Origin of the sequence: Sphingobium yanoikuyae (assembly GCF_034424525.1) — a bacterium.
Taxonomy (GTDB): domain Bacteria; phylum Pseudomonadota; class Alphaproteobacteria; order Sphingomonadales; family Sphingomonadaceae; genus Sphingobium; species Sphingobium yanoikuyae.
In genome coordinates, this window is record NZ_CP139979.1 from 2,505,001 (window position 1) to 2,619,213 (window position 114,213).

Consider the following 114,213-nt stretch of genomic DNA (forward strand, 5'->3'; position numbering starts at 1 on the left):
TCTCGTTCGACTTGCATGTATTAGGCATGCCGCCAGCGTTCGTTCTGAGCCAGGATCAAACTCTCAAGTTTGATGTCCGATCTCCAACCAGGCGGAATAAGCCCGATCAGAAACCGCTCATTTTCAGGAGCCATTCCTGCACAATATATTCTAGTGGAATATATCGAGACATATAGGAACGGCCTAAATTTATCTGAATCCCTACGCCTGAAAGCCGTAAGAACCCAGGGCCGCCGCCCACATGTCCCTTCATCTAAATCACAATGTCAAAGAGCCGTCCAAACATCGAAGCGGACAGTGATCGTTCCCCGCTATTTCTATCGGGGGACATACTGTCCTGCTATGTTGGCGACCGTGCGTGGCGAAAACCGTTGGTCATCACCGCGTCGGTGGAGTGGCATCTAGGCCCGTCAGGCGAACCCGTCAACACCTTTCTCGCAAAAAATGGCTCAGAAGCCGAAAATCACCGCGCAACGCCCCATCTGCATGCCCTGGAGGCTGCGCCACGAGGCCGACTTGTAGAAGGAACAGAATAACTTAATTCACGCCCCTGCCCCTTTCGGTTAGCAATCCGGCCGCGATCCCATCGCCCTCGCCTCCGCAAAGACGACGACGTCATGCGCTTCCTTTCACATTGACGGGACAGCAGCGTCGAAACCGGCGCAGCCGCCTGGGGACAGTTCATGACCTTTGCACAATTTGCGCAATCTTCCGACGCCACGCCGGATATGCCGTGATGGAAAGTGGGGGGTCGCTCGTTCTGGACATCGGGTCGGAAGAATAAGGCGTGTCCGTGATACGAAGGTGCAGAAGAGCCGGTGTCGCGCGGCCGGGGCGGTATGCGCTGCGCCGGATCGCGACAATCGGCGCGCCCCTATTCCTGGCCATGCCCCTCATCACCGCCCCGGCATTCGCGCGCAACGGCAGCGACACGGCATTCGACATACCGCGTCAGAAGCTGGAAACCGCAATCCAGCAGCTCGCCTTGCAGGCCGGCCGGCAGATCGTCTTCCCCTCCGCCCTGGCCGGTTCGGCGACATCGCATCGGCTGTCGGGCGCCATGTCCTTTTCGAGCGCGCTGCGCCGGCTGCTCAAGGGCAGCGGCCTGACCTTCCGGGAGACGGACGCCCATGTCATCCTGATCGAACCGGCCTCCCCGGTCCGCGGCACAGCCGACATTGCAGCCGCCCCCCTCCCATCCCCCCTGCCCCCGGCCCGCCCGCTGATCGTCACCGCCCAGCGCCGAACCGATCCGGTCAGCTTTGCCGGCGACCTGCGGTTGCGGCCCAGCGCGGCGGGGATTGCCGCCCTGGTCGAAGCCAGTCCGGGCATCAGCAGCGAACCGGGCAATGCCGGGCAGCGCGCGCTGATCGTGCGCGGCGTCGGCATGGCGGGAGAATCCACCACTCTGGTCTATTTCGGTGATGTGCCGATCGCCGGCCCGTCGGGCACCGGCAGCGACGCCGCGCGCACGACCAGCGACCTGTCGCTGGTGGACGTGGCGCAGGTCCGCATCGCGCGCACCGCACGCAGCGCCGAACATGGCGTCGGCGCGCTCGCCGGCGAGATCGAGATCGCGCCGGAAGAACCGCATCTGGGCCAATGGGGCGGCGGCGCCAACCTGGGCCTGGGCATGCAGCAGGGCGGCGATCCCGACCTGTCGGCCTCCTCCACGCTCAATATTCCGCTGGGCGCGCGCGCCGCCCTGCGCGCGACCGCCTATGCCAGCCGCGCGGGCGGCTATGTCGACAATGTTCGCACCGGCGCGCGCAACGTCAATGACGACGACATATCGGGGCTGCGCCTGATCGCGCGGATCGTGCCGCAGCCCGATCTCGACATATCGGCGCTGCTCACCTGGCAGCATCGCCGCATCGCAGACGCCTCCTCCTGGTTCCAGTCGCTCGGCCCCTATCGCACCGATCGCTATTTCGCCGCGCCCACCACCCATGACTTCCTGATGGGGCGGCTCAAGATCGGCTATGGCGGCGGCCCGGTCCGTCTGACCAGCATCACCGCCGCCTATCGCTGGTCGCTCGACCGGCGGTATGATCGGACCAAGGCCACCTTGCTGCAGGGGCAGGATCCCGAAGCCTGCCAGCGTTATTTCGGGCTCGACAGTCCATCCTGCGATCCGGCCCAGACGCAGCAGTTCGCCGATTATGCCGCCGGCTTCGCGCCATCGCTGCTGCATATTCCGATCGTGTCGACCCGCATCCTGCAGGAACTGCGCCTGGGGCATGACAATGCCCATGGCCTCGGCTGGGTGGCGGGCGTGCTGATCGATCATCGCAGCGAGCGGCTGCGCAGCGAACTCTCCTCCTACAGCGGTGATCCCGATGTGACTGGCGAACTGTTCGGTGCCCGCCGGCTGGCGATCAGCCGCGATCAGGCGGCGCTGTTCGGGACGCTCTCCTATCGGGAGGATGATCTGCTCGTCTCGCTCGGGCTGCGCTATGATGATTATCGCGTCGCGTCGCAGAATGACGTGGTCGTGCCCAATCTGCTCAGCGGATCGATCGACTCCTGGCCGCGCACCGTCAGCCGCTCGGGCGGGCTCAGCACCCGCGTCCATATCGACCTGCCGATCGCGCCGGGCGCCAGCTGGCATACCCAGCTGACGCGCAGCATCCGGCCGGGCGGGGTCAACACCGCATCTGTGCTGCTGCCCGACCGGCGCACCTATGATGGCGACAGCCTGTGGGGTGCTGAACTCGGCTTCAACCTGCATCTCTGGCGCGACAGCGAGATGACGCTGACCGCCTATATGAACGACTGGCGCGACATGCAGTATCGGGCCCTGTCGGAAAATCGCTCGCACGCCTATCTGGTCAATGTCGGCAACGCGATGATCCTGGGCACCGAGTTCGAACTGGTCGCCCGGCCGCTGCCGGGCCTGACCGCCCGGCTGGAAGCCAGCCTGATCCGCGCCGACCTGACCCGCGTGTCCGACGCCGCGCCGCTGGTCGGCGGCGCCGACAAGGGCGACAGCATCCCCTTCGTGCCGCATCGCCGGTTGCAGGCCAGCTTGGCGCGCAGCTGGTCGGTCGGCGGCCATGGCCAACTGACGGTCGAGGGCGACTGGCAATATCAGTCCGGCTCCTGGTCCACCTTCACCCGTGACGATCCCGATTTCGTCGAGACGTCGAGCTTCTCGTTGTTCGGTGCGGGGCTGAGCTGGCGCCGGGAACGGACCAGCCTGTCGCTGCGCGCGCGCAATATTTTCAACCGCGTCGCGAATTTGCGCGCGGTGACTAACGGATATGGGGTCGGTCAAACGTTCAGTTCAGGACCGCGATCGATCCTGCTGAGCTGGGACCGGCATTGGTGATGCGGGTCGCCGGGGCGGCCCGCAAGGGGTTTGAAAGCGCGGACAAGGGGTTTCGGGGTTGAACCGTCTATCAGGATCGTCGTTGCCGCAACCGGGCGGGGCGGAAAACAGGGCGACCGACTATTCCGCCTATATCCCGGCGCTGCGCCGCTATTTTGCCCGCCGCGTCACCAGCGCCCATATCGTCGACGACCTGGTGCAGGATGTGATGCTGCGCATGCATGTGCGCCAGTCGCCCGACGGCATCGACAATCTGGAAGGCTATATCTTCCGCACCGCATCCAGCGTATTGCGCGATCAGGCGCGGCGCGATCAGGTCCGTCATGCCAAGGGGCATGATGAACTGACGGAAAAGGATCATCCTGCTGAGGAACGGACCGCCGACCGCGTCTTACAGGCAAGGGAAGAGATCGCCCAGGTCGTCCGCGCGCTGGAAGAGCTGCCGGAACGGACCCGCGACATCTTCCTGATGCGGCGCTACGAAGGGCTGGCCTATGGCGATATTGCGGAAAGGCTGGGCATTTCGGTGAGCGCGATCGAGAAACATGTCGCCAAGGCCGTCGCGCATATCGCCCGGCGCATGGCACGATAGGATAGCGGTCACTTCATGACCCAGGACGGGGACGACCCCTTCGACATCGCCGCCGCCCATTGGGCGCGGTTGCAGTCCGGCACGGCGACATCCGCCGAGCGGGCGGCGATTGCCGCCTGGTGCGACGCGGCCCCGGCGCATCGCGCGGCCATGGACGCGGTCGAGCGCGGCTGGGACGTCGCCGGCGCTGCGGAGCAGGATGATGCGATGGCGGCGATGCTCGCCCAGATGCAGGCGCGCCAGACCGAAGCTTCCGCCCCCTCGACCAGCCGCCGCCCGTGGCGCGCGGCCTTGCTGGCAGCCTCGCTGACCGCGCTGCTGGCGGTGCCGGCAACGCTCTGGTTCACCAGCCGCCCTGCCGAGCATCCCGTGCCGCCCGCCCTGTCCGGCGAACAGGTGGCACAGGCGACGGGCACGCGCCTGTTCAGCCCCGCCGGCCGCCGCCGTAATATCCAGTTGCCCGACGGATCGCGCGTGATCCTGGACGCCGACAGTGCGATCCGCTTTGCCTTCTCTGCCGACAAGCGGGCGGTCGCGCTGGAATCGGGGCGCGCCTATTTCGCCGTCCAGAAGGACAAGAGCCGCCCCTTCAGCGTGTCGGCCGGCAAGCTGACCGCCACGGCAGTCGGCACCGCCTTCGACGTGTCGCGCCTGTCGGGCCGGGAACAGGTCACCACGACCGAGGGGCTTGTCCGCGTCGTGACGGCTGCGGCAACCCACAATGGCAGCCGCGCCACCCTGCTGCCCGCCGGCATGCGGCTGACGCAGAAGGATCAGAGCGTTTCGGTCGACCCGGTCGACGTGACCCGCGAAAGCGCCTGGCGCGACGGGCGCATCGTCTTCACCGGTCGCTGCCTGTCCGATGTCGCGGCGGAAATGAACCGCTATGGCTCGGGCCGGCTGGAGGTGAAGGAGGATGCCGCGCATATCGCCATCAGCGGCGTGTTCGACATCGACAATGCCGATGGTCTGGCCGAAGCGCTGGAGCAACAGGGCCTTGTGCATGTAGCACGTAACGCCGACCGGATCGTCCTGACCCGCGGCGATCAGATCATCCCCGGCGACTGCGCCGTCCGGGGATGATCCGGAAGAACGGGGCGCCTGTCGACGCCCCGTGTCTTTCCCTTATTTCCGATCGGCCGCGCCATAGAGCAGCGCGTTGAACAGGAATTTGAACGTGCCATAGGATTGGGCGCGCTGCGCCACTTCCGGCCCCATCACCAGCAGCTTGCCCTTGCCGACATCGACATCGGCGACGGCGATCGTGCCGGCCAGCTTCTCCTGTCCCACGGCCCAGCCGCTGCGCAGCAGATCACGACCCTCGAACCAGGACACCTGGCCATAGGGGGTGGCATTCGCCGTCACGAAGGTCTGCGAGCGGTTGAAGAACATGTCCACCTGGTCGGGCAGGCCATAGGCCAACGGCTGGCGGTTATCGACGCGCGCGCGCAGGATCGATCCGGGGATGAAGAAGCTCTTGGTATCGAGCGGCTTCATCGCCCCCTCCACTTCCCGTGCCAGCGCGGGCTTGAGCGGCGTGCCTAGCAGGTCGATGAAGCGGGCCGAATTGCCGATCGCCACCACCGCGCCGCCATTGCGGGCGAAGTCCGCGACCGCCGGCACCGTCTTGGCATCGGTCAGATCGCCCAGCATCGGCACGAACTCGGCCGGCGTGTCCTTGACGTCCGGCTGCTTGCCGGCGCGGGCGGTTCCCCAGGCACCGCTCGGGGGCAGTGCGCCGTCGGCGAACAGCAACACATCATAATCCTTCGCCAGATTGGCCGCATCCAGACGCTTGGCATAGACCGGCGCGAACGGGAATTCGAACTTCTCCAGCAGGAAGCGGGTCCAGCCGGTCGGGATATTGCCGCCATAGCGATCGACCAGGCCGATGCGCAGGGGCTTGAGCGCAATGCGTTCGCCCTGCGGCGCGGCATCGAGCGCATGGGCGGTCAGGCCCAGCTCCGTTACCGCGTCACCGACGATCTTCTGCGCGCCGGCCGATGCCGGGATCCAGATCGCGCCGGCCTGCATCGCCTCGCCATCGGCGCTCACCGCCTGCTTCAGCCAGGCGGGACGCACGCCCGCCTTCAACAGGCGGTTGGTCAGGATGAAGCTGTTGTTGCTTTCATGGCCGACGATCCAGCCCGCCTTGCCCTGCCCCACGATCCGGCCGGGCGGCGGCGCCAGCAGGTCGGGCACCGGGGTGAAATGCTGGTCCAGCCCGTCGAGCAGCCGATCAAAGCCGATCCCCATCTGATAGGCCAAAGTATAGCCGGTAATGTCATAGGGCGCCTTGGGCGGGCCACCGGGGAAATCCGTGTCATGCGGATGGTCCTGCGGCTCGAACATGTCGATCACATGCGGGCGATAGGCCTGGTCGGTGCGCACGATGTAGGAGCCGGCGGCATAGCTTTTCCCGCCCGCCTGGAACGGCGCGTCGGCCCGCTCCACCTCGACGCCATTCTTGATGAGCGCATTGAGGAAGGCGATGGCCGTCGGCATGTCGCGCTGGTCGGCGGGGATGATATAGGCGCGCGGATCACGCTCGGCCGGGGCTTGCAGCATCGTCTTGTAAAGGCCGGGATCGACCTTCTTGGGGCCACGCCCTTCATCCAGCGCCTTGGCATTGGCCAGCCGGTCGACCTTGGACGGGGTGATGGTCCAGCTATCCCTGCTGCCCTTCTCGATGCTGTTGGCGCCCATCTTCCAGATGTTGAACAACAGCCGCTCGCGATTGCGCGAGGCATAGTCGATGACGGCACGGTCCAGCGTCCACTGATAGTCGAGCGAATCCTGCAAATGCCAGTCGCGCGGGCCGATCGGCATCATCTCGTCACCGCGCGGCAACTGGGTCGATGGCACCAGCGGGATCTTCGCCGGGGTCGGCCCGCCGATGATCTCGGTCAGCAGGCCGATGCTGTTGTGGAAATAGGCGACCGATCGTTCCATGCCATTGTGCCAGGTCGAATAGGGCGCCGCGCTGCGCGTGCCGGACCCGGCCTTGCCCTCGGAAATCAGGCGCGAATGCATGGCGAAGCCGACTTCGTTGAGCTGCGCCATGACGATCGGGTCATAATTGAAATTGAACGGATCGCGGAACGGCGGCACGAACACCACCATGCCCTCCGGCCCGGTCTGATGCTGGTTGTAGACGATCTGCGGATACCATTGGCGGAACAGCACCCGATTGACATTCTCGGTCTCGGGCATCGCCGCCATGAAGCTGTCGCGGTTATTATCGTGGCCGATATATTTCTGGTAGAGGCGCGGCAGTGTCGCCATCTCGCGCTTCTTGGGATCGGCCGAGCGCATATACCAGTTGGCGACCAGTTCCATGCCGTCGGGATTGTCATGCGCGAACAGGATGATGCAGTCGTCCAGCATGCGCATCGTTTCCGGGTCCGACTGGGTCAGCATCCGGTAAAGCACCTGGATCTGCCCCTGCGACGTCACCGTCTCGGTCGCGTGCATGCCCGCGTCGATCCAGACCACCGCCTTGCCCTGCGCCGCCAGCGTGCGCGCCTGCGCCTCGTCCACGCCATGGGCGCGGGCCAGCTTCTCGGCAATCGTGCGATACTCGTCCAGCTTGGCGAGGTTCGCGGGCGAGGAGACGATCGCCATCCACTGGCTGCGCCCTTCCGCGCTCTTGCCGATGTCGACCAGCTTCATCCGGTCGCTTTGGGTCGCCAGCTTCTGGAGATAGGCCTCATATTCGCTGTAATTGGCGAGATAATAGTCGGTCCCCGGCGGCTGCTTGAAGAAGCGTTCGGGCGGGGTCGGCGTGCTGGTCCGGGCCACGGCAGGCACGGCCTGCAACAGCAGTGCGCCCGACAGGAAAAGCCAATGGGGTTTCATGCAATCTCTCCAGATATCTGGTCGTAAGCGGGCAGAAAGAGGAAAGGGCGCGATGCTCGATCGCGCCCTTTGAAATAGGCCGTCAGCCCTTAGTAGAAGCGGACATTGTCGATCTGCAACCACATGCGCTTGCCGGGACCGCGCGATCCGCCGAACTCGACTTGGGTGATGCCGTCACCGGTGAAGGCCGGGCCAGTCTTGCCGCGCCGCTCGACCGGCTTGAACTGGCTGAACGGCACCTCGACCGCAGCCCAGCCGGCGCCGCCCTGCACCTGCGCTTCCCAGACGCCGTCCAGGCCGTTCAGGCGAACGGTATAGGCGCCGTCGCCCTTCAGCTCGAACCGCAGGCCCTTGTAACCGCTGATCTTCGCCGGGGTGATCGACCCGCGGCTCAGCGGAATGGCAAAGCCGGCATAAGCCGCTTCCTTCACCGCCATGCGCGCCGACAGCGACAGCGCCTTGCCGCCCTCGTCGCGCGGCACCGTCTGGGTGATCTCGACCGACCGGTCGATGCCGCCATCGGGCGTGTCGACGCGCAGCGTGTCGATCGACGAGCGGCGATCGTCGCGCTCGAAATCGTCGATCAGCGCAGGCACGCTGATCGAGGGCAGACGGTCGGTCTTGTTGGCGACGGGCAGCGCCGGGGCGCCGGCGCCATAGGCCAGCTTGCCGTCGATCAGCACCTGCGAGACCTTGTAGACATCCTTGATGTCGGTCCAGGGCGTGCCGTCGATCAGCACGATGTCGGCGCGCTTGCCGACCGCGATGGTGCCGCGATCGGCGTCGATGCGCATGATCTTCGCGCTGGTCTGGGTGCCGGCGACCAGCGCCTGGCTCGGCGTCAAGCCGGCCTGCACCAGCAATTCCATCTCGTGCAGGGTGGACGGACCATGCGGCGTGCCCGGCATGCCCGCATCGGTGCCCAGCGCGATCGGCACGCCGGCATCGAACAGCGCCTTCACATTGCCCAGCGCAAAGCCGAACTTGCGGAATGTCTGCTTCAGGCGCGGATCGTCCGCCTTCACGTCGCCGCGCTTATAGGGATCATAGACCGCCAGCGTCGGCGCCATAGCCATGCCGCTCTGCTTGATCGCGGCGACTTCCTCGGCGGTGATCGGCCGGTCCTGCAGGCCATGGGCGAGCGAGTCCACGCCCGCCCGCGCCGCGACCAGGCCGCGATCGACGGTGACAGTGTGGGTCAGCACCGGCCAGTTCTGGACGTGCGCCGCCTCGACCGTGGCCTTGAGCGTCCATTCGTCCATGCTGGTATTGTCGGGCGACACGCCATAGCGCCAGCCGTCGGAAAAGATCTTCACCAGATCGGGCTGATAGGGCACCAGGCTCTCGATCGCGGCCTTGCCGGCGCCGGGCGTGTTGACCCAGATGGTGGTCGCCTGATCGGCCCAGTCGGCGCCATGGCCGCCGGGCGTGCTGATGCGCGCGGCAAAGCGGACATGGGGAGCGTTCATCTGGCCCAGCCAGGCGCGCAGCGGCGCAAACGCCTCGGGCGCCTCGTTGAAATCATTCACCGTGGTCACGCCGGCCGCGACATAGGCATTGGCGATCTGCGGGAAGGTGCTGGGGCTGCCGCCGGCTGTCCAATGGGTATGGACGTCGAAGAATCCGGGCAGCAGCGCCTTGCCCTTGGCGTTGATGACCCTGGCGCCGCGCGGCACCTTCACATCGGCGCCAACGGCGGTGATGCGGCCATCCTGGATAAGCACGGTGCCGGGCGCGGGCGCCGCGCCAGTGCCGTCGAAAATGGTCGCGCCGACGATGGCGACCGTGCCGCCATCGGCCGGGGCCGAGACGGAGGCGGCGGAATGCAGCGCGATCGGCAGGGCGATGGCCGAGGCCAGCAGAGCAGTGACAACAGATTTACGCATGGGACTTCCCCCTCAAAGGCAATGATTATTCTTCGGTCGCCGGCACCGCCGGCATGCAGAACCAGCATTCGGCATCGCTGCCGATCGGCGCGCCCGGCGGGATCGGCGGCGGCGGCGCGATCGGCTCGGCCAGCTTGGCGCGCTCCTCGGGCGAGGCCGTCAGCATTGTGGCGAGATAGCGGTTATGCGCGGCATCGGCGGCGGCGCCGCGCTTGCCCAGACGCCCGGCCAGGCTCTCCATATGGGCCCGCACGATGGCGATCGCGGTCGACGACAATTGCTTGTCGTCGGCCAGGCTGATGAGGCGCAGGACATAGCGGGCACGAACCTGCCGCGCGATTTCCGCCTGCCGGCCGGGTGCCGCGGCGGCCATCACCCGATCGTCGATCGCGCCCAGATATTCGTCGAGCGAGAGCTGGCCGGCATCGGCGGCATGCTGCGCCACCAGCCGGTTGAGCCGCTCGGGCGCCAGCATCGCGATGAAGCTGCCGTCGGCCGCCACTTCGGCCGCGCGCGCCCAGTCGAAGGCGGCGGCGGTGCGGCCGGGCAGCAGTTCGATGTCGGTCTGGCGGTCGCTCATGCCCGACTGGATCGATGACAGCAAAGGTGACAGGCGATCGGGCAGATCGAGCGCGGCAGGATCGAGCGTCGCGAGCAGGGCGCGCAGCGCCGCCCGCTGCTGCGCGGCGTCGACCGGCAGCGCCTGCTCATGGCCGTCGCCCTTCACCGCATAGCTGTAATCCACCCCGCCAATCAGCTTCGACGCGGCCGTCACTTGGTAACGGTGGAACAGATAGATCGGCACGATCATCCGGCGCAGGTCGGCGGCGGCCGCCCCGGCCGGCAGATTGTCGAGGCCGAAGCGGTCGAGCGCGATCCGGCGCACATCCATGATATGGGTGAGCTGCGCGGCGGCATCCGTGCCGTCATCCCACATATTGCCCCAGGGCTGGGCATCGCCATCGCCGCGTGTGTCACCATCGGCGACAAAGCGATAGCCCTTGGCCTGGACCGCGCGGGTCATGGCGTCGAGCGCCCCCTTCTCGTCGGTGCCGGCCGGGAACTGGCGATAGAGCCAGTCGATCGCGAACCTGTCCCAGGCGCCGACGCCGGTGGCATAGGCGTCGGAAAAGTCGAGCGCCCCGTCGCGCACGGCGATGCGCGGCGCGGGATAGTCCATCACCGACGCCCGGTTCTCGAAGGTCGAACCGGCGAAATTGTGCGACAGGCCCAGCGCATGGCCGACCTCATGCACGGCGAGCTGGCGCAGCCGCGCCTTGACCAGCATGATCGGGTCGTCGCTGGCGCCGGTGCCCTCCTTCGCCGCGCCGGCCAGCCCCTCGAAGATCAGCTTGTCCTGCCAGGCCCGCAGCGATCCCAACTGCACCACGCCGCGCACGATTTCGCCGCTGCGCGGATCGACGATCGTGGTGCCGGTCGACCAGCCGCGCGTCTCGCGATGGACCCAGGCGATGACATTGTAGCGCGCGTCCATCGGATTGGCGCCGACCGGCAGTTCCTCGACCCGGAAGGCGTCGACGAAGCCAGCGGCGTCGAACGCCTGCGCCCACCATTGCGCGCCTTCCTTCAGCGCATCGCGGATCGCTTGCGGCGCGGCGCGGTCGACATAGAAGATGATCGGCTTCTTGACCGCCGAACGCGCGGCATTGGGATCGGTCTTTTCCAGCCGGAACCGGCGGACCAGCCGGGTGACGATCGGCTCGTCCAGCGCGGCGGCATAATTGTTGCGGATGACCTGGACCGATGTGCCGGTGCGCGGGTCATGGGCGCGGGTGTGGAAATTGGCGTCGGGCAGGCGGATGAAGCTGTGATGCACCCGCACCGTCAGCCCGCGCGCATCGGGCAACACCCGCTCGATGCTGCGTCCCGGCTCGTCGCTGGTGAAGGTCAGCGCCGCCTCGAACTCGACATTGTCCGGGAAGGCCAGGCTCTGCGCCGGATCGACATAGGACAGCGCCGGCGCAATCTTGAAATTGCCGGCCTTGGTCGCCTTCAGCCGTCCGGCGACGTCAAAGGCATCGCGCATCAGCAGGCCGGACAGGTCGAGCGTGATGCCCTTGTCATCTTCGCTGACAATATCGCCCGACCAGATCGGCGAATTGGAGAAGGAGCGCGCAACCGCCTGTTCCTCGCCGGCATCGCCGTTGAGCGCACGGAAGCGGTAATTCTCGAACTCGGCCAGCACCTTGTTGCCGACCTTGCGGAACAGCAGCACCTGCGTCTCGCCCAGCCGCGCGCGATCCAGGCCGATTTCGGCTGCGCCAAGCCCCCCGGCGATCGAGGGGGTGTAGAGATAGCGGGCGATGACGCCATTGGCGCCGGCCCTGGGCAGGACGATCTTTTGCCCGCCCGCCAGCGTGAACAGGCTGGCCGGGGCCGGACTTGCCGCCGGCGCGGGCTGGGCCAGCGCGGTGCCGGCCGGCACGCTCAGGATCATCAGGGCGACAAGCGGCAGCGCGCGCAGCGATTTCATCAATAACATGTCCCGAAAGCAAAAAATGGGCACCGGCCGAATGGCCGGTGCCCCAGGAGGCATCAGAATTTGTGGCTGACGTTCAAGTACCAATAGCGACGCAGCGGCGAATAAAGCTGGCCCTGATAGCCACTGGACGACAGCGGCGGCGCCTTGTCGAACAGGTTGCGCACACCGATGCGCATGCTGGTGCCGCTCAGCGATCCCTCGGTGAAGCGATACTGGCCATAGAGGTTCGCCGTGGTGGTCGCCTTGACCGTCCAGTAATCGCCGTCCGCATCGATCAGGCCGGTGTCATAGACCTTGCCGGTATATTGGGCGAAGGCGCCGACCGTCACATTGTTGAGCGACCAGGTGAGCGAGGCCGAACCGCGCCACTTGGGCTTGCGGTCGAGCTGCAACAGGCTGCGGCCGCCCGAGATGTTGACGGCGGCATCGATGTCGCCCGCGTCCTGCGCCGCCAGCAGTTCGGCGATGCCCGGCGAGGGTTCCTGATAATATTTCAGGAAGTGCGACGCATTGACCGCGAAGTTGAAGCTGCCGACGCTGGTTTCAGGCGTGCGATAGGTCAGGTTGAAGTCCAGACCCTTCACCGTCTGCGGCTGCAAATTGGTATATTGATCGAGGACGTAGAGAACCTCGCCCGCCGGGGTCAGGCCGGTGCCGGCAAAGGCTTCGACATCCGAAGCGGTCGCCGCGGCGCGGATCACGTTCGGATTGCTCGAACCCTGCTTGCGCAGCAGATAGTCGAGGATCAGCGCATTGCCTTCGCCGAAAATGCCGACCAGCCCGGTCTGGCGCACCCGCCACCAGTCAGTGGTGAAGGTCAGATGACCCATGCCGTCGGGCAGCGGCGGCTCCAGCACGACGCCGAAGGACAGGGTCTTTGCCCGTTCAGGATCGAGATCCGGGTTACCCGAGCGCCGGGCCGAGGTGGTCTGCGCCCGCGAACATTGCGAGAAGTCGGTAATGCGGCCGGCGCGGACATCCGCCTCGCACATGATATAGTCGGTGCGGCTGTTCGCGCGCGTCACGACCGTCGCGTTGGTCTGCTCCAGGTTCGGGGCGCGGAACGACTTGGCCCAGGAGCCACGGAAGCGGATGCCGCGCACCACTTCCCAGGCACCGGCGATCTTGGGCACGGCGACATCGCCGAAATCGCTATAATGTTCGTAGCGGCCGGCCAGCTGGAGATCCAGGCTGCGCACCAGCGGAATGTCCATTTCCGGCGAAACCAGCGGCACGGCAAATTCCGCATAGGCGCCGAACACTTCGCGATGGCCGCTGGTGTCGTTGTTGAGCGCGGAGTTGACGAAGTCGCCCGAGACCGCGCCGGTCAGCGGATCGGTGTAGGTGATGGTGCCGTCGATGCGCGGATCGCGATCGTCAAGCTGGGTCTCGCGCCGTGCCTCGATACCGGCGGCAAAGCCGACATTGCCACCCGGCAGGGTGAAGAGGTCGCTCTTGGAAATGCGGAAGTCATAGGTCGCCAGGGTCGACTTGGTATAGCGGACCAGCTCCTCGCGCATCGCGTCGATGGTCGACTGGCTGTTCACCGACGTGCCGAAGATGTTGTAGGCGTCCGGGGTCGAGAGCGACAGATATTCCTGCAGCTTGGTACGGCTGATATTGTCGCTGACGTCGCGGGCCCAGGCTTCGGAATAGCTGACCGCACTTTCCCAGTTGAAGCCGTTGAACTCGCCGCGCAGGCCGGCCAGCAAGCGATATTGCTGGTTGGTCACGGTGACGTTCATCGGACCGAAGTCATCGAACAGATAATTGTTGATGGTGAGCGGCAGGCCTTCGGTCGGGGCGTTGGTGCCGGCCAGGCGGTTGGGATTGACGGTGCCGTTGGCGAACACGGCCTGGCCCAGCGGGTTCCAGTAATTGCTTGCCGGCACATAGATCGGGATCGAGCTCAGCGTCGCGACCGGGCTCTGCTGCGCCTTGGTCTTGCTGCGATAGAAGCCGGCTTCGGCGAAGAAGGTGACATCGTCGCTGATGTCATAATGGCCGGTCATGAACAGGTTGAGGCGGTTGAGGCGCGGCATGATCGACGTGCCCTGCGCCAGCGAGTCATAACGCAGGTCGCGGTCAGCACCGGTGGTCGCCATCGTGCCGTTCTGGATGCAGCGATCATTGCCGATCGCGGCGACGCAACCAGCGCTGCTGGTGGGCTGCACATGGAACTGGCCCGATGCGTTGGTCAGGGACGTGCCGTTGATGGTCACCGCCCGATTGCCATAGGTGCGCAGGTTGGCGAAGGGCGTGGTGGTCGACCGGCCATCGAGCGAGGTCGAGCCTTCGAACGCGGTGCCTTCGAACAGGCCGCGGCGATCGGAGGACTCGGTATAATATTGCTCGGTCGAATCCAGGCCGGTGCCATGATCATAGCTGCCGAACAGGGTGATGTTGCCGCGATTTTCGGCAAAGTTGGTGCCGATCACGCCATTGGCGTTGAACTCGCGCAGGCCGGTGCCTTCCGCGCCGCCATATTGCAGCGACAGTTCCGCGCCCTGATAATCGGTCTTGAGCACGGTGTTGACCACGCCCGCCACCGCGTCCGCGCCGTAAATGGCGGCCGCGCCGTCACGCAGCACTTCCAGCCGCTCCAGCCCGTTCACCGGGATGGCATTGGTGTTGTAGCTCAGCACCGGCACCAGCTGGTCGTTCGCCTGGCTGGTCGGGTGGGCAACGACACGGCGGCCGTTCAGCAGCACCAGCGTGTTGCCGATGCCCAGGCTGCGCAGGTCGAGCGAACCGACGTCGCCGCGCGCGCCGTTGGAGCTGCCGGGCAGATATTGGCTGTTGAACTGGACGTCGCCAAATTGCGGGATCGAACGGAACAGTTCGTCGCCCGATACGGCGGCCGCGCTCTTGATCTCGTCGGTCGATACCACCGTGACCGGCAGCGCCTCATTGATCTTGGCGCCCTTGATCTGCGAGCCGACGACGACGATGCCGTCCGCTGCATCCGCCGCCGGGGCGGCGTCCTGCGCCAATGCGCTGCCTGCGGCCATGGCCCATCCCATGGCGATCAGGCTCGCCGCGCAGGCTCCCTTGTTCCGATACACACCCATATGTCTTCCCCTGGCTCCCGCCATCCGATCCCTTCGGATGGGCTCTGATCTTTTGAGGTTGTCCCCTCGTCCGGCTGCGTGGCCGGAAACCCTCTCATTGTCGGAGACGCAGGCCCGAAAATTTCCCCCATCAAAAATTTCACTTTTGTGATGGTGGTATCCATCACCCTGATCGATAAGCCGTTTCACCAGTGGGGGATGGTGCGGACCGCCCCGCTTCATGCAGCCAGGGGATCCATCCATGTCACGCTTCGCCCGCTCCTTCCTCGCCCTCCTCGCGCTCGGCGCATCGGCGCCCGCCCTCGCCGGGCCGCTGGCCGATGGCGACAAGATGGCAATCATGGCGGATGTCGATCGCGGCGCGGACACGCTGGCCAAGAACGCGCTGCAGATCTGGAACTATGCCGAAATCGGCTTTCAGGAGACCAAGAGTTCTGCCCTGTTGCAGCAGCAGTTGAAGGCCGCAGGCTTCACGGTCGAGGCCGGGATCGCCGGCATGCCGACCGCCTTCGTCGCGCGCTTCAGGACCGGCGACGGTCCGGTCATCGGCCTGCTCGCCGAATATGACGCCCTACCCGGCCTGCCCCAGGCGGCCGAGCCGGTGCGCAAGCCGATCGAGGGCATTGCCGGCCATGGCTGCGGCCATAATCTGTTCGGCGCCGCCTCGGTCGCGGCCGCCATCGCCACCAAGGACTGGATGGTCGCGCACAAGATCAAGGGCGAACTGCGCCTCTATGGCACGCCGGCGGAGGAAGGCGGATCGGGCAAGGTGTTCATCGTCCGCGCCGGCCTCACCAAGGACGTGTCGGCGATGATCCACTGGCATGCCGCCGACAGCAACAGCGCGTCGCAGAATACCGCGCTCGCCAATATCAGCGGCAAGTTCCGCTTCCACGGCACCGCCGCCCATGCCGCCGCCGCGCCCGAACGTGGCCGCTCCGCGCTCGACGGGGTCGAGGCGATGGATGCGATGGTCAACATGATGCGCGAACATGTGCCGCAGGAAACCCGCATCCATTATGTCATCACCGATGGCGGCAAGGCGCCGAACGTCGTGCCCGACACGGCCGAGGTCTATTATTATGTCCGCCACCCCAATCAGCAGGTGGTCGCCGACATCATGGACCGGGTGAAGAAGGCGGCCGAGGGCGCGGCCATGGGCACGGGCACCACGGTCGAGTTCAACCAGGTCGGCGGCACCTTCGACCTGCTGCCCAACGACACGCTCGGCCATGTCATGTATGACAATCTGAAACAGGTGACCCTGCCCAGCTATAGTGCGCAGGAACAGGCCTTCATCACCCAGATCCAGTCGAGCTTCCCCAAGGGCACGCGCATGGGCGACGGCAGCGTCGAGGCTTATAGCAGCGGCGGCCTGACGCCGGCCTCCACCGATGTCGGCGATGTCAGCTACACGACGCCGACGGTCGGCATGGTCGCGGCCACCTGGGCGCCGGGCACCCCGCCGCACAGCTGGCAGGCCGTCGCCGCGAGCGGCACCAGCGTCGGCACCAAGGGCGCGGTCGTCGCTGCCAAGGCGATGGCACTGACCGCCGCGCAACTGTTCCAGAGCCCGGACACGCTGGCGGAGGCCAAGGCCGAACTGGATCGCCGTCGCGGCAAGGATTTCGTCTATCGCTCGCTGCTGGGCGACAAGGGACCGGCGCTGGAATATCGAAACGGGAAGTGACGGTCCCGAAGCAGGACGATTACTCGCCCGCCTCCTTATAGGCGGGCAGACCCAGCCCCCGGCGGATCGCGAGCGCGCGCAGGCCAAATCCCAGCAGCGCCGCGATCACGCCAGCGACCGGCACATCCAGTCCGGCCAGCCGCAACAGTACGAACAGGCCGGAGGCGAACGCCGCGGCCGTGACATAGAGTTCCGGGCGCAGCAGGATCGACGGCTCGCCGGCCAGCGTGTCGCGCATGATGCCGCCGACGCAGCCGGTGACCACGCCCATCATCCCCGCGACAAAGGGCGGCACGCCAAAGCTCATTGCCTTGGCCGCGCCAAAGACCGCGAAAGCGGCCAGCCCGATCGCATCGAGCCAGTCGAGCGCATGATCGCTCCACCAGCGGCGCGGCGTGATCCAGACGGTAATGGCAGCGGCCATACACACGATCGACGGCGCCGGATCATGGATCCAGAAGACCGGCGCATCGATCAGCAGGTCGCGCACCGTGCCGCCGCCCACCCCCGTAAGCAGGGCGAAGAAGGCAAAGGTCACCAATGTCTGGCGCAGGCGTGCGGCAGCCAATGCCCCGGAAGCCCCGAAGACGAAGGTGCCGATCAGGCTCAACGCCTCCAGCACGGGTCCGATATGCGTGGCGATCGTCGGGGTCGGCGGCAGCATGGCTTTCCATAGCCGCTATCGGGCGCCAGCGGAAGCGGGCGCCCGAAGGTCGATCATTTCCGGCCCTTCTCGGCCGACAAACGGGTCATCAATATGGCCGCCCGCTTGGCCTGGCGCGGCATGCTGGACAGGTCCGCCTTTTCCGCCGGGCTATGGTCACCCGTCGAGGCGAGGCCAAGACCCACCAGCCCGTCGACATCCTGCGCGACGAAGCTGATATCGCCGGCGCCGCGCTTGAGCGGATCAAGCTCGGGCATTTCGGGCAGGCCCAGATCCTTGTTGATGCCATTCAATTTGCCGAGCAGCGCGCGATTGCCCGCCGTTGGCGCCATGGAGGGATAGCCCAGGTCAAAGGCGATGCTGGCGCCGGTGCCGGGCAGATGGCCGCTATCGACGATCGCCTGCATCTTGGCCCGCACCCGCTCGGTCTGGTCCTGGCTGAGGGTGCGGAAATCGCCCTTGGCGACCGCCACCGGGGGGATGATATTGGTCTTGCCGGTGACAGCGATGCGCACGCCATCCTTGTCGACATCGGCGCTCTGGCCGCCACCGATCAGACCGACATTGAAGGTCAGGTTGGGTTCCGGCAATTCCTTGCGGAAAGCGGTGATGATCCGCGCCATTTCATAGACGGCGCCGTCGCCGGCGGCCGCAGAGAAGATACCCGAGCTGTGCGCCGACTTGCCGCTGGTGGTCAGCGTCCAGCTGTTGGAGGAGCGGCGCGCGATCGAGCCCATATCCTTGCCGTCCTCGCGGCTCAGCCCCTCAAAATCGAGCGCGACGTCGGCGCGCTTGCCGGCCGCGATCAGATCAGCGCGCGAGATCGAGACCGGATCGCCCGAATCCTCCTCGTCACCGGTCAGCACCACTTCGATATTGGCGTTCTTCAGCGTGCCCGCCGCCTGCATCGCCTTCAGGGCGAGCAGCATCGTCACCACCCCGCCCTTGTCGTCGCCGACACCCGGTCCGGCGGCCCAGTCGCCCTCGCGCTTGAAGGTCTGGAACGGCGAGTCCGGCTCGAACACCGTGTCGAGATGGCCGATCAGCAGCATCTTCGTCGTGCCCGCCTTGCCCTTGTGGACCGCGATGAAATGGCCCGCGCGCTTGACCTGATCCATCGGTTTCCAGCTAACGGTGAAGCCCAGCGCCTCGAACTCGGGCCGCAGCATGTCGGCCACCGCCTTGACGCCGGCGACATTCATCGACCCGCTATTCTGGTTCACGATCTTTTCGAGGAGGGCGATCGCGGGTTCATGACCGGCATCGACGCTGGCGCCGATCTTCTGTTCGGCCGGGCTCAGCGCCGCCTGTGCCGTGGTCGCCAGCAGCATCGCGCCGCACAGCGCCGCCTTCACAATAGTCTGTCGCATGGGTTCGTAACTTCACCGAAACAAGGGAAAAATGGGCCGCTCCGGGGCAGCCGTAGAATAGAACGGGTTGCGCGCGCAGACACGCCACCCGTCGGATGCTTATTTCGCCAGTTCGGCTTCGATCGCGGCAACCAGCGCCGGATCGTCGGGCGCGGTCGTCGGCGCGAAACGGGCCGCGACGCTGCCATCCTTGGCGATCACGAACTTCTCGAAATTCCACAGGATTTCCGGCACCGGATTGGGCGTCATGCCATAGCCCTTGAGGCGCTCGCGGAAGCTGTCGCCATCGCCCTGCGCTTCGGGCAGTGCGCTCGTCAGCGCGGCGTAGAGCGGATGCTTGTCCGGCCCGCTAACCACGATCTTCTCAAACATCGGGAAATCGACACCGAAATTGGTGGTGCAGAAGGTGGCGATCTCGTCATTGCTGCCCGGTTCCTGGGCGCCGAAATCATTGGCGGGGAAGCCCGCGACCACCAGCCCCTTGTCCCGATAATCGGCATAGAGCTTTTCCAGCCCCTCATATTGCGGCGTCAGCCCGCATTTGGAGGCGACATTGACCGCGAGCACCACCTTGCCGGCATAATCGGCCAGGGTCGCGTCGGCCCCCTTGATGGTCTTGAGCGGTATCTGCTGGATTGCGGTCATGCATCGTCTCCCTTGGATATCAGGCGGCGGACCTTGCCATCATATGGCGGCGCCGAAAAGATGGCCCGCCGCAGCAGTCACAGCCATCGCCAGCGCGCCCCAGAAGAAGGTACGCAGCATCGACCGCCCCGGCCGCGCCCCACCCAGCCGCGCCCCGAGATAGCCCAGCAGCAACAGGCAGAGCAGCGACACCGGCACGACGCTGATCCCGGCCAGCGACGGCGCGATGGCTGCGGCGACTACCGGAGGCGCGGCGCCACAGGCGAAGCTTGCCGCCGAGGCCAGCCCTGCCTGTACCGGCCGCGGCGTGCTGAGGTCGGAAATGCCCAGTTCGTCGCGGGCATGGGCGCCCAGCGGATCGGTCGCCATCAACTGGGTAGCCACCTGCCCAGCCAAATCCCGGTCCAGCCCGCGCTCGACATAAATGTCGCGCAACTCCTCCCATTCCGCATGGGGCTGCGTCGCCAAAGCCTTCTTTTCCTTGGCAAGATCGGCACGCTCGGTATCCGACTGGGCGCTCACCGACACATATTCGCCCGCCGCCATCGACATCGCGCCGGCCACCAAGGCGGCGATGCCCGACAATAATATGGACTCGCCCGTCGCGCCCGATGCGGCGATCCCGGTCATCAGGCTGGCGGTCGATACAATCCCATCATTGGCGCCCAGCACGGCCGCGCGCAGCCAGCCGACCCGGTTGACATAATGGACGGCATGATGCGGCCGTGGCGGCTCGACGCGCGGCGTGGTCATATGATGGAGCCCCCTGTCAGATCATCCAGCCCGTTGGCTATCAGATGCAGAGGGCAGCGCAAGGGGTTCAGCCCAAGCCCTCGGCCTTCTCAGCCAGTTCCAGCCAACGTTCCTCGGCCGCGTCCTTTTCGCCCCGCGCCCTCTCGATCGCAGCCGTCAGCGCCGCGAATTTCTTCGGGTCGCGGGTATAAAGCGCAGGATCAGCCAGCGCCTCCTCGTCGCGGGCGATCGCCGCTTCCAGTTCCTCGATCTTCTTGGGCAGCAGATCGAGGTCGCGCTGGTCCTTGTAGGTCAGCTTGGTCGAGGCCGGCTTGGGCGGCGGCGGTGCCGCAGCCTCCTTCTTCTCCGCCTTGGGCGCACGGCGCGGATCGCGCTTGGCGATCCAGTCGGCATAGCCGCCGACGATCACGTCGACCTTGCCCGATCCGTCGAGGCCGAGCGTCACGGTGACGGTGCGATCGAGGAAATCGCGGTCATGGCTGACGATCAGCACCGTGCCATCATAGTCCGCGATGACTTCCTGCAGCAGGTCGAGCGTTTCGAGGTCAAGGTCGTTGGTCGGTTCGTCCAGCACCAGCAGGTTGGATTCGCGGGCAAATTCGCGCGCGAACAGCAGGCGCGAACGCTCGCCACCCGACAGGGTGCCGACCTTCGCCTCGGCCAACGAGGGATCGAACAGGAAGTCCTTGAGATAGCCATGGACATGTTTGCGGACGCCGCGCACGTCGATCCAGTCGCCGCCCTCGGCCAGCACATCGCGCACGCTCTTGTCGCCCTGCATCAGGCTGCGCTGCTGATCGATGAAGATCATGTCCAGCGTCTTGGCCAGCGTCACCGCGCCGCTGTCGGGCGCCAGTTCGCCGGTCAGCAGCTTGAGCAAAGTCGACTTGCCCGCACCATTGCCGCCGACGATGCCGATCCGGTCGCCGCGCTGCACGCGCAGCGAGAAGTCGTTGATGATGGTGCGGTCACCAAATGTCTTGGTGACATGCTCGGCCTTGATGACGCTCTTGGTCTTGCTGTCGTCGCTCGCCACCGCGATCTTGGCAGTGCCCTGCGGCCCCTGCATCGCGGCGCGTTGGGCGCGCATCTCCCATAGCTTGGCCAGGCGGCCCTGGTTGCGCTTGCGCCGGGCGGTCACGCCGCGCTCCAGCCAGTGCGCCTCGATCTTGAGCTTGGCGTCCAGCTTCTCGGCGGCGCGCGCCTCTTCGGCATAGACCGCTTCCATCCAGTCCTCGAAACCGCCGAAGCCGATCTCGTTGCGGCGCATCTGGCCACGGTCGAGCCACAAGGTCTGGCGGGTCAGGCGGGTCAGGAAGGCACGGTCATGGCTGATGACAATGAAGGCGCCGGTATAGCGGGCGAGCCAGCTTTCCAGCCAGTCGATCGCCGCGATATCCAGATGGTTGGTCGGCTCGTCCAGCAGCAGCAGGTCCGGTTCGCTCGCCAGCGCGCGGGCGATAGCGGCGCGGCGGCGCTCACCGCCGCTCGCGGTCGCGGCCTCGCGCGACAGGTCGATGCCCAGCTGGTCGGCGATCGCCTCCACCTCATGGGCGGGCGGCGCGAATGCGCCGGCCAGCGCGAAATCATGCAGCGTCTTGAAGGCGCTGACGTCGGGATCCTGTTCCAGCGTCACCACCCGCGCGCCCGGCTGCACCGAACGAATGCCCTCATCCGCCTCGATCTGGCCGCCGATCAGCTTGAGCAAGGTGGTCTTGCCCGCGCCGTTGCGCCCGATCAACGCCAGCCGGTCGCGCTGGCCGACATGTATGTCGATATGCCGGAACAGCCAGTGACTGCCCTGCGAGAGGCCGAGATTTTCGAAGGAGAGAATGGGTGCTGCCATGGCGGTGCAGCTAGGGCCTATCGGGCGTCGGGGCAAGAGTGGAACCGGAAAGCTGTCGGACGGCTTTCAACGCAGGACAGCGTCCATTCATCGCACCCAGGCCAAAAACGGGTGCAGGACTTACAGAGGAGACCATGTCCATGAAATCCGCTCTCGCCCTGATGGCGCTTGGCGCCGCCGCACTGCCTGTCGCGGCTGTTGCCCAGACCAGCGTCACCATCGCCGAGACCGCGCCGGTGGTGACGTTGAACGTCACCGAAAGCGTCGAGGCCGCACCCGATGTCGCGACCATCGGCACCGGCGTCCAGACCAAGGCCCCGACCGCGGCCCAGGCGATGAAGGACAATGCCGCCAAGATGGACGGGCTGATCGCGGCGCTAGCCAGGGCCGGCATCGCCAAGACCGACATCCAGACCAGCGGCATCAACCTCAACGCCCAATATGATTACAGCAATCGCGATGGCCAGCCGTCCGGTCCGCGTTTCCTGGGCTATGAGGCGTCGAACCAGCTCAGCGTCAAGGTACGCGACGTGAAGAAGGTCGGCGCGCTGCTCGATACGCTGGTGCAGGCCGGCGCGACCAACATCAACGGGCCCAGCTTCTCGATCGAGGATCCGAGCCCGCTTCAGGCCCAGGCCCGCGCCACCGCGCTCAAGACCGCCAAGGCCCAGGCCGATTTCTATGCCCAGGCGGCAGGCTATCGCTCGGCCCGGCTGGTCTCGATCTCGGAAAGCAGCAGCGGCGGCAATGCGCCGATGCCGCTGATGGCGGCCCGGTTCAAGGCCGACGCCGCACCGACCCCGGTGGAACCGGGCCAGGTCAGCGCATCGATCAGCCTGACGGTCCAGTACGCGCTGGAACGCTAAACCGTCATTCCTCGACGCGCCAGTGCGGCACCGCAAGGTCCGCGCTGGCGCCTTTGACCAGCCGCGCGTCGATGCCACGATCGGCAAAGGGCCTGAGCAGCCCCTCATGCCCCTCACCCTTGATCGACAGGTCGATCGGCAGGCCGGTGCGCTGCACTGCCCACAGGACGAGCGCCAGCCGATCCTTGTCCGCCACGGCCCCTTCATCATCCAGCGCCAGTGACGGCAGGGGCAGGGTCGGCGGCGTAATCTCGATCGCCCAGCCCGGCGTTGCCGCCGCCGCCCGCCGCTCCAGCGCCCAATAGGCGCCAAGGCCCGCATCCGGCAAAGCCCGCGCCCGCACTACCGCCCGCTTGCGCGCGGTATCGACCGTCACCGCATCGGGATTGACACCGGCGACCAGTGCCAGCCGGTCGGTCAGGCGATCGACCTGGCCCTGCACCTCACGCCGGGCGGTCTGGGCGGCGAGCAACTGGGCATTGTCGGCCTCCGTCCCCTCACCCACCCGGATCTGTTCGATATCCAGCGACACCGGCTTGCCCAGCATGTCGCCCAGGATATGGCCTGCCCGCGCAGACGCATCGCGCTCATAATGGCTGGTGAGGACGCTGGCGGTCACGGCAAGCGGCCTGGCGGCGAAATCCAGGTCGAGCTGCGCGATCCGGGCGCCATCGGGAAATTCGCGCCGGATGACATCGCGCGCATCGCGGGCGGCCCGCGCTTCCCAGGCGATCTGGCCGAGCGACAGGCCGAGCGGCACTGCCAGTGCGACGAAGATTGCGCCTATGAAAACCATCTGCAGCCAGCTCTGGCTGGGCGACAGGCGCCGGCCAAAGCCATAGAGCCGCGCCATGATCGCCGCGGCCAGGGCGATCGTCACGAAATTGGTGAAGAAGAGGAGGAACGCACCGCCCGCGACTGTTGCGTTAAGCGTCGCCAGGCCAAAGCCGACAGTTGCCAGCGGCGGCATCAGCGCGGTGGCGATCGCGACACCGACGATCGTCCCCGCCTTGCCGCGAATCATCGCATAGGCGCCCGCCAGCGCGGAAAAGAGCGCGACCATCAGGTCGAACAGATTGGGCCGGGTGCGCGCGGCGATTTCACTGGTCACCGTCTGCAACGGCGACAGCAGGACGATGAAGGCGGTGAACGTGATCGCCACCAGCGCCCCGCCCGCCAGCGCGATGATCGTCCGGCGGATTTCGCGCGCATCGGTCATGGCAAGGCCAAAGCCCAGCCCGACGATCGGCCCCATGAGCGGCGAGATCAGCATCGCACCGATCACCACGGCCGGCGAGGAGAGCAGCAGGCCGAGCACCGCAATGCCCGCCGACATCAGGATCATGAAGGCGTAGGACGGGCTCCAGCCATCATCGGCCCGGACCCTTTCGAGCACCGCCTGATGATCGATCCCGCGGATCACATGGCTGCGCCACCAGCGCGGCACGGAGCGCCACAAGAGCGCATCGGCTACGGGCCTGTCATCTTCCATCTGCATGGCTGGCAAGCTTAATTCGCCCGACCGCTCCTTTCCAGCGCGGAATGACCGGTCATTCACCACCTGTTCAATGCGCTTCGCCTATGCCATGCCCATGACAATGATCGCCAAAAGCCTGACTGCCGGACTGGCCGCAATTATGGCCCTATCCCTTATGACACCGGTCGCCGAAGCCGGTGGCCGCCGTGACGAGCAGGATGCCGCGCGCCGCGCGATGCTGGACGGCCAGGTCATGCCCTTTTCGATGATCAAGCGCCGGGTCGACGCCCAGGTGGGCGGTGCCACCTATGTCGGCAGCGAGTTCAATCCCTCCACCAATCGCTATCGCCTGAAATATGTGAAGGACGGCAAGGTGATGTGGGTTGATGCCGACGGCCGGACAGGCGATATCATCGGCTGGGCGCGCTGACCGCGCGCCGCCCAACCTCTTTGCGTCGATAACAAGAAACGGAACCCTATGCGCCTGCTGATCGTCGAGGATGAACCGAGTCTGGGCCAGCAGCTCAGGAACACGCTGGAAGGTGCCGGCTATGCCGTCGACCTCGCCACCGATGGCGAGGATGGCCATTTCCTGGGCTCGACCGAAAATTATGACGCCGTGGTCCTGGACCTGGGCCTGCCGACGATCGACGGCCTGACAGTGCTTGATCGCTGGCGCAAGGAAGGCCGCAGCTTCCCTGTGCTGGTGCTGACCGCGCGCGATAGCTGGTCCGACAAGGTCGCGGGCCTCGATGCCGGCGCCGACGATTATCTGGCCAAGCCGTTCCAGAGCGAGGAACTGATCGCCCGCCTGCGCGCGCTCATCCGCCGTGCCAGCGGCAACGCGTCGAGCGAACTGATCGCCGGCGACGTTCGCCTCGACACCCGTTCGGGCAAGGTGACGCTGAAGGGCGATCCGGTGAAGCTCACGGCGCAGGAATATAAGCTGCTGTCCTATCTGCTCCACCACAAGGGCAAGGTGGTCAGCCGCACCGAGCTGATCGAACATATTTACGACCAGGATTTCGATCGCGATTCCAACACGATCGAAGTGTTCGTGACGCGCATCCGCAAGAAACTCGGCGCCGATGTCATCACCACCATCCGCGGCCTTGGCTACAGCCTGGACGAGCCGGGGCGCTGATCCGCGCTCCATCCGCCTCCGTTCGCTGCGGGCGAAGTCGACAGGCAAGCAGGTCCGTCCCATCGGCCATGTTTCTCGGCTGCGCCAGCAGTGAACGGGTGTAGGATCATTTCGCATGGCCAGCCCGTCGCCCTCCCCCGTCCGGTCCACCGGGTCGATCAGCCGCCGCATGATCGGCATTGCCGCGCTGTGGATCAGCGTGCTGCTGCTGGGCGGTGGCGTCGCGCTCGACCGGGTGCTGTCGGACGCGGTGACGCGCAATTTCGACGATGGCATGAATTATGTGCTGACCGCGATGATCGCGGCGGCCGAGATCGGCCCGGACGGCGAAGTGCTGTTCAACCGCGAACTGGCCGACCAGCGCTTCCTGGAACCCAATAGCGGCCTCTATTACCAGATCAGCGCCAAGGGGCATGAGGATTGGCGGTCGCGATCACTTTGGGACCGGGCGCTCAAGGTGCCGGGTGACCATGCCGACCGCAATTTCCATGTCTATGACAGCAAGCAGTTTCCCGGCGAGGATCTGCGCGTCATGGAGCGCAGCGTCATCCTGCCCGGTTCCGATGCGCGCTGGATGTTCATGGTCGCGCAGGCGCGCCAGGGCCTTGATGGCCAGATCAAGACGCTGCGATCGACCCTGTTCAAGAGCTTCGCGCTGCTGGCGCTGGGCCTGATCCTGCTCGCCACCTTGCAGACCATCTATGGCCTGCGGCCGCTGCGCAAGGTGCGGCTGGAAATCATCAAGATGCGCGATGGCGACAAGAGCCGGGTGACCGAACCCATGCCCGCCGAAGTGCTGCCGATGGTCGAGGAACTGAACGCGCTGCTCGCCCATAATGAGCGACAGGCGGAGGAAGCGCGCACCCATGCCGGCAACCTCGCCCATGCGCTCAAGACGCCGCTGACCGTCATCATGAACGCGGCCACCGCCAATGCGCCGGACCTGGGCGAAACGGTGGTGCGCGAGGCGACGACGATGCGGCGCCAGGTCGACCATCACCTCGCCCGCGCCCGCGCCGTTGGCCGGCGCGGCGCAGCGCAGAGCCGGGCCGAGGTCTGGGCCAGCCTGGAGGCGGTCGAGCGCGCGGTGCGCCATCTCTATCAGGATGCGCGGGTCGACATGGACGGCGACAAGCATGCGGCGGTCCGCGTCGAGCGGCAGGATCTGGACGAAATGCTGGGCAATCTGGTCGAGAATGCCGCCAAATATGGCGGCGGCAGCGTGTTCGCGACGGTCAGCCGGGTTGGCGCAATGGTCGAGATCATGGTCGAGGATGACGGCATGGGCATTCCCGAAGCCGACCGGGTGCGCATCTTCGATCGCGGCGTGCGCCTCGATTCGGGCAAGCCCGGCACTGGCCTTGGCCTCGCCATCGTCCGCGATGTCGCCGAAATCTATGGCGGGTCGGTGGCACTGGAGGAGAGCGAGGATCTGGGCGGACTGCTGGTCCGCCTGCGCCTGCCGGCCGCCTGACAAAAGGCGCGCGACGAAAGGCAATTGCGTTCCTGCAAATCAATAGCATAGACAGGACAGACCGGGCCGCATCGGCCCATTCCAGACGGGATCGACGGGTGCGGCGCCATCTCTATCTCATTGCCGGCTTCCTCTCGATCGGATTGGGCACGCTAGGCGCCTTCCTGCCGCTGCTGCCGACCGTCCCTTTCATGATCCTCGCGGCCTATTGCTTTGCCCGCTCCAGCCCGGAACTGGAGGCAAAGCTGCTGGATCACAAGCATTTCGGTCCGCATATCCGCCGCTGGCGGGAACGCGGCGCGATCAGCCGCAAGGGCAAGAAGGCCGCGCTCGGCGCCTTCGCCTTCAGCGCAATCCTGGCGCTGATCTTCTCCCCCTTCCCCTGGTATCTGATCCCGCTGGCCGCAGCGCTGATCGGCGGCAGCTGGATCTGGACCCGCCCGGAAAGCTGAGCCGCCTCGGCGGGATCAATATCAGCCCCTAGCCCAGCGCCTTTGCATAATCGCGCAGCGCGCGTAGATCGCGGGTAATCCACTTGGCGTCGCGCGCGAAATCCTCGTCGCTCATACCGGGCTGGCGAAAAAGCGTCAGCATCACCTCTGCCCCATCCCCATTCTCGATCACGCGCAGCGGGACATGAACCTCCCGACCATCACCGGTCTCGACGAAATGGTCCATCACGCCAAATTCATTGTGCGGCGTGAAGCGAACCACGATCGGCCCATCGGGACCGTCGGCAATCCATCCGGTGCCGCCCCTGCGCAGATCGGCCTCGGTCAGGCCCGATGCCCATTTCGGGAATATCTCCGGCTGCCAGATCGCTTCGTAAAGCTCGCGCCAGTTGCGCGCTATCGTGACACTGTAGGTTCGCGCGGTAAGCATGCAGAATTCTCTTTTAGAAGTGGAACTGCGCTGTACCGCCGCCAGGCCTTCTTGTCACCGCAACGGATGTTTCTTGGCTAGATACCGCCCGGCACCGGGAGCCAGCCGCCGGAGGTCAGCGCGGCGCCAAGGTCCGTGACGCACGCATCCAGCACCGCCTGATCGGTCGAGCGGATGACGAAATTGGCGCCGGTGCGCCCTTCGCGGAAGAAGGGGTAGCTGCCGATCTGGACGCCGTCATGCGCGCGCTCGGTGGCGCCGAGCAGGTCGGCGATCTCGCTTTCCGCGACCCAGCAGCCGATCGTCGCGGAGAGGACGGGCAAGCCGCCTTCCAGCGTGCCGGTCAGGCTGTCGAGCATGCCGGCGGTGATGTGCGGCACGCCGGCCATGATGAAGATATTGCCGTGGCGGATGCCCGGCGCACCCGACATGCGGTTTTCGATGAGGTCGGCGCCCGCCGGCACCCGCGCCATGCGCAACCGCGCGTCGGTGAGGCCGCCGCGCGTGACATAATAGCGCTCCAATATCGCCCGCGCTTCGGGATGGATTTCCACACCGACGCACAGCGCCGCCGCGATCGCATCGACCGTGATGTCGTCATGGGTCGGCCCAATACCGCCGGTGGTGAAGAGATAGTCGTTGCGGGCACGCAGCGTGTTCACCGCCTCGACGATCGCGTCCTGCACATCGGGCACCACCCGTACCTCGCGCAGGCGGATGCCCTGGACATTGAGCCAGGTGGCGATCTGCGCGACATTCTTGTCCTGGATGCGGCCGGACAGGATTTCATCGCCGATCACGATCACGGCGGCGGTCCAGATACGGTCGCTCATGCCAGCGGCTCCGCACGGGCGGCAAGCGCCATCAGCCGGGCCAGCCGATCGGGCGGCAGGACGTCCGCCGGCTTGTAGCTGGCCTCGAAGACCGGCACGTCGGCCGGCAAGGCGGTCCAGTCCGACCGGTCCGCCACGAAGATCGCGGCATCGGGCCGGATCGCCGAGCGATCGTCGAGCGTGCCGACGCGGATCGCCGCGCCCGCCCGGCCGAGACGGGGATAGAAGCTCCAGACCGCGGTGCCGCAGTTGGCGCAGCGCACGATCACCTGGGTCTTGCCGCTGCCGGTGGGGACCACATGTTCGCTGAGGTCGCCGGACAGGAGATGGAGATGATCGACCTCGACAAAGGCATTGACCGCGGACGCCGCGCCGCTCTGCCGCTGGCACAGGCTGCAATGGCAGTTGTTGACGAAGATTGGGTCTGCATCGACCCGATAGCGCACCTCACCACAGGCGCATCCGCCTTCCATCACCATGTCCGTTTCTCTTTTCCTGATAGCGACCGCGGGGCTGAGCGAAGACACTCGCAATGCCGGATCGCAGGGTCTATATCAACCACATGACCGAATATATGACGATGACGGCCGACGCGCCGGTTTCCCGCTCGACCGCGATCAAGCTCTATGACGCGGCCGGTTTCGAAGGCATGCGCAAGGCCGGCCGACTGGCCGCCGAGATCCTCGACGCGCTGGTGCCCCATGTGGTGCCGGGCGTGACCACCGGCGAACTGGACGACATTGTCCGCCGCATGACCCTGGACGGCGGCGGCGTGCCGGCGACCCTGGGCTATCGCGGCTATACCCATAGCTGCTGCATCTCGCTCAACAATGTCATCTGTCATGGCATTCCGGGCGACTATAAGCTCAAGGACGGCGATATTCTCAATATCGACGTCACCCCGCTGGTCGATGGCTGGCATGGCGACACCAGCCGCATGTTCATCGCCGGCGATGCGCCGATCAAGGCGAAGCGGCTGGTCGAAATCACCTATGAATGCCTGATGCTGGGCATCGAGCAGGCCAAGCCCGGCAATCATCTGGGCGACATCGGCCATGTCATCCAGCGTCATGCCGAAAAGCATCGTTATGGCGTGGTCCGCGATTTCTGTGGCCATGGCCTGGGCCGCGTCTTCCATGACAGCCCTGAAGTGGTCCATGTCGGCCGTCCCGGCACCGGCCCGGAGTTGAAGCCCGGCATGTTCTTCACGATCGAGCCGATGATCAATATCGGCAAGCCCGGCGTGAAGATGCTGGACGATGGCTGGACGGCGGTGACGCGCGACCGCACCCTGTCGGCGCAGTTCGAGCACAGCATCGGCATCACCGAAACCGGCTGCGAGATCTTCACCAAGAGCCCGACCGGCCTCGATTGCCCGCCCTACGCGCGCTGATTTCTGCCTGCCCATGGCGGTCCCAAAGGCCCGCTCCGTTCATGCCATCGAGATCATGACCGATCGGCGTCGACGGGGCGGGCCTTTTGCATGACGGGCCGTTCAACCACTGCCCAAAAAACAGGCAGAATGACATGATATTGCCCGGAATCCGGGCAATATGGACAAAGATTGCTGCATCGCCGAAAGCAGGCCTAGCGATTCGCCACTTGGCACGGTAATTGATTGTTAAGGGAGACGGCGCTTGCCTCGGGGGGCATGATGATCGTCGCTTGAAGGTTGAAGGATGCGGGCCAACCCGCGTCCGTTCGTGCGTCATGGGTTGGGATTAAGTGATGAAGAAGATCGAGGCGATCATCAAGCCGTTCAAGCTGGACGAGGTGAAGGAAGCGCTGCACGAAGTGGGCGTGTCCGGCATCACCGTCACCGAGGCGAAGGGCTTCGGCCGCCAGAAGGGCCATACCGAACTGTATCGCGGCGCCGAATATGTCGTCGACTTCCTGCCCAAGGTGAAGCTGGAGGTCGTCGTCGACGACGCCCTGGCCGACCGGGTCGTCGAAGCGATCTGCAGCGCCGCCCAGACCGGCCGCATCGGCGACGGCAAGATCTTCATTTCCGCCATCGAGGGCGCGGTGCGCATCCGCACCGGCGAACGCGACAGCGACGCCATCTGATTTTCGACAGGTTCTAGCCGGCGGACAGGGGTCCGGCGGACACAGGCTTCAACGACCCCTTCGGGGGGGTATCCATAGAGAAGGGCAACTGCACATGGCCAACACGCCAAAAGACATCCTGAAGATGATCGAGGAAAAGGAAATCGAGTGGGTCGATGTCCGTTTCACCGATCCCAAGGGCAAGTGGCAGCACCTGACCATGGTGTCTTCGGTCCTCGGCGAAGATGAGCTGACCCAGGGCCTGATGTTCGACGGTTCGTCGATCGAAGGCTGGAAGGCGATCAACGAGTCGGACATGATCCTGAAGCCCGACCTGGACGCCGTCTATGTCGATCCGTTCAGCGCCACCCCGATGCTGATCATCTTCTGCGACATCGTCGAGCCCGACACCGGCGAACTCTATGCGCGCGACCCGCGTTCGTGCGCCAAGCGCGCCGAAGCGTTCGTCAAGTCGGCTGGTTTCGGCGACACCATCTATGTCGGCCCGGAAGCCGAATTCTTCATGTTCGACGATGTGCGCTTCGAGAATGACTACTCGCAGAGCTACTACAAGATCGACGACATCGAACTGCCGACCAACACCGGCAAGGAATATGAAGGCGGCAACCTGGGTCATCGTCCGCGCGCCAAGGGCGGCTATTTCCCCGTCGCGCCGGTCGATCCCTGCACCGACATCCGCGCCGAAATGGTGTCGACCATGCTCGAAATGGGCCTGCCCTGCGACAAGCATCATCATGAAGTCGCCGCCGCGCAGCACGAACTGGGCCTGACCTTCGGTACGCTGGTCCAGACCGCCGACCGCATGCAGATCTATAAGTATGTCGTGCAGATGGTCGCCCAGGCCTATGGCAAGACCGCGACCTTCATGCCCAAGCCGATCGCGCAGGACAATGGTTCGGGCATGCACACCCACATGTCGATCTGGGAAGGCGGCAAGCCGCTGTTCGCGGGCGAAGGCTATGCCGGCCTGTCCGACACCTGCCTCTACTTCATCGGCGGCGTCATCAAGCACGCCAAGGCCCTCAACGCCTTCACCAACCCGACCACCAACAGCTACAAGCGCCTGGTGCCGGGCTTCGAAGCCCCGGTTCTGCTGGCCTATTCGGCCCGCAACCGTTCGGCCTCCTGCCGTATTCCCTACGGCGCCGGTGCCAAGGCGAAGCGCGTGGAATTCCGCTTCCCCGACGCGATGGCCAACCCCTATCTCTGCTACGCCGCGCTGCTGATGGCCGGCCTCGACGGCATCGAGAACAAGATCCATCCGGGCGCCGCGATGGACAAGAATCTCTATGACCTGCCGCCCGAAGAGCTGAGCCAGGTGCCGACCGTCTGCGGTTCGCTGCGTGAAGCGCTGAACAGCCTCGAAGCCGATTATGAGTTCCTGCTCAAGGGCGACGTGTTCACCAAGGACCAGATCGATGCCTATATCGAACTGAAGTGGCCCGAAGTGTATCGCTGGGAAATGGCCCCCTCGCCGGTCGAATTCGACATGTATTACAGCGCCTGATCCTTTCACAGGTTGCTGGAGGACGGGCCCGGTCGCGCAAGCGGCCGGGCCTTTTCCGTTGCGGCGCGGCAGACGTGCTGTTCTATTCCTGCACCACGCATCGACGAAGGGAGACTCGCCTTGCAGATCAGCGGAAAGCTTGCCCGCGCCGCCCGCGCCCTGGTGGAATGGCCGCGTGATCATGTCGCGCGCCTTGCGGGGATCGATACGCCGATGCTGGCCGATTTCGAAGCCGGGCGCGCCGATCCGGGTGACGATGCAAAGGCACGACTGCGCCTGGTACTGGAACAGGGTGGCGCCGTCTTCCTGCCGGAGGATGGCGAACAGGGCGCTGGCGTTCGCCTGAAATTCACCGCACGCGACGTGCGCGCAATCAACCGCATGGAAGGCGAAGGCGGCCCGGTGGGTACCGACGACGTCTGATCCGGCTGTTGCAGGATCGATCGCCACCGCCCACATGAACTGCATGAACCCGATCGACGCGCTAGACCTTTCCCTTCCCCTGATCCAGGCGCCGATGGCGGGCGTATCGACGCCGGCGATGGCCGCCGCCGTCAGCAATGCCGGGGCGCTGGGATCGATCGCCGTGGGGGCAACCGACGCAGCGGGTGCGCGCGCCATGATTGCGGCAACACGCGCGCGCACTGACCGGCCGTTCAACGTCAATCTGTTCGTCCATGCGCCGCCCCGCGTGCGCCCGGCCGCGGAGCAGGCGTGGCTGGCGGCGCTGACGCCGCTCTTTGCCGCGCAGAATGCGGCGCCGCCCGCCAGCCTGGAGACCATCTATCGCAGCTTTGCCGAAGACCCGGCGATGCTCGACCTGCTGGTCGAAGCGCGCCCACGCGTGGTCAGCTTCCATTTCGGGCTGCCCGGCGCGCAGCAGATCGCGGCGCTCAAGCAGGCGGGTTGCCTGTTGCTGGCATCCGTCACCAATTTGGACGAGGCAGGCGCCGCGCGTGCCGCCGGGATCGACGCGCTGGTGGCGCAAGGATTTGAAGCCGGCGGCCATCGCGGCATGTTCGATCCCGATGTGCCCGATGCGATGCTCAGCACCTTCGCGCTGACCCGCCTGTTGGTGGCGAAGGCCGGCCTGCCGGTGATCGCGGCCGGCGGCATCATGGACGGACGTTGCGTGCGCGCCGCGCTCGACCTGGGCGCGGTGGCGGCGCAACTGGGCACGGCGTTCATCGCCTGCCCGGAAAGCAGCGCCGACGCCGCCTATCGCGCCGCCCTTGCCGGCCCGGCCGCCCAGCACACGGTCATGACCCGCGCCATTTCCGGCCGCCCGGCCCGCTGCCTTGCCAATCATTTCACCCAATGGGGCACTGAAAATGGTGGCGATGTGCCCGACTATCCGCGCGCCTATGCCGCCGGGAAGGCGCTCAACGCGGCTGCCAAGATCCAGGGCGAAGGCGGCTATGGCGCGCAATGGGCGGGCCAGGGTGCGCCTCTCGCCCGCGCCCTGCCAGCCGCAGAGCTGATCGCGGCGATCGCGGCGGCGATGCGCGAGGCATGAGCCGCGTCCCGCATGACGTCGCGCTGCAACGCACCGGCGCCCTGACGTTGTTGGCGCCCTATGATCCGCATGTTGCGGGCACGCCGCCGCTTGGCCTCGACCTGCCGGGCAGCGACATCGATATCGTCTGCGAAGTGCGGGATTTCGATGCCTTTGCCACCTTGCTGACCGAGCATTTCGGCGATCGCCCCGATTTTGCGGTTCATGCACGACCCGACCTTGATGCCATGATCGTCCGCTTTCGCGCATGGGACTGGCCGTTCGAGATTTTCGGCCAGGCCTTGCCGGTTGCGCAGCAACATGGCTGGCGCCATTTCTGTGTCGAGCGACGCCTGCTCGATCTGGGCGGTCCTGCTTTGGCGCAGGCGATCATGGCCTTGCGCCATCGCGGCCTGAAGACCGAGCCCGCCTTTGCCACGCTGCTCGGCCTGACGGGCAATCCCTATGTCGCGTTGCTGGAACTGGAGAAACAGGACGACGCAGCCCTGCGCGCCCTGCTGCCCTGAGTTTTTCCGACCCGAATTATTCTGCGCGGTCGGGGATGGCGGCGCCGAACAGCAGCACCGAATCGCCCGGCGGCGACAGCACGATCTCGCCGCCAGCCTCCATCACCAGCGCGCGCACCATCCAGGCCGCCGCCGTGCGCGACGCCAGGCCACCGGCCGGCAAGGTTCCCGCCAGCGCCGCGCGCAGTTCGGGGTCGAGAATGACCTTCGGCCCCTCGCCCCGCACCACGATCTCCGTCACGCCCGGCCGCTTCTCCGCGCCGATGTCGAGCTGCCCGCCGCGCACCAGCGCATCGCCGGCGATCAGCGCGAGATTGAGCAGCACCTTGACCGCGAGCTTGGCCAGCATCTGTTCCTCGACCATCCAGCCAAGCTTCACCCGACCCGAAGCGAACATGCCCTCGATCGCGACCTTCGCCTCATGCGGCGGCACCGCATCGCCAAAACCGCCCGCCGAACCGAAGGCCAGGCGGAAGAATTTCAGCTTGTTGGCCGACGTGCGGGCGCTGTCGGCCAGCAGGTCCAGGCAGCGCTGGCGCATGTCCGGGTCGGTTTCGTCAGCCATAAGTTCCAGGCCATTGTTGAGCGCCCCGACGGGGCTCAGCAGGTCATGGCAGAGGCGCGAGCAGAGAAGGCTGGCAAATTCGATGCTGTCGATCAGATGGGTCATGGAGATGGAGGCCGCCGGATTTACGGAAAAAGACACCTTCCCGGCTAGGCTTCCCCAGCCGATGATGCAAGCCCGGCTCACCCCCTTTGCATCACCTTATGTCGAGCAACGCCTCCACGAAGACCACGCCCCCCTCCCCGTCCGGTCCAGCCACCCATGCGCGCACCGTCCCTCCGCCGACTATCAGCCACAAGGCGCCGTCCGGCGCGGCGCAGGCCCGGTCCGTTTCCGACGGAATCGGAACGCCCGATGGGTGGGAATGATAATGACCAAGCACCGCCGGTCCGCCCCGGCGCGCGGCCCGATGCGCGTCCAGCAAGGTGGCTGGCGCCAGTTCGAAATGACGGGCCGGGTCAGGCGCGACATTGGCCGCTGGCAGGATCACGTCGATGCGCGCGCCCTGCCCCAGCAACAGGCCGCAGACCTCCCCCGGCTCGGCCGCAGCCAGGGCCATGATTTGTTCCAGCAGCACCCTTGAAATTTCGGCCTTCATTCCTACATCCCTAGGCAATGATTCCGGGGGTTTCCATCATTGAAACGACGATAGGCGAAGCCCAGGCGGGTTTGCGCCTCGATCGCGCATTGGCCGAACTGCTGCCCGACCTGTCGCGCGAGCGGATCAAGGCGTTGATCGTCGAGGGACAGATCGTCTCTGGCAGTCGATCGCTCAACCCGTCGATGAAGGTGGCGGTGGGGCAGGATTACAGCATCACCCTGCCCGCCCCGGTCGCGCTCGACGCCGTGGCGCAGGATATTCCGCTCGACATCGTGCATGAGGATGCCGACCTGATCGTGGTGGACAAGCCTGCGGGCCTGGTGGTCCACCCGGCGGCCGGCAATCTGGACGGCACGCTGGTCAATGCGCTGCTGCACCATTGCGATGGTCAGTTATCCGGCATTGGCGGCGTGGCGCGTCCCGGCATCGTTCATCGCATCGACAAGGATACTTCCGGCCTGTTGGTCGTTGCTAAGTCGGACAAGGCCCATGAGGGCCTGGCCCGGCAGTTCAAGGATCACAGTATCGACCGGCTCTATGCCGCGATCGTCTATGGCATTCCAACGCCGGGGTCCGGCACGGTCGATGCCTGGATCGGGCGGTCCGACGCTGATCGAAAGAAGATGGCGGTTCATCGGGAAGGGCGCGGCAAACATGCCGTCACCCATTACCGCGTGATGGAGCGCCTGCGTGGCGCGGCGATGGTGGAATGCCGGCTGGAAACCGGCCGCACCCATCAGGTTCGCGTGCATATGGCGCATCTGGGTCACCCCTTGATCGGTGACCCGGTTTACGGTAGAGACAGAAAAGGTTTCAAATCAATACTGGAAACGCTGGGTTTCAAAAGGCAGGCATTGCACGCGAAACGGCTGGGGTTCATACATCCTGTGACGGAGGAACCCCTGGCTTTCGACAGTCCCCTGCCTGCAGATATGCAGGAACTGTTAAGCGAGCTTCACGTATAGGTTCTGACAAGTTTGCGCGGCCAGCGGATGCCACTTTCGGGTTCGCCTGGCGCGCATGTAAAGGGAAGGAATTGTGACATGGCCAATCGGAGCAATGTCCCCGCGGTTCCGGCGCTGGGCGGTGAAGCCAGCCTCAACCGCTATCTGTCGGAAATTCGCAAGTTTCCGCTGCTGACCCCCGAGCAGGAATATATGCTCGCGAAGCGCTACGAGGAACATCAGGATCCCGAGGCGGCGGCCCAGCTCGTCACGTCTCACCTGCGCCTCGTGGCGAAGATCGCCATGGGCTATCGCGGCTATGGCCTGCCGGTCAGCGAACTGATCAGCGAAGGCAATATCGGCTTGATGCAGGGCGTGAAGAAGTTCGAGGCCGAACGCGGCTTCCGCCTGGCGACCTACGCCATGTGGTGGATCCGCGCGTCGATCCAGGAATTCATCCTGCGCAGTTGGAGCCTGGTCAAGATGGGCACCACCGCGTCGCAGAAGAAACTGTTCTTCAACCTGCGCCGGATGAAGAACAATATCGAGGCGTTCGAGGATGGCGATCTGCGCCCCGAGGACGTGACCAAGATCGCGACCGATCTGGGCGTGTCGGAAGATGACGTGGTGTCGATGAACCGTCGCATGGCGATGGGCGGTGATACCTCGCTGAACGTTCCGATGCGCGAGGATGGCGACGGCCAGTGGCAGGATTGGCTGCAGGACACCGATCCGCTGCAGGACGAACGCGTCGCCGAGGAGCAGGAACGCACCCAGCGTCACGAGATGCTGGTCGAGGCGATGACCGACCTCAACGACCGCGAGAAGCATATCCTGGCCGAGCGTCGCCTGGCCGAGGAGCCCAAGACCCTTGAGGAACTCAGCCAGGTCTATGGCGTGTCGCGCGAGCGCGTCCGCCAGATCGAGGTTCGCGCCTTCGAGAAGCTGCAGAAGGCGATGATGCGCATCGCCGGCGGCAAGCTGGAAAAGATGGCACGCTTCGCCGCGGCCTGATCCGGCGACACAAGAAAAAGAAGAAGCCCCGGAGCGATCCGGGGCTTTTTTTTTTCGTCTTAGAGCATCCGCACCATCGAGACACTGTCCGCGCCATAGCTGTCGGCGGCAACCGGCGCGTCGACGAAACCCTGTCGGCGCCAGAAGGCGTCCGCGCCGTTGACGGCTGTCAGGGTGATGCGATCGAAGCCGGCGGCGCGGGCCTGTGCCACGGTCAGGTCGACGGCGGCCGCAGCGGCGCCAGTGCCACGCGCTTCGGGCAGTAGCGCCAGGTCGTGGAGATAATAGCGGTCGAGTGCGTCCGGCAGCCTGCCCATCAACTGATCCAGCGCTGGCGGCCGGTCCCCGGCCCAGGGATGGGTGACGAGATAGCCGAGCGCCTGCCCGTCCCGCTCCAGCAGGAAGCCACCCGCCGGATAGAGGCGCAGCCGTTCGGCATAGATGGCAGGCTTCTCCGTATAGGCGCCATGAACCCGATCGGAAATGGCCGCCACTGCGTCCACGTCCCCCTGCCCCATCGGTCGCCATTGGGCGCTGCCGCTCATGCCTCAACACCCAGGGCGCGGCGATTGGCCGCCAGCAATTCCTCCGACAGCGCCGGATCGTCCACCGCGCGGGCCAGCACCATCGTGCCGACCAGTTGCGCCATGCGGGCGAGCGCTGCGTCGCGATCGGCAATGCCGGCATTTTGCAACGCGGCGGTCAGATCCTCAAACCCTTCGCGAAAGGCAGTGGCGAGCGGCCCGCCCTTACGCGCGGCATCGGGGCCAAGCGCGATCAGCGCGCAGCCGGTTTCGGGCGCATCGCGGTTGCGGGCGCTCAGATAATCGGCGGTGATGGCATCCGGGCCATCCTCGGCCGACAGGCGACGCCACTTGGCCGCGCCGCGCGCGAGCGACGTGGCACAGGCTTCGGCCGCCAGCGCCTCCTTCGATTCGAACTGGTTGTAGAAACCGCCATGGGTAAGGCCGCATTCGCGCATCACCTCGCCAATGCCGACGCCCTCGACGCCGCGAGCGCGGAAGAGCCGGGATGCGGCATCCACCACCTTCTCGCGATTACGTTCGGCCTGTTCACGGCTGACTTTCATGATTCCGACACTCCAATTGGCCTCTTGACCTTATATATGATACCCATCATTTAACGCCAGTCCGTTTTCCGGCTCAAGAAGCAGTTCAGGGGCCAGTCCAAGGGCCAATCCAAGGGGAAGTCGATGCTGTCCACCATGTTCGCCCGCCGCCTGGCCGCGCGCAATGTCCATTATGGCTGGGCCGTCGCGGGCACGACTTTCCTCACCATGCTGGTGGTGGCCGGCGCGGTCGGCGCGCCGGGCGTGTTCATCGTGCCGCTGCAGAAGGAATTTGGCTGGAGCGCGGCGGATATTTCCGGGGCGCTGGCGATCCGTTTCCTGCTGTTCGGGGGCATGGGGCCTTTTGCCGCCGCTTTCATGAACCGCTTTGGTGTGCGGCGGATGATGCTGATTTCGCTGTCGATCGTCATTGGCGGCCTGCTGCTGTCGCTTGGCATGACGCAATTGTGGCAACTCGTCCTTCTCTGGGGCGTGGTGATCGGCGTCGGCACCGGCCTCACCGCCATGGTGCTGGGCGCGACGGTCGCCACCCGCTGGTTCAGCGAGCGGCGCGGACTGGTGATGGGGCTGCTGTCGGCCAGCACCGCGACCGGCCAGCTCGCCTTCCTGCCGCTGCTGGCCAGCATGACCGGCAGCTATGGCTGGCGCACGGCGATGCTGCTGGTGTGCGGCGCGATCCTGGTCGCGGCCGTCGCGGTCATGCTGCTGATGCGCGACCGGCCTTCGGACCTGAACCTTGCCCCCTATGGCGAACAGGCGATCCAGCCCGTTCCTGCCCAGCCGGCCAGCCTGGGCGCGCTGCTGGCGACGCCGCTGATCGTGCTGCGCGACGTGGCGAAGGTGCCGACCTTCTGGATCCTCTTCTTCTCCTTCTACATCTGCGGTGCCAGCACCAATGGCCTGGTCCAGACCCATTTCATCTCGCTGTGCGGCGATTATGGACTGGCAGCAGTGGGCGCGGCGTCGATGCTGGCGATGATGGGGCTGTTCGACTTTGCCGGCACGCTGGCATCGGGCTGGCTCAGCGACCGCTATGACAATCGCTGGCTGCTCTTCTTTTATTATGGCCTCCGCGGCCTATCGCTCCTCTACCTGCCGTTCAGCGACTTCTCGATCTACAGCCTGTCGCTGTTCGCCATCTTCTATGGCCTCGACTGGGTGGCGACGGTGCCGCCGACGGTGAAGCTGACGGCGCAGCGCTTCGGCCCCGAAAAGGCGAATATCGTGTTCGGCTGGATCTTTGCCGGGCATCAGCTGGGCGCGGCGAGCGCCGCGCTGGCCGGCGGCCTGTCGCGCACCGCCTGGCAAAGCTATATGCCCGCCTTCATCGCGGCCGGCATATTGTGCCTGATCGGCGCAGCGCTGGTCCTGCTGATCAACCGGGGCCGTACGCCGAGCCTGGCGACCGCCTGAAGGAATCGATGACGACGGCGCGCGGGGACGCTAGTTTGCGGCCCATGAAAAAAGCCAAAGCCGCGCCCAAGCCTGCCTCCGCCCAGAAACGTCGTTCCCGCTGGATCAGCATCCCCCTCAAGGTCGCCATCGGCTTTGTCGGCCTGTCGGTCGGCACCGTGGTCATCTATCGCTTCGTGCCGCCGCCGGTGACCATTACCATGCTGCTCGATCCCAATGGCATCACCAAGGAATGGAAGCGCCTGGACGCGATCGACCCGGACATGCCGCGCGCGGCGATCGCGGCGGAGGATAGTCGCTTCTGCAGCCATCATGGTTTCGACGCGGTCGCAATTGCCCAGGCCATGCGCCACAATGCCAGCGGCGGGCGCATTCGCGGCGGCTCCACGATCAGCCAGCAAACGGCGAAGAATGTCTTCCTGTGGCAGGGTGGCGGTTTCGTCCGCAAGGGCTTCGAGGCCTGGTTCACCGTGCTGATCGAGGCGATCTGGGGCAAGCGGCGGATCATGGAAGTCTATCTGAACGTCGCGGAGACCGGCATCGGCACCTATGGCGTGCAGGCCGGATCGATCCGCTATTTCGGCCATGGCGCGGGCAAGCTGAGCCGGGCCGAGGCAGCGCGGCTGGCGGCGGTGTTGCCGCTGCCCAAGAAGCGCGAGGCGATCGATCCGCATGGCTTCACCCGCCGCTATGGCAACAGCATCTCCGCGCGCATCCCCGTGGTGCAGCGCGACGGGCTGGACGACTGCCTGAACTGAGGCAGCGGCCGGGCGCCCGAAAATAGGAAATCGGGCGCTTAACTTCCCATATTTCCCGCACATTTCGACATTTTATTGCGCTGCCCTGATCCTATCGGAAAGCGCACACTGCCCGGTCCCCGATCATAATCGAGCGGCGGCGAATAGGACATGAAAAAGGGAGGCGCGGATCGCTCCGCGCCTCCCTTCCTTTTTACCTGCCGGCGCCTGACTTAGAAGCCGATCACCAGCGAGCCGCTGATCGCGCGCGGAGCACCGAAGTTGACGTTCGTGCTCGACGCGGTGGTCAGGCCGCCGCTGAACGAACCGATGTAGAACTTGTCGAACAGGTTCGACACGTTCAGCTGGAAGAAGGCCTTGTCCAGACCCATGTCCTTCAGGTTATAACGCAGGTCGAGGTCGACAACGGTGTAACCCGCCACCTTGAAGGTGTTGATGTCGTTCAGCCAACGCGAACCGGTGCGCTTGATCTGGGCGCCCAGATCAACCGGACCCAGCGTACCCTGAATGCGACCGCCCCACAGATAGCCCGGAGCGCTGCGTTCGCGGTTGCCCTTGGTCGCTGCGAAGCTGTTCGCGCCAGTCTGGACGTCGGCACCGATTTCCGATTCGATCCACGAACCGAATGCGTAAACCAGCAGGCCATCCATCGGGCGAACCGACACGTTGGCGTCGATGCCATACTTCTTCACGCCACCCAGATTGGTGTCGATCGAGCAATCGCATTCGAAGCTGTAGGCCGAAGCGATACGGTTCTTGTACTTCGCGTACCAGCCGGTGACAGCCGCCTGAACGATGTTGTTCTGGTAGCGCAGGGCCAGGTCGAAGCTGTCCGACGTTTCGGCAACCGGCTTCGATGCGGCGTTGGTCGCCGGCAGGAAGATCGAGTTGTAGAGCGTGTCGGTGCCCGGAACCGAGATGTTGGCGGCGTAGCTACCCGCGACGCTCACTTCCGGCGTGATCTTGAAGATTGCGCCGACGTTGGGCAGAAGCTTGTCATACTTGTAGACGCGCTGCTGCGGCGCGGCGAAGGTCGGATTGGCCAGAGCATAAGCCGCGACGTCGCCACTGGCGACGCAGTTCACATTGCCGTTGGCGGCCGTGGTGAAGCAGTTCTGGTTCAGTTCGCGCTTGAAGAAGGGCGCGCGAACGCCGAGGTTCACGATCAGACGTTCATCGACGAACATGCCGCGATATTCGCCAGCGACCTGGTTCAGGGTCGCGTAGGACTTGCGATCACGCTTCTGCAGGATGTTGCCGACGGAATCGGTCAGCGGATCATTGACCGGGAAGACGTCCAGCGGCTCGCCGTTATGATCGAGCAGCGCAGCTTCGCCGGTCTGGCGGTGACGGGCGCGATCGAAGCTGTACGACAGACGCAGACGGTTGTTTGCGTCAAATTCATAAGCGAGGTTCGCGATGGCGACCCAACGACGGGTGTTCGTCTGGCTGGGATTGACGATCGCGGTGCGATCCGATTCCGTCGGGTCGACGCGGCCATTGCCATTCGCGTCAACGCCGAGTTCGCCGTCACCATTCAGGTCGTTGCCGAAATAGGCCGAGCCGCCGAAATAGCCGGTATAGGCCTGGCCGTTCTGATAGTAGAAGCTTTCATAAGCTGCCACGCCGCCGCCGCCATTGGCCTTGGTGGTGCTGTAGGCAGCATCGGCCGAGAAGATCAGCTTGTCGGTCAGCGTCAGGCGCGTGCTCATGCGCTGAATGCCGGTGTTCGACGGATTGTAGCGACGCTCCCACTGCGAGCCGCAATAGCCCGAAGGAAGCTGGTCAGCGACACCAGCAACCGGCGTCGGCAGGACGCAGGGTGCGCCCGCACCGCCGACGTCATAGAAACGGGCGCTCTTGTCACCCGAGAAAGCGGCAGCCGAACCGGGCGAACCACCGAAGTTGTTGCGGTTCACGTTATAGTGCGCAGCCAGCGAGATGAAGTCGCCATTGCTGCCGATCTCCTGGTAGATCTTGCCGTTATACTGGGCCTTGTCGACCTTGCCGTAGTTGGCGAACGACGCTTCGTTATAAGCGCGCGAGGCCGAAACCCACGCCTTGGTGCCATGGCCGGTGAAATCGCCGGTCTGGATCATGCCGAACACGCGGTGCATCGGACGATCGCCGGCACCCTTGGCCGCGATGTTGCCGTAGCTGACGCTGGCCAGCGCACCGAAATCGTCGCTGGGGGTCAGCGAGTTGATGTTGACGGTGCCGCCAACCGCAGCAGCGGTCGGGCTGTCGACATCGGTCGCGCCGAGGTTGACGTTGATGCTTTCGACCAGTTCGGGGTCGATCTGCTGGTTGGTGTAGATGGCATAGTTACCCGAGTCATTCATCGGAATACCATCGAGGATCTGGGCGATACGATCCGAGCTGAAGCCACGGATGGTGAAGCTGCCGCCCGACGACCCCCAGGGATCGTTGTTGGTGAAGCTGACGCCCGGCACCAGGTTAATGATTTCGTTGACGGTCTGGCCGGGGCGCTGACGCTCGATGATTTCCTGGGTCAGAACGACCTTCGCCTTGGGCGAGTCAGGGATCTTCACGCCGCCGACACCCTGGTTCACCACTGCACCGGTGACGACGATCGAATCTTCGAAATCCTGCGAACCGGTCGACTGCGCGAAAGCGACAGCCGGGGCAGCGACGGCGAGAATCGCGGCGCTGCACTTGAGAAACTGCTTCATTGACCCTTGTCCCTTTTTCAAGAGTGCGCCCCACGGCGCCATAACCATTTTGCTCTTCGAGCCGGCGCCGCATCTGGCGGCCACTGGCGACGCCCCTGTGATGCTATGATTGCAATTATGTTACAATGCAGGTGCGGGACTGTCACAATTGGAAGAGCATCTGGGCAAGGCACTGAAAAACAGGCCGAAACATCAAACTATCATATTGATTTTATTGCATAATATGTCGAAATTTTACACACGCCAACACTGGTGCAATTATGCAACGGCGCAGGAAATTTTGTGCAGTGCGAAAGACTTGCACGAAAAAGGGGCCGGTGGATGGTCCACCGGCCCCTTTTGTTCCAGCCTGAACGGCGAATGAACTAGGCGGCGTCTTCCGCGCGCTTGTCCTTCTCGCTGAACACGCGAATCGGTTCCTTGGTCCCGGCGACGACATCCTTGTCGACCACCACTTCACCCACACCCTCCATCGAGGGCAGGTCGAACATGGTATCGAGCAGGATCGCTTCCAGGATCGAACGCAGGCCGCGAGCGCCGGTCTTGCGCTCGATTGCCTTCTTCGCGATCGCGGTCAGCGCATCGTCGGTGAAGCTCAGTTCGACATTCTCCATGTCGAACAGCTTGCCATATTGCTTGACCAGCGCGTTCTTGGGCTCGACCAGGATCTTGACCAGTGCGGTCACGTCCAGATCCTCCAGCGTCGCGATCACCGGCAGACGGCCGACGAATTCGGGGATCAGGCCGAACTTCAGCAGATCCTCCGGTTCGCTCTGACGCAGCAGTTCACCGGTCTTGCGCTCTTCGGGGGCCGCAACATGGGCGCCGAAGCCGATCGACTTGGCTTCCAGACGGTCGCCGATAATCTTTTCCAGACCCGCGAACGCGCCGCCGCAGATGAACAGGATGTTGGTCGTGTCGACCTGCAGGAATTCCTGCTGCGGATGCTTGCGGCCACCCTGCGGCGGAACCGAGGCGGTCGTGCCTTCCATCAGCTTGAGCAGCGCCTGCTGCACGCCCTCACCCGACACGTCGCGCGTGATCGACGGGTTTTCGGCCTTGCGGCTGATCTTGTCGATCTCGTCGATATAGACGATGCCGCGCTGCGCCTTCTCGACATTATAGTCGGACGCCTGGAGCAGCTTGAGGATGATGTTCTCCACGTCCTCGCCGACATAGCCGGCTTCGGTCAGCGTGGTGGCATCCGCCATGGTGAAGGGCACGTCGAAGGTCTTGGCCAGCGTCTGTGCCAGCAGCGTCTTGCCGCAGCCGGTCGGGCCGACAAGCAGGATGTTCGACTTGGCCAGTTCCACCTCGCCCGGCTTGGAGCCGTGGTTGAGGCGCTTGTAATGATTGTGGACCGCAACCGACAGGACGCGCTTGGCGCGCTTCTGACCGATCACATAATCGTCGAGCACATCGCAGATTTCCTGCGGGGTCGGCACGCCGCCATCCTTCTTGCCGACGAGACCGCCCTTGGTCTCCTCGCGAATGATGTCGTTGCACAGTTCCACGCATTCATCGCAGATGAAGACGGTCGGCCCCGCGATCAGCTTGCGCACCTCATGCTGCGACTTGCCGCAGAAGGAGCAGTAAAGCGTGCTTTTTGAATCGGAGCCCGTAAGCTTAGTCATTCGCCAATCTTTCCTCCCCGCCGTCGGCACCATGCCGGATCTGGCCGGGGATATTCTGGTCCAAAGGCCATCCTAGACCGGGGCACGGCGGTTTCACAAGAGGTGATGTACCGCGCCCCGGTAAAGATCGCCTTTAGGCTTCTGCGGATTCCGCAGCGGCCGGGCGGCGATCGAACACTTCGTCGACCAGACCGAACGCCTTGGCTTCGTCAGCCTCCAGGAAGGTGTCGCGGTCCATCGCCCGTTCCACCGCTTCCAGCGACTGGCCGGTATATTTCACGTAGAGATCGTTGAGGCGGCGGCGAATCCGAAGGATTTCCTTGGCCTGGATCTCGATATCGGACGCCATGCCCTGGGCGCCGCCCGACGGCTGGTGGACCATGATGCGGGCGTTGCTGAGCGCGATGCGCTTGCCCGGCTCGCCAGCGGCCAGCAGGAAGCTGCCCATCGAAGCGGCCTGGCCGATGCAGACGGTGCCGACCTGGGGGCGGATATATTTCATCGTGTCGTGGATCGCCATGCCCGCCGTGACGACGCCGCCCGGCGAGTTGATGTACATCCAGATGTCCTTCTTCGGATTTTCCGATTCGAGGAACAGAAGCTGGGCGACGATCAGCGAGGCCATATGGTCCTCGACCTGGCCGGTCACGAAGATGATCCGCTCGCGCAGAAGACGCGAGTAAATATCGAAGCTGCGCTCGCCACGGTTCGATTGCTCGATGACGATGGGAACCAGCGCGGCCATGGGATCATGCATGATGTTGGTCATTGTGCTCTTTCAGTCAGGTGCTTTTGCCCGGCCCCCTACATCGGCACAAAACCCGACTGGTTCAAGGGGGAACCATGTGTCACCCCTACCGTTCCACAATCGTTTCAAATCGCGACAGGGGGAACAAGCCGATGGTTTCCGACGTGCATTCCGATATTCCGCCCCATGACGGTCGGGCCGGACCGGGGCTGATCGCCGCCTTCTCCTTCGGTTGGAAGGCGCTGGCGCTGCGTGGCGTGGTCTCGATCATCCTGGGCATCATCGCCCTGGCCTACCCGTTCAGCGCACTGTTCGCGCTGACGCTGATCTTCGCGGTCTATGCCCTGGTCGACGGCATATTCTCGGCCATCAGCGCCTTTCGCCGGATGGGGCATGGCCGCCACTGGGGCGCGATGCTGCTGCGCGGGCTGCTGGGCATTGCCGTTGGCATCATCTTCATCGTCACCCCGATCGCGATGACGATCACCTATGCGCTGCTGACCGTGTTCCTGATCGCAGGCTGGGCGATCATCGCCGGCGGGCTGGAAATCATCGCCGCGATCCGACTGCGCAAGGAGATAGAGGGCGAATGGCTGCTGGCGCTGAGCGGCCTGCTTTCGCTGCTGCTGGGGCTGTTCGTCCTCTATTTGGCCCTTGCCAACCCGCATGTGTCGGTGGCGATGCTGGGCTGGGGCATCGGCTTCTACGCGCTGGTGACGGGCGTCACCCTGCTGATCCTGGCGATGCGACTGCGCCGCCGGGTTCAGTCCTTCAAGGCGTAGTCGCTCGGCGCACGGAAGGCGAGATAGGCGAGCCGCCGCACTTCGCGGCGGCCGCGCACCACCGTGTCGAGGATGAGGCCGCACATGCCGCTCAAGGTCGCCAGGATCATGAGGCCGGTGACCAGGATCGCGGTCGGGAAGCGCGGCACCAGCCCGGTCTGGGCATAGGTGACGATCAGCGGCGCCGCGAGGCCAAGGCCCAGCGCTGCCAGGAAGGCCGCGATGATGCCGAAGAAGAGGATCGGCCGTTCGATGCGATAAAGGGTGATGATCGTGCGCAGGATGCGCCAGCCGTCGCGATAGGTCGAAAGCTTGCTCACCGACCCTTCGGGCCGCGCGCCATAGGCGGTCATCACTTCGGACACCGGCATCGCCAGTTCGAGCGCATGGACGCTGATCTCGGTCTCGATCTCGAAGCCGGCGGACAGCACCGGGAAGCTTTTGACGAAACGGCGCGAGAAGACGCGGTAGCCCGACAGGATATCGGTGAAGCTGCGGCCGAAAAGCTGCTTGAGCAGGCTGGTGAGCGCCCAGTTGCCGAAGCGATGGCCACGCCGATAGGCTGCCTCCACCTGGTCGCGTCGACAGCCCACCACCATGTCGAGATTATCCTGCAGCATGGCGGCGATCATCTGCGGCGCGGCGGCCGCTTCATAGGTCGCGTCGCCATCGGCCATGATGTAGATATCGGCATCGACATCGGCGAACATGCGGCGCACGACATGGCCCTTGCCCTGTTGCGCGACGCGGCGAACGATCGCGCCCGCGCCGGCCGCCAGTTCGCGGCTGCCGTCGCTGCTGTTATTGTCGAAGACATAGATTTCGGCATGGGGCAGCGCGCGGCGGAAATCCTCCACCGTCTGCACGATCGCCCCGGCCTCATTATAGCAGGGCAGGATAACGGCGACGCGGGGGTGGCCCACGCCAAGGTTCGAAAGATTGTCCATATCCATAAATTGCCCCAACCTATGCTGACCAAATATGGCCGCCGCCCGTCAGACCGGCGGCGGCAACATGTATCGCGCAACGACGGTCAGCGCCAATATGGCTGCCGGCACACCCACCGTTGCAACCGCCAATGCCGAATGTCGCCGCATCATGGCCCTTATCGTCGCATCGGACAATGCGAGCGGCAGGGCCAGACAAACCGCCAATGTCGTAAAGAAGAAATAGCGCTGATCGGTCGCCACCCCGACAAGCAGGAAGGTGCCTGTATATATCAAGGCAAGCCATATCAATATCGCGCAGACACGCAGCAGCGCATCGCGCGAGACGTACAGCGCGGCGATGATCCAGGGCAGCAGCACCAGCGCGATCGCGACCATCATCACGGGCGAGGTCAGCGGCGAATAACGGACCTGGTCCAGCAGCCGGTTCTTGAACGACCCGCCGCGGTTACCGGCGGTGTTCAGCTTGCGCACGGCTTCGGTATGATGGACCGGCACCCAGAAATAGAGGGTCGAATTATAATGGATCAGGCGATGGCGCAGATAGGCCAGCGGATGACGCCGGATCGCGCCAGTCCAGCGTGACGACAGCGATGCGCCCCCGCTATCCCGGATCGCCTGCTCGACATTCTTGAGCACATGGCAGTTCCAGTGGGCATAGGCCAGCGTGTCCCACATGATCGGGCTGTAGCAGCGATGGACATCCTGAGTCAGCGCCTGCGCGCCGGGCAGATCGGCCAGGACATCATCCCCGCCCCGCACCATGATGCCGGCGATGTCGAATATCTGCAGCGACCGGATCGCCCCGGCATCCGATGCGCCAAGGATGCGATGATTGACGATATTGCTGGCCGGGACCAGCAACACTCCGCCGACCGCTGACAGCGCCAGCATCAGCACCGGCCGTGCCATCAGCGCCGGCCGGCCGGCAAAGATCAGCATCGGCGCAACCAGGAACACGGCATTGCTGCGGACCAGCGCCGCCATGACGACGATCAGCAGCGCCAGCACCCAGCACAGCGTCCGGGCCGGCCGCGCGGCGACAAGCCCTTCCTGCACCGCGCCGATGATCGCCACGGCCAGCAGCAACATCACCGCCATCATGATGTCCTTGGCGATGTTGACGCTCATCATCAGCAGCATCGGCTGGGCCGCGAGGAAGATCATGCAATAGGCGCAGAGCCACCGGCCGCGTCGCGCCGGCAGGCTGGCCAGCAGCGCAACGCCGCAGCCGTAGAAAATGGTGTCGAAGGCGAAGATCGGCCCGGTGCCCGCGCCGAACAGGGTCAGCGCTTCCCAGATCCGCGCCATCAGCGGCGGATGCCAATCGTTGAACTGGCCAGTGACGATCTGATGATATTGGCTGTTGCTGTCGCTGTTGGGCTCACCGGGAAAGCGCAGGAGGAAGAAGGCGAGAAACAGGAGCAGGCAGACGCCCACCAGGAGCCACCTGTTCATCAGCAATTGCCCAAGACCCCGACCAGAACCGCCCTTGACGACTTGCATAAGCCCTCCGCGATCAGTTCATCGCCTGATCCCTAGTTTCGGGCCTTCATCAGAATATATTGCAGCGCAAAAATAAAGATCAGGAAAAGCGCGTATGATCCCGGCGTTCGCGCCGAGGGCTGATCGCCACCCGAGACACCATGCAAAACGCCCGCCCTTCCCTGTCGGGAAGAACGGGCGTTCCGATTTGCTGGCTGGAAAGGCTTATTCAGCCTTGGCAGCGGCCTTCTTGGCGGGAGCCTTCTTCGCCTTGGGCTTTTCCTCGGCGGCAGCTTCCTCAGCCGGGGCTTCGTCCTTCTTGGCGGCAGCCTTCTTGGCCGGAGCCTTCTTGGCGGGCGCTTCCTCGGCTACGGCTTCGGCCTCGGCGGGCTCGGCCTTCTTCTTGGCAGCGGCCTTCTTCGCCTTGGGCTTGTCGTCATGGTCGTGATCATGGCCGCAGCCCGGACCGTGGACATGGGGCTTCAGATCGCCATCTTCGGCTTCGATCGCGGCTTCCAGTTCCTCACGGCTGACAGCGCGGTCGCTGACTTCCGCCTTTTCGAACAGGAAGTCGACGACCTTGTCCTCATAGAGCGGCGCGCGCAGCTGGGCGGCGGCCATCGGATCCTGGCGGACATACTGCACGAAACGCTCACGATCCTGCGGGCTGTACTGCTGGGCAGCCTGCATGATGAGACGGTTCATTTCATTGTCCGAAACGACGACATTGTTGGCCTGGCCGATTTCCGACAGCAGCAGGCCCAGGCGCACGCGGCGCACAGCGATACCGCGATAATCTTCCTTCTCGGCTTCCATTTCGGCCAGAGCCGCTTCCGGATCGGCTTCATGGCTGGCTTCATGCTGAAGCTGCTGCCAGATCTGGTTGAATTCGGCTTCCACCATGCTCGGCGGAACGTCGAAGTCGTGCGAAGCGGCGAGCTGGTCGAGCAGCTTGCGCTTCATGTAGGTGCGGGTCAGGCCGTTATGCTCCTGCTCGATCTGGCCCTTGAGCAGATCCTTGAGCTGGTCGAGACCTTCCAGGCCCAGCGACTTGGCGAAATCGTCATCGAGCTTGGGCTTGTCGGCGTTCAGCACCGACTGCACGGTCACGTCGAAGGTCGCGGCCTTGCCGGCGAGGTGCGCGGCGCCATAATCTTCGGGGAAGGTGACTTCGATGGTCTTTTCTTCGCCCTTCTTCACGCCGCCGAGCTGCTCTTCGAAGCCGGGGATGAACTGGCCCGAGCCGATCTTCAGCTTCACGCCTTCGGCCGAACCGCCTTCGAACGCTTCACCGTCGACCTTGCCGACGAAGTCGATGACCAGCGTGTCGCCGTCCTTCGCCTTGTGGCTGGCGGCATATTCTTCAAGCGCGCCCTGCTGGGTCGCGATGCGGCCGGCCTGTTCCTCGACCTGCGCGTCGCTGACTTCGGCGGTCAGGCGTTCCAGCTTCAGACCGTCAATGCTCGGGGCTTCGATCACGGGCAGAACTTCCAGTTCCACCTTGACCTGCGCGTCCTTGCCGAACTCGAAGCTTTCGTCCAGCTCGACCGAAGGCTGCATCGCGGGACGCAGCTTCTGGTCGGCGATCAGCTTCTGAACGCTTTCCTGGATGGAATTGTTGAGCGCGTCACGCTGCAGGCTTTCACCATGCATCTTCTTGACGAGGTTCGCCGGCACCTTGCCGGGGCGGAAGCCGGGCATGCGCACCTGCGGCGCAATCGCCAGCACTTCCTTCTCAACGCGGGCGTCGATATCCTTCGACGTGATGGTCACGGTGTAGGCGCGCTTCAGGCCCTCGTTCAACGTCTCGACAGTCTGCATCTCTTCTCTCAAACGCTTTCTTAGCTGAATCTCGTTGGCGCCGGATCAAGCCAAGCCTGACACTGGTGCGGGCGAAGGGACTCGAACCCCCACATCTTGCGATACCAGAACCTAAATCTGGCGCGTCTACCAGTTTCGCCACGCCCGCATCGGTCGCCGGTCGGCGCGGCATAGAGAAAAGCATTGGCGAGAGCAAGGGATATGGATGCATTGGTGGAACCGGCGTCCTTGCCCGCGCGTAGCTTCTTCTTTGCAGGAGAGCATAGCATGGCCACCCAGCCCGATCCAGCGCCCGACACCCTGCCCCCGCCCGACCGGATCGAACCCCAGTCGCCGCCCGAAACGCCGCCGCCCGCGACTCCGGACGAGACTCCGATCAACGAGCCGCCCGAAATCATCCCCGGCGAACCCGATTATGACCAGCCCGACAGCGCGCCGGACGAGGTTCCGCCTGACATAATTTCGTAACCACGCAACAAAAGAAGGCCCCTGAAAACTTTTTTGCAACAGGGTGGAACTTTTTATGGCGGATTACGGAATATGCGTAATCACGTGCTGGACACCCCCCGGAATCCATGATTGAAATGTGACAACAAAAAGAAATTCAGGAGAGGCGCGCTGACATAAAAGGGGGTCGACGTGCATAGGGTTCGCGCCAAGCTAGAGTGGTTCAAGACCGTGATTTTGCCGCAGGAAGCTGCCCTGAGGGGCCGCCTGCGTCGCATTTTGCCCTCCACCCACGAGTTGGAGGACATGGTCGCCGAAGTTCTTGCCCGTGCCTATGCCACGGAGAACTGGGAAAATGTCACCACCGGGCGCGCCTATCTCTTCACCATCGCCCGCAACCTCGTCATCGACACCGCCCGCCGCAACAAGGTGGTGAGCTTCGAGACGATCGCCGATCTGGAATTGCTGGGCGGCGAAAACACCATCGAGGCACAACTCCACGCCCGCGAGGCGCTCCGCCAGGTCGAGGCGATTGTCGATTCGCTGCCCACCCAGTGCCGCCGCGTCTTCATTCTTCGCCGTATCCACGAAAAATCGATGCTGGAAATAGCGGAGGAAATGTCTCTGTCCGTTTCTACTGTTGAAAAACATCTGGCCAAAGCGATCGGCATAGTTATGCGGGCCTGGGCAGAACGTGAGGAAACGGATTTCGAACGTGCAGGCGTCGGGACCAGGTTCAAACAGCGGGGACAGGGACGCGATCGCGTTGGAAGCCGCGCGCCTGCTGGCCAGGCTTAACAGCGACCCTACTCCCCAGGACGAAGACGAGATATGTGCGTGGATCGAGGCCGATCCGCGCCATGGTGTGGCCTTTGCCCGCGCCGAAGCCGCCTGGGACGCGGCCGAGCGGCTGAAGAGCGCCGCCGCCGAAGTCAATCTGCCCCCGCTCGAAGCGATCGTCAGCGAGGAACAGCAGCGCCGCCTGTCGCGCAACATCATGATCGCCGCCGGCATCGCCATCGCCTTCTTCATCGTCGCCGCGATCGTCACCATCCGCACCTTCAGCGGCGTCGACCGCTATGAGACGGCGGTCGGCCAGATCCGCGACGTCGCACTGGCCGACGGCTCCATCCTGCACCTCAACAGCAATAGCGAGGCGGAAGTCCGCTTCACCGACATCGGCCGCAAGGTGCGCGTGCTGAAGGGCGAAGCCTCCTTCGACGTGGCCCATGACAAGGGCCGCCCGTTCGACGTGGAGGTGCGATCAGCCCAGATCCGCGCCGTCGGCACCGCCTTCAACGTCCGCATGCGCCCGTCGGTGGTGGAACTGACGGTCACGCAAGGGACGGTGACGGTCCATTCGGGCAATAGCGGGCTGGAAAAGGTCAGCGCCGGCAGCGGCGCCGTGATCCAGTCGCGCAGCATCGACCTCACCCATCTCAGCCCCAAGCTGATCGACCAGCGCACCGCCTGGCGCGACCAGATGGTCGAGCTGGACGGGGAAACGATCGAGCAGGCGGCCAGCGAGTTCAACCGCTATCGCCGCGCGCCGATCCTGATCGGTGACGCCCGCGTCTCCTCGCTGCGGGTCGGCGGGCGCTTCCGCGTCAGCGACAGCAAGGAATTCCTGTCCGCCCTGCAATTGAGCCTGCCGATCCGCGCGGTGAATGGCGAGGACGGATCGGTGATGCTGCTTTATCGCGACGAACCCGATGGCGCCGACATCATGGCGGCACCCGGCGAATAAGGCCGGTCAGCCGAGCAGGTCGCGGACCAGCGCGGGCACAAGTTTGCTTGCCGGGCCAAGCCGGCTTTCCTCGAAATAGCTGCTGCCCGCAGACGGATCGAGATTGAGCTCCAGCGTGCGGGCACCATAATGGCGCGCCATCTGGACGAAACCGGCGGCCGGATAGACCGCGCCCGACGTGCCGATCGACACGAACAGGTCGGCCTGTGCCAGCGCTTCCTCGATCCGCTCCATATCATAGGGCATTTCGCCGAAGAAGACGATGTCGGGCCGCAGGCTGGGCGCGCCGCAACCGGCGCAGGCACTGCCGGGCGGCAGCGGATCGGCCCAGGCCACCGCCTTGCCGCAGGCGGCACAGAGGGCGGACTTCAATTCCCCATGCATGTGGAGCAGCCGGGTCGCCCCTGCCCGCTCATGCAGGTCATCGACATTCTGGGTGACGATCAGCAGGTCGCCGGGCCAGGCGCGGTCGAGCGCAGCCAATGCCTCATGCGCGGGATTGGGCGCCACCTCCGCCAGCTTCGCCCGCCGCTCGTCATAGAAACGATGCACCAAGGCCGGATTGCGCGCCAGCGCTTCGGGGGTGCAGACAACCTCCACCCGATGCCCCTCCCACAAGCCATCCGGCCCGCGAAAGGTGGCAAGCCCGCTCTCGGCCGAAATACCCGCGCCGGTGAGGATGACGATGTTGCGGATGTCGGTCATGCAATCACCCTTAAAGAAGTTGCTGCATATCGCAGCACATAAGGCTTCTCCTCAGGCTTGCCTTGGGGAAAGCTGGCACCGAAAAAAGCGACATAGCAATCGAACATTCCAATTTCGTCGTCGCGCCAACAATGCACCACGACGCCAAGCTCTGTGGTAACGGCACCTTCGTCGTTGACCAAACTATCGAGGCGCACTCGCGTGCCTGGCGCCAGATAGATGTCCCCACCCATAGTCTCGCCAAGAACATTCATCAGAACCGCCCCAACTCAATCCACGGTGCATATCGCATGTAGGCGCCAATCCTGCGCACTTTGTCCCTTACGCCTTGGTCAGCATCTTCTGGGCGCTGGTCTTGATGAAGTCGGAGATCGGGCCGGACATCATCTTGAGGAACATCGGGATCGATACGGTGCCGCGTACCTTGTCCTCCTCGATCAGCAACTTGACCGGGATGGTCTGGGCCATGGCCGAAATTTCCATGTCCAGCGCATAGTCGGACGGCCAGGTCGCGGTCATGGTGCCACCGCCGGGGATATGCTGTTCCAGCTTGGGCAGGCCCTGCTCCACCCGGCGCTTCGCCTCGTCACGGCCGAGGTCATGGGGAATGTCGATATCCATCCTGTTTATCCTTGTTCTGATGGTCAGTTCTGAAAGGCGATGTCGAGCGGCGGCAGGCCGGCGATGGTCGCCTGCACCGCCTGGCCGGGCGCGATCGGGCCGACGCCGGCAGGCGTGCCGGTGAAGATCAGGTCACCGGGCGCCAGTTCCACATAGGTGGAGAGATTGGCGATGATTTCGGGCACCGACCAGATCATGTCGGCCAGGTCGCCCGACTGGCGCGGGTCGCCGTCGATGCTGAGCGCGATGGCACCGCTGGCCGGTGGGGTGCCGGGATGGATCGGGCCGATCGGCGCGGAGCGATCAAAGCCCTTGGCCATGTCCCAGGGACGCCCCGCCTTCTTCGCGACCGCCTGCATGTCGCGGCGCGTGAGGTCGATGCCGACCGCCCAGCCATAGATCAGCGCCGGCGCATCCTCGACCGCGATATCCGTACCGCCCGCGCCGAGCGCGACCACCAGTTCGACCTCATGATGCAGATCCTGCGTGCGCGAGGGGAAAGGCAGCGACGCGCCATTCTCGACCACGGCATCGGCCGGCTTGGTGAAGAAGAAGGGCGGCGCGCGATCGGGATCGCCGCCCATTTCGCGCGCATGTTCGGCATAATTCTGCCCGACGCAGAAGATGCGACGGACGGGAAAGCGATCGGCGCTGCCGTCGATCGGCAGGGTCGGAACGGAGAGTCGGGGAAGATCGAGCATGGCCCTCTCTTAGAGCCAGTTCGAAAAATCGCGAAAGAGCGATTTTTCGGTACGGTACCGGCTTTCTCAAACGAACGCCTAGCCATGGTCGGTCCCCTTTCCCAAGAAATTCATGGTGCCGGATGACAAAGGGCCGCCGCTCTGGCATCGCGCGCTCACTTATCTTCAAGGAACGGATCAGGGCATGACCAGCATCGGGATTTTCGGCGCCGCCGGGCGCATGGGCCGCGCCATCGCGCAGGCCGCGGCGGAAGCCGGGCTGACCGTAGCGGGCGGCACCGATCGCGACGGCAGCGGCGAACTGGCGCCGGGCGTCGCCATCACCAGCGATCCGCTGGCATTGGCCCAGGCGGCCGATGTGCTGATCGACTTTTCCGTGCCAGCCGCGCTTTCCGCCAATCTCGACGCCTGCATCGCCGCAAACAAGCCCATCCTGATCGGCACGACGGGGCTGGAGGGCGAGCATCATGCGCTGATCGATCAGGCGGCCGCCCGCATCCCGGTGCTGCAGACCGGCAATACCTCGCTCGGCGTCAACCTGCTCGCCGCGCTGGTGGAGAAGGCCGCCGCCAGCCTGGGCGACGATTGGGATATCGAGATCGTCGAAATGCATCACCGCCACAAGGTGGACGCGCCGTCGGGCACCGCGCTGCTGCTGGGCGAAGCGGCGGCGAAGGGGCGCGGCATCGCGCTGGCCGATCATAGCGAGCGCGGCCGCGACGGCATCACCGGCGCGCGCGCCAAGGGCGCGATCGGCTTTGCCGCGCTGCGCGGTGGATCGGTCGCGGGCGATCATCAGGTCATCCTGGCGACCGAAGGCGAGCGGATCGAGCTTGGCCATCGCGCCGAGAACCGCAGCATCTTCGCGCGCGGCGCGATCAAGGGTGCCCGCTGGCTCGCCGGCCAGCCGGTCGGCCGCTATGACATGAAGGGCGTATTGGGGCTCTGATGCCATGAACAAGGGCCAGATCTTCGACTTTTTCAGCCGCCTGGCAGAGGCCAATCCCGCCCCGGTGACGGAGCTGGAATATGGCAATGCCTATCAGCTGCTGGTCGCGGTCACCCTGTCGGCGCAGGCCACCGATGTCGGCGTCAACAAGGCGACCCGCGCCCTGTTCCGCGAGGTCGAAACGCCGCAGCAGATGGTCGACCTGGGCGAGGATGCGCTCAAGCAGCACATCAAGACGATCGGCCTGTTCAACACCAAGGCGAAGAATGTCATCGCCCTGTCCGAGATATTGGTACGCGATTTCGGCGGTGAGGTGCCGCAGGATCGCGACGCGCTGACCACCCTGCCCGGCGTCGGCCGCAAGACCGCCAATGTCGTGCTCAATACCGCCTTCGGGCAGGAAACCTTCGCGGTCGACACCCATATCTTCCGCGTCGGCAACCGCACCGGCCTGGCGCCGGGCAAGACCGTGCTGGCGGTCGAGGACAAGCTGGAAAGGCGCGTGCCCCAGCCCTTCCGCCGCGATGCGCATCACTGGCTGATCCTGCACGGCCGCTATGTCTGCAAGGCGCGCAAGCCCGAATGCTGGCGCTGCATCGTGTCGGACCTGTGCCGCTTCAAGCCGAAGACGCCGGCACCCGGCAGCATCGCGAAAGCCGCCTGATCGCGCCCGACGGCGGTGCTAGGATCGGTACGGAAATCAGCTCCGCGAATCGTCTTGTCAGCACGAAGGAGAGAGACAATGTCCATCCGCCCCATTCTCACCGCCGGCCTGCTGCTGGCCTGTGGCCTGACGCCTGCTTTCGCCAAGACCAAGGACAAGCCGGATCCCTATGTGCCCAGCGGCAATCCGGTCGATTGCATCTCGATAAGCCAGATCCGATCGAGCAGCGTCCGCGACGATCGCACCATCGATTTCGAGGTGAGCGGCAAGAAAATCTACCGCAACAGCCTCCCCAACAGCTGCCCCAGCCTGGGCTTCGAGCGACGCTTTTCCTATCGCACCAGCATCTCGCAGCTCTGTTCGGTCGACATCATCACCGTGCTGTTCAACGCCGGGCCGGGCCTGCAACCGGGCGCCAGCTGTGGCCTGGGCAAATTCCAGCCGATGGTGAAGGCCCCGAAATAAGTTTCGGGAACAGGTGATTTTGTGGCTGGCGCGGTTCGAAGCCCTTTGCTAAGCGCCCCTTCTGACCAGCGTCATGCACCCATAGCTCAGCTGGATAGAGCGTTGCCCTCCGAAGGCAAAGGCCAGTGGTTCGAATCCACTTGGGTGCACCACAACGCCGCATAGATCGGCCGGCTGACGCGCAGTTCCATATGTTAGCATTACAGAATGCTGGCGCCGATTGGTCCATTTCCGATCCAGTTCGACTGGCGCATATCCCGCCCCCCTGTACGTTCGCCATCCGAAACATTTGCTGTTTTGGAGGCACGCATGGCGAATTTGTTGCATGTCGAACCCAGCGACGATGTCCTGGCATGGGCGATTTTCATCGACCACCGCCCGATCACCAACTTCAATCGCGACTTCGAAACGCTGGTATCGCTGGCAAAGGGCGAACATCGACTGGTGATCGATGCCGATGGCAGCGGGGCGACGGTGACTGTCACCATTGATGGGGCCACGTTGCTACCTGAAGGCTCGACCTGGCCCCTGACTTTGGACGTGCCCGGCAACCGGACTGGCCAGCATCTCGTCGCCAAGTTCTCCGTATGAAACCAGGCGCCCACCTCCTGCTAGGCCTTTCTCTGGCGACCTTTCCCGCCATCGCGGCCGCGCAAACCGATTTGCCCTCCTGCCCCGGCGCGTCGGGAATGACACAGGATGAAAAGGCAACGGCGCAAAGGCTGGCGCCGTCCTTGCAACAGATGGCAGCGCCCACCGCCCGAACCGCGTCGCTGCTCCAGGGTCTGGGCGGCGAGATGGAAGTCAATAATGGCGAGGCCCGAACCAGCCTCAGCTATGGCGGGAAGCTTCCGCCCCGCATTTGCCCATCGGATGCCGATGGCGCCGTCCGCTTCCGTCAGACCAGCTATGGCCTGACATTGTCGGTCCCGCTGGCCAACGACACCGACCTCATCGACCCGCAATTGCTCGATGGGCTGTCGGACGGCCCGTCCCTGTCTTTCAGCCTGTCCCGCTACAGCGCGACCAAGCGCGATGCGCCAACGGGCTTCCAAAGCCACGCCTGGCAATTCGGCAGCGAAGTCTCGATCGGCATGAACCAATTTCATTATCGCGACCCGGTCAGCCTGGCGAAGCATAGCGATTGGAAGCCACAACTGGGCATTGGCGGCTTCCTCGCCTTCTACCCCAAAGATCGCAGGAGCATGGTAAGTTTCGGCATCGACTATCAGTCCAGCTATGAGGCGGCGGAAGAGCAGATATTGTGCAAGCCAATGGTGACCGATCCGGACAAGGATTGCGCCAAGGCGGCTCCGAAAGGCCCCGATCGCGAGGATTCGCTGAACCTCTCCATCGAATATCGGCGCGCGCCGGAACTCAAGATCGCCGGAGCGAATATCGGCTATTCGCCCAAATTCACCTATGACAGCCTAAACGATGATTTCGGCGTCGAACTGCCCTTCTATTTCCTGCCATCAGAAAAATCGCCTCTGCTGCCCGGCTTCAAGATCGGCTATGCATCCGATAAGGATGATGTGATCCTCGGCGTCTTCCTCAAGGCCAGCTTTGGCATGATGCATTAGCTTTGAACGGCACAGGGCAATGCGCCCACAATGGTAAGACCGTTTTGAACTATCTCGCTTCGGCATCGGCAAAAGCTGTCGACGCAAGGGAAAAAAGATCAGTCCGTCCCTGCTCCAGGTCGAGCAGATATTTCTTGGTTTCCACCCCGCCAGCAAAGCCGGTGAGCGCGCCATTACTGCCGACCACCCGGTGACAGGGCGCGATGATCGAGATCGGGTTGCGGCCATTGGCGGCGCCGACGGCACGGGTCGCGGTCGGGCGGCCGATGGCGCGGGCGATGTCGGCATAACTGCGCGTCTCGCCGAACGGGATGTCGAGCAGCGCGGCCCAGACCTGGCGCTGGAAATCCGTGCCCTGAAAATGCAGCGGGACACAGAAACGCTGCCGCTGGCCGGCGAAATATTCCGATAGCTGGGAGGCCGCTTCGCGCAGCACCGGATGGTCGGTCGCTTCGGACCGGGCACCCAGGCGGACGCGGGCGGGATCATCGTCGGGCCACAGGACCGCCATCAGTCCTTCGTCACTCGCGACCAGCGTCAGGTCGCCCACCGGCGAGGGCATCGTCATACAGGCCAGGGTCATCGTCATCCTCCATGCGTCACCGCTGGAGATAGGCGATGATCCCCGCCCCCGCTTCCTGCCGCTTGCGGTCAAAGTCCGCAAGCGGCAGGCCGCATCATTTCAGGCCGCCACCCATGGCGCGATACAGCTCGATCATGTTGGTGAGCCGCGCCAGCCGCGTCGTCACCAGGCTCTGCTCCGCGCTCGACAGGGTCCGCTGCGACACCAGGGTCGGCAGGAAGCCGTCGACACCCGCGCGGAAGCGGGCCTGCGTCAGGTCATAGGCCTTGCGCGCAGCATCGCGCTGCGAGGTCTGCGCCTCGACCTGATCGGTCATCGTGCCGCGCCGGGCGAGCGCATCGGCGACTTCGCGGAAGCCCGTCTGCACGCTCTTTTCATAGGTGGCCAGCATCGCGTCATAGGTCGCCTTCGCATAGCGAAGATTACCCTTGTTCCGGCCGAAGTCGAAGATCGGCAGGGTCGCACTGGGCGCCACCGACCAGGTGTCGCTACCCGACTTGAACAGGCCGGACAGGCCAAGGCTGACCGTGCCCAGCGCCGCCGTCAGCGACAGCTGCGGGAAGAAGGCCGCCCGCGCCGCACCGATATTGGCGTTGGCCGCGATCAGCTGATGCTCGGCCGACGCGATGTCGGGCCGGCGCAGCAACAGGGTCGAGGGCAATTCCGCCGGCAGATTGTCGAGCGTGACATGGCCTTCCGGCAGAGCCGAGGGCAGATCCTCGCTGCCGAGCGTCGTGCCCGCCAGCAGGTTCAGCGCATTCTGGTCCTGCGCGACCAGCGTGGTGGCGCTGGCGATGGCGGCGCGCGCCTGGTCATAGCTGGTCTGTGCCTCACGCACTTCCAGTTCGGACGCGATGCCCTTGTCGAAGCGGGCCTTGTTGAGGTCCAGCGTCTCCTTGAACGCGGTCGCCAGCGTCCGCGCGATCGACAGCAATTCCTGATCGGCGGCCATGTTCACCCAGGCCGTCGCCACTTCCGCCACCAGTGCGGTCTGGGCCGCGTTGCGGTTTTCGACCGAGGCGAAATATTGCTCCTGCGCCGCCTTGGTCAGGTTGCGCACCCGACCGAACAGGTCGATTTCCCAGGCAGAGATGCCGACCTGCGCCTGATAGACGTCGGTATTGAGGCGCTGGCTCTGGCCGAACTGGACCAGCGGCTGTTCCGAATAGGTCGCCGTGCCGGTGGCCCCGACGGTCGGCAAAAGATCGGCCCGCTGCACCTTATATTGCGCCCGCGCCTGTTCGACATTGGCGACCGCAATGCGCAGATCGCGATTGTTGGCGAGGCTCGTCTCGATCACCCGCACCAGACGCGGGTCGGTGAAGAAATCGCGCCAGGCGGTATCGGCCGGCACGATCGCCGCGCCGCCGTCCGCCGCGGCCGCATAGGCCGGCCCCTGGGGGCTGGCCTGCGGCACCGGCATTTCGGGGCGGGCATATTTGGGCGCCATGTCACAGGCGGCCAGCGTCAGCGCCAGAGAGGCGACCGACATTGCTTTGATATTACGCAACATTCTTATGCCTCCTGCGGTGCGTTCGGCGTTTCGCCGTCGGCGTTACGCTGTTCTTCCCCTTCATGATGTTCGCGGAACAACCGCTTCACCACGGTGAAGAAGACCGGCACGAAGAAGATGGCGAGGACGGTGGCGGACAGCATGCCGCCGACCACGGCCCAGCCGATGGCGTTCTGGCCACCCGCGCCCGCGCCCTTGGACACGGCCAGCGGCAGCACGCCGAAGATGAAGGCGAAACTGGTCATCAGGATCGGCCGCAGACGCAGCTTGCCCGCTTCCAGCGCCGCCTTGGCGGGCGGCAGCCCTTCGCGCATCTTCTCTTCGGCAAATTCCACGATCAGGATCGCGTTCTTCGCCGACACGCCGATGGTCGTGATCAGGCCCACCTGCAGATAGATGTCGTTGTTGAGGCCCGCCAGCGTCGCCGCGATCACCGCGCCGAGCACGCCCAGCGGCACGACCAGCATGACCGCGATCGGCACCGACCAGCTTTCATACAGCGCAGCCAGGCAGAGGAAGACGATCAGCATCGAGAGCGCATAGACATAGGGCGCCTGTCCACCGGAGGTCTGTTCCTCATAGGAAATGCCGTTCCAGGCATAGCCGATACCGGCCGGCAGCTTGGCCGCGAACTCTTCCATCGCCTGCATCGCGGTGCCGCTCGACACGCCAGGTGCCGGGGCGCCCTGGATGTTCATCGACGGCACGCCGTTGTAGCGCTCCAGACGGGCCGGGCCCTGGACCCATTCCGTGGTGGAGAAGGCGGAGAGCGGCGCCATCACGCCCGTGCTGCCACGCACATGATAGGCGTTGATCGCGTCGGCCGAGGTGCGGAACGGTGCATCGGCCTGGACATAGACGCGCTTCACGCGGTCGCGGTCGATGAAGTCGTTGACATAGGATCCGCCCAGATTGGTGCTGATCGTGTCATTGACGTCCGACTGGGCGATGCCCAGCGCACCGGCTGCGGCCTGATCGACATTCAGCTTCAGCTGCGGCGTATCTTCCAGACCATTGGGACGGACCTGCGCCAGGCGCTTGTCGCCCATCGCCATGCCCAGCAACTGGTTGCGGGCTTCCAGCAGCTTCTCATGACCAAGATTGGCCTGATCGAGCAGCTGGAAGTCGAAACCGGACGCATTGCCCAGTTCCTGCACGGCCGGCGGCACGAAGGCGAAGGCCATGCCCGACGAGATCTTCTGGAACGCCATATTGGCGCGCAGGGCGATCGCGGGCACGCGATTGTCCGCACCCGACCGTTCATGCCAGTCCTTCATACGGGCAAAGACGATGCCGACATTCTGGCCCTGGCCCACGAAGCCGAAGCCGGCGACCGTGAACACGGCCGAGACATTCTTCTTCTCGTCGACCAGATAATGGTCGCGCATCCGGGCGAGGGCCCGCTCGGTCTCTTCCAGCGTCGTGCCCGCGGGCAGCGACACCTGGTTGATGATGATGCCCTGGTCCTCGTCCGGCAGGAAACCGCTGGGCAGGCGCAGGAAGATGAAGGCCATGCCGACCACCACCAGCCCATAGACCAGCATGGTCCGGACCCAGCTGCGCTCGACCTTCTCGACGCCCTTGCCATAGCGCACCACGCCCTTGTCGAAGGTGCGGTTGAACCAGTCGAAGAAGCGGCCGAGGATCGAACCGATCGGCCCGTTCCAGCTATGCCCGTGCGAGGCGGGCTTGAGGATGGTGGCGCACAGCGCCGGGGTCAGGATCAACGCGACCAGCACCGACAGGATCATCGACGACACGATGGTGATCGAGAACTGGCGGAAGATGACGCCGGTCGAGCCGCCGAAGAAGGCCATGGGCAGGAACACCGCCGACAGCACCAGGCCGATGCCGATCAGCGCGCCGCTGATCTCGTCCATCGACTTCTTGGCCGCTTCCTTGGGGCTGAGCCCTTCATCCTGGATCAGACGCTCGACATTCTCGACGACGACGATCGCGTCGTCGACCAGCAGGCCGATCGCCAGCACCATGCCGAACAGGGTCAGGGTGTTGATGGTGAAGCCGGCTGCGCTGAGGATCGCCAGCGCGCCCAGCAGAACCACCGGCACCGCGATCGTCGGGATCAACGTGGCGCGCCAGTTCTGCAGGAACAGGAACATGACGACGAACACCAGCAGCACGGCTTCGAACAGGGTATGGACGACCTGCTCCACCGACAGCTTGACGAAGGTCGAGTTGTCGACCGGGAAGTCATATTTGACCCAGCTAGGGAAATTCTTCGACAGCTGGTCGACGCGCGCCTTGACCGCTTCCACCGTGTCGAGCGCGTTGGCGCCCGGTGCCAGCTTGATGCCGAAGCCCGATGCCGGATGACCGTTGAACTTCACGCCGAAACCATAGGTTTCCGCGCCCAGCTCGACCTTGGCGACATCCTTCATCAGCACGACCGAACCGTCGCTGTTGCTGCGCAGGCGGATATTCTGGAATTCCTCCGGCGTGCGCAGGCGCGACTGGGCGGTGACGGTGGCGTTGAGCGCCTGGCCCTTGGGCGAGGGCGAACCACCGATCTGGCCGGCCGACACCTGGGCGTTCTGCGCGGTGATCGCCGACTTCACGTCGCCGGTGGTCACGCCCAGATTGGCCATCTTGTAGGGGTCGAGCCAGATGCGCATCGCATATTGCGAACCGAACAGCTGGGTATCGCCGACGCCGGTGACGCGGCTCAGCGGATCCTGAAGGCTGGACGCGATGAAGTCCGCCGCGTCTTCCTGATCGTGGATGCCATCGTCCGAATAGGCCGCCATGATGAGCAGGAAGCTGGACGTGGACTTGCCCACGCGCAGGCCCTGCTGCTGCACTTCCTGCGGCAACAGGGGGGTCGCCTGCGACAGCTTGTTCTGCACCTGCACCTGCGCAATGTCAGGATCGGTGCCCTGCTCGAAGGTCAGGGTGATGTTGAGATTGCCCGAACCATCGCTGGTGGACGAGAAATAGCGCAGATTGTCGATGCCCTTGAGCTGTTGCTCGATGATCTGCGTCGTCGTGCTTTCCAGCGTCTGGGCGTTGGCACCGGGATAGGTGGTCTGGATCGTCACCGCCGGCGGGGCGATTTCCGGGAACTGCGCGACCGGCAGCGACCGGATCGCGAGCAGGCCCGCGAGCATGATGACAATGGCGATGACCCATGCGAAGATGGGCCTGTCGATAAAATAGCGGGCCATGGCTTAGTGCGCCTCGCCCGCGTTCGACGCGCCTTGTGCAGCGGCCGGCTTCGCGCCGCCTTCAGGCGCGGTCACCTGCTGCGGCGCGCCGGGCTTCACCACCGTGCCGGGGCGCAGATTGACCAAGCCTTCAACGATCAGCTGATCGCCCGGCTTCAGGCCGCTGGTGACGATCCACTTGTCGCCGATCGCGCGGTCGACGGTGACCTGGCGCATCTCGACCTTGTTGTCCTTGCCCACGACCATCGCCGTAGCCCGGCCGCGCGCGTCGCGCGAAATGCCCTGTTGCGGGGCCAGGATCGCCTGGGTGCGCTCACCCTCGATCAGCTTGGCGCGGACATACATGCCCGGCAGCAACAGCCCGTCGGCGTTGGGGAAGATCGCGCGCAGCGTGACCGCGCCCGAACTGGAATCCACCGTCACATCGGCAAATTGCAAGCGGCCTTCACCCGGATAGACGCTGCCATTGGGCAGGATCAGCTGGATGCGGGCGCCCTGCGCCTCGCTGATGCCGCCGGCCTTCATCGCCTGCTTGAGGTCGATGATCTGCGCGGCCGACTGGGTCACGTCGACATAGACGCGGTCGGTGCGCTGGATGGTGGTAAGCGGATCGGCCTGACCGGTCTGGACCAGCGCGCCCGGCGTCAGAAGCGAACGGCCGATGCGGCCCGAAATCGGCGCGCGGATGCGGGTGAAATTCTGGTTCACCTGTGCCGCCTGCACCGCGCCCTGCTGCGCCGCAACATTGGCGCGCGCCTGCTGGGCCGCGGCCGCCGCGTCATCATATTCCTGCTTCGACACGGCGTTGATGCCGACCAGATCCTTGTAGCGCTGGGCCTGCAGCCCGGTCGAGCGGATCGCCGCCTGGGCATTGGCCAGCGAGCCCTGGGCCTGGGCGAGCGCCGCGCGATAGGGCGCGTCCTCAATCTCGTAGAGCAGCTGCCCGGCCTGGACAGTGCCGCCTTCGGTAAACAGGCGGCGACGGATCACGCCGCTGATCTGCGGCCGGACTTCGGCCGTTTCAAAGGCCGAAATGCGGCCCGGCAGTTCGTTCAGCAACGGTGCCGACTCGGTCTTGAGCGTCACCACGCCCACGCTCGGCGGCGGCGGTGCGGGCGGCGCTTCCTGACCGCAAGCGCTCAGCGCAAGGGCCGAAACACAGGCCAGCAATCCGAAGAAGTTCCCCTTTTGCATCAATTTTCCCAATCCGATAAATATCGCAGGACCGGAATGAACGTTCATTCCGCTTGCCGCGCACCTAAGAAGCTGTCAGAGGGAATTCAAGAGAAAAACAATTTTCCGAGGGTAAAATGGTTGCAGCGCAGCATGAAAAAAGCAGTCGCGACCGTGTACTTGCAGCGGCGCGAGACCTGTTCAACAGCCATGGTTTCCACCAGACGTCCATGGCCGAACTCGCTTCCGCCGCACAGGTATCAGTGGGGCAAATATATCGGCTTTTCAAAGGAAAGGAAGATATCATCGAGGCTATCGTCCATGCCGACGCCGATCAGTGGGCGGAGGACGTCGATATCCTGCGCAAACGACTCGACAGTGGCGAGTTGAGCATCGACGATACGTTCGAGCAACTGATGCTGCACGTCATTGACGAAAAGGATGAGGCGCTGTCGTTCGACATCCTGGCCGAAAGCTTCCGCAATCCGACCGTCGGCGAGATGATCGGCACCATGTGCGGCCGCTTCCGCGACGATATTCGCGACTTTGCCTGCGCCGCCAATCCGGAGCTTTCGGGCGAAGCGCTGGACGGCGCGGAGGAGATGATCCTGGCCTGTATGTTCGGCCTTGGCCATCGCAGCTTGTCGCGCCCCAATCTCAGCCCGGAAGCGTCGGCCCGACGCGCCGCCCAGATGATCGTGGCAGGCCTGAAGGCCGTGCGCTGATCGAAGCGAAAGCCGGTTCACGCCGATCGTGAACCGGCAGCGGCGGATCACTCCACCAGTTCGCCGCCCTTCACCACATCGCTGACATGCTGCAGCAACGTCACATCCTTGAGCGGATCGCCCTGCACCGCAACGATGTCGCCATAGCGGCCGACGGCGATCGCGCCGACATCGGCTTCCCAGCCCAGTGCCTTGGCGCCGCTGACGGTCGCCGCCTGGATCGCCTGCATCGGCGTCATGCCCCATTCGACCATCTTGGCGAATTGCTTGCCATTGTCGCCATGGGGATAGACGCCGGCATCGGTACCGAACAGCATCGGCACGCCCGCCTTCACCGCCTTGCGGAACGTCTCGCGCTGGAGACGCCCGATCAGTTTCTCCTTGTCCAGGCTTTCCTGTTCGGTGCCATTGGCCGTGCCGGTCGCCAGGATATAATCGTCATTATAGATATCCATGTCGAACCAGGTCTTCCTGCTCGCCGCCAGCTTGATCGTCTCGTCATCGGCCAGGCTGCAATGTTCGATCGTGTCGATCCCCGCCTCGATCGCGGTGCGGATGCCATCATTGCCATGGGCGTGCGCCGCGACCTTGAGGCCCAGCATATGCGCCTCGTCGGCAATCGCCTTCATCTCGTCAAAGCTCAATTGCTGGGCGCCGACCGCGTCGCCCAGCGAGAAGACGCCGCCGGTCGCGCAAATCTTGATGACGCGCGCGCCATATTTGTGCAGCCAGCGCACCTTGGCGCGGCCCTCCTGCGGGCTGTCGACAACCGAGGGTTCCTTGCGATCCATCGATGGCGGCAGGCCACCGCCATCGCAATGGCCGCCGGTCGCACCGATCGCATAGCCGGCCGGGATGATGCGCGGCCCGACAATCTGCCCCTCCTCGATCGCCTGTTTGAGGCCCACATCGGCGAAATCGGCCGACCCGACATTGCGCACCGTGGTAAAACCGGCCTTCAGCGTGATCCGCGCATTCTTGACGCCCACGGCTGTCCAGAAACTGTCGGTGTAGCGCAGCCCCTGATAGCCGCCCACTTCCGCCAGGCTGGTCAAATGGACATGCATGTCGATCAGCCCCGGCAGGATGGTCTTGCCCGACAGGTCGATATGGCGGACGTCGCTGCCCCAGCGCACGGTGCGCGCGTCGGCGATGCCGGTAATGCGACCGTCGGTAATGAAGATAGCCGGATGATCGACCGTCTTGCCGGCCAGCACATCGACCATATGGTCCGCGGTGACGACCACCTGCTCGGCCAGCGCGGGCGATGCGGCCAGCGACAACAGGATGGTGGCGGCCATGGCCGATGCCCGGACAGTCTTCAACATGCGATGCAAATCCCCCTGGGCGATCGACGTCCAGACCGTGCATGGCCGGATCATCATTGCCCCAAGTCCCTGACCTAGCGACCAAGGCCGGCAAGCATCAAGGGCAAAGATGGATGGCGGCATCGCGCCACCCGCCCCTGTTTCACCCCCGTCCACCGCAAGCCCCCGCCCTGCCCGCAACCTGTTGGCGCCCCGCCCATTGGAGGATCAATCGAGGGAGGTATTTCATGGATCTGGAAGCGAATTTCGGCCGCGCCTATTTCGAGCATCGACGCGACCGCAACCGCCAGTTGGCGGCGCGATCGGCCACACCGGCGCTCCGCAACATGCATCTGGAATATGCGCGGCTCTACGAGCAATTGCTGCAGGCGGAGGACGCGCAAGCCGCCTCCGCCTGATCCAGCCGCCTATTTGGCGGCCACACCCTGTGGCAGCACCACCGCCGACCAGCTCTTGCCCGGCACCAGATATTTGGTCGCCAGCGCCTGGATATCGGCCGGTGTGACGTTGAGCAGATCCTGGCTCATCGTCTGCATCGCCTGCACATAGCGGGGGTCGTGGGTCGCCCCTTCCATCTGCCCCATCCAGAAGGCATTGCCGGTGCTGGCGCGCATCAGCAACTGTCGCATCGGCGCCACCGCCCGTTGCAGTTCGTCGGCGCTGATCGGCGTCTTTGCCAGATCGGCCGCCGTTTCCTTCACGACGCTGTAGAAATAATTGACCCGGTCCGGCCGCACCTGGCTCGTCACCAAGATATAGCCGCCACTGTCATAGGAGAAGGGCCAGCTATTCTGCACGCTCGGCGAATAGGCCGCGCCCTCGGTCGAGCGCAGCTTGTCGAACAACCGGTCATTGAAGATCTGGGTCAGGATTTCGAGCTGGCGCGCCTCCTTCGTCAGCGCAAAGCCGCCCGAGGTCGGCCAGGCCATGACGGCAGCCGCCTGTTCCTTGTCGCCATCATGGCGCAGGATGACCGGCTGTTCGACATGGGCGGGGAAACGCTGCACCTTGTTCGCGGCGGGCACCGGCACGTCCGGGCGGGCCGGCATCGCGCCAAAGGTCGCCGCCACGGCCTGGATCGCTTCTTCCGCCTTCACCTGGCCGAAAATCTGGATCTCGATCGGCCCCGAAGCCAGGATCGGCTCCCAGGTCTGGCGGAAGCTCTGCGGCGTCAGCGCGTTGATTTCCGCCTTGGACGGGGTGCGGAACCGCACATCCTTGTCATGCAGCAGCCAGTTGAGGTCGCGCCCCAGCACGCCATCGGGCGCGCGCGACATCGCGTCATAAGCGACCGAGGCGCCGGTCTTCACCCGCGCGATCGGTGCCGGATCCCAGCCGGGCTGATACAGCTTGGCGGCGAACAGGCGCAACTGGTCCTTGTAATCGGCCGGGCGCGTCACCGCCTGCAATTCGAACGCATCATCATCGGTCGAAAACTGCATGCCCATGCGCCGACCATTGGTCAGGTCATCCAGTTCCCGCTGGCCCAGCTTGCCGATGCCGCTCGCCACCAGCGCATAATCGCCAGCCCAGCTTGCCACCGGCTTGGTGGGTGAAAAGGCCTGCTGCCCATGACCGAAGCGGACGTTGATCCGCACCTTCTCGGTCTCCGCATCATTGGCGAACAGCGTCAGCTTGACGCCGTTGGAGAAGGTGATGCTCTCCATGCCCTGCAACCCGACCGGCGTGCGCGACACGACGGTCGCGGGCACACCGAATTTGGGCAGGTCGTCCATCGTCACCGCCTTGTCGGCGAGGCGGGCATTGGTCGCCGCCTTGACCGGCGCGGCGAGCGCAGCGGCCAGCTTCTGGTCCTGCCCCGCCTCGACCTTGCCGGTGATCAGCATCGCCCGGAACACCCCGGCGGAAAAGAGGCGGCGGGTGCAATCCAGTATCTTCTGCGGCGTCATCGCCGGCTTGCCGGAGCGGAAGATGTCGAGCGCGGCCTGCGGGCTGACCGTGGTTTCGCGAATGTCCACCGCGCTCACCAGATCGCTCGCCTGCTTGGCCCCGGCTTCCGTGTCGGCATTTTCGACCTGGATCGCCAGCGCCGTGTCGAGCTGCGCATATTCGCGGTCAATTTCCTGCTGGGTCGGCGGCGCGGCCTTCGCATCCTCGATGATCGCACGCACATCGGCCAGCGCCTTCTCCCAATTCTCGCCGGTGGGCGTGATGGTGATGAAGGTGCCGTCGGCCGACCGGCTGATATCCTGCTGGTCGACACCCGCCGCCAGGAAGCTGCCCCCGGCCCGTGCCGCCTGCTCCAGCCGTCGGCTGACGATCTGCAGCGCCAGCATGTCAGTCAGCTTGTCCTGATTATAGACGATCGTGTCGGCATGGGGCTTCCACGGGCGCAGCCAGGCCATGGTGAGGCCCGTCGGCGAGCCCGGCTCCACCACGACGCGGGTGGCCGGCGCCTTGGGGTCCGGCTCGCCGAAATCGGGCTGCTCGGCGCCCTTGCCGCTATCCTGCCAACTGGCAAAATTATCCTTGAGCAATTGTTCGGCCAACGCCGGGTCGATATCGCCGGCAATGGCAATCACCGTGTTTTCCGGGCGATACCAGCGCTGGTGGAAGGCTTCGGCCTTGGCCGCGGTCACCGCGTTGAGCGTCGCGACCGTGCCGATCGGCGCATGGTCGGCCAAGGGCTGGCCGGCGAAGAAATGCTGGCGACTTGCGTCGGAAATGCGCATCTGCGGCCCGTCGCTCTCGCGCCGTTCGGCCAGCACCACCGCCCGCTCGGCATCGACCGCGCTGTCGACGATATTGGGGTCGGTCATCATGCCGGCCAGGATCTTCAGGCTTTCGCCAAGGCTCGTCTGATTGGCCTGGGGCAGGTCGAGCGCATAGGTGGTGCCGGTCGGCGTGGTCGCGGCATTGCTGTCGCTGCCAAAGGTTACGCCCAGCCGCTGCCAGATGCGCTTCGATTCGCCATCGGGCACATGGCGCGACCCACGCATCGACAGATGTTCCATGAAATGGGCATAGCCCTGTTCATCGGGACGCTCCATCAGCGATCCCGCATCGATGCGCAGACGGATCGACACCTGCCCCGGCGGCACGCCATTGCGGCGGATGGCATAGCGCAGCCCGTTGGACAGCGTGCCGAACCGCCACTCCGTGTCGATCGGCACGTCACTATTTTCGTAGAGCCAGGGGCGGATATCCGCCTGGCTGCCGCCCGGCGCGGCCTTTGCCCCGGCGACCGAAGGATCGGTTCTGGCCGCCAGCGGCAGGGGAGAGCCCGACAGAAGCAGGGCAAGAATGGTGAGCGAAGCGGCCGAACGGCGAGAGGTCAAACGCATAGGCAGGGGAGCCTAACGGCATTTTCCTGAATGACCACTGACAAAGATGGTCACGCCGCGGCATCGGAGCATCGCGCACAGAAGGGGGAACCGGTCTTGCGCCCCACGCGATGCGACAATGAAGATATGGCGCGGAAGCAAAATGGAGCGCGCCAGACCGGTTCGTCCCGGACGCCCCATGGGGAGCGCCCGGAACGCCTCAGCTATTAGCCGCGCGGTGCGCCGGTGCGCTGGACCGCGCCCTTGTGCGTGCCGACGGCGCCACCGCCGCCGCCACGACGACGACGGAAATTCTTCTTGGCGCCGGCACCATCGCCTTCGCCACGATGCGCACCCTCGCCACGATGCCCCCCTTCGCCACGGCGAGCCTTGTCGGGGGCGCCGCGCTGGGCCTTCTGCCCTTCCTGATAGCGACGCTGGCCTTCGGCGCGCTTGGCCTGCTGGGCCGGGCTCTGGCTCGGCCCCTTGCGCTGCGGCGCGGGCTTGGGAAGGTTGCGCACGGCCTCCAGAAAATTCTCCGGCAGGGGCACGATCTCGGGCTTCACCTTGGTCGCCCGCTCGATCGCCTTCAGATAAGGCCGTTCGTCATCCGCCACGAAGCTGATGGCGATGCCGTCCGCGCCGGCACGCGCCGTCCGGCCGATGCGGTGGACATATTGTTCCGGCACATTCGGGATTTCAAAGTTGATGACGTGGGACACGCCCGACACGTCGATGCCGCGCGCGGCGATGTCGGTCGCGACCAGCAGCTTGCAATGGCCATGACGGAACGCCTGCAGCGCGGTGGTGCGCTGCGCCTGGCTCTTGTTGCCATGGATCGCGAAGGCCTGGATGCCCGCGCCCTCCAGGAAGCGCACGACGCGGTCGGCGCCATGCTTGGTGCGGGTGAAGATCAGCGCGCGGTCGATCTCCTCGGTCTTCAGCACGATATGCAGCAGCGCCTGCTTCTCCGCCTGGTTGACGAAGGTCAGCTGCTGGCGGACGCGCTCGGCCGTGGTCGACTGCGGCGCGACGCTGACCTTGACCGGATCATTGAGGAACTGGCCGGCCAGCGCCTCGATCTCCTTGGGCATGGTGGCCGAGAAGAACAGGTTCTGGCGATCGCGCGGCAGTAGCTTGGCGATACGCTTCAGGGGATGGATGAAGCCCATGTCCATCATCTGGTCGGCTTCGTCGAGGACGAAGATTTCCGTGTCCTTGATGGTGAAGGCGCGCTGGTCGATCAGGTCGAGCAGGCGGCCGGGGGTGGCGACGACGATGTCAACGCCGGCCGACAGGGCACGGATCTGCTTGTTGACCGGCACGCCGCCGAACACGGTTTCCACCGACAGGCGCAGGAAGCGGCCATAGTCGCGGAAGCTCTGGGCGATCTGGGCGGCCAGCTCGCGGGTCGGCGACAGCACCAGCATGCGACAGCCCTTGATCGGCGTCGGCTTGGGATTGCGCGCGAAATAGTCGAGGCTGGGCAGCGCGAAGGCTGCGGTCTTGCCGGTGCCGGTCTGGGCGATGCCGCACAGGTCGCGGCCTTCCAGCAGGACCGGAATGGCCTTTTGCTGGATCGGCGTCGGCTCGGCATATTTCTTGGCGGTAAGCGCCTTGATGATCGGCTCGGAAAGACCAAGTTCATTGAAATGCATGAGAAACTCACAAGTCGGCCGGGCGCCAACCTGTCTGCGGACGCAGCAAGGGCGCAAGGCGGGTTAGGAAACGACCCGCGTGAATAGGGAAGCCTCAAGCTTGGCGCAGACTGTCATTGGCCGGTTCCCAGGGCCTGTCAGAGCCGGGAACGATCACGCTGCCAATCGCTATCGGGCCCAAAGGGCCATGCTGCGCTGCCGCACATATGGGGCAAATGCCGCCGAAAAGCAAGCGGCCACGGGATTTCGCCCACGGCCGCCCAACATCATGTCAGTCCTTTAGAGGCTGACCTCGGCATGCTTGTCGCGCAACTCTGCCCTGACATCGCCGCCGAACATCATCTTGAACACCCCGCCGATCGACAGATCGGCGCGCCAGATCTCCGCCGTGCCAAGGTCAAAGCGCAGCATCAGCAGGTTGGGATCCTGCCGTCCGCCCGGATACCAGGCCTCGACCTGCTTCGACCAATAACGGTCGATCACCGTCTCGTCGGTCTCCGGCACCAGCGTGCCGTTGATGCAGGCGAACAGATAATGATCCTTCGCCGCGAACTGCGCCATGGCCGGCCCGCCGGCGGCCAGCCGATTGTCGCGACTGGTGTAGAACCAGAAGCAATGATCGGCATCCTTGTCCAGCTGCGCGGTCATCGGCACGCTGTGCGCATGGCTGCCCTGCAACCCCACCATCAGGAACGGGCTGCTCGACAGGTCCGTCCAGAAACGCTCGCGAATATCCTTGTCGTCGCTCATCTTTCTATCTCCTTATCTGGGGCTTCACCAAAGGAAATGGCCCGACGCCGCCGAAGTTCCCTTTGACCGCTTGATCTCGCGCGCGCACGTCGCCACATAGCGGCCATGCTGATCGAGACCGAACTCACGCCCAATCCGGCGACCGTCAAATTCCTCCCCGGCCAGGCCGTCATGGGCGCCGCGGGCACCCGCGACTTCGCCAGCCCCGAAGAGGCCGAAGCCTCGCCGCTGGCTGATGCGCTGTTCGGCTTGGGTGACGTGACCGGCGTCTTCTTCGGCGCCGACTTCATTTCGGTGACGATCGCGCCGGGCGCCGAATGGAGCGACGTAAAGCCGGAAATCCTCTCGATCCTGCTTGACCATTTCTCGGCCAACATGCCGCTGTTCGCCGCCGGCACGGCCGCAGGCTTCAGCGTCCCGGCCGAAGAAGAGGCTTTCACCGATGATCCGGAAGATGCCGAGATCGTCGACCAGATCAAGGATTTGATCGAAACCCGCGTGCGCCCGGCCGTGGCCAATGACGGCGGCGACATCATCTATCGCGGCTTCGACAAGGGCACCGTCTATCTGCGCATGCAGGGCGCCTGTGCCGGCTGCCCCTCCTCCTCCGCCACGCTCAAGAACGGCATCGAGCAGCTGCTCAAACATTATGTGCCGGAAGTGACGGAAGTCCGCGCGGTCTGACGCTGCGATGACCGGATTTGGCAAATCGCCCCGGATCGATTAACCGCAGCCATATCCATATCGGCACCGCGGCTTCGGGGGAGTGAATTTGCGCATATTGGTCATCGACACCGCCACGCAGGCGCTGTCCGTTGCGCTGCTGGAAGACGGCCAGCCAATCGGCCATTTTCATGAAATCGTCGGCCGCGGCCATGCCGAAGCGCTGCTGCCCGCGATCGCCGCGCTGCCCGATGGCGGGCGCGCCGACGCGATCGCGGTCGATGTCGGGCCGGGCAGCTTCACCGGCGTGCGCATCGGCATCGCCGCCGCCCGCGCCTTGGCACTCGCCTGGTCGGTGCCGCTCCATGGCTATAGCGCCTTTTCGCTGATCGCCGCGATGGCGGCCGCCGACCATCAGGAAGGTCCGATCGCCGTCACCATCACCGGCGGCCATGGCGAACTCTTCTGGCAATTGTTCGAGGCCGATGGCCGCACCGCCACGACCCAGCCCGCCTCCACGCCGATCGCCACGCTCGCGACCCAACTGGACATGACGCAATTTTACGGCACCGGCGCCGAGGCGCTGGTCACCGCACGCGGCGACGGCACCGCAATTGCCCTCTATCCCGAAGCCGCGCGCTACAGCCTGATTGCAGCGCTGCCGCCGCTTGCCCCCTCCCCGCTCTATGGCCGCGAGGCCGACGCCAAGACGATCGCGGAGCGCACCGCTTCATGATCCCCGCCGGCCTGACGCTCGACACCTATGATGAGGGCGAGCGCAATGCGCTCGCCGACGCCATGGAAGTGATGACCCGCGCCTTCGACCCGCTGTTCGGCGAGGCCTGGACTCTGCCCCAATTGTCGGGGGTCATGACCATGCCGGGCACATGGCTGACCGTCGCCCATGTCGATGCGGCCCCGCTCGGCTTCGCCCTGGTCCGTTCGGTGCTGGACGAATGCGAACTGCTGCTGCTGGCGGTCGATCCGCTATGGCGTGGCCGTGGCATTGGCCGGTCCCTGCTGGGTCACAGCCTGACGCTGGCGCGTCGCCGCGGCATCACGTCGATGAACCTGGAAGTCCGCGCATCGAACATGGCGGTCAAACTTTATGAGACTATTGGTTTCGAATATGTACATCGTCGCCCCGGTTACTATCGGGGCAATGATGGAAAGCTTCATGACGCTTTGAGTTTTCGCATCGACATGCTTGTTTAAGCCAATCTTCTCTTGCGAAGGCAGGCCACAGGGTCTAGCCAAGATATACCGCTCTGAATCCATTTCCTCAGGCGGGTCGCACAATAGAAGCCTTTGCAGGAAACAAGAAAAATGGAAAACGAATCGGCACAGAGCGAACTGCTCGTCACTCTGACCTCCGACATTGTCGCTGCGCACGTCTCGAACAACAGTGTTGCTGTTTCCGACGTCGCAACCCTGATCCAGAATGTTCATGCCGCGCTGACCGGTCTTTCGACCCCGGCGCCCGCCCCCGAAGTCAAGCCGGAACCGGCTGTTTCGGTGCGTGCATCGATCAAGCCGGATTACATCATCTGTCTGGAAGACGGCAAGAAGCTGAAGATGCTCAAGCGTCACCTGATGACCCATTATCAGATGACCCCCGAAGATTATCGCGCCAAGTGGGGCCTTCCGGCCGATTACCCGATGGTCGCCCCCAATTATGCCGAACAGCGCCGCTCGCTGGCCAAGAAGATCGGTTTGGGCACCAAGCGCCGCCGGACCCGTGGCGGCAAATAAGCCCCACAACTTCGGCATTTACCTATTGCGAAAGGGGCGCATCGACGATGCGCCCCTTTTCCGTTGGAACAAAAGCGGCTAGGCAATGTCCGACTTTTCCATTTTTGAAGCGAGCCAGCCCCCCGCATGAACCGCAAGATCGACGTCGAAGCCCTTTGCCACGAAAAGGGCCTGCGCATCACCGAACAGCGCCGGGTCATCGCCCAGGTGCTGAGCGACGCGACCGATCACCCCGATGTCGAGGAACTGCACAAGCGCGCGTCCACCATCGATCCGGGCATCTCGATCGCCACCGTCTACCGCACCGTGCGCCTGTTCGAGGAAGCCGGCATTCTGGAACGCCACGATTTTGGCGACGGCCGCGCCCGCTACGAAGCGGCCCCGGAATCGCATCATGACCATCTGATCGACGTCGAAACCGGCAACGTCATCGAATTCGTCGATCCCGAGCTGGAACTGCTGCAGAAGCAGATCGCCGAAAAGCTCGGCTTCCGCCTGGTCGACCATCGCATGGAACTGTACGGCGTCGCCCTCGACCGTAAGGACTGACGCCTTGGCGCCACTGCGCCGGGCAGGCCGCATCGCCGCCCTGCTGGGCAGCCTGCTGCTCTGCCTGCCCCCGCACCTCTTGTGGCGCCTGCTTCGCCGTCCATCCCCCTGGCCACGCCGCTTCCTGGGGATGGCGGCCCGCTCGGTCGGCGCCAGCGTCCGGGTGGAAGGTCGCCCGGTCGACAGCGACATGTTCCTGGTCGCCAATCATGTCAGCTGGATCGACATTCTCGCCCTGGCCGATGCCACCGGCGCCGCCTTCGTCGCCCATGACGGCATTGCCAGCTGGCCGGTGATCGGCTGGCTCGCGGCCCAGAACAACACCTTGTTCGTCTCGCGCGAGAAGCGCGGCAGCCTGTCGGGCCAGCTCAATGCGTTGCGCGCCGCGCTCGCCGGTCATCAGCCCATTGCCCTCTTCCCTGAAGGCACGACCAGCGACGGCAGTGGCCTGCTGCCCTTCAAGCCCTCGCTGCTCGCCGTGCTGATGCCGCCGCCGCGCGCAGTGATGATCCAGCCGGTCCATATCGACTATGGCGCGGCCACGGCGGAGATCGCCTGGCACGGCGACGAACCGGCCGGCGCCAACGCCAAGCGGCTACTGGAACGAAAGGGCCGCCTGCCTGTCACCATCCGGTTCCTGGAGCCGTTCGACCCGGCAAGTTGCGCCGATCGCAAGATATTGGCGGCCACCGCGCACCAGCGGATCGCTGCGAGCATTGCCGCGCACCTGCCACCTTCCTCTTCGGGCCAAGCGCCTGTATAGCTGGACGGCATGAATCGTAACGACGCCCCCGAACATAAAGCCGGCAAGGGCCCGGCCACCTTCCAGGTCAAATCCTTCGGCTGCCAGATGAACGTCTATGATGGCGAACGCATGGCCGAAATGCTGGGCGAGCGCGGCATGACCGCTGCTGCCGATGGCGCAGAAGCCGACCTCGTCATCCTCAACACCTGCCACATCCGCGAAAAGGCGGTGGACAAGGTCTATTCCGACATTGGCCGCCTGACCCGCGAGGATGGCACGCGCCCGATGATTGCCGTCGCGGGCTGCGTCGCCCAAGCCGAGGGCGGCGAGATCCAGCGCCGTGCCCGCAATGTCGACATCGTCGTCGGCCCGCAGGCCTATCACCGCCTGCCCGACCTGATCGGCAAGGCGCAGCGCGGCGAGGATGCGGTCGACACCGACATGCCGGCCAATTCCAAATTCGCCGCCCTGCCCGGCCGCACCAAGCAGGCCCGACCGACCGCCTTCCTGACGATCATGGAAGGCTGCGACAAATTCTGCACCTATTGCGTCGTGCCCTATACCCGCGGCGCGGAAATCAGCCGCAGCTGGACCGCGATCCTGGACGAGGCCAAGGCGCTGGTCGATGGCGGCGTGCGCGAGATCACCCTGCTCGGCCAGAACGTCAATGCCTGGACCGGTGAGGATGACAAGGGCCGGATGCAGGGCATGGATGGCCTGGCCCGCGAACTGGCGAAGCTCGGCGGGCTGGAGCGCATCCGCTACACCACCAGCCACCCCAACGACATGAGCGACGGCCTGATCGCCGCCCATGGCGACGAGCCCAAGCTGATGCCCTTCCTCCATCTGCCGGTGCAGTCGGGCAATGACCGCATTTTGAAGGCGATGAACCGCAGCCACACGGTCGACAGCTATCTGCGCATCATCGAACGCGTGCGCGCGGCCCGGCCGGACATCGCCTTGTCGGGCGATTTCATCGTCGGCTTCCCCGGCGAAACCGACGCAGAGTTCGAAGATACTCTCAAGATCGTCGAGCAAGTGCGCTATGCGCAATGCTATTCCTTCAAATACAGCCCCCGCCCCGGCACCCCGGCGGCGGACATGGATCACCAGATCCCGGCGGCGGTGATGGACGAACGGCTGGCCCGGCTGCAGGCCGCGATCAACCGCCATCAGGTCGATTTCAACAGCGCCACGGTGGGCCGCACCACCAGCATCCTGCTCGAACGCAAGGGCCGCTATCCCGGCCAGCTGATCGGCAAGACGCCCTGGCTGCAATCCGTCCACGTCACCGCGCCCGAATATGGCATTGGCGACATGGTCGATGTCGATATCATCAGCGCCGGCCCGAACAGCCTGGCCGGCGAAATCAGCAGGAGGAAAGCCGCTTGAACCAAAGCCTCGTCATTCCCGCACAGCCGGGAAGCCATCTCCCCGACCCACGGCGCCTGCCGGTCCTTACGAGATGCATGACGAGCCAGGGAGGCTTTTGAATGGGCAAGAAACCGCACCATCCCCGCACCGACATTGCCGAGCGCGCGTGCCTGGAAGTGACGTTCGAGAAGCCGCATCTTCTGGGTGCGCTGTTCGGCCAATATGACCAGAATCTGGTCGCGATCGAGAACCGGCTCGGCGTCTATATCGCCGCGCGCGGCAACAAGCTGCAGATCGAGGGCGAGGCCGAAGCCGCCGCCCGCGCCCGCGACGTGATGACCGGCCTCTACAACCGCATCGTCGCCGGGCAGGAAATCGACAATGGCGCGGTGGAAGCCGTGATCGCCATGTCGGCCGAACCGACGCTGGACGGCATCATCCGCCATGACGTCGCCGAACCACCCAAGGTGATGATCCGCACCCGCAAGAAGACGATCGTCCCCCGTTCCGCCACCCAGGTCGCCTATATGGAGGCGCTGACCCGGAACGACATCATCTTCGCGCTTGGCCCCGCAGGCACCGGCAAGACCTATCTGGCGGTCGCCCAGGCGGTGAGCCAGCTCATCACCGGCAGCGTCGACCGCCTGATCCTCTCCCGCCCGGCCGTCGAGGCGGGCGAGAAGCTCGGCTTCCTGCCCGGCGACATGAAGGAAAAGGTCGATCCCTACCTCCGGCCGATCTACGATGCGCTGCACGACACGCTGCCGGCCGAACAGGTCGAACGGCGCATCGCCAGCGGCGAGATCGAGATCGCGCCGCTCGCCTTCATGCGCGGCCGGACGCTGGCCAATGCCTTCATCGTGCTGGACGAGGCGCAGAACACCACCATCGCCCAGATGAAGATGTTCCTGACCCGCTTTGGCGAAGGCAGCCGCATGGTCATCTGCGGCGATCCCAAGCAGGTCGACCTGCCGCAGCCGGGCATTTCGGGCCTGGCCGACGCGGTCGCGCGGCTGGACGGGGTCGAGGGCATCGCCATGGTCCCCTTCGGCATTGGCGACGTCGTGCGCCATCCGGTGGTCGGCCGCATCGTCCAGGCCTATGAGGGGCCGGATGCCTAAATCTTCACAACGGATCTCAACATTATGATCGAAGTCGCTGTCCTTCATGAAGAAGGCTGGCCCGGCGCGGACTGGGAATTTCTCGCGCAACAGGCGGTTTCGGCCGCCATTGCGCACAGTCCCTATGCCGCTTTCGCGACCGACTCCACCCTCTATGAAGTTGCGGTCAAGCTGACCGACGATGATGAGGTGCATCAGCTCAACCGCGCCTATCGCGAGAAGGACAAGCCGACCAACGTCCTGTCCTTCCCGATGGTGCAGGAAGACCTGCTGGAAGTGACGGCGAACACCGACGATGGCGAGGTTCTGCTGGGCGATATCGTGCTGGCCGAGGGGGTCTGCGCCGCCGAAGCCGCGGAAAAGGGCATATCGGTCGCCGACCATGCCACGCATCTGATCGTCCACGGGACTTTTCATTTGCTTGGATATGACCATATGGACGACAATGAAGCCGAGGCGATGGAAGCGCTGGAAATCCGCGCGCTCCTCAGCCTTGGCCTGGCCGATCCCTATGGGGATCGGGACAATGGTTGATCATACTTATTCGGATCCGGTCTATCACCGGCTTCGACAATGTTCTGAAACAGGGGAATAGGAAGTAAGATGGCTGAAGGCAGCCCGAAGGATAGCGCCGGTTCCAAGGAAGCGGACAGTAGTAACGAGGGCGGTTTATGGAGCGGCCTGAAGTCGCTCCTGTTCGGCGAGAATGAAGCCCCCAGCCTCCGCAAGGAACTGGAAGAGGCTCTCGACGAATATGATGAGGAAGAGCAGGAAGAGGGCGCGGCCCCGCCTGCCAAGGGCGATCTGTCCGCGATCGAGCGGCAGATGGTCCGCAACCTGCTGCATTTTTCCGAACATACGGTCGACGACGTCGCCCTGCCCCGCGCCGACATCGTCGCGATCGAGGAAAAGGCAAGCTTCGCCGAACTGGCGGAACTGTTCGCCGAGGCCGGTCATAGCCGCATCCCGGTCTATCGCGAGACGCTCGATACGATCGTCGGCATGGTCCATATCCGCGATGCCTTCGCCATCCTCGCCGGCAAGGCGCCGGTGCCCGACACGCTGGCGCCGCTGATCCGCCAGCCTCTCTATGTGCCCGAAAGCATGGGCGCACTCGACCTGCTCGCCGAAATGCGCGCCAAGCGCACCCATCTGGCCATCGTGCTTGACGAATATTCGGGCACCGAAGGGCTTCTGACCTTCGAGGATCTGGTCGAGGAAATCGTCGGCGAGGTCGAGGATGAGCATGACGACGCGCCCGAAGCGATGCTGGTGCCGCTGGAAGGCGGTATGTGGGATGCCGATGCCCGCGCCGAACTGGACGATGTGGCCGAGGAAATCGACCCGCGTCTGGGCGAGATCGAGGAAGATGTCGATACGCTGGGCGGCCTCGCCTTCGTGCTCGCCGGCCGCGTCCCCGAACCGGGCGAGATCATCCCGCACGAACAGAGCGGCTGGAAACTGGAAGTGCTGGCCAGCGACGGCCGCCGCGTCACCCGCCTGCGACTCCACCCGCCGGTCGAACAGGAACTGGAAGCGGAAGAGGCTTGAGGGTAAGGCCTTCGCCACGGTGATGATATTCAGTGGCGAGCAGACGTTCCGCCATTCCTCTCCCGCCTACAGGAGAGAGAGGGGCCCGCACCGAAGGCGTGGGAGGGTGAGGGTCTTCTGGAGTCAGCAGCCCTCATCCAACTTCGCCTAGCCGGCTTTGCCAGCAAGGCTTCGTATCCTTCTCCCGCCAGCGGGAGAAGGAGTGTTAGCAGTTGGCCATTAGTCTCGCTGCCCTTGTATCGTCGCTGCGAGTACAGCGAGGCACTTCGACATCGCTGCCATTCAACTTTCGTCTTTCGCATCGCAAAATGTTAACGGGGCATATCTAGGGCGTATCAATACTCATTCGAACGGCGGGCATGCGCAGCGCACAATTTCCTTTCAGGCACCATCCTTATGACGACATGGCTATCGCCGCGCCATGGTCGCGTCTCGAACGGATAGTGTTTCTTGCCGTCTGCCTCGCGACGTTGTTCTTCGCGCTCCTGACGCCGCCCTTCCAGGCACCGGACGAGAACCAGCATTATATGAAGGCGCTGGCCCTGTCGCAGGGCCATGTGGTGACGGAAGTCCATGGCGACCGGATCGGCGCGGAACTGCCGCGCGCGGCGGTCGATCTTCATGCCGTCGATTTCCCGACCGAACCGGACGGCCAACGCCACCGCTATGACAAGACGATGATCGAGCGGGCCTGGGCCGCCGACGCCGCCCGCCCCGGCACGCGCTTTGCCGAATTTCCCAATGTCGCCAGCTATGCGCCGACCCTCTATGCCCCTGGCGCCGTCGGCCTCGCGATCGGCGACGCGCTGGGCCTGCCGCGCATCGGCGCCTTCTATGCCGGCCGCATCGTCAATGCGCTGACCGCGTTGCTGCTGCTCGTCGCCGCGCTGCGCCTCATCCCCTTTGGCCGGATGGCGCTGCTCGGCACCGCGCTGCTGCCGACCTTCTGCTACCAGATCGGCTCGCTCTCGCCCGATGCCGTCATCAACGGCGTCGGCTTTCTCGGCCTCGCTCTGGCGCTGCGGATCGGCTTCATGGCGCCGGACCGCGCCAGCATCGCCGCCACGCTGATCACCGCACCGCTGCTGGCGTTGGCCAAGGGTGTCTATCTGCCCCTGATGGCCGCCGGCCTGCGCTGGCCCGCCCGTTTCACTCTGTCGCGTAACGTCCTGATCCTTGGCACGATGCTATTGGGGGCTGTCATCTTCGCTGTCTGGATGAAGGCGAACGGCGGCAGCCAGGCGCTCTATCACATCACCTCGCGCAAGACCGGGGAGAGCGTGCTGACCGCGCCGCTGGCCCAGCAACTCGCCGTGATCCTGGCCGATCCGGCCGGCTATGCCCGCATCCTCGCGTCCAGCATCGTCGAGCGGGCGCCGGTCTATGCGCTGCAGATCGTCGGCCGCTTCGGCTGGAACGCGATCCTGCTGCCGCTGCTCGCCTACCCGCTTGCCCTGCTGATGCTCGGCAGCGCGGTGCTGAGCGGATCGGCCGCGCGCTTCAGCCTTGGCCAGCGCCTCTGGTGGCTAGCGATCGCGCTTGGCACCGCGCTGCTGATCGAAACCGCCATGTATCTCACCGGCACGCCGCTGGGCGCCGATTATGTCCAGGGGACGCAGGGTCGCTATTTCCTGCCGCTGCTGCCGCTCGTGTTGCTGGCACTGATGCCGGCCGATCCGCTGCGCGGCGCCCGTCTGCTCTGCGTCGGCGCGGGGCTGGCCCTGCTCATCATCGCGATACTCAGCGCCTGGGACAGTTTCTGGGTCCATGGCTTCGTCACCGCCGACGGCATGCCGCCGCACAGCAGCATCACCCGCGCCTTACTGCTGCCCTCGCCGCGCTGGTAGCCAGACCGCGCACAGCATAAGCCAGCCCAGCCCCTCGATCCATCCGGCCATCACGTCGCTTGGCCAATGCACGCCCAGCCATACCCGGCTGGCGCCGATCAGCACGATCATCGCCCCGCCAGCGCCATAGGCCCAGCGCCGCCCGGCCAGCATCGCCAGCGCACCAAAGAACATCATGTTCCCCGCCGCATGGCCGCTGGGGAAGCTGTAGCTATGCACGATGTCGAGATGCGGCAGCAGGTCGGGCCGGGGCGCGGCGAATATCTGCTTGAGGATCAGGTTGAGCAGCGTGCCGCCAATCTCCACCCCGGCAAACCACCAGGCCGCCGCGCGCCGCCCGGTGAAGACCAGCACGCCCAGCACGACCAGCGACAGGATGATGCGGATCGCCGTGCCGCCGATTGCCGAGGCGAGCCGCATGACCATGGTCACCTGCCCGCCCAGCGCGGTCTCGCGCCCCTGCCCGGCCCAGCCCATCAGGCCGATGTTCAGATCATCGAGCAGCCCATTACGCTGCGCCAGCGCGATTCCCAGCACGCAAAAAAGCGCGAGGATGAATATCCCCGCGCCCTTTTTCAGCATCTTCTGCCGATCAGATATGGAGCGCACGCCCATAAGCGGCGAGCACGCTTTCATGCATCGATTCCGAGATGGTCGGGTGCGGGAACACCGTCTGCATCAGTTCGGCCTCGGTGGTCTCCAGCGTCTTGCCGATGGTATAGCCCTGGATCATCTCGGTCACTTCCGCGCCGATCATATGAGCACCCAGCAGTTCGCCGGTCTTGGCGTCGAACACGGTCTTGGTGAAGCCCTCGGCCTCGCCCAGCGCGATCGCCTTGCCGTTGCCGATGAAGGGGAACATGCCGACCTTCACGTCATAGCCGGCTTCCTTGGCCTTGGCTTCGGTCAGGCCGACCGATGCGATCTGCGGATGGCAATAGGTGCAACCCGGAATGTTGCGCACGTCCATCGCATGCGGGTGGACATCCTTGTTGCCCAGCGCCTGCGCGATCGCCTCGACCGTGGTGACGGCTTCATGGCTTGCCTTGTGGGCCAGCCATGGCGGCGCGGTGACGTCGCCGATCGCCCAGATGCCGTCGACATTGGTGCGGCCATAGGGGTCGGTCTTGATGTGGAAGCGCTGGTCGGGCTCGACGCCGACCTCTTCCAGACCGATATTCTCGACATTGGGGACGATGCCGATCGCCACGATGACATGGCTATATTCGGCGGTGATGTCCTTGCCGGCCTTGTCCTTGATGGTCGCGGTCACGGCCTTGTCGGTCGCGGCGATCTTCTCGATCTTGGCACCGGTCAGGATGGTCATGCCCTGCTTCTTGACCGCCTTTTCGAGGAAGGCCGACACATCGGCATCCTCGACCGGCACGATCCGGTCCATCATCTCGACCACGGTCACGTCAGCGCCCATGTCGTTGTAGAAGCTGGCGAATTCGATACCGATCGCGCCCGAACCGATGACCAGCAGCTTGGTCGGCATTTCCGCCGGGGTCATGGCGTGGCGATAGGTCCACACGCGCTTGCCGTCGGCTTTCAGCTGCGGCAGGTCGCGGGCGCGGGCGCCGGTCGCGACGATGATATGCTTGGCGGTCAGCTCTTCGCTCTTGCCGTCCTTGGTGACGGTCAGCTTGCCCTTGCCGGTCAGCTTGCCGTCGCCCATGTGGACGGTGATCTTGTTCTTCTTCATCAGGTGCGTGACGCCCTGATTGAGCTGCTTGGCAACGCCGCGCGAACGCTTCACCACCGCCTCGATGTCGGCGCTGATCTTCTCGGCCGCCAGGCCATAATCCTTGGCATGCTGCATATAATGGAAGATTTCGGCCGAGCGCAGCAGCGCCTTGGTCGGAATGCAGCCCCAGTTGAGGCAGATGCCGCCCAGATTTTCGCGCTCCACGATCGCGGTCTTGAGGCCCAGTTGCGCCGCCCGGATGGCGGCAACATAGCCGCCCGGGCCGGAGCCGAGGACGATCAGGTCATAGGTATCAGCCATGGTCTCTCTCGCTATTCGATATCTTGGTCAGGCCGCGCCCTTATTGAGCAGGCAGCGGCGGCACGGAACGGGGTTGGCGATCCTCACCGATCGCCACGAAGGTGAAGGTCGCCTGGGTCACGCGATAGGATCGATCATCGTGACGGGCACGGCGCCACGCCTCGACATCGATCTTCATCGACGTGCGGCCGACTGACTTCAGCGTCGCGAATACCGACACCTCGTCGCCGACGATGACCGGACGGTGGAAGGTCATGCCTTCCACCGCGATCGTCACCGCACGGCCGTGGCTATATCGCGCCGCGACCGAACCCGCAGCCGAATCCATCAGGCTCATCAGCCAGCCGCCGAAGATATCCCCGTGGGGATTGGTATCGGCCGGCATGGCGATGACGCGCACCGCCGGGCTATGTTCCGGCGGCTGCTCGTCGATCTTCGCCATCAGGCCAGCATGCCCAGCGGATTTTCGATCAGTTCGCGGAACGCCTTCATCAGGCGAGCGCCATCGGCGCCGTCGATCGCGCGATGATCGAAGCTGCCGGTCGCCGACATGACGGTGGCGATCTGCAGGCTGTCATCGACCACGAAGGGACGCTTCTCGCCCGCGCCGATCGCCATGATCATGCCCTGCGGCGGGTTGATGACGGCTTCGAACTGCTTGATGCCGAACATGCCCATGTTCGACAGCGACGCGGTGCCGCCCTGATATTCGCTCGGCTGCAGCTTGCCGGCCTTGGCGCGATCGGCCAGATCCTTCATCTCGTTCGAGATGGCGGCCACGCCCTTGATGTCGGCACCGGTCACGATCGGGGTGATCAGGCCACCGGGGATCGACACCGCCACCGAAATATCGGCGCGCTTGAACTGAAGCATCTGGTCGCCGGCGAACTGCACGTTGCACTCGGGCACCTGCATCAGCGCGACGCCCAGCGCCTTGATCAGCAGGTCGTTGACCGACAGCTTGACGCCACGGCCCGACAGGCCGGCGTTCAGCTCGCCGCGCAGCTTCAGCAGCTTGTCGAGCTGAATGTCCACGGTCAGGTAGATGTGCGGCACCTGCTGCTTGGACTCGGTCAGGCGGCGCGCGATCGTCTTGCGCATGCCGTTGAGCTTGATGACTTCGTGCGGAATGCCGAAATCCTGCGCGGCGGCGGCCACCGGTGCCGGGGCAGCGGCAGGCGCGGCAGCGGCCGGGGCGGCAGCCGGCGCAGCGGCCTTGGCCGGGGCAGCAGCGGCGCCATCCAGGTCGGCCTTGACGATGCGGCCATTGGGACCAGAACCAGCGACAGCAGCCAGATCGACGCCCTTGGCTTCGGCCAGGCGACGGGCCAGCGGGCTCGCCTTCACGCGGCCTTCCGCCGGAGCGGCAGCAGGCGCAGCCACCTTCGCCGGCACCGGATCAGCCTTGGCGGCGGGGGCAGCCGCTTCGGCCTTGGCGGGGACCGCATCAGCCTTGGGCGCGGGGGCAGCGCCACCGCTGGCGGCCGCTGCGGCGACATCCTCGCCCTCTTCGGCGATGATCGCGATGACGGTGCCGACCTTCACGCCCTCGGCACCTTCCGACACCAGGATCTTGGCGACGGTGCCTTCATCGACCGCTTCGAATTCCATGGTGGCCTTGTCGGTCTCGATCTCGGCGAGAAGGTCGCCGGACGATACCTTGTCCCCTTCCTTGACCAGCCACTTGGCCAGCGTGCCCTCCTCCATGGTGGGGGACAGGGCAGGCATCTGGATCGTCTTGCTCATGCGTTCGGGGCCTCTTCTTGATTATCTGGCACGCGCCGTTTCGGAGCCCGTTTTCACCCTTTGGCCGGAACGGTCAAGGCCACGCCTTGCGCAAGGGCCCATAATGCCCCACATTTCACCTCGTTGGTTCGTCGGGGCAGTTTTGACGGGCCGGCAAGGCCGATTTTTGTTTCTCGGGGATATCGAACAATGCGGACATATCTGGTGGTCGTGGACGAATCGCCCGAAGCGGAAACCGCGCTGCGCTTCGCCGCGCGCCGCGCCGCCAAGACGGCCGGGACGATCCGCATCCTGGCCCTGATCCCGCCGTCCGAATTCGTCCAGTGGGGCGGCGTCCAGGCGACGATGGAGGATGAGGCGCTGCAACGGGCCGAAGCGCTGGTGACCAGCGCCGCCGGCACGCTGACCGACGAATCCGGCATCCGCCCCAGCATCACCGTGCGCCAGGGCGATCCCGTCGCGGTCGTGCGCAAGACGCTGGAGGAAATGGACGATGTCGCCGCCCTGGTCCTGGGCGCCGCCGCCAGCGGCCCGCCCGGGGCCCTGGTATCCCACTTCACCGGATCGGACGCGGGCAAGATGCCCTGCCCGATCATGATCATCCCCGGCGGTCTCGACAGCGACGCGATCGACCGGCTGAGCTGAACCAGGGCCGCAAGGCTTCTCCGCAGCAAAATGCGTCGCGCCCGCTCGCGTTGACGCCGCCCCATCAAGCGCCGGCCTCTCGCCGCTGCCGGCAATATCATGATGCCGCACGGTTGCGGCCAGCGCGGCATCCGACAATCGCGCAAGGGGAGAATGGTGCGCATCGAAGATCAGCCCCGACCGAAACACCGCATTGCGATCTTCTTCATCGCACCGGAACGGAAACATAACAGAAATCATTGTCGCAATTATCTTGGTTCAAATCGACTTTTCCGCATCGCCATTTCAATTCCGCTCAAACACAACAAAAACTTCATATTTCCTGAAATACAGGAAGACGCGCACCTTGTTTAACGCGATCTTCAACCTTGCAGGACAAGTTTGCGGCAATTCATCTCGTCATTGCGGAAGAACTTCCTCCATGAGCTTTGTTGCGCCGTCCAGTCTCGGTCCTTTCGCCAGCGCCTATCCGCTGTCGCCGACCATGCTGCAGCATAGCCTGACGGACCATCCGCTGCTCTCATTCGAAGCCCTGGCAAAAGCCAGCATCGACCTGCCACCGCAATTTGTCGAACGCCGGATCGGCAACGCCCCCAATGGCGGCGAATTCGCGATGGACCGCTCCGACGACACCGATGTCGCCACCGTCATTCGCTCGATCCAGACCAGCGGCAACTGGATCATGCTCCGCTTCGTCGAGCAACTGCCCGCCTATCGCGAGTTGCTGGCCAGGCTGATGGAGCAGATCGGCCCCGCAATTTCTCCAGCGACCGGTCCGGGGCTGACGGTGCGAGGCTTCATCTTCATTTCCGCGCCGGGAACGCTCACCCCGTTCCACTTCGATTGCGAATATAATATCCTCTTCCAGATCGCAGGCGACAAACAGTTCGCGACCTATCGCCCGATGGCACCATGGCTGCCGATCGACCGGCACGAAGCTTATTATGGCGGCGGCGACAATATGCTGCCCTGGAACGACGCCTATGAGGCGGATGCCGACATTCACCCCATGCAACCGGGCGACGGCCTGTTCATCCCCTATGCCTCGCCCCATTGGGTCAGGGCAGGCGCGGAGCCATCCATTTCGCTGTCGATCACCTGGCAGAGCCAGTGGAGCCAGGCGCTGGGCGATGCCATGCAGATCAATCCGCTGCTGCGGCGATGGGGCTTGCCCACCGGCGACGTGCCGATATGGCCCAAGGCGGCCAAATGGCGCTCGATCGGTTGCCGCGTGGCGCGCAAGGCCGGGCTGTTATGAGCCACCTTCCCGCCTCCGGCAGTTTCCAACCGGACGCCAGCCATGCCTGGCCGATGTCGGATGCCGCCCAACCCGTCGTCCGCATCCTGCGCCATACCGATCTGACGGCCGATGATCGCGCGCAGTGGGCAGCCCTGTCGGCCCTGGCCGGGGCCGCCAATATCTTCGTGCAGGACTGGTTCATGGACGCCGCCCTGAGCCACGCGCCTGATGGCGCTGACGTGCTTCTGGCCGTCGTCGCCCCCATCGATGGACCATGGCTGGGCGTCATGCCACTGATCGCTGCGCCACGCTTCGGCCGGTGGCCCGTTCGCATCTGGCGCAACTGGTCGGCGACCAACCAGTTCCTGGGTACGCCGCTGGTCATCGCGCAGTCCGCCGATCTGTTCTGGAAGAGCCTGTTCGCCTTCCTGGACCAGCGCGCAGGCGGGGAGATCATGCTGCATGTCGCCGGACTGGACGCCGACGATCCGGTCAGTATCGCCCTGTTCGACCGCTGCGAACGGGAAAGACGAGCATTCCACACCATCCATTGCCATGAACGTCCGGCCTATCGCGCCGGCAAGGAAGGGGAAGGCCGCGGCGACGCGAAAATGCGGAGCCGACTGCGCAGCCTGTCGAAGCGGCTGGAACAGGACCATGGCCCGGTCACGATCGACATTCTGGCGCCGGACGCGCCATGCACAGCCTGGATCGACGCGTTTCTGGACCTTGAGGCATCGGGCTGGAAAGGCCGGGGCGGCAGCGCATTGGCAAGCGACGGCGCGACCCAGGCCCTGTTTTGCGAAGTGATTGAGCGCGGTCATGCGAACGGCAGCGCCCGCCTCGCCACCCTGTCGGTCGGGGGCCGCGCGATCGCCATGTCGAGCTGGTTTGAAGCCGCCATCTGGGGCCATGGCTTCAAGATGGCGTTCGACGAGGATTATCGCGCTTATGCGCCGGGCCAGCTTCTGATGCGCGACATCAGGGATCGCATCGGAGTCCGCCCCGGCATGTCCTTCGACAGCTGCGTCCCACGCGGCGCCGGGCACTGCCATCGACTATGGGGCAGCAACCGGAAGATTGTCGATGGTGCCGTCGCGATCGGCTCGCCCTGGCAGCATGTCCAGTTCGACGCCCTGATGAAGGCGAGAGCTGCCTATGCGGCGATCAAGGCGCGCTTTCCCGACCGACCGGCGACCTGACACCAGGTCGTAACGACATGCCGCCTAGCTGCGGTCCAGGCCCAGCGCCCGATCATCGGCCGTTGCCGCCGCCATTTCGGCCTGGGCCGCGGCGATGCGTGCCTGCGCCTCGATCAGCTTGACCGCGGCATCGGTGGCCGCTTCCTCGCGACTATTGACCAGGAAGAAGTCGCTCGATCCCAGATCAAAGCGGCGCCGCTCTGCCTGGGCCAGTCGTTCGGCCAGATCGCGCTGCCGCCGGGTCGTATCCACCAGCACGCGCGCGGCGTCGACCTCGATGCCGATGCCGGCCACTTCGGTGCGGATCTTTTCCGCCAGATAGCGCTGCTTGACGGTGAGTTCGTCGATCTTCGCCTGGCTCTCGGCGACCTTGCCCCTCGCCTTGCGGTTCTGCAGCGGCACTTTGAAGGTCACGCCGACGATCACCTCCAGCGGCGTGCGGCTATAGCCCCCCAGACCCTGGGCACCGACATCCTTGGCGACCTGCCCCTCGAAATCCAGCTTGGGGCGGGTGTCGTTCTGGGCCAGCGCCAGCTTGACCGAGGCGTTATCGATTTCCTCCAGCAGGATGCCGAAGTCGGGACGATCCTCGATCGCGAACAGAGGGTTGATCCGCAGGCCGTCGAACGCGGCAGCGGACGCGGGCAGGCGCGCGGCATCGACGAGGATCGGCAAGCCGTCCGCATCGCGATAATAGAGCGAGAAGCTGTTGGCCGCCGCCATGAACTCCTGCCGCGCCTGCACCACCAGCGCCTCGCGCTTGACCATGTTGGCTTCGTTTTCGGTCAGCAATATCGCGGATTTGGCACCCAGCTGCACCTGACGCGCAATGCCCTGGCTGCGGCTTTCGGCCAGATCATAGAGCGCCTCATAGGCCTTGAGCTTGAGGCCGCTCGCCACCCATTTCTGATAGGCGGCAATGGCGCGCGCCTGCACGCCGATGGCGGTCGCCCGCGTTTCGAAGCGCGCAATGTCGATATCGTTGCCGGCGATTTGCGACGCGGATCGCCGTGCGTCGATCAGGCGATCGCGCATCAGGGCATAGAGCGCCCCGATCTTCAGTTCGCCCGCGCGATTGGTATAGGCCTTGTCCTCGTAGACCGGGAAATCCCCGCGTGAATTGCGATATTGGCCATAGACATAGCCGCCGTTGGCGGTGAGCGGGCGTTCGACCTTGCTGTCGATCAGCGTGCCGTCATAATAGCCCTCGACCCGGCTGCGGGCATCCACGGAAAACACCGTGTCGAACGCGCCCTGTGCGCTGATCGCGCGCCCTTCGGCCTGACGCGCGCGCGCCAGGGCGGCAATGATATCGGGCGCCGAGCGGGCCGAGGATTGCAGCACCTCGTCCAGCGTCAGCGGCGTCGAGGGCTGTCCTGCGGTCGGCGCAGGTGTCGCATCGACCGACAGGGCTGCACCGGCCGCGCAGGGCATGGTGCCCGCCCCCATGACCGCGACCAGCATGGGCAGCGCCATCGCGCGCCACATCGTCACTTCTTCTTCTCGATCGAACTCTTGTCGTCCTTGGGCGCTTTCACCTCGCCCTTGCCGGCCACCTGATCCTGGCCGAAGTTGAGCGGGAAGTCGTTGAGCTGGCGCCACAATTCATACCAGACCGGCACCGTGTCGCCCTGCACCCAGCCCAGCACCTTGCTGCCCTGACGGACGAAGCGTCGCTCCGGCCAGGCGGTCTTGCCCGGCGCCTGTTCCACCAAGATGCGGAACAACCCGTCGGTGCGCGGCGTGGGGTCAACCGACCGCACCTGGCCGTCATAGATACCAACAGCAAAAGCCGGCCAGCCACTGAACTGGAAGGCCGGGAAGCCCTCAAATTCCAGCCGCACGGAGCGCCCCGGCTCGACCAGCGGCACGTCGCGCCCGTCGACATACAGCTCGACCGCGCGGGTGATATTCTCGGGCGCGATCGTCGCCAGCACCGTGCCGGACGAGATCAGCGCGCCGCCCGCTGCGGCATTCAGATCCTGCACCCGGCCTTCGCGCGGCGCCGAGACGATCTGCGCCGAACTTTGCGCGAGCTTGATCTCGATCTGCTTGAGCTTCGCGCGCGCTTCGGCGAGCTTCGCGTCCACGTCGGCGACCTTGATCTGGGTCTGCTCATAATCGCGCCGGGCGGCCAGCCCTTCGGCATAGAGCTGGCTGGTGCGATTGACGTCGATCATCGCGGTGGCCCGCGCCTGCTGGACCGCCGCGATCTGCGCCTCGACCTGCGCCTTTTCCCCGGCCAGCCGGGCGAGGAAATCGGGATCGACATCGACCACCCGGACGATCGGATCACCGGCGCGGACATGATCACCGTCCCTGACGTAGAACTCGGCGACGCGGCCGCTCACCAGCGAAGATACGTCGCGGGCGCGGTCCTGCGCGCTCAGCGTCGTGACCTGACCACCGCCCTGCGCCGTCTGCTGCCAGGGCACGAACAGGATCGCCAGCACGAGCAGGACGCCCATCAGGATGAGCCAAGCGACGGTCGTCACCAGTCGGGGCGGCCGCAACTGGGCGAGCGATGGGAAATGTTCGGCCTGGGCGCGATCGAGCGTCATGGCTGCGCCTCCCGCGCCGCAACGAAGCGGGCAAATTCATCCTTGTCGGTGAACCGTTGCTGCGCGCGCGCGCCAACCCAATACCAGGCGTCAAGGTCGAGCGCTTCGGGGCGCCCGCTGCTCAGCAGCACGGTCGTGCCCGCTGCCCGCAGTTCGGCCAATGTCGCCTTGAGGCTGGCAATCGGCATCATGTCGTAAAGTTGCGACAACAGCAGCACGCGCGGACGGCTGAGCAGGGCATTGGCAAGCTTGAGCTGCATCACTTCGACGATCGACAGCGGCGAGCCGGAGCTGGCGAGCTGGGTATCCAGCCCATGCGGCAGCCTGGCGAGCCGTGCGCCCAGGCCAACCCGTTCCAGCGCATTCATGATCCGCGCCCCATCCATGTCGCGGCCTTCGGCGAACGAGAGATATTCGCGCAGGGTGACGTCGATGATGGTCGGGCGATTGAGCACCATCACCGCCGATCGCAGCAGATACATGTCGAAACTGCCTAATTCGCTGCCGCCGATCAGGACGATGCCGCTGTCGGGCGCGGCGTGGCGCTTGAGCAGCAGCGCCAGGGCGCTCTCCATGCCCGGTTCGGCCAGGATCACCGCCTGTTCGCCGCTCGCAATCTCGAAATTGATCTGGGCCTTGTCGATCTCGACATCGCGGAAGCGCACCGATCCGTCGCGCGGCGCCTCCCCGCGCTGGCCCAGCCGCTCCTGCGGGATGGCCAGGATTTGCGACAGCTCCTCGCTGCTCGCGACCAGATCATAGAAGGTGTCGAGATAGGAACCGAGCTGGTAGATGCCGTAGAAGACGCCGGACAGGATCAGTTCCGCCGCGACCAGCTGCCCGATCGAAAGCTGGCCGGCCAGGATCAGATTGCCGCCGAGCGCGAGCAAGGCAGCCGCCGCAAAGGCATAGACCAGGAAATAACCGAGCGTCTGCGCGAAACTATAGCGGAAATAGCGGCGATGCGCGGCAATATAGTCGGCAATGACCGTTTCGGAGCGGTCCATCGCGAAATTGAGATGGCGGGCCGATTTGTAGAAGCCGTTGGAACCGCCAACGCTTTCCAGCCAGTGCGCGGCATTATGCTTGGCATGGCTGACGCCCACTGCGCCGGTGATCGCGCCATGCCGCCAGGCCAGCCAGATCATCAGGCACACCGTCACCAGCACCAGGTTGAAGGCCAGGAAGAAGGGATGGTAGAAACTGGTCACCACCAGTCCCACCGCCCCCTGCAGCACGATGGTGAAGGCGCCGATCACCAGGCTGGGCACCGATTTCTGGACGATCACCATGTCGAAATAGCGGTTGAACAGGCTGCCCCGGCTTTCATCGACGAAGAAGGGGTTCTGCGCATGGACCGCGCGCACGGTGATTTCCGCGACCACCCGCGCAAAGATGCGGCGTTCGAAGATCGCCAGCAGATAGACGCGCAGCGCGCTCAGCCCCGCCACGACCAGCAGCAGCGCCAGCAGCACGCCGGACAGGATCCACAAGGGCGCGACCAGCGCGGTGCGCGCTACCGAGTTGATCAGCAGTTGCACGGAGATGGGGGTAGCAAGCGACAACAGGCTGATCGCCACCGTATAGACGATCCCGACATTCACATAGCTGCGGTCAGGCCCGACGACCTCCGACAGCCACGCGGCCGCCTGCCGCAAGCCGAAACGCTCACTCGCCAACTCGACACCTGTTCCCTGCCAGCCTCATCGAAAGCGCCCCTAACCGCGGCGATTACGGCCCACAATGGCTTATGCTGCACAGCAACATAAACTTATGAAGCGTTTGCAGAATGGTGCAGGCATCGGGGCAAATGCTGCCCTCCCGGCCAGAAGTTCCCCGCTCTGGAGGGGGCAGATCGGTCCTTCAGCCAAATTGCGCGAGGAACTCCCGCCCGGTCATTGGCAGCGAGAACATCGGAAAATCCTTGGTGATGGCCACGCGCTGTTCCTCCTCGCCGATGGTGGCGCAGCAGTCGATCAGCGTCGCGACATGATAGCCGCGTTCATAGGCGGAGCGCATGGTGGATTCGACGCAGCAATTGGTGAGAAAGCCGGCAATGGCCAGGTGCGTGATGCCGTGCTGGCGCAGGATGAAGTCGATATTGGTGCTGGCGAAACAGTCCAGGCCACGCTTGCCCTCCACCACGATCTCGCCATCGATCGGCGCCATCGCATCGGCAATCTGCGCGCCCCAACTGCCACGGCGAAAGGCCCTGGCGGCGATCACGCCGGCAAGGATGCCATAGGGCCGGGTCGACAGTTCGGGATAGCCCTCCGCAAAGCTGATCGGCACATGAAGGATGGTGAGCCCCGCCTGGCGCGCGCCATCCAGCAGGGCGACGCTGTTCGCCAGCATATTGGTGGCGCGCATCACATCCCGGACCGCCTCATGCTGGGCACCGCCCTCGCTGACGAAATCATTCTGATATTCGATCAGGACGATGGCGGTCTTGTCCGGCTTCATGCTCTTGCTCCGGTTGAGGGTCAGGCCATGTCGGGCATCTGGTCGAGATATTTGTCGAGCGTCAGCGGATAGTCGCGCACGCGGATGCCGGTGGCATTGTAGATGGCGTTGGCGATTGCCGATCCGGGACCGCATATGCCCAGTTCCCCCACACCCTTCGCCTTCAGCGGCGAGACCACCGGATCGAGCGTGTCGAGGAAGATGCATTCCTGATGCGGGATGTCGGCGTGGACCGGCACTTCATAGCCGGCAAGATCGTGATTGACGAAGAAGCCGAAGCGGGTGTCGACCGCCAGTTCCTCCATCAGGGCGGAGCCGGCCGACATGACCATGGCACCGATCACCTGGCTGCGCGCCGACAGCGGATTGAGGATGCGGCCGGCATCGCACACCGCCAGCATGCGGCGGATGCGGGTTTCGCCGGTATAGGCGTTGACCGCGACTTCGGCGAAATGGCCGGCATAGGTGCCGACGTCATAGCCCTTCTTGAAATCGCCGAAGCTGATTTCATCCTCCGCCGTCAGGGCGCCGGCATCGGTCAGCGCCATGCGGCGACCGCCCGCATCGATCCGGCCGTCGGCAAAGGTCGCGCTATCGGCGTCGAACCCCAGTTTCTGGCCGATCGCGCGGCGCAACGCCACGCAGGCGGCATAGACGCCGGCGGTCGAACTGGCCGCGCCCCATTGGCCGCCCGAACCCGATGAAGCGGGAAAATCGGAATCGCCCAGCACCACTTGGACCCGATCGAGCGGCACGCCCATGGTTTCCGCCGCGGTCTGGGCGATGATCGTGTAGCTGCCGGTACCGATGTCGGTCATGTCGGTTTCGATGGTGATACGGCCATCCGTGCCGAGCCGTGCGCGCGCGCCGGAGGTCGCCGTCGGCCCGCCGCGATAGCCCGCCGCTACGCCCATGCCGATCAGCCAGGCGCCCTCGCGGCGCTGCCCCGGTTTGGCGCTGCGCTGCGTCCAGCCGAACCGCTCCGCCCCTTCGCGCAGGCAGCGGACCAGATTGCGATCGGAAATGCGCTGGTTCGCGTTAGCAGGCACCGTCCCTTCGGGCTCATTGCGGATGCGCAGTTCGATCGGGTCCATGCCAAGCTTTTCGGCCAGTTCGTCGATCGCCACTTCCAGCGCCAGATGCCCCGGCGCTTCGCCGGGCGCGCGCATCGCATTGCCTTCCGGCAGGTCGAGCATGGCGACATGATTGGCGGTCATGCGATTGGCGCCGGCATAGACTTTGGGCGTCTGGGCCGTGCCATCCTCGCCATCGGTGCCGTTGATGTTGCTCGACCAGTTTTCATGACCGATCGCCGTGATCCGCCCGTCGTGCTCCGCGCCGATACGGATGCGCTGGATCGTCGCCTGGCGGTGGGTCGCGTTATTGGCCATCAGCGGGCGCTGCACGGCAATCTTGACCGGCCGTCCGGCCGCCTTGGCGCCCAGCGCCGCCAGCACGGCATCCGCCCGCACGAACAGCTTGCCGCCGAAACCGCCGCCAATATAGGGCGAATCCACCCGCACATTGGCAGGGTCGATGCCCAGGATCTTGCTCATGCTCTGCTTGGCCCAGGCGATCATCTGGTTGGACGTCCAGAGCGTCAGCCTGTCGCCCTCCCAGGCGGCGATGGTGGCGAACGGTTCCATCATCGAATGGCTTTCGTTCGCGGTGCTGTACCGCGCGTCGAGCTTCACCGGTGCCGCGGCGAAGGCGGCGGCGAAATCGCCCTGACTGCTGGTGTCGGGCTTGCCCCCCTGCCCCTTGGCCAGCGGCGCGGCCGGGGCGACGGCAGGAAAATCGAACACGCCCTTGTCGCGCACATAATCGGTGCGGATGAGCGCCGCGGCGGCGCGCGCCTGCTCGAAGCTTTCGGCCACCACGCAGGCGATCGCCTGATGATAATGATGGATGTCGCTGCCGCCGAACAGCGGGGCATAATTCATCATGCCCTTGCCGACCGGCTTGGTATCGGGGGCGGTGACGATGGCAATCACGCCCGGCGCGGCGCGCGCGAGGCTGGTGTCCATCGCCGCGATCCGTCCCTTGGCAATGGCCGATCCGACGACGAAGCCATAGGCCTGGTTGGCGATGACATCATGGCGTTCGGCGGCATAGGGCGCCTGGCCGGTCGTCTTGAGCGGGCCGTCGATCCGGGGCGTCGACTTGCCGACGATCTTGGCCTGATCGAACAGATTGGCCTTGGCGGGGGCATCGAATTTCATGGGATCAACTCCTCGCCTGGGCCATGAGCGACGCCAGCGTCCGCTCGGCCAGTTTCAGCTTGAACCTGTTGTCCTCGGTTGGGCGGGCATCGGCAAAGACCTTCTCCGTCACGGCGCGCGCGCCGCCTGGAAAGGCGGCTTCGGCCGCTTCCACTCGCCAGGGTCGATGGGCGACGCCGCCAAATGCCACGCGTCCGCTACCGTCCTTCTGGATAATGGTGGCGACCGAAACCAAAGCGAAGGCATAGGAGGCGCGGTCGCGCACCTTGTAATAGAGCTGGGTGCCGCCGATCGGCTTGGGCAGGGTGACGGCGGTGATCAGTTCGCCAGCCTCCAGCACATTGTCACGCTGCGGCTCATTGCCGGGCAGGCGATGGAAGTCGGCAAAATCGATTGCGCGCTTCGCGCCATCGGCCTTCACCGTCTCGACCTTCGCATCGAGCAGGCGCAGCGCCACGCCCATGTCGCCGGGATAGGTGGCGATGCACTGGTCCGACGAACCGATGACGGCCAGCTGCCGGGAAAAGCCGCCGATCGCCGCGCAGCCGGTGCCGGGCCGACGCTTGTTGCAGGGCATGTTGGTGTCGTAGAAATAGGGACAGCGGGTTCGCTGCAGCAGGTTCCCCGCTGTCGTCGCCTTGTTGCGCAGCTGGCCGCTGGCGCCGGCGACGATAGCACGGGCCAGGACGCCATAGTCACGGCGGACCGCCATGTCCGACGCCAGCGCCGTGTTGGTAACGAGCGCGCCGATCCGCAGCCCGCCCTCCGCCGTCTTCTCGATCTGGTCGAGCTTCAGATCCTGGACATCGACCAGATGGGTCGGCGTCTCGATCTCCAGCTTCATCAGGTCGAGCAAATTGGTGCCGCCAGCCAGATATTTGGCGCCAGGCCGGCCGGCCACGGCGGCGGCGGCCTGCTCGGGCGTCTTCGCCCGTTCATAGGTGAAGCTCTTCATGCCTTTGCTCCCGCGACCTGCGCCATGGCCTGCGCGATGTTGGAATAGGCGCCGCAGCGGCAGAGATTGCCACTCATCCGCTCGCGCATCTCGATATTGGAATAGTCCGGGGCGCGGGTGATGTCCGTCTGGACATGACTGGGCACCCCCTGCTCTATTTCCTTGAGCACGGCAACGGCAGAGCAGATCTGCCCCGGCGTGCAATAGCCGCACTGATAGCCGTCATGGGCGATGAAGGCGGCCTGCATCGGATGCAGATTGTCGGGCATGCCCAGCCCTTCGATCGTGGTGATCTCGTCGCCCTGATGCTGCAGCGCCAGGCTGAGGCAGCTGTTGATGCGGGTGCCGTTGACCATCACGGTGCAGGCGCCGCACTGGCCATGATCGCAGCCCTTCTTGGTGCCGGTCAGCTTGAGATGTTCGCGCAGCGCGTCGAGCAATGTCGTGCGGGTGTCGAGCTTCAACTGCTGTCGCTTGCCATTCACGACGAAGTCCACCGCCATCATTGGCGGCGACGCAGCGGCAGACGGCTGCGCCTGCACTGGCGCTGGAATGACGGCAACCGTCGCGGAGGCGGCACCGCCCGCCAATATGCCGCGTCGCGACACGCCCATATCCGGAAAATCGGCCATGAAAATCTCCCCTGCAGACGCTGGTTGCGCGCTCTATCGAAGAAAAACTGGCGGCCGTCTTCCGGCCTGCCATCTACCCAGATGGAGGATAACACAGGAAAGGCCGTTCAGGTTCATGCGATGATCGGCATGATGTCATGATCGGGAATCATGAATGCCGCGAAGATTGCAACAGCTTCCGATGGCTGTCCATCATGCAGAGCGGCCCCTCCCCGGCCGATCCAGCCAACAAATCTCCAGCTATTTGGGTTCGAAAATACTGCCTAATAGAATCAGCAAACGTTTGCATATCTATCATCACTCTGTATGATCGACGACAGAAAGGTCGCAAGGGCGACGGAGAGGATCTATGCGGGACAGAGCCAGAAAACCACGAATGCATCTGTCACGCATCGTCGAAATGAATCTCGGTTTCCTCGGCATCCAATTCTCCTTTGGCCTGCAACAGGCCAATATGGGGCCGATCTATCGCTATCTTGGCGCGGATGAGACGCATTTGCCGCTGCTCTGGCTGGCGGGGCCGGTTACCGGCCTGCTCGTGCAACCGATCGTGGGCGCATTGAGCGACCGGACGGTCAGCCGCTGGGGGCGGCGCACGCCCTATTTCCTGATCGGCGCCATATTGTGCAGCCTGGGCCTGCTGATGATGCCCTACAGCCCGACGCTCTGGTTTGCGGCCAGCCTGCTCTGGATGCTGGATGCGGCGAACAACATCACCATGGAGCCCTATCGCGCCTATGTCAGCGATCGGCTGGACGAGAGCCAGCGATCGGTCGGTTTCCTGACGCAAAGTGCCTTTACCGGCCTTGCCCAGACGCTGTCCTATCTGGCGCCCACCCTCCTGGTGTGGTGGGGCTTCGATGCCGATCTGGTCGATGCGAACGGCATACCGGACGTGACCCGGATCGCCTTTCTGATCGGCGCAGTCATTTCCATCTCGACGATCCTGTGGTCCGTGCTGCGCGTGCCCGAACTGCCGCTGCCGGCGGAGGAGATTGCACGCATGCGCGGCGAGCGGCTGTCCTTCGGCACGGCGCTGCGCGACTTCATGGCGGCTGTGCGCGACATGCCTGTCGCCATGCGCCAGCTTGCCCTGTCGATGCTGCTGCAATGGTTCGCCATGTTCGCCTATTGGCAGTTCATCAGCTTCGCGCTGGCCCGCTCCATTTTCGACACGGCCGATCCGAAGAGCAGCGGCTTTCGCCAGGCGGTGCTGCTCACCGGCCAGGCGGGCGCGCTCTACAATGCCGTCGCCTTCCTCGCCGCCTTCGCCATGGTGCCGCTCAGTCGGCGGATCGGGTCGCATTATGTCCATGCCGTCGCGGTCGCCTTGTCCGGCGCTGCGATGCTGGCCATCCCCGGCACCAGCGATAGCACGCACCTGTTCCTGCTGATGATCGGCATCGGCATTGGCTGGGCCAGCATGATGGGCAATCCCTATGTCATGCTGGCCAACGCCATCCCGCCCGAGCGGACCGGGGTCTATATGGGCATTTTCAACATGTTCATCGTCATTCCCATGCTGCTTGAAACGCTGATCGTGCCGGTCATCTACCACCCGCTGCTGGGCAGCGATCCGCGTAACATCCTGTTGATGAGTGGTGTGATGATGATCGCCGCCGGGGCCGCCACCCTGATCGTCAGGAAACCCCGAAAGAATTGATACAGCCGCGATCCGGATTGTCCCCCGTCCTTCCCTGGCCTAGACGATAGGGCATGACGGATCATCAGAACGAACCTGTCCGCAGCATAACCGACCTCGCCCGGATCGCCGGGGTTTCGGTATCGACGGTATCGCGTGCGCTGACGTCGAAGGGCGCACTCAACAAGGATACCCGCCGTCGTATTCAGGAACTGGCGGCCCAGCATGGCTTCCAGTTGAATGTGGCTGCGCAAAATCTGCGGCTGGGCCGAACCGGGGCAATCGCTGTCCTGCTGCCCCTGGGTCATGAGCGCGGGCAACATCTGTCCGATCCCTTCTTCATGGCGATGCTGGGCTTTCTGGCCGACGAACTGACGGAGCGCGGCTATGATCTGCTGCTTTCGCGCGTCCTGCCCGATGGCGAGGATTGGCTGGACGCCTTCATCCGCGCCGGCCGGGTTGATGGCGTCATCATCATCGGCCAGTCCAACCAGAGCGCCGTGCTGGACCGTACCGCGAGCCATTATCGCCCGCTGGTGATCTGGGGCGCCCATGCCGAGCGCAATCAATATCTGACGATCGGAACCGACAATGTCGCCGGCGGCGCGCTGGCGGCGCGCCATCTGCTGGAGCGTGGACGCGGCAAGCTCGCCTTTTTCGGCAATGTCGCGGTGCCGGAATTTGCTGCCCGCTATGAAGGCTTTCTGTCCGCCCTGCCCGCCGATGCGCGCGATCGGGTCGAACTGGTTCATGCGCATGTCACGCCAGAGGCCAGCTATCGCGTGGCGGCCGACTATTTCGCGGCGGGCCGTCGCCCCGATGGCGTGTTTGCTGCATCCGACGTCACCGCCATGAGCGTCATCACCGCCGCCGCCGAACAGGATATCCGCGTGCCCGACCAGTTGTCGGTCGTGGGCTTTGACGATGTCCCGCTGGCACGACTGTCCAACCCGCCGCTTACCACCATCCGGCAGGATATCCGCCGCGGTGCCGCCCTGCTGGTCGAGCAGCTGTGTCAGCGGCTCGCGGGCGAGGAGGTCGGATCGATCCAGATCGCGCCGGAGATCGTGATCCGGGAGTCAAGCTGACAAGAAAAGGCCCGGCGCCCTGAGGGAGCCGGGCCTTCGAGGTAGCCGAAACATAGGTTCCGGCATCGGATCGGGTCAGAAATTATAGCGGATCGAGGCCGTCACGGTGCGGCCATAGACCGCGCTATTCTGGAAGATGCCAGTCGTTGCGCTGATCGGCAGCAGTTGGCCGCCACCGCGATAGCCAAGCGTATCGAACAGATTATTGGCGTTGAGGCCCAGCTCCAGATTCTCGATTGGCCGCACCTTCACGAAGCCATTGAAGAAGGTCGTGCCGCGCACGGTGTAGAGATTGAAGTCGTCATTGGGTGCGCTGGACTGCCCGCTGGCCGACAGGCCGACCGCGAACAGGCCCGCATCATAGGATGGCGAGATCAGATAGGTGAGCTTGGGAATGCCACCGGGCCGGTTGCCGACCAACGCCGCCGTTGCGCTGTCCTTGATCTTCGGGTTCACCCAGGTCGCATCGACCGCCAGGCGGAAATTGCCGAGATTGAGGCGCCCGGTCAGTTCCACGCCCCAGGAGCGATAGTCGTTGGAGATGTTGGGATCATTGTTCGGCGGCGGATTGTTGATCCGGGTAAAGTCGTAATTATTTTCGGTGAGGGTCGAGCGAAATCCGGTGACTTCCACCGAATAATTGCCCGACCCACCGACGAAGCCACGATGCTTCACGCCCACTTCCTGCTGATTGAGGAAGTTGATCGCCGTGCTGGCACCCTGGCTGTTGAGCGACCCGTCGGCATTGAAATTCCCGCCCAGCGTGCGCCGGTCGGCATTGAAGCGCCCGCCCCGGCTGACGCGGGCGAAGATGCTGGTGCTGGTGTCGAAGGCATAGAGCGCACCGAACGACCAGCTGGTATAGCTGCGCCGGTAATTGATCCGCTCGATCGCGCCGCCCGGCACCATGGACGGGATAGTCGCGCTGCCCACTTCATCGCTGACGATATAATCGGGGCCAACGACGCCCGCCTGCGCCGTGCCTTCGCCGCGCACCCGATCGAAGCGCACGCTGGCGTCGAGGTCAAAGCCGCCGCCCGAATAATTGGCCGACAGGAAAGGCGCATCATCGGTATATTTGAGGTCTACACTGCGGGCGCAGCAATTGCCCCAATTGTCGTTGAAGCCCGCCTGGCCCGCTGCGGTTATCTGCGAACCGGTGGTGGAATAGAGATTGAGCGGCGCGGCATTTTCGCCTTCCAGCGCGCTATATTGGCGGTTTACATGCCAGTCCTGAACGATGTTCTGGCTCATGTGGAACCAGCCCGCCTGCACCGTGATCTTGCCCGCACCGACATCGAACCTGCCGGTCAGCGCCAGATTATTGGCGATGCTGCCCATATCCTTCATCACCGTGTTGATGTTCGGATTATTGTTCAGATAGGTGCCGGTATAGGCCTGCCCCTTGTTCGGCCCCGCCGCATAGCGGATCGCTCCCACCGTCTGCCCGTTGACGGTCGATCCCAGCACGCTGGCGGTCGTCGCGACATTCAGGAACTGGGTGGTGAAATTGCCGCTCATGTCGGTGTAGCGGAAATTATTGTCGACGGTCAGCGCGTCGTTCAGCTCATAATGGAATTGCGCCCCGACGGAGGTGACGCGGGGGTGGATGCCCTCCACATCGGCATTTTTGAGCACGCCATTGATGTCGACATATTGGAAGCTGCGCTGGTAGATGGAATAGGTCGATCCGTCACGCGCATCGAAGCCCGGCAATGGCTTGAAATTAGTGATCTTGTTTCCATCGATCGTCACCAGCGACGGCATGGTGGTGTTGGTCGGCGCCTGTTCGTCCAGCCGCTTGAAATTGAAGCGGATATATCCTCGGCCGTCGCCCAGATCCTTGGTCAGATTGGCCTTCACCTGATAGCCGCGCAGGATGTTGAAATCCTCATTGGTCGGGCCGCCGCCTTCGCGGGCATAGCCACCGACATGAAAGCGCAGCGTATCGCTGATCGGGCCGCCATAGTCGAAATCGACGCGCGTCTCGCGGAAACCGACGCCCTTGGACAGGCCGATCGAGCCGCCCTCCTTCTCGCCAGTCTTGCTGATATAGTTGACGACGGCGCCGGGCGCCTGGCTGGCGAAGGTGGAGGCGGAGCCGCCGCGCACGGCTTCCACGCGCTCGACATTCTGGTCGAAGCGCAGCCAATAATCGTTGTTGCCGAACTGGATGTCGCCGAACAGGGTGACAGGCAGCCCATCCTCCTGCAGCGCGACATATTCCGAGCCGCCCGTCGAAACCGGGATGCCGCGCACACCGATATTGGCGTTGCCGCCCGGCCCCGCCGTATCGGAGGGCTGGAGGCCTGGGATGGAGCGCAGCACTTCGGCTTCGGAACGCGGCGTAAAATTCTGGATCGCTTCCTGGCTGACCTGCGACACCGAAATGGACGATCGGAACCGCGACTTGTCGCCGGCTGCGGCGGTCACGACAATATCCTCGCCATTGACGGGTTCGGCATTCCCGGCCGCCGCGGCCTGCGCTTCGGCAGGTGCGGCATCCTGCGCCAGGGCAGGCCCGCCGAGGCAGGCCATGGCCAGCGCGAGCGTGGAAATGCGGCTTGGCTGAAAGCTGGTCTTCATCATCCCCTCCTTAGGGCCGCCGCGCATCGCTTCGCGGTCGGTTGAAGGCTTGCATAACCACCACTGCAAACCTTTGCAACATATTACAGCAAACGTTTGCATTTCATATCGTCAGCCCGGCGTTTATGGCTATATTGCGATTAGACAAGCGGCGGCGGCGGCCCAGAAACAAGAGCAAGCAGGTTGAGGATGAAAGACGATAACAGCCTCGTCGATCTGGTCGCGAACCAGCCAACATCGCCGTCTTCTCCCGATGCCGCCGCCTGGCTGCGATCGATCGAGTCGGCCATTTTGGACGCCTTGCGCGCCGGGGCTGGAGACCAGATCCCCTCGCGATTGGAAAAGGTCGGCATAGCCTGGCCAGACCATCCCCGCCTCCTCTGGCTCAAAGCACTGGTTCTGCGCGAAATGCAGACGCACGAGCCTGCGCTAATCGCCGCCGAGCGCGCGGCTGCTCTGGCGAAGGATGATCCGCCGGCGCAGGCGCTGTTCGCCCAACTGCGCTATGAAACCGGGCGGAGCGCCGCCGCGCAATTCGCTGTCGCCCGCGCGCTCGCGCCTGGAGACATGGCGCTGGTTCGTGGCCATGCCGGCGCGCTTGCAGCGGAAGGCGACAGCGATGCGGCACTGGCCCTGATGACGGCGGCGCTTGACGAGCATCCCGACTGGATCGAGGGCCAGACCTATCGCGCAACATTGCGGCGTCTGACTGGTGCAGGTGCGCGCGCGGATGAGGGCTTTGCCGAGGCGCTGGGCACCGAGCCGCATAATCTGGCGCTTCATCTGGCTCGCTTCCACTGGTTGGCCAAGGCGAAGTCATGGGATGATGCCGGCGCCGTGCTGCACGATGCTAACCGCGCCTGCGGCGATGCCGGCGCGCTGGAGGTGGCGCGCCTCTATCTGGAGGCGGAATCGGGCGCAGCGTCGAACAGGCCCGATCTGTTCGACGGGCTGGCCGACCGCCCCGATCCTGGCCTAGCCCTTGCCCGTGTCCGTCACGCATTGCGCTGTGGCGCGCCGGAGCGGGCGGTGCAAATCGCGCTCGCGCAGCTTGGCTCACCATCCGCGCCCCTGTTCTGGCCCTATCTGTCGATCGGCTGGCGCTTGCTGGGGGACGACCGGGCGACCTGGCTCGATCGACCAGAACAACTCATCCATGCGGCCGACATCGGTCTGGACGCCCGAGAGGTGTCCGATCTGGCCGACCTTCTCCGCACGCTGCACACCGCCACCGCCCCCTATCCGGATCAGTCGGTGCGCGGCGGTACCCAGACCGACCGGCCGCTGCTGTTCCGACATGAGCCGATCATTCAGCGCACCCGCGCGGCGATCGAGGCAAACGTGCGCGACTATATCGATCGCTTGCCTGCCGCCGAGCCGGGCCATCCGCTGCTAGGAACGCCACGCGGCGAGGTGAAATTTGCAGGTAGCTGGTCCGTGCGCCTCCATGCCCAGGGCTTTCATGTCACCCACACCCATCCGGTCGGCTGGATCAGTTCGGCGCTGCATGTCGCCTTGCCCGACCCGGACGCTATGGGGAAAGAGCCTTCGGGCTGGCTGCGTTTCGGTACACCGCCACCGGAACTGGGGCTGGATCTGCCGCCCTATTGCGAGATCGAGCCGAAGGTCGGGCGGCTGATCCTCTTTCCGTCCACCCTGTGGCACGGCACCGTGCCGTTCGCGGATGGCGAGCGGCTGTCGATCGCCTTCGATATCCGCCCACCGCGCCGCTGAGCGCTCAGCTTTCGAACAGATAGGCCGCGCCTTTATAATCGCCCTTCAGTTTCACGCGCAGCCCCTGTTCCATCCAGTAGGCGCCGCTCGCCTCCGTCGGCACATCATCGGGCAAGGCCGATCCGTCCAGCATCCGCACCCGGTAGCTGCGGAGCGGATCAAGCCCCTCAGGATGGAGCGCCTCCACATTGTCACGGAAGGATGAACTGTGCAGCATCTGGAACAGTACGGCCCGGCGCTTGTCCGGGGAGACATGGAAGGTCGCAGAGCTTGCCGCATCTGGCCGAGGTGGCGCGATGCGGTAGAGATCGCCGCGCTGCACGATATCCCGAATGGACTTGTAGGCGGCGATCCATTTCCTGGCCGTGGCAAAATCCGCCTCCTGCCAATGATCCAGATTGGCGCCTATCCCCAGGCTGCCCTGCATGGCGGACAGGAAGCGATAGTCGAGACTGGTTTCCCGGCCGTTCCCCCAGTTGGGGCTGTCCGTCACCCAGGCCATCATGATCGACGGCGCATAGGCCTGGGTAAAGCCGTCCTGAATGATCAGCCGATCATAGGGATCGGTATTGTCCGACGTCCAGCTCTGGTCGGTCAGGCCCATAATGCCCAGGTCGATGCGTCCGCCGCCACCCGAACAGCCCTCGATTTCCAGTCCCGGATGCCGCCGCCGCAGTTCGGACAGGATATAATAGAGGTTGCGGACATATTGGACCTGCACCCGCTGCTGATCCTGCGGCGGCACGCCCGGCCAGCCGGCCTCGGTCCAGTTGCGATTATAGTCCCATTTGAGGAAGGCGATGTCGTTCTGGCGCACCAACCGGTCCAGAACCGCCAGAAGATGATCGCGCACATCGGTCCTGGCAAGGTTCAGGACCAACTGGTTGCGGCCCTCCGTGCGCGGCCGGTCCGGGAAATTCAGCACCCAGTCGGGGTGGGCGCGGTAGAGATCGGATTTTACGTTCACCATCTCCGGCTCTACCCAGAGGCCGAAATCCATGCCCAGCACCTTCACCCGGTCGATCAGAGGCTTCAGGCCATTGGGAAATTTGCGCGGATTGACCGTCCAGTCGCCCAGCCCCGCCTTGTCGTCGTCGCGCGCGCCGAACCAGCCGTCATCGACGACGAAACGCTCGACGCCGATCTTCGCCGCCTTCTCGGCCAGTGCCATCTGTCCGGCCTCTGTCACGTTGAAGGTGGTCGCCTCCCAGCTATTATAGAGAACCGGCCGGATCTTCGCCTTGGCACCGCCGGGAATGATCGCAGCGCGCTGGAACGCATGAAAACGGCGCGAGGCGTCTCCCATGCCCTTGCTGCTGTAACCCGTGTAGAAAATCGGTGTGTCCAGGCTCTCGCCCGGCTTCAGCGCCCAGCTAAAATCATAGGGATTATAACCGCCGCTGATCCGCACCCGGCTGAGATTGTCGAGGCCCACCGACAGGCGGAAGGAACCGGACCAGGCCAGCGCCCCATACCAGACAGGACCATCCGTCTCGCTGCCCTTGCCGTCCTTGACCAGCGCAAACCAGGGCTGATTGCCATGGCCGGTCGATCCTCGGCGACTTTCCAGCACGGTCAGGGCTGGCGTCACCGGCGTTTCTACCTGCGACCATTCCGACGCATGGCGCCCCGTCAGATAGCGGAGACGATAGCCGTTGCCGACCGGCAGCGTGTAGGTCGCCGCCGCAATCTGGTCGATGCGCACCGGCTTGCTGTCGCCATTGCGAACGCTGGCCGATCGGGCGATCACGCCCGTCGCCGGATCAATCGCATAATGCAGTATCACCGTTAGCGGCCGGCGGATATCGGCCAGTTCCACGGTCAGAGTTTCGCCCGAAATCTTGTGACCGCGATATTTGAGAACCAGATCGCGATTGCCGTCGGCGAACACCGCCTTGATGCCCGGTTCGCTGACCAGCCCCTCCCCCTGCCCGGCATATTCCTGCGCCGTGATCGATCCGGCCGGGTCGAAACCCGACAATTCGGTGGGATGCCGGGCTATGAGCGGCGCCTTCTCATCCAGCGCCTGCCCCCAATAGAGCGGCTGGAGATAGCCCTGTTCGTCCACACCCATGGCATAGGTCACGCCGCCGCCATCGAGCCGCATCACCCGACCATCCGCTGTGGCGCTGACCTTTGCCCAAAGGACGCCAGGACAGGCAAGAGCCGTGAAGACGGTAGCCGCCAGGCACAATGACCGAAGGGATCGCATATTCATCGTCCTTGCCTTTCCGCCAGGGCATCAAGTGCCAGCGCGACCGCGCCGAGCGGCCCTGCCTGATCGCCCAGCGCGGGGGTGCGCACGATGGCCGCGATAGTGTCCGGAGTTACAAACGGCAGATAGCCAGCCAGTTGCGCGACAACCTTGGCCCGAACGCGATCGAGCAGATCGGCGCGCCCCATGCCCACGCCGCCGCCAATCAACACCTGCCGCGCTGCTGTCATGAGCAGGATCGTGGACACGAGCTGGGCAAGGTCATGGGCGACATGATCCCAGCGGGGATCCTCCGCATCGATCTGGTCACCCGGCTGGCCGAAGCGCCTTGCCAGGGCCGGGCCGGACACCAGCCCTTCGATACAGTCGCCATGAAAGGGGCAGGCGCCAGGGAAATCATCCCCCTTCGCCCGGCGAATGGCGATATGCCCCAGTTCCGGATGCATCGCGCCATGCAGCGTTTTGCCATTCAGGGCGAAACCGCCGCCCAGCCCCGTTCCTACGGTGAGGTAGCAGAGGCAATCGAATGGTTCCTGTCCCTGTGCCCCCGCGCCCCAGCGCGCTTCGGCCAACGCCGCCGCATTCACATCGGTATCGATCGCTGCCGGACAGGACAGCGCGCCGGCCAGCGCACCAAAAATGTCCGTATCGCTCCAGCCAGGCTTGGGCGTTGGCAGCATCCGGCCGAAATCCCCAGCATTGCTGTCGAGCCGCAAAGGACCAAAGGAGGCGATGCCCAAAGCGGCAAAGGCCTCTTCCGCGTGCCAGCGGGTCAGGATTTCCCGTGCCGCGCCCAATGTCACGTCCGGTGTCGTCGTTGGCACCAATTGTCGCTCGACGATCTCGGTTCCGCGTGCGCGCAGGACGAAAACCTTGGTCCCGCCCAGCTCGACACCCGCGACCAATGGGGGCGTCATGCCGCCACTCCAGCAGCATCGCCATCGAGCCACAACTGAACGAACGGTGCAAAGGCGCCACCGAACCGCCGCTTGCGTCCTCCCCCTCCCCAATTATCGACAAAGCTGGTGACCCGCAGATCAGGCAGCACCATCCAGCTATAGCTTTGCGCAGGCACTTCATGCGGGTTGGCGAAGACCAGGCCACTGCCGTTGATCGGGTGCCAGGGGCCGCTCAACATATCTGCGACCATGCCGTAGAGGCCCGTCGGCCCTATTGGCCCTTTTGGATTGAACACATGGGCCTGGGTCGACCAGAACAGATAATAACGCCCCTGATGGAACACCACATGCGGTCGTTCCAGCTCATTATTAATGTCGTCGGCGACGATCAGCGGCGGCTGGACGGTCCAGTCGTCCGGGCGATCGGCCGGGGCGGTGGCAACCCCGATTACCCCGTTGAAAGCCGATGCCGTTCCCGCCAGCGAGCCGGCGAAAAACAGATGATGGCGACCATCTGCAGGGTCGCGAAAATAGGCGGGATCGCGATAGGCCTTGATCGTGCCGATGGCGCCGCCGCCCGTGGTGGGCATATACCAATCCGGCATAGGTGGGATCACTTCGCACAGGTCGCGCCAGTCCGCCAGGCGATCGTCATCGCCAAAACTGGCCCGTGCGCTGAACATGCGCTGCTCAAAGGTCAGTCCATTGTCGCCGCGCCGCCCAGCGGCCGTGAAATAGAGGATCACATCGCCGGTGGCATCGTCGACGATGGCCGATCCAGACCATTCCCGGCTGCCCGGCGAAAAGCCATCTGGCATGGCAGGCCCAAGGTCGGACCAACCGCCATCCTCGTGGCGAAGCAGATGAATGCGTGCATGACCATGGCGCGCGTCCGGATCATCAAATCGCGGCGCCCCGAGCGCCATCCAAAGCTCGCCCCCCGCAGCATTGGCAAAGGGCGCGCCATCCCGGCGCTGGATCGGCCACGCATCCCAAATGCCCAGGTTGAAGGCGACCGGGGCAAAATCCTTGTCGGCGATTGGGGCAATGACGATCGGCGACGAGGGAATTGCAGCAACATGCGCAGCCGTCCAGGATATCGTCACATCAGCACCCTCTTCATGGGAGGAGGACGCCGTCAAGCGTGCAGTCCCAACGACATCCTCCCCAAGATAGAAGCAGGCCCATTCGCGCGGATACACCCGTCCGACCGTGCTTCATCGAAGGCGATAAAGTTTTATGCAAACGTTTGCAAGCATCAATCAAGCGGGTAGCATCGAAGGACTGCTGGCCTCTCGACGCTAAACTTTCAATTGCCCCCAGTTGAGCGGCGATGCCATTTCCCGGATCATCGGCCATCCGCCTGCGCCAAAACCGGACGCTGGCATCTGCCCCGAATGAAGGGTTGGATGCGCCTTATATCAATCGGCCAACCAGCCGGATATGATCTCGCCCCTATGCCCTTCGGGCGCCAACGCCGCGCGCAATGCCTCCAACAAGGGCGGCAGTGCCTGCGTGAAAGCATAGGGCGGATTGACGATGAAGAGGCCTGCGCCATTATAGATGCCGGGTTGCTCGCTATCGTACAGCCAATGCTCCACGCACAGCAGCTTGGGGATGCCGAGCTTGCGTAACTGCTCCTTCCACCGCCAATGCGTGGCATGGTCTTTCAGCGGAAACCAGATAACGGTCACGCCATGCGCCCATTTGCGCTGCGCGGCGGCGAGGGTCGCAGTGATGCGTGCGCGCTCGTCCGTTTGCTCGTAGGGCGGGTCGACCACCACTACGCCACGCGCGGTGCGGGGCGGCACCATGGCCAGCCAAAGCTCATAGGCGTCGCGTTCATGCACGGCCGCGCTTGTGCCGCGCATCACACCCCGCAGGGTGTAGGCGTCTTCCGGGTGCTTTTCATTGAGGATCAAGACATCCTGCGGGCGCAAAAGCTGCGCCAGAAATTGCGGCGAGCCGGGATAAAGGCGCGGTTCGTCACCCACATTCACCGCCTGCACGGCGGCGCGATAGTCGTCCAGCAAGGGGGTCGGGTCGGCAAAGGCCCGCAGCACGCCCTGCGTTGCCTCGCCGGTGCGTTGGGCATCGTCGCCGCCAAGATCGTACAGACCGCAGCCGGAATGGGTGTCGATCAGCGTGAGCGGGCCCGGCTTGTGCTGCAAGGCCCGCACCAAGGCAATCAGCAGGCTGTGCTTGACGACATCGGCGCTGTTGCCCGCATGGAAGGAATGGCGATAATTCATAGTGATTCAAAATCCTGACGATCTGCCTTTACGAGTTGCAGGGCCTTCTGCAAAGCGAAGCTAGGCCTTGTCCGCGAGCACGATCATGCGCCCGTCCAACGGCAGTCGGAGCCGGATTGGCAGACCTTCGCCGTTATGGGCAGCGGTAATGGCATCCATCATCCCGTCCCAGGCGCCCGCCTTCCGGCACCGCCCGAAGCGGTTGTGGTAGGTCGTGCGCGGGGCATGGCAGGCGGACAGAACGCGCCATGGCGCACCAGAGCGCAGCCACCAGCTGCTCCCCTCGCCAAGTCCTGCTTCCCTGCTTGGCTAAGGGCACCCACACCTTAGCTCGCTCGCATAAACCTCTGAAGTTTATGGGGTCGCGGCCCAGGTGCCGACCGCCCGCCTTTTCCATGCAGTGCAGGCGCTAGACGATGGAACAAACGCATCAGACGTACGCCATCTCTTCGATCACTGTGCCAACGATAGCTTCCTGTTGCCCCTTCAACGCAGAATGACGCCGGTCAGATCTTCGCTCCGCTTATGTCCCTCGCGGATCAGGTCGATCAGTGCCTGCAACTTGCGCGGAATATGGCGACGCCCGGCAAAATAGAGCGACAGGCCGGCAAAGGGTGGCGTCCATTCGTCGAGCAGCGGGACCAGTCGCCCTGCCGCGATGTGGGGCAGCGCGCCGCGCTCCTCGACATAGGCAAGCCCCGCGCCGTCGACGGCCGCGTCCAGGATCAGGTCGGTCGCGTCGAGGACGAGATTACCTGGAGCGTCAATCAGCGTCGCCTCTCCATGCCGCTCGAACTCCCAGCGATAAAGGCGCCCGCTGGATAGCCGCATGCCAATGCAGCGATGGTCCAGCAGATCGGCTGGCACGATCGGGGCACGACGCCCAGCCAGATAGGCCGGTGCGCCGACGACTATCATCCGCAGTTGCGGAAAGATCGGCACGGCAATCATGTCGGGCGGGATCGCATCGGCCAGCCGCGCGCCCGCGTCGAAGCCCTGCCCGGTAATGTCGACCAACGCGCTTTCGGTCACGATTTCGACCATGACCTGCGGATAGCGGCGGCCATATTCGAGGATGATCGGCTGCAGCATCATCCGCGCCGCGCCCGGTGATGTGTTGATCCGCAGCGTGCCGGACGGTTCGCTGGCATCGGCGCCCAGATCATCCACAATTTGGGCGATCGCCTGCAAGGCAGGTCCGATCCCTGCCACGAACTGCTCACCCGCGGCGGTCAGCACCACGCTGCGCGTCGTCCGGTTGAACAAGCGCACCGCCAGCCTCTCCTCCAGTGCGGCCACCGCATGGCTGAGCGCGGAGGAAGACAGGCGCAGATCGCGCGCTGCCGCGCGAAAGCCGCCGTGCCGGGCGACCGCCAGTACCGCCTCCATCTCCGCGACGCTAGGCATCATTGCGCGAAATTCCTTATCAGTTTGTACGATATTGTCCTTCTTATCAGATCGACGGCGCGAGTCCACATATGGCGCAGATGCATAATGGAGGCTTCATGCCATGCAGATGATCAGCGAAAACTATATCGACGGCCGGTTCCAGCCCGTTTCGGGCGATGAACAGGCGCCCTTGTTCAACCCCGCTACGGAAGAGCAGATCGGCATTGTCGGCCTGTCGAACGCGACGGATGTGGACGCCGCGGTGGCGGCGGCGAAGCGGGCCTTTCCCGTGATGGCCCACAGCACGGTGGCCGAGCGCATCGCGATGCTGCGGCGCCTGGCCGATGTGGTCGCCGCCCATGGCGATGCGATGGCATCCGCAATGGGCCAGGAATATGGCGCCCCGACCTATTTCATCGACTATAGCGCGCGGCGCGCAGGCTCAGTCTTCCTCGACATGGCCAATGTGCTGGAAAGCTATGCCTGGCAGCGCCGGATCGGGGCTGCGGAGGTCGAAATGCGCCCGATCGGCGTCGCGGCGGCGATCACGCCATGGAACAGCAATTTCGGCTTTATCTGCGCCAAGCTGGCGACCGCGATCGCGGCGGGCACATCCATCGTCATCAAGCCGTCCGAGATGAGCGCGCTGCAGACCCATGTCCTGCTGCAGGCGCTCGACCGGGCCGACCTGCCGGCCGGCGCGCTCAACATCGTCAACGGATCAGGTGCGGTCGCAGGCGCCGCGCTCACGGCCCACCGCGATATCGCCAAGATCAGTTTCACCGGATCCACCGGCACCGGCCGGGCGATCCTGCATGCCGCGGCAGAACGGATGGCCCGCGTCACGCTCGAACTGGGCGGCAAGGGTGCGCAGATAATCCTCGACGATGCCGATCTCGGCGCCGCTGCCGCGCAGGCCCTGACGAGCGGCTTCATCAACAGCGGCCAGGCCTGCATTGCCGGTACCCGCATCCTGGTTCCCGCGCGGCTGAAGGGCGCGTTGCAGGATTGCCTGATTGCCGCGCTGGCACACTGGCCGGTCGGTCCAGCCAGCGATCCAGCATCGCGCATCGGCCCGATGGTCAGCCAGAAGCAGTGGGACCGGGTGCAATCCTATATCCGGCTCGGTCGGAACGAGGGCGCAATCCTGCTGGCGGGAGGCGAAGGACGTCCCATGGGCCTGGATCGCGGCTGGTTCGTGCGGCCCACCTTGTTCACCGATGTCGACAACAGCATGCGCATCGCGCGCGAGGAAATATTCGGCCCGTTGCTGTCGATCATCGCCTATCAAGGCGAAGCGGATGCGATCCGGATCGCCAACGATAGCGATTATGGCCTGCAAAATTATCTGCTGGGTACCGACCCCGACCGGCTGAAGCGCGTGGCAAGACAGCTGGACTCAGGCCGGGTCGTCATCAACGGCGCGGCACATGAGCCGCTCGCCCCCTTTGGCGGGGTCAAACAGTCAGGCATCGGCCGCGAATTTGGCAGCTTCGGCCTCAACGCCTTCCTCGAACCGCGCACGGTGCTGGCATGAGCCGGATCGCGTTCGTCACTGGCGCCAACAAGGGGCTGGGCAAGGAAGTGGTGCGCCAGCTCGGCCAGGCCGGCATGACGATGCTGCTCGGCAGCCGCGATGCCGGGCGCGGCGCAGAGGCGGTGGCGGAACTGCGCGCCGAGGGGATCGACGTCCAGTCGATCCGCATCGACGTGACCAGCGACGCCAGCGTGATCGCGGCCGCCGCTCAGATCGAGGCGGAGCATGGCCGGGTCGACATATTGGTCAATAATGCCGGCATGTTGCGGCGCGTGCCGACGATCGAGACGTCGGCGGCGAACATGCGTGAAACCTATGACACCAATGTCTTTGGCCTGGTACGGGTGACGCGGCAGATGCTGCCGCTGCTGGTCCGATCCGACGCACCGCGCATCGTCAACGTCGCCAGCACCAGCGCCTCGCTCGCACTCACCAGCGATCCCGCCACGATGTTCGGCCAGTCGGACACGATCCTGGCCTATGCCTCGTCCAAGACCGCGATCTTGATGCTGACGCAACATTATGCCCACGCCTTCCAGCG

At 64.6% G+C, this 114,213-nt stretch carries 102 protein-coding genes, 2 tRNA genes and 1 rRNA gene (2 of these 105 cut by a window edge); 51 read left to right on the plus strand and 54 right to left on the minus strand.

The annotated features are described in order from the left end of the window. Positions 1–71, minus strand: a 16S ribosomal RNA gene (locus U0025_RS11485); it reaches 1,416 nt to the left of the window's first position. A gap of 815 nt (positions 72–886) precedes the next feature. On the opposite strand from U0025_RS11485, the gene U0025_RS11490 reads away from it, so the two are divergent. From U0025_RS11490 to U0025_RS11500, 3 genes are all read left to right on the plus strand, one after another. Beyond that, positions 887–3,331, plus strand: coding sequence for a TonB-dependent receptor domain-containing protein (locus U0025_RS11490; protein ID WP_004207525.1), 2,445 nt, complete (start codon positions 887–889; stop codon positions 3,329–3,331). An 82-nt stretch (positions 3,332–3,413) separates the two neighbouring features. Beyond that, complete coding sequence (locus tag U0025_RS11495; protein WP_004207526.1) at positions 3,414–3,923, plus strand: RNA polymerase sigma factor; 510 nt, start codon at positions 3,414–3,416, stop codon at positions 3,921–3,923. A 15-nt stretch (positions 3,924–3,938) separates the two neighbouring features. Then, positions 3,939–5,006, plus strand: coding sequence for a FecR family protein (locus U0025_RS11500; protein WP_004207527.1), 1,068 nt, complete (start codon positions 3,939–3,941; stop codon positions 5,004–5,006). A 42-nt stretch (positions 5,007–5,048) separates the two neighbouring features. On the opposite strand, the gene U0025_RS11505 is transcribed toward U0025_RS11500, so the two are convergent. From U0025_RS11505 to U0025_RS11520, 4 genes are all read right to left on the minus strand, one after another. Then, positions 5,049–7,781: a M14 family metallopeptidase gene (locus U0025_RS11505; RefSeq protein ID WP_004207528.1), complete on the minus strand. Its 2,733-nt coding sequence runs from the start codon at positions 7,779–7,781 to the stop codon at positions 5,049–5,051. Positions 7,782–7,870: 89 nt separating this feature from the next. Further along, positions 7,871–9,667 (minus strand): CIA30 family protein, encoded by a 1,797-nt coding sequence (locus U0025_RS11510; protein ID WP_004207529.1) that lies wholly within the window; start codon positions 9,665–9,667, stop codon positions 7,871–7,873. A 25-nt stretch (positions 9,668–9,692) separates the two neighbouring features. Beyond that, positions 9,693–12,161 (minus strand): zinc-dependent metalloprotease, encoded by a 2,469-nt coding sequence (locus U0025_RS11515; protein WP_004207530.1) that lies wholly within the window; start codon positions 12,159–12,161, stop codon positions 9,693–9,695. Between the two features lie 62 nt (positions 12,162–12,223). Then, the gene (locus U0025_RS11520) at positions 12,224–15,241 is read right to left on the minus strand and encodes a TonB-dependent receptor domain-containing protein (RefSeq protein WP_004207531.1); all 3,018 of its coding nucleotides are present in this window, start codon (positions 15,239–15,241) and stop codon (positions 12,224–12,226) included. A gap of 241 nt (positions 15,242–15,482) precedes the next feature. Between U0025_RS11520 and U0025_RS11525 the strand changes: the two genes are divergently transcribed. Beyond that, positions 15,483–16,931: an amidohydrolase gene (locus U0025_RS11525; protein WP_004207532.1), complete on the plus strand. Its 1,449-nt coding sequence runs from the start codon at positions 15,483–15,485 to the stop codon at positions 16,929–16,931. A gap of 19 nt (positions 16,932–16,950) precedes the next feature. On the opposite strand, the gene U0025_RS11530 is transcribed toward U0025_RS11525, so the two are convergent. The 5 genes from U0025_RS11530 to U0025_RS11550 all read right to left on the minus strand — a co-directional run bounded on the left by U0025_RS11530 (position 16,951) and on the right by U0025_RS11550 (position 22,209). Continuing rightward, positions 16,951–17,595 carry a trimeric intracellular cation channel family protein gene (locus tag U0025_RS11530; RefSeq protein ID WP_004207533.1) on the minus strand — a complete coding sequence of 215 codons (645 nt, stop codon included), beginning with the start codon at positions 17,593–17,595 and terminating at the stop codon, positions 16,951–16,953. 53 nt (positions 17,596–17,648) lie between these two features. Beyond that, complete coding sequence (locus U0025_RS11535; protein WP_004207534.1) at positions 17,649–18,965, minus strand: M20/M25/M40 family metallo-hydrolase; 1,317 nt, start codon at positions 18,963–18,965, stop codon at positions 17,649–17,651. Between the two features lie 99 nt (positions 18,966–19,064). Then, positions 19,065–19,610: a glutathione peroxidase gene (locus tag U0025_RS11540; protein ID WP_004207535.1), complete on the minus strand. Its 546-nt coding sequence runs from the start codon at positions 19,608–19,610 to the stop codon at positions 19,065–19,067. A gap of 39 nt (positions 19,611–19,649) precedes the next feature. Continuing rightward, positions 19,650–20,363: a VIT1/CCC1 transporter family protein gene (locus tag U0025_RS11545; protein WP_004207536.1), complete on the minus strand. Its 714-nt coding sequence runs from the start codon at positions 20,361–20,363 to the stop codon at positions 19,650–19,652. Between the two features lie 67 nt (positions 20,364–20,430). Then, a complete protein-coding gene (locus tag U0025_RS11550) occupies positions 20,431–22,209 on the minus strand; it encodes an ABC-F family ATP-binding cassette domain-containing protein (protein WP_004207537.1) in 1,779 nt (592 codons plus the stop codon). Positions 22,210–22,349: 140 nt separating this feature from the next. Here U0025_RS11550 and U0025_RS11555 point away from each other — a divergent pair, with 140 nt between their 5' ends. Further along, positions 22,350–23,075 carry an SIMPL domain-containing protein gene (locus tag U0025_RS11555; RefSeq protein WP_004207538.1) on the plus strand — a complete coding sequence of 242 codons (726 nt, stop codon included), beginning with the start codon at positions 22,350–22,352 and terminating at the stop codon, positions 23,073–23,075. A gap of 4 nt (positions 23,076–23,079) precedes the next feature. Here the strand turns inward: U0025_RS11555 and U0025_RS11560 are convergent, their stop codons facing one another. Further along, positions 23,080–24,573: a DUF389 domain-containing protein gene (locus U0025_RS11560; protein ID WP_004207539.1), complete on the minus strand. Its 1,494-nt coding sequence runs from the start codon at positions 24,571–24,573 to the stop codon at positions 23,080–23,082. Between the two features lie 70 nt (positions 24,574–24,643). Between U0025_RS11560 and U0025_RS11565 the strand changes: the two genes are divergently transcribed. The 4 genes from U0025_RS11565 (at position 24,644) to U0025_RS11580 (ending at position 27,622) form a co-directional block, all read left to right on the plus strand. Further along, on the plus strand, positions 24,644–24,982 hold the full coding sequence (locus U0025_RS11565) for a hypothetical protein (RefSeq protein WP_004207540.1): 339 nt from the start codon (positions 24,644–24,646) through the stop codon (positions 24,980–24,982). 48 nt (positions 24,983–25,030) lie between these two features. Beyond that, positions 25,031–25,696, plus strand: coding sequence for a response regulator transcription factor (locus U0025_RS11570; protein ID WP_004207541.1), 666 nt, complete (start codon positions 25,031–25,033; stop codon positions 25,694–25,696). 169 nt (positions 25,697–25,865) lie between these two features. Continuing rightward, the gene (locus U0025_RS11575) at positions 25,866–27,170 is read left to right on the plus strand and encodes a sensor histidine kinase (protein ID WP_037491643.1); all 1,305 of its coding nucleotides are present in this window, start codon (positions 25,866–25,868) and stop codon (positions 27,168–27,170) included. Positions 27,171–27,268: 98 nt separating this feature from the next. After that, positions 27,269–27,622 (plus strand): YbaN family protein, encoded by a 354-nt coding sequence (locus tag U0025_RS11580; RefSeq protein ID WP_004207544.1) that lies wholly within the window; start codon positions 27,269–27,271, stop codon positions 27,620–27,622. Positions 27,623–27,650: 28 nt separating this feature from the next. Here U0025_RS11580 and U0025_RS11585 read toward each other — a convergent pair whose 3' ends face one another. The 3 genes from U0025_RS11585 to U0025_RS11595 form a co-directional block, all read right to left on the minus strand. Then, on the minus strand, positions 27,651–28,052 hold the full coding sequence (locus tag U0025_RS11585; RefSeq protein WP_004207545.1) for a hypothetical protein: 402 nt from the start codon (positions 28,050–28,052) through the stop codon (positions 27,651–27,653). A gap of 77 nt (positions 28,053–28,129) precedes the next feature. Further along, positions 28,130–28,885, minus strand: coding sequence for a competence/damage-inducible protein A (locus tag U0025_RS11590; RefSeq protein ID WP_004207546.1), 756 nt, complete (start codon positions 28,883–28,885; stop codon positions 28,130–28,132). After that, positions 28,882–29,364, minus strand: coding sequence for a GFA family protein (locus tag U0025_RS11595; RefSeq protein WP_004207547.1), 483 nt, complete (start codon positions 29,362–29,364; stop codon positions 28,882–28,884). Before U0025_RS11595 ends, U0025_RS11590 begins: the two co-directional genes overlap by 4 nt. An 83-nt stretch (positions 29,365–29,447) precedes the next feature. Between U0025_RS11595 and map the strand changes: the two genes are divergently transcribed. The 6 genes from map to U0025_RS11625 all read left to right on the plus strand — a co-directional run bounded on the left by map (position 29,448) and on the right by U0025_RS11625 (position 34,481). Further along, the gene (map, locus tag U0025_RS11600) at positions 29,448–30,278 is read left to right on the plus strand and encodes a type I methionyl aminopeptidase (protein WP_170828743.1); all 831 of its coding nucleotides are present in this window, start codon (positions 29,448–29,450) and stop codon (positions 30,276–30,278) included. A gap of 335 nt (positions 30,279–30,613) precedes the next feature. Continuing rightward, positions 30,614–30,952 carry a P-II family nitrogen regulator gene (locus tag U0025_RS11605; RefSeq protein ID WP_004207549.1) on the plus strand — a complete coding sequence of 113 codons (339 nt, stop codon included), beginning with the start codon at positions 30,614–30,616 and terminating at the stop codon, positions 30,950–30,952. A gap of 94 nt (positions 30,953–31,046) precedes the next feature. Further along, positions 31,047–32,459: a type I glutamate--ammonia ligase gene (glnA, locus tag U0025_RS11610; protein ID WP_004207550.1), complete on the plus strand. Its 1,413-nt coding sequence runs from the start codon at positions 31,047–31,049 to the stop codon at positions 32,457–32,459. Positions 32,460–32,579: 120 nt separating this feature from the next. Further along, positions 32,580–32,882, plus strand: coding sequence for a helix-turn-helix domain-containing protein (locus tag U0025_RS11615; RefSeq protein WP_004207551.1), 303 nt, complete (start codon positions 32,580–32,582; stop codon positions 32,880–32,882). 43 nt (positions 32,883–32,925) lie between these two features. Continuing rightward, a complete protein-coding gene (locus tag U0025_RS11620; protein WP_174320744.1) occupies positions 32,926–33,975 on the plus strand; it encodes an NAD(P)H-dependent flavin oxidoreductase in 1,050 nt (349 codons plus the stop codon). Further along, positions 33,972–34,481: a DUF4269 domain-containing protein gene (locus tag U0025_RS11625; protein WP_004207553.1), complete on the plus strand. Its 510-nt coding sequence runs from the start codon at positions 33,972–33,974 to the stop codon at positions 34,479–34,481. The genes U0025_RS11620 and U0025_RS11625 overlap by 4 nt, the downstream gene beginning before the upstream one ends. Before the next feature lie 16 nt (positions 34,482–34,497). On the opposite strand, the gene U0025_RS11630 is transcribed toward U0025_RS11625, so the two are convergent. After that, positions 34,498–35,151, minus strand: coding sequence for a histidine phosphotransferase family protein (locus tag U0025_RS11630; RefSeq protein ID WP_004207554.1), 654 nt, complete (start codon positions 35,149–35,151; stop codon positions 34,498–34,500). Between the two features lie 91 nt (positions 35,152–35,242). Continuing rightward, entirely contained in the window at positions 35,243–35,644 is a 402-nt protein-coding gene (locus U0025_RS11635; RefSeq protein ID WP_004207555.1) for a M67 family metallopeptidase, read from the minus strand. A 17-nt stretch (positions 35,645–35,661) separates the two neighbouring features. Here U0025_RS11635 and U0025_RS11640 point away from each other — a divergent pair, with 17 nt between their 5' ends. Then, positions 35,662–36,612: an RluA family pseudouridine synthase gene (locus U0025_RS11640; RefSeq protein WP_004207556.1), complete on the plus strand. Its 951-nt coding sequence runs from the start codon at positions 35,662–35,664 to the stop codon at positions 36,610–36,612. A gap of 78 nt (positions 36,613–36,690) precedes the next feature. Then, a complete protein-coding gene (gene rpoH / locus U0025_RS11645) occupies positions 36,691–37,605 on the plus strand; it encodes an RNA polymerase sigma factor RpoH (RefSeq protein WP_004207557.1) in 915 nt (304 codons plus the stop codon). Positions 37,606–37,664: 59 nt separating this feature from the next. Here rpoH and U0025_RS11650 read toward each other — a convergent pair whose 3' ends face one another. Next, on the minus strand, positions 37,665–38,150 hold the full coding sequence (locus U0025_RS11650) for a GNAT family N-acetyltransferase (protein WP_004207558.1): 486 nt from the start codon (positions 38,148–38,150) through the stop codon (positions 37,665–37,667). Further along, the gene (locus U0025_RS11655) at positions 38,147–38,695 is read right to left on the minus strand and encodes a TetR/AcrR family transcriptional regulator (RefSeq protein ID WP_004207559.1); all 549 of its coding nucleotides are present in this window, start codon (positions 38,693–38,695) and stop codon (positions 38,147–38,149) included. Before U0025_RS11655 ends, U0025_RS11650 begins: the two co-directional genes overlap by 4 nt. A gap of 123 nt (positions 38,696–38,818) precedes the next feature. On the opposite strand from U0025_RS11655, the gene U0025_RS11660 reads away from it, so the two are divergent. Both U0025_RS11660 and mtgA read left to right on the plus strand, forming a co-directional pair. After that, a complete protein-coding gene (locus tag U0025_RS11660; RefSeq protein ID WP_004207560.1) occupies positions 38,819–40,108 on the plus strand; it encodes an MFS transporter in 1,290 nt (429 codons plus the stop codon). Between the two features lie 44 nt (positions 40,109–40,152). Beyond that, positions 40,153–40,866 carry a monofunctional biosynthetic peptidoglycan transglycosylase gene (gene mtgA / locus U0025_RS11665; RefSeq protein WP_037490228.1) on the plus strand — a complete coding sequence of 238 codons (714 nt, stop codon included), beginning with the start codon at positions 40,153–40,155 and terminating at the stop codon, positions 40,864–40,866. Between the two features lie 212 nt (positions 40,867–41,078). On the opposite strand, the gene U0025_RS11670 is transcribed toward mtgA, so the two are convergent. The 3 genes from U0025_RS11670 to clpP all read right to left on the minus strand — a co-directional run bounded on the left by U0025_RS11670 (position 41,079) and on the right by clpP (position 45,962). After that, positions 41,079–43,559, minus strand: coding sequence for a TonB-dependent receptor (locus U0025_RS11670; protein ID WP_004207562.1), 2,481 nt, complete (start codon positions 43,557–43,559; stop codon positions 41,079–41,081). A 365-nt stretch (positions 43,560–43,924) separates the two neighbouring features. Beyond that, a complete protein-coding gene (gene clpX, locus U0025_RS11675) occupies positions 43,925–45,193 on the minus strand; it encodes an ATP-dependent Clp protease ATP-binding subunit ClpX (RefSeq protein ID WP_004207563.1) in 1,269 nt (422 codons plus the stop codon). Positions 45,194–45,326: 133 nt separating this feature from the next. Beyond that, positions 45,327–45,962 carry an ATP-dependent Clp endopeptidase proteolytic subunit ClpP gene (clpP, locus tag U0025_RS11680; RefSeq protein WP_004207564.1) on the minus strand — a complete coding sequence of 212 codons (636 nt, stop codon included), beginning with the start codon at positions 45,960–45,962 and terminating at the stop codon, positions 45,327–45,329. Between the two features lie 131 nt (positions 45,963–46,093). Here clpP and U0025_RS11685 point away from each other — a divergent pair, with 131 nt between their 5' ends. Beyond that, the gene (locus U0025_RS11685) at positions 46,094–46,723 is read left to right on the plus strand and encodes an HdeD family acid-resistance protein (RefSeq protein ID WP_010336052.1); all 630 of its coding nucleotides are present in this window, start codon (positions 46,094–46,096) and stop codon (positions 46,721–46,723) included. Here the strand turns inward: U0025_RS11685 and U0025_RS11690 are convergent. The 4 genes from U0025_RS11690 to U0025_RS11705 all read right to left on the minus strand — a co-directional run bounded on the left by U0025_RS11690 (position 46,705) and on the right by U0025_RS11705 (position 51,124). After that, complete coding sequence (locus tag U0025_RS11690; RefSeq protein ID WP_004207566.1) at positions 46,705–47,676, minus strand: glycosyltransferase family 2 protein; 972 nt, start codon at positions 47,674–47,676, stop codon at positions 46,705–46,707. The genes U0025_RS11685 and U0025_RS11690 overlap by 19 nt on opposite strands. A gap of 42 nt (positions 47,677–47,718) precedes the next feature. Next, positions 47,719–49,128, minus strand: coding sequence for a hypothetical protein (locus U0025_RS11695; RefSeq protein ID WP_037490232.1), 1,410 nt, complete (start codon positions 49,126–49,128; stop codon positions 47,719–47,721). 252 nt (positions 49,129–49,380) lie between these two features. Next, complete coding sequence (tig, locus tag U0025_RS11700; protein ID WP_004207568.1) at positions 49,381–50,976, minus strand: trigger factor; 1,596 nt, start codon at positions 50,974–50,976, stop codon at positions 49,381–49,383. Between the two features lie 63 nt (positions 50,977–51,039). After that, positions 51,040–51,124: transfer RNA gene (locus U0025_RS11705), tRNA-Leu, on the minus strand. Positions 51,125–51,243: 119 nt separating this feature from the next. Here U0025_RS11705 and U0025_RS11710 point away from each other — a divergent pair. The 3 genes from U0025_RS11710 to U0025_RS11720 all read left to right on the plus strand — a co-directional run bounded on the left by U0025_RS11710 (position 51,244) and on the right by U0025_RS11720 (position 53,170). Next, the gene (locus U0025_RS11710) at positions 51,244–51,444 is read left to right on the plus strand and encodes a hypothetical protein (RefSeq protein WP_004207569.1); all 201 of its coding nucleotides are present in this window, start codon (positions 51,244–51,246) and stop codon (positions 51,442–51,444) included. Positions 51,445–51,615: 171 nt separating this feature from the next. After that, positions 51,616–52,221 (plus strand): RNA polymerase sigma factor, encoded by a 606-nt coding sequence (locus U0025_RS11715; RefSeq protein WP_004207570.1) that lies wholly within the window; start codon positions 51,616–51,618, stop codon positions 52,219–52,221. Next, positions 52,190–53,170 carry a FecR family protein gene (locus U0025_RS11720; RefSeq protein ID WP_004207571.1) on the plus strand — a complete coding sequence of 327 codons (981 nt, stop codon included), beginning with the start codon at positions 52,190–52,192 and terminating at the stop codon, positions 53,168–53,170. The genes U0025_RS11715 and U0025_RS11720 overlap by 32 nt, the downstream gene beginning before the upstream one ends. A gap of 6 nt (positions 53,171–53,176) precedes the next feature. Here U0025_RS11720 and U0025_RS11725 read toward each other — a convergent pair whose 3' ends face one another. The 4 genes from U0025_RS11725 to U0025_RS11740 form a co-directional block, all read right to left on the minus strand. Then, complete coding sequence (locus U0025_RS11725) at positions 53,177–53,875, minus strand: NAD-dependent deacylase (RefSeq protein ID WP_004207572.1); 699 nt, start codon at positions 53,873–53,875, stop codon at positions 53,177–53,179. After that, positions 53,872–54,129 carry a hypothetical protein gene (locus U0025_RS11730; protein WP_004207573.1) on the minus strand — a complete coding sequence of 86 codons (258 nt, stop codon included), beginning with the start codon at positions 54,127–54,129 and terminating at the stop codon, positions 53,872–53,874. The genes U0025_RS11725 and U0025_RS11730 overlap by 4 nt, the downstream gene beginning before the upstream one ends. 67 nt (positions 54,130–54,196) lie before the next feature. Continuing rightward, complete coding sequence (locus tag U0025_RS11735; protein ID WP_004207574.1) at positions 54,197–54,496, minus strand: polyhydroxyalkanoic acid system family protein; 300 nt, start codon at positions 54,494–54,496, stop codon at positions 54,197–54,199. Between the two features lie 23 nt (positions 54,497–54,519). After that, the gene (locus tag U0025_RS11740) at positions 54,520–55,197 is read right to left on the minus strand and encodes a fumarylacetoacetate hydrolase family protein (RefSeq protein ID WP_004207575.1); all 678 of its coding nucleotides are present in this window, start codon (positions 55,195–55,197) and stop codon (positions 54,520–54,522) included. A gap of 184 nt (positions 55,198–55,381) precedes the next feature. Between U0025_RS11740 and dapB the strand changes: the two genes are divergently transcribed. The 6 genes from dapB to U0025_RS11770 all read left to right on the plus strand — a co-directional run bounded on the left by dapB (position 55,382) and on the right by U0025_RS11770 (position 58,858). Next, positions 55,382–56,146, plus strand: coding sequence for a 4-hydroxy-tetrahydrodipicolinate reductase (dapB, locus tag U0025_RS11745; protein ID WP_004207576.1), 765 nt, complete (start codon positions 55,382–55,384; stop codon positions 56,144–56,146). A 4-nt stretch (positions 56,147–56,150) separates the two neighbouring features. After that, on the plus strand, positions 56,151–56,810 hold the full coding sequence (nth, locus tag U0025_RS11750) for an endonuclease III (protein WP_004207577.1): 660 nt from the start codon (positions 56,151–56,153) through the stop codon (positions 56,808–56,810). A 78-nt stretch (positions 56,811–56,888) separates the two neighbouring features. Then, positions 56,889–57,275 carry a hypothetical protein gene (locus tag U0025_RS11755; protein WP_004207578.1) on the plus strand — a complete coding sequence of 129 codons (387 nt, stop codon included), beginning with the start codon at positions 56,889–56,891 and terminating at the stop codon, positions 57,273–57,275. A gap of 75 nt (positions 57,276–57,350) precedes the next feature. Next, a tRNA-Arg gene (locus U0025_RS11760) sits at positions 57,351–57,427 on the plus strand. Positions 57,428–57,482: 55 nt separating this feature from the next. After that, on the plus strand, positions 57,483–57,866 hold the full coding sequence (locus U0025_RS11765) for a hypothetical protein (protein WP_157225178.1): 384 nt from the start codon (positions 57,483–57,485) through the stop codon (positions 57,864–57,866). A gap of 98 nt (positions 57,867–57,964) precedes the next feature. Continuing rightward, the gene (locus U0025_RS11770; protein WP_037490235.1) at positions 57,965–58,858 is read left to right on the plus strand and encodes a hypothetical protein; all 894 of its coding nucleotides are present in this window, start codon (positions 57,965–57,967) and stop codon (positions 58,856–58,858) included. Positions 58,859–58,907: 49 nt separating this feature from the next. Here U0025_RS11770 and U0025_RS11775 read toward each other — a convergent pair whose 3' ends face one another. The 4 genes from U0025_RS11775 to U0025_RS11790 all read right to left on the minus strand — a co-directional run bounded on the left by U0025_RS11775 (position 58,908) and on the right by U0025_RS11790 (position 65,330). After that, positions 58,908–59,441, minus strand: coding sequence for a methylated-DNA--[protein]-cysteine S-methyltransferase (locus U0025_RS11775; protein ID WP_004207581.1), 534 nt, complete (start codon positions 59,439–59,441; stop codon positions 58,908–58,910). Between the two features lie 94 nt (positions 59,442–59,535). Further along, on the minus strand, positions 59,536–60,954 hold the full coding sequence (locus U0025_RS11780; protein ID WP_004207582.1) for an efflux transporter outer membrane subunit: 1,419 nt from the start codon (positions 60,952–60,954) through the stop codon (positions 59,536–59,538). Positions 60,955–60,956: 2 nt separating this feature from the next. Beyond that, positions 60,957–64,136 (minus strand): efflux RND transporter permease subunit, encoded by a 3,180-nt coding sequence (locus U0025_RS11785; RefSeq protein ID WP_004207583.1) that lies wholly within the window; start codon positions 64,134–64,136, stop codon positions 60,957–60,959. 3 nt (positions 64,137–64,139) lie between these two features. Beyond that, complete coding sequence (locus U0025_RS11790; RefSeq protein WP_004207584.1) at positions 64,140–65,330, minus strand: efflux RND transporter periplasmic adaptor subunit; 1,191 nt, start codon at positions 65,328–65,330, stop codon at positions 64,140–64,142. Between the two features lie 116 nt (positions 65,331–65,446). Between U0025_RS11790 and U0025_RS11795 the strand changes: the two genes are divergently transcribed. After that, the gene (locus tag U0025_RS11795; protein ID WP_004207585.1) at positions 65,447–66,034 is read left to right on the plus strand and encodes a TetR/AcrR family transcriptional regulator; all 588 of its coding nucleotides are present in this window, start codon (positions 65,447–65,449) and stop codon (positions 66,032–66,034) included. 47 nt (positions 66,035–66,081) lie between these two features. Here U0025_RS11795 and U0025_RS11800 read toward each other — a convergent pair whose 3' ends face one another. Then, positions 66,082–67,362: a Xaa-Pro dipeptidase gene (locus tag U0025_RS11800; protein ID WP_037491645.1), complete on the minus strand. Its 1,281-nt coding sequence runs from the start codon at positions 67,360–67,362 to the stop codon at positions 66,082–66,084. Positions 67,363–67,589: 227 nt separating this feature from the next. On the opposite strand from U0025_RS11800, the gene U0025_RS11805 reads away from it, so the two are divergent. Next, the gene (locus U0025_RS11805; protein ID WP_004207587.1) at positions 67,590–67,760 is read left to right on the plus strand and encodes a hypothetical protein; all 171 of its coding nucleotides are present in this window, start codon (positions 67,590–67,592) and stop codon (positions 67,758–67,760) included. A 9-nt stretch (positions 67,761–67,769) separates the two neighbouring features. On the opposite strand, the gene U0025_RS11810 is transcribed toward U0025_RS11805, so the two are convergent. The 3 genes from U0025_RS11810 to U0025_RS11820 form a co-directional block, all read right to left on the minus strand. Continuing rightward, positions 67,770–70,667: a M16 family metallopeptidase gene (locus tag U0025_RS11810; protein ID WP_004207588.1), complete on the minus strand. Its 2,898-nt coding sequence runs from the start codon at positions 70,665–70,667 to the stop codon at positions 67,770–67,772. A gap of 206 nt (positions 70,668–70,873) precedes the next feature. Continuing rightward, the gene (locus U0025_RS11815; protein WP_004207589.1) at positions 70,874–72,304 is read right to left on the minus strand and encodes a DEAD/DEAH box helicase; all 1,431 of its coding nucleotides are present in this window, start codon (positions 72,302–72,304) and stop codon (positions 70,874–70,876) included. 279 nt (positions 72,305–72,583) lie between these two features. After that, positions 72,584–73,054, minus strand: a complete 471-nt coding sequence (locus U0025_RS11820; protein WP_004207591.1) for a pyridoxamine 5'-phosphate oxidase family protein — start codon at positions 73,052–73,054, stop codon at positions 72,584–72,586. A 105-nt stretch (positions 73,055–73,159) separates the two neighbouring features. On the opposite strand from U0025_RS11820, the gene U0025_RS11825 reads away from it, so the two are divergent. From U0025_RS11825 to U0025_RS11875, 11 genes are all read left to right on the plus strand, one after another. Next, complete coding sequence (locus U0025_RS11825; RefSeq protein WP_004207592.1) at positions 73,160–73,738, plus strand: NifU family protein; 579 nt, start codon at positions 73,160–73,162, stop codon at positions 73,736–73,738. Positions 73,739–73,826: 88 nt separating this feature from the next. Beyond that, positions 73,827–74,453: a tRNA (adenosine(37)-N6)-threonylcarbamoyltransferase complex dimerization subunit type 1 TsaB gene (gene tsaB, locus U0025_RS11830; protein ID WP_004207593.1), complete on the plus strand. Its 627-nt coding sequence runs from the start codon at positions 73,827–73,829 to the stop codon at positions 74,451–74,453. Then, a complete protein-coding gene (locus U0025_RS11835; protein ID WP_004207594.1) occupies positions 74,450–74,932 on the plus strand; it encodes a GNAT family N-acetyltransferase in 483 nt (160 codons plus the stop codon). The genes tsaB and U0025_RS11835 overlap by 4 nt, the downstream gene beginning before the upstream one ends. 111 nt (positions 74,933–75,043) lie before the next feature. Next, positions 75,044–75,469, plus strand: coding sequence for a Ros/MucR family transcriptional regulator (locus tag U0025_RS11840; RefSeq protein WP_004207595.1), 426 nt, complete (start codon positions 75,044–75,046; stop codon positions 75,467–75,469). 126 nt (positions 75,470–75,595) lie between these two features. Next, positions 75,596–76,018: a Fur family transcriptional regulator gene (locus U0025_RS11845; protein ID WP_004207596.1), complete on the plus strand. Its 423-nt coding sequence runs from the start codon at positions 75,596–75,598 to the stop codon at positions 76,016–76,018. A gap of 4 nt (positions 76,019–76,022) precedes the next feature. Further along, entirely contained in the window at positions 76,023–76,781 is a 759-nt protein-coding gene (locus tag U0025_RS11850) for a lysophospholipid acyltransferase family protein (RefSeq protein ID WP_004207597.1), read from the plus strand. 9 nt (positions 76,782–76,790) lie between these two features. Next, positions 76,791–78,155 (plus strand): tRNA (N6-isopentenyl adenosine(37)-C2)-methylthiotransferase MiaB, encoded by a 1,365-nt coding sequence (gene miaB, locus U0025_RS11855; protein ID WP_004207598.1) that lies wholly within the window; start codon positions 76,791–76,793, stop codon positions 78,153–78,155. 101 nt (positions 78,156–78,256) lie between these two features. Then, positions 78,257–79,258 carry a PhoH family protein gene (locus tag U0025_RS11860; protein WP_004207599.1) on the plus strand — a complete coding sequence of 334 codons (1,002 nt, stop codon included), beginning with the start codon at positions 78,257–78,259 and terminating at the stop codon, positions 79,256–79,258. Positions 79,259–79,282: 24 nt separating this feature from the next. Then, positions 79,283–79,792 (plus strand): rRNA maturation RNase YbeY, encoded by a 510-nt coding sequence (gene ybeY / locus U0025_RS11865; RefSeq protein WP_004207600.1) that lies wholly within the window; start codon positions 79,283–79,285, stop codon positions 79,790–79,792. Between the two features lie 69 nt (positions 79,793–79,861). Then, a complete protein-coding gene (locus U0025_RS11870) occupies positions 79,862–80,809 on the plus strand; it encodes a hemolysin family protein (RefSeq protein WP_004207601.1) in 948 nt (315 codons plus the stop codon). 404 nt (positions 80,810–81,213) lie between these two features. Further along, positions 81,214–82,656, plus strand: a complete 1,443-nt coding sequence (locus U0025_RS11875; RefSeq protein WP_004207603.1) for a DUF2142 domain-containing protein — start codon at positions 81,214–81,216, stop codon at positions 82,654–82,656. Here U0025_RS11875 and U0025_RS11880 read toward each other — a convergent pair. Genes U0025_RS11880 through U0025_RS11895 form a run of 4 tightly spaced genes read right to left on the minus strand, consistent with a single transcriptional unit; the run spans position 82,630 to position 86,410 of the window. Continuing rightward, positions 82,630–83,271, minus strand: coding sequence for a phosphatase PAP2 family protein (locus U0025_RS11880; protein ID WP_037490243.1), 642 nt, complete (start codon positions 83,269–83,271; stop codon positions 82,630–82,632). The genes U0025_RS11875 and U0025_RS11880 overlap by 27 nt on opposite strands. Further along, on the minus strand, positions 83,249–84,664 hold the full coding sequence (lpdA, locus tag U0025_RS11885; protein ID WP_004207605.1) for a dihydrolipoyl dehydrogenase: 1,416 nt from the start codon (positions 84,662–84,664) through the stop codon (positions 83,249–83,251). Before lpdA ends, U0025_RS11880 begins: the two co-directional genes overlap by 23 nt. 40 nt (positions 84,665–84,704) lie before the next feature. Next, on the minus strand, positions 84,705–85,106 hold the full coding sequence (locus U0025_RS11890; RefSeq protein WP_004207606.1) for an acyl-CoA thioesterase: 402 nt from the start codon (positions 85,104–85,106) through the stop codon (positions 84,705–84,707). Further along, a complete protein-coding gene (locus U0025_RS11895; RefSeq protein WP_004207607.1) occupies positions 85,106–86,410 on the minus strand; it encodes a pyruvate dehydrogenase complex dihydrolipoamide acetyltransferase in 1,305 nt (434 codons plus the stop codon). The genes U0025_RS11890 and U0025_RS11895 overlap by 1 nt, the downstream gene beginning before the upstream one ends. Before the next feature lie 189 nt (positions 86,411–86,599). On the opposite strand from U0025_RS11895, the gene U0025_RS11900 reads away from it, so the two are divergent. From U0025_RS11900 to U0025_RS11915, 4 genes are all read left to right on the plus strand, one after another. Then, complete coding sequence (locus U0025_RS11900) at positions 86,600–87,055, plus strand: universal stress protein (RefSeq protein WP_004207608.1); 456 nt, start codon at positions 86,600–86,602, stop codon at positions 87,053–87,055. Positions 87,056–87,154: 99 nt separating this feature from the next. Continuing rightward, positions 87,155–87,409 (plus strand): hypothetical protein, encoded by a 255-nt coding sequence (locus tag U0025_RS11905; protein WP_139278831.1) that lies wholly within the window; start codon positions 87,155–87,157, stop codon positions 87,407–87,409. A gap of 67 nt (positions 87,410–87,476) precedes the next feature. Next, complete coding sequence (locus U0025_RS11910) at positions 87,477–88,313, plus strand: cupin domain-containing protein (protein ID WP_004207609.1); 837 nt, start codon at positions 87,477–87,479, stop codon at positions 88,311–88,313. Beyond that, positions 88,310–89,497 (plus strand): GNAT family N-acetyltransferase, encoded by a 1,188-nt coding sequence (locus U0025_RS11915; RefSeq protein WP_037490247.1) that lies wholly within the window; start codon positions 88,310–88,312, stop codon positions 89,495–89,497. Before U0025_RS11910 ends, U0025_RS11915 begins: the two co-directional genes overlap by 4 nt. A gap of 24 nt (positions 89,498–89,521) precedes the next feature. Here U0025_RS11915 and U0025_RS11920 read toward each other — a convergent pair whose 3' ends face one another. The 7 genes from U0025_RS11920 to paoA form a co-directional block, all read right to left on the minus strand. Continuing rightward, positions 89,522–90,985, minus strand: coding sequence for a TolC family protein (locus U0025_RS11920; protein ID WP_004207611.1), 1,464 nt, complete (start codon positions 90,983–90,985; stop codon positions 89,522–89,524). A 2-nt stretch (positions 90,986–90,987) separates the two neighbouring features. Beyond that, a complete protein-coding gene (locus U0025_RS11925; RefSeq protein ID WP_004207612.1) occupies positions 90,988–92,058 on the minus strand; it encodes an HlyD family secretion protein in 1,071 nt (356 codons plus the stop codon). Next, a complete protein-coding gene (locus U0025_RS11930; protein WP_004207613.1) occupies positions 92,055–93,737 on the minus strand; it encodes an ATP-binding cassette domain-containing protein in 1,683 nt (560 codons plus the stop codon). Before U0025_RS11930 ends, U0025_RS11925 begins: the two co-directional genes overlap by 4 nt. A 184-nt stretch (positions 93,738–93,921) precedes the next feature. Further along, complete coding sequence (locus U0025_RS11935) at positions 93,922–94,521, minus strand: cysteine hydrolase family protein (RefSeq protein WP_004207614.1); 600 nt, start codon at positions 94,519–94,521, stop codon at positions 93,922–93,924. Positions 94,522–94,541: 20 nt separating this feature from the next. Then, positions 94,542–96,743 carry an aldehyde oxidoreductase molybdenum-binding subunit PaoC gene (paoC, locus tag U0025_RS11940; RefSeq protein ID WP_004207615.1) on the minus strand — a complete coding sequence of 734 codons (2,202 nt, stop codon included), beginning with the start codon at positions 96,741–96,743 and terminating at the stop codon, positions 94,542–94,544. Positions 96,744–96,747: 4 nt separating this feature from the next. Then, a complete protein-coding gene (locus U0025_RS11945; protein WP_004207616.1) occupies positions 96,748–97,698 on the minus strand; it encodes an FAD binding domain-containing protein in 951 nt (316 codons plus the stop codon). Further along, positions 97,695–98,330, minus strand: a complete 636-nt coding sequence (gene paoA / locus U0025_RS11950; RefSeq protein ID WP_004207617.1) for an aldehyde dehydrogenase iron-sulfur subunit PaoA — start codon at positions 98,328–98,330, stop codon at positions 97,695–97,697. Before paoA ends, U0025_RS11945 begins: the two co-directional genes overlap by 4 nt. A 376-nt stretch (positions 98,331–98,706) precedes the next feature. On the opposite strand from paoA, the gene U0025_RS11955 reads away from it, so the two are divergent. Beyond that, positions 98,707–99,993 (plus strand): MFS transporter, encoded by a 1,287-nt coding sequence (locus U0025_RS11955; RefSeq protein WP_139278832.1) that lies wholly within the window; start codon positions 98,707–98,709, stop codon positions 99,991–99,993. 53 nt (positions 99,994–100,046) lie between these two features. Beyond that, complete coding sequence (locus U0025_RS11960) at positions 100,047–101,060, plus strand: LacI family DNA-binding transcriptional regulator (protein ID WP_004207619.1); 1,014 nt, start codon at positions 100,047–100,049, stop codon at positions 101,058–101,060. Between the two features lie 75 nt (positions 101,061–101,135). Here U0025_RS11960 and U0025_RS11965 read toward each other — a convergent pair whose 3' ends face one another. Next, a complete protein-coding gene (locus tag U0025_RS11965; RefSeq protein WP_004207620.1) occupies positions 101,136–103,646 on the minus strand; it encodes a TonB-dependent receptor domain-containing protein in 2,511 nt (836 codons plus the stop codon). Positions 103,647–103,835: 189 nt separating this feature from the next. On the opposite strand from U0025_RS11965, the gene U0025_RS11970 reads away from it, so the two are divergent. After that, positions 103,836–105,380, plus strand: a complete 1,545-nt coding sequence (locus tag U0025_RS11970; RefSeq protein WP_004207621.1) for a putative 2OG-Fe(II) oxygenase — start codon at positions 103,836–103,838, stop codon at positions 105,378–105,380. A 4-nt stretch (positions 105,381–105,384) separates the two neighbouring features. On the opposite strand, the gene U0025_RS11975 is transcribed toward U0025_RS11970, so the two are convergent. The 5 genes from U0025_RS11975 to U0025_RS12000 all read right to left on the minus strand — a co-directional run bounded on the left by U0025_RS11975 (position 105,385) and on the right by U0025_RS12000 (position 112,156). Beyond that, positions 105,385–107,487 carry an alpha-galactosidase gene (locus U0025_RS11975; protein ID WP_004207622.1) on the minus strand — a complete coding sequence of 701 codons (2,103 nt, stop codon included), beginning with the start codon at positions 107,485–107,487 and terminating at the stop codon, positions 105,385–105,387. A gap of 107 nt (positions 107,488–107,594) precedes the next feature. Continuing rightward, entirely contained in the window at positions 107,595–108,512 is a 918-nt protein-coding gene (locus tag U0025_RS11980; protein ID WP_004207623.1) for an ROK family protein, read from the minus strand. Next, the gene (locus tag U0025_RS11985; protein WP_004207624.1) at positions 108,509–109,600 is read right to left on the minus strand and encodes a glycoside hydrolase family 68 protein; all 1,092 of its coding nucleotides are present in this window, start codon (positions 109,598–109,600) and stop codon (positions 108,509–108,511) included. The genes U0025_RS11980 and U0025_RS11985 overlap by 4 nt, the downstream gene beginning before the upstream one ends. A gap of 315 nt (positions 109,601–109,915) precedes the next feature. Next, positions 109,916–110,746, minus strand: coding sequence for a 23S rRNA (adenine(2030)-N(6))-methyltransferase RlmJ (locus tag U0025_RS11990; protein WP_004207625.1), 831 nt, complete (start codon positions 110,744–110,746; stop codon positions 109,916–109,918). Positions 110,747–111,232: 486 nt separating this feature from the next. Beyond that, positions 111,233–112,156, minus strand: a complete 924-nt coding sequence (locus U0025_RS12000; protein ID WP_004207626.1) for a LysR family transcriptional regulator — start codon at positions 112,154–112,156, stop codon at positions 111,233–111,235. 100 nt (positions 112,157–112,256) lie between these two features. Between U0025_RS12000 and U0025_RS12005 the strand changes: the two genes are divergently transcribed. Together U0025_RS12005 and U0025_RS12010 are read left to right on the plus strand one after the other, a co-directional pair. After that, a complete protein-coding gene (locus U0025_RS12005; protein ID WP_004207627.1) occupies positions 112,257–113,672 on the plus strand; it encodes an aldehyde dehydrogenase family protein in 1,416 nt (471 codons plus the stop codon). Next, positions 113,669–114,213, plus strand: partial view of an SDR family oxidoreductase gene (locus U0025_RS12010; protein WP_004207628.1) — the 5' portion only. Its footprint extends 187 nt past the window's final position; only the first 545 of its 732 coding nucleotides appear in the window; it begins with the start codon at positions 113,669–113,671; its stop codon lies off the right edge, out of view. The genes U0025_RS12005 and U0025_RS12010 overlap by 4 nt, the downstream gene beginning before the upstream one ends.

What these genes read in the sequence shown, in the direction of transcription:
- U0025_RS11490 (WP_004207525.1), top strand. Translation starts at nt 887, where the DNA reads ATGCCCCTCATCACCGCCCCGGCATTCGCGCGCAACGGCAGCGACACG.
- U0025_RS11500 (WP_004207527.1), top strand. Translation starts at nt 3,939, where the DNA reads ATGACCCAGGACGGGGACGACCCCTTCGACATCGCCGCCGCCCATTGG.
- U0025_RS11505 (WP_004207528.1), bottom strand. Translation starts at nt 7,781, where the DNA reads ATGAAACCCCATTGGCTTTTCCTGTCGGGCGCACTGCTGTTGCAGGCC.
- U0025_RS11510 (WP_004207529.1), bottom strand. Translation starts at nt 9,667, where the DNA reads ATGCGTAAATCTGTTGTCACTGCTCTGCTGGCCTCGGCCATCGCCCTG.
- U0025_RS11515 (WP_004207530.1), bottom strand. Translation starts at nt 12,161, where the DNA reads ATGAAATCGCTGCGCGCGCTGCCGCTTGTCGCCCTGATGATCCTGAGC.
- U0025_RS11520 (WP_004207531.1), bottom strand. Translation starts at nt 15,241, where the DNA reads ATGGGTGTGTATCGGAACAAGGGAGCCTGCGCGGCGAGCCTGATCGCC.
- U0025_RS11525 (WP_004207532.1), top strand. Translation starts at nt 15,483, where the DNA reads ATGTCACGCTTCGCCCGCTCCTTCCTCGCCCTCCTCGCGCTCGGCGCA.
- U0025_RS11530 (WP_004207533.1), bottom strand. Translation starts at nt 17,595, where the DNA reads ATGCTGCCGCCGACCCCGACGATCGCCACGCATATCGGACCCGTGCTG.
- U0025_RS11535 (WP_004207534.1), bottom strand. Translation starts at nt 18,965, where the DNA reads ATGCGACAGACTATTGTGAAGGCGGCGCTGTGCGGCGCGATGCTGCTG.
- U0025_RS11540 (WP_004207535.1), bottom strand. Translation starts at nt 19,610, where the DNA reads ATGACCGCAATCCAGCAGATACCGCTCAAGACCATCAAGGGGGCCGAC.
- U0025_RS11545 (WP_004207536.1), bottom strand. Translation starts at nt 20,363, where the DNA reads ATGACCACGCCGCGCGTCGAGCCGCCACGGCCGCATCATGCCGTCCAT.
- U0025_RS11550 (WP_004207537.1), bottom strand. Translation starts at nt 22,209, where the DNA reads ATGGCAGCACCCATTCTCTCCTTCGAAAATCTCGGCCTCTCGCAGGGC.
- U0025_RS11555 (WP_004207538.1), top strand. Translation starts at nt 22,350, where the DNA reads ATGAAATCCGCTCTCGCCCTGATGGCGCTTGGCGCCGCCGCACTGCCT.
- U0025_RS11560 (WP_004207539.1), bottom strand. Translation starts at nt 24,573, where the DNA reads ATGCAGATGGAAGATGACAGGCCCGTAGCCGATGCGCTCTTGTGGCGC.
- U0025_RS11565 (WP_004207540.1), top strand. Translation starts at nt 24,644, where the DNA reads ATGCGCTTCGCCTATGCCATGCCCATGACAATGATCGCCAAAAGCCTG.
- U0025_RS11570 (WP_004207541.1), top strand. Translation starts at nt 25,031, where the DNA reads ATGCGCCTGCTGATCGTCGAGGATGAACCGAGTCTGGGCCAGCAGCTC.
- U0025_RS11575 (WP_037491643.1), top strand. Translation starts at nt 25,866, where the DNA reads ATGATCGGCATTGCCGCGCTGTGGATCAGCGTGCTGCTGCTGGGCGGT.
- U0025_RS11585 (WP_004207545.1), bottom strand. Translation starts at nt 28,052, where the DNA reads ATGCTTACCGCGCGAACCTACAGTGTCACGATAGCGCGCAACTGGCGC.
- U0025_RS11590 (WP_004207546.1), bottom strand. Translation starts at nt 28,885, where the DNA reads ATGAGCGACCGTATCTGGACCGCCGCCGTGATCGTGATCGGCGATGAA.
- U0025_RS11595 (WP_004207547.1), bottom strand. Translation starts at nt 29,364, where the DNA reads ATGGTGATGGAAGGCGGATGCGCCTGTGGTGAGGTGCGCTATCGGGTC.
- map (WP_170828743.1), top strand. Translation starts at nt 29,448, where the DNA reads ATGACCGAATATATGACGATGACGGCCGACGCGCCGGTTTCCCGCTCG.
- U0025_RS11605 (WP_004207549.1), top strand. Translation starts at nt 30,614, where the DNA reads ATGAAGAAGATCGAGGCGATCATCAAGCCGTTCAAGCTGGACGAGGTG.
- glnA (WP_004207550.1), top strand. Translation starts at nt 31,047, where the DNA reads ATGGCCAACACGCCAAAAGACATCCTGAAGATGATCGAGGAAAAGGAA.
- U0025_RS11620 (WP_174320744.1), top strand. Translation starts at nt 32,926, where the DNA reads ATGAACCCGATCGACGCGCTAGACCTTTCCCTTCCCCTGATCCAGGCG.
- U0025_RS11625 (WP_004207553.1), top strand. Translation starts at nt 33,972, where the DNA reads ATGAGCCGCGTCCCGCATGACGTCGCGCTGCAACGCACCGGCGCCCTG.
- U0025_RS11630 (WP_004207554.1), bottom strand. Translation starts at nt 35,151, where the DNA reads ATGACCCATCTGATCGACAGCATCGAATTTGCCAGCCTTCTCTGCTCG.
- U0025_RS11635 (WP_004207555.1), bottom strand. Translation starts at nt 35,644, where the DNA reads ATGAAGGCCGAAATTTCAAGGGTGCTGCTGGAACAAATCATGGCCCTG.
- U0025_RS11640 (WP_004207556.1), top strand. Translation starts at nt 35,662, where the DNA reads ATGATTCCGGGGGTTTCCATCATTGAAACGACGATAGGCGAAGCCCAG.
- rpoH (WP_004207557.1), top strand. Translation starts at nt 36,691, where the DNA reads ATGGCCAATCGGAGCAATGTCCCCGCGGTTCCGGCGCTGGGCGGTGAA.
- U0025_RS11650 (WP_004207558.1), bottom strand. Translation starts at nt 38,150, where the DNA reads ATGAGCGGCAGCGCCCAATGGCGACCGATGGGGCAGGGGGACGTGGAC.
- U0025_RS11655 (WP_004207559.1), bottom strand. Translation starts at nt 38,695, where the DNA reads ATGAAAGTCAGCCGTGAACAGGCCGAACGTAATCGCGAGAAGGTGGTG.
- U0025_RS11660 (WP_004207560.1), top strand. Translation starts at nt 38,819, where the DNA reads ATGCTGTCCACCATGTTCGCCCGCCGCCTGGCCGCGCGCAATGTCCAT.
- mtgA (WP_037490228.1), top strand. Translation starts at nt 40,153, where the DNA reads ATGAAAAAAGCCAAAGCCGCGCCCAAGCCTGCCTCCGCCCAGAAACGT.
- U0025_RS11670 (WP_004207562.1), bottom strand. Translation starts at nt 43,559, where the DNA reads ATGAAGCAGTTTCTCAAGTGCAGCGCCGCGATTCTCGCCGTCGCTGCC.
- clpX (WP_004207563.1), bottom strand. Translation starts at nt 45,193, where the DNA reads ATGACTAAGCTTACGGGCTCCGATTCAAAAAGCACGCTTTACTGCTCC.
- clpP (WP_004207564.1), bottom strand. Translation starts at nt 45,962, where the DNA reads ATGACCAACATCATGCATGATCCCATGGCCGCGCTGGTTCCCATCGTC.
- U0025_RS11685 (WP_010336052.1), top strand. Translation starts at nt 46,094, where the DNA reads ATGGTTTCCGACGTGCATTCCGATATTCCGCCCCATGACGGTCGGGCC.
- U0025_RS11690 (WP_004207566.1), bottom strand. Translation starts at nt 47,676, where the DNA reads ATGGATATGGACAATCTTTCGAACCTTGGCGTGGGCCACCCCCGCGTC.
- U0025_RS11695 (WP_037490232.1), bottom strand. Translation starts at nt 49,128, where the DNA reads ATGAACAGGTGGCTCCTGGTGGGCGTCTGCCTGCTCCTGTTTCTCGCC.
- tig (WP_004207568.1), bottom strand. Translation starts at nt 50,976, where the DNA reads ATGCAGACTGTCGAGACGTTGAACGAGGGCCTGAAGCGCGCCTACACC.
- U0025_RS11710 (WP_004207569.1), top strand. Translation starts at nt 51,244, where the DNA reads ATGGCCACCCAGCCCGATCCAGCGCCCGACACCCTGCCCCCGCCCGAC.
- U0025_RS11725 (WP_004207572.1), bottom strand. Translation starts at nt 53,875, where the DNA reads ATGACCGACATCCGCAACATCGTCATCCTCACCGGCGCGGGTATTTCG.
- U0025_RS11730 (WP_004207573.1), bottom strand. Translation starts at nt 54,129, where the DNA reads ATGAATGTTCTTGGCGAGACTATGGGTGGGGACATCTATCTGGCGCCA.
- U0025_RS11735 (WP_004207574.1), bottom strand. Translation starts at nt 54,496, where the DNA reads ATGGATATCGACATTCCCCATGACCTCGGCCGTGACGAGGCGAAGCGC.
- U0025_RS11740 (WP_004207575.1), bottom strand. Translation starts at nt 55,197, where the DNA reads ATGCTCGATCTTCCCCGACTCTCCGTTCCGACCCTGCCGATCGACGGC.
- dapB (WP_004207576.1), top strand. Translation starts at nt 55,382, where the DNA reads ATGACCAGCATCGGGATTTTCGGCGCCGCCGGGCGCATGGGCCGCGCC.
- nth (WP_004207577.1), top strand. Translation starts at nt 56,151, where the DNA reads ATGAACAAGGGCCAGATCTTCGACTTTTTCAGCCGCCTGGCAGAGGCC.
- U0025_RS11755 (WP_004207578.1), top strand. Translation starts at nt 56,889, where the DNA reads ATGTCCATCCGCCCCATTCTCACCGCCGGCCTGCTGCTGGCCTGTGGC.
- U0025_RS11765 (WP_157225178.1), top strand. Translation starts at nt 57,483, where the DNA reads ATGCTGGCGCCGATTGGTCCATTTCCGATCCAGTTCGACTGGCGCATA.
- U0025_RS11770 (WP_037490235.1), top strand. Translation starts at nt 57,965, where the DNA reads ATGACACAGGATGAAAAGGCAACGGCGCAAAGGCTGGCGCCGTCCTTG.
- U0025_RS11775 (WP_004207581.1), bottom strand. Translation starts at nt 59,441, where the DNA reads ATGACCCTGGCCTGTATGACGATGCCCTCGCCGGTGGGCGACCTGACG.
- U0025_RS11780 (WP_004207582.1), bottom strand. Translation starts at nt 60,954, where the DNA reads ATGTTGCGTAATATCAAAGCAATGTCGGTCGCCTCTCTGGCGCTGACG.
- U0025_RS11785 (WP_004207583.1), bottom strand. Translation starts at nt 64,136, where the DNA reads ATGGCCCGCTATTTTATCGACAGGCCCATCTTCGCATGGGTCATCGCC.
- U0025_RS11790 (WP_004207584.1), bottom strand. Translation starts at nt 65,330, where the DNA reads ATGCAAAAGGGGAACTTCTTCGGATTGCTGGCCTGTGTTTCGGCCCTT.
- U0025_RS11795 (WP_004207585.1), top strand. Translation starts at nt 65,447, where the DNA reads ATGGTTGCAGCGCAGCATGAAAAAAGCAGTCGCGACCGTGTACTTGCA.
- U0025_RS11800 (WP_037491645.1), bottom strand. Translation starts at nt 67,362, where the DNA reads ATGTTGAAGACTGTCCGGGCATCGGCCATGGCCGCCACCATCCTGTTG.
- U0025_RS11805 (WP_004207587.1), top strand. Translation starts at nt 67,590, where the DNA reads ATGGATCTGGAAGCGAATTTCGGCCGCGCCTATTTCGAGCATCGACGC.
- U0025_RS11810 (WP_004207588.1), bottom strand. Translation starts at nt 70,667, where the DNA reads ATGCGTTTGACCTCTCGCCGTTCGGCCGCTTCGCTCACCATTCTTGCC.
- U0025_RS11815 (WP_004207589.1), bottom strand. Translation starts at nt 72,304, where the DNA reads ATGCATTTCAATGAACTTGGTCTTTCCGAGCCGATCATCAAGGCGCTT.
- U0025_RS11820 (WP_004207591.1), bottom strand. Translation starts at nt 73,054, where the DNA reads ATGAGCGACGACAAGGATATTCGCGAGCGTTTCTGGACGGACCTGTCG.
- U0025_RS11825 (WP_004207592.1), top strand. Translation starts at nt 73,160, where the DNA reads ATGCTGATCGAGACCGAACTCACGCCCAATCCGGCGACCGTCAAATTC.
- U0025_RS11835 (WP_004207594.1), top strand. Translation starts at nt 74,450, where the DNA reads ATGATCCCCGCCGGCCTGACGCTCGACACCTATGATGAGGGCGAGCGC.
- U0025_RS11840 (WP_004207595.1), top strand. Translation starts at nt 75,044, where the DNA reads ATGGAAAACGAATCGGCACAGAGCGAACTGCTCGTCACTCTGACCTCC.
- U0025_RS11845 (WP_004207596.1), top strand. Translation starts at nt 75,596, where the DNA reads ATGAACCGCAAGATCGACGTCGAAGCCCTTTGCCACGAAAAGGGCCTG.
- miaB (WP_004207598.1), top strand. Translation starts at nt 76,791, where the DNA reads ATGAATCGTAACGACGCCCCCGAACATAAAGCCGGCAAGGGCCCGGCC.
- U0025_RS11860 (WP_004207599.1), top strand. Translation starts at nt 78,257, where the DNA reads ATGGGCAAGAAACCGCACCATCCCCGCACCGACATTGCCGAGCGCGCG.
- ybeY (WP_004207600.1), top strand. Translation starts at nt 79,283, where the DNA reads ATGATCGAAGTCGCTGTCCTTCATGAAGAAGGCTGGCCCGGCGCGGAC.
- U0025_RS11870 (WP_004207601.1), top strand. Translation starts at nt 79,862, where the DNA reads ATGGCTGAAGGCAGCCCGAAGGATAGCGCCGGTTCCAAGGAAGCGGAC.
- U0025_RS11875 (WP_004207603.1), top strand. Translation starts at nt 81,214, where the DNA reads ATGGCTATCGCCGCGCCATGGTCGCGTCTCGAACGGATAGTGTTTCTT.
- U0025_RS11880 (WP_037490243.1), bottom strand. Translation starts at nt 83,271, where the DNA reads ATGGGCGTGCGCTCCATATCTGATCGGCAGAAGATGCTGAAAAAGGGC.
- lpdA (WP_004207605.1), bottom strand. Translation starts at nt 84,664, where the DNA reads ATGGCTGATACCTATGACCTGATCGTCCTCGGCTCCGGCCCGGGCGGC.
- U0025_RS11890 (WP_004207606.1), bottom strand. Translation starts at nt 85,106, where the DNA reads ATGGCGAAGATCGACGAGCAGCCGCCGGAACATAGCCCGGCGGTGCGC.
- U0025_RS11895 (WP_004207607.1), bottom strand. Translation starts at nt 86,410, where the DNA reads ATGAGCAAGACGATCCAGATGCCTGCCCTGTCCCCCACCATGGAGGAG.
- U0025_RS11900 (WP_004207608.1), top strand. Translation starts at nt 86,600, where the DNA reads ATGCGGACATATCTGGTGGTCGTGGACGAATCGCCCGAAGCGGAAACC.
- U0025_RS11905 (WP_139278831.1), top strand. Translation starts at nt 87,155, where the DNA reads ATGATGCCGCACGGTTGCGGCCAGCGCGGCATCCGACAATCGCGCAAG.
- U0025_RS11910 (WP_004207609.1), top strand. Translation starts at nt 87,477, where the DNA reads ATGAGCTTTGTTGCGCCGTCCAGTCTCGGTCCTTTCGCCAGCGCCTAT.
- U0025_RS11915 (WP_037490247.1), top strand. Translation starts at nt 88,310, where the DNA reads ATGAGCCACCTTCCCGCCTCCGGCAGTTTCCAACCGGACGCCAGCCAT.
- U0025_RS11920 (WP_004207611.1), bottom strand. Translation starts at nt 90,985, where the DNA reads ATGTGGCGCGCGATGGCGCTGCCCATGCTGGTCGCGGTCATGGGGGCG.
- U0025_RS11925 (WP_004207612.1), bottom strand. Translation starts at nt 92,058, where the DNA reads ATGACGCTCGATCGCGCCCAGGCCGAACATTTCCCATCGCTCGCCCAG.
- U0025_RS11935 (WP_004207614.1), bottom strand. Translation starts at nt 94,521, where the DNA reads ATGAAGCCGGACAAGACCGCCATCGTCCTGATCGAATATCAGAATGAT.
- paoC (WP_004207615.1), bottom strand. Translation starts at nt 96,743, where the DNA reads ATGAAATTCGATGCCCCCGCCAAGGCCAATCTGTTCGATCAGGCCAAG.
- U0025_RS11945 (WP_004207616.1), bottom strand. Translation starts at nt 97,698, where the DNA reads ATGAAGAGCTTCACCTATGAACGGGCGAAGACGCCCGAGCAGGCCGCC.
- paoA (WP_004207617.1), bottom strand. Translation starts at nt 98,330, where the DNA reads ATGGCCGATTTTCCGGATATGGGCGTGTCGCGACGCGGCATATTGGCG.
- U0025_RS11955 (WP_139278832.1), top strand. Translation starts at nt 98,707, where the DNA reads ATGCATCTGTCACGCATCGTCGAAATGAATCTCGGTTTCCTCGGCATC.
- U0025_RS11960 (WP_004207619.1), top strand. Translation starts at nt 100,047, where the DNA reads ATGACGGATCATCAGAACGAACCTGTCCGCAGCATAACCGACCTCGCC.
- U0025_RS11965 (WP_004207620.1), bottom strand. Translation starts at nt 103,646, where the DNA reads ATGAAGACCAGCTTTCAGCCAAGCCGCATTTCCACGCTCGCGCTGGCC.
- U0025_RS11970 (WP_004207621.1), top strand. Translation starts at nt 103,836, where the DNA reads ATGAAAGACGATAACAGCCTCGTCGATCTGGTCGCGAACCAGCCAACA.
- U0025_RS11975 (WP_004207622.1), bottom strand. Translation starts at nt 107,487, where the DNA reads ATGCGGCTCGATGGCGGCGGCGTGACCTATGCCATGGGTGTGGACGAA.
- U0025_RS11980 (WP_004207623.1), bottom strand. Translation starts at nt 108,512, where the DNA reads ATGACGCCCCCATTGGTCGCGGGTGTCGAGCTGGGCGGGACCAAGGTT.
- U0025_RS11990 (WP_004207625.1), bottom strand. Translation starts at nt 110,746, where the DNA reads ATGAATTATCGCCATTCCTTCCATGCGGGCAACAGCGCCGATGTCGTC.
- U0025_RS12000 (WP_004207626.1), bottom strand. Translation starts at nt 112,156, where the DNA reads ATGATGCCTAGCGTCGCGGAGATGGAGGCGGTACTGGCGGTCGCCCGG.
- U0025_RS12005 (WP_004207627.1), top strand. Translation starts at nt 112,257, where the DNA reads ATGCAGATGATCAGCGAAAACTATATCGACGGCCGGTTCCAGCCCGTT.